The organism is Paracoccus sp. Arc7-R13 (assembly GCF_004010775.1).
In the GTDB taxonomy this organism is placed as follows: Bacteria; Pseudomonadota; Alphaproteobacteria; order Rhodobacterales; family Rhodobacteraceae; genus Paracoccus; species Paracoccus marcusii.
This window is the reverse complement of sequence record NZ_CP034810.1, coordinates 1400001-1515343: the sequence shown is the minus strand read 5'-3', so window position 1 is coordinate 1515343 and position 115343 is coordinate 1400001. Positions and strand designations below refer to the sequence as shown.

General features: G+C 66.3%; 93 protein-coding genes, 2 tRNA genes, 2 rRNA genes, 8 pseudogenes and 1 other annotated feature (2 of these 106 cut by a window edge). Of the genes and pseudogenes, 44 read left to right on the top strand and 61 right to left on the bottom strand.

Features of this window, described 5'->3' with window-relative positions:
• The 3 genes in view from sufB to coaBC are tightly spaced (at most 16 nt apart) and all read right to left on the bottom strand, a layout consistent with a single transcriptional unit that may run on beyond the window.
• Positions 1–235: the 5' portion of a Fe-S cluster assembly protein SufB gene (gene sufB, locus EOJ32_RS07520; protein ID WP_045982235.1), read on the bottom strand. 1286 nt of this gene lie to the left of the window's left edge; the window shows 235 of its 1521 coding nt (coding positions 1–235); it begins with the start codon at positions 233–235; its stop codon lies beyond the left edge, outside the window.
• Positions 236–251: 16 nt separating this feature from the next.
• Complete coding sequence (locus EOJ32_RS07515; protein WP_127898136.1) at positions 252–1307, bottom strand: cysteine desulfurase family protein; 1056 nt, start codon at positions 1305–1307, stop codon at positions 252–254.
• Positions 1304–2488, bottom strand: coding sequence for a bifunctional phosphopantothenoylcysteine decarboxylase/phosphopantothenate--cysteine ligase CoaBC (coaBC, locus tag EOJ32_RS07510; protein ID WP_127898135.1), 1185 nt, complete (start codon positions 2486–2488; stop codon positions 1304–1306). Before coaBC ends, EOJ32_RS07515 begins: the two co-directional genes overlap by 4 nt.
• 125 nt (positions 2489–2613) lie before the next feature.
• On the opposite strand from coaBC, the gene EOJ32_RS07505 reads away from it, so the two are divergent.
• Complete coding sequence (locus tag EOJ32_RS07505) at positions 2614–4125, top strand: YifB family Mg chelatase-like AAA ATPase (protein WP_127898134.1); 1512 nt, start codon at positions 2614–2616, stop codon at positions 4123–4125.
• On the opposite strand, the gene gshB is transcribed toward EOJ32_RS07505, so the two are convergent.
• From gshB to rsmI, 3 genes are read right to left on the bottom strand one after another with little or no spacing between them, the layout of a single operon-like run.
• On the bottom strand, positions 4122–5072 hold the full coding sequence (gene gshB / locus EOJ32_RS07500) for a glutathione synthase (protein ID WP_045982231.1): 951 nt from the start codon (positions 5070–5072) through the stop codon (positions 4122–4124). The two genes, EOJ32_RS07505 and gshB, sit on opposite strands and share 4 nt — an antisense overlap.
• 60 nt (positions 5073–5132) lie before the next feature.
• Positions 5133–5513 (bottom strand): YraN family protein, encoded by a 381-nt coding sequence (locus tag EOJ32_RS07495; RefSeq protein WP_127898133.1) that lies wholly within the window; start codon positions 5511–5513, stop codon positions 5133–5135.
• On the bottom strand, positions 5506–6456 hold the full coding sequence (gene rsmI, locus EOJ32_RS07490; protein ID WP_127898132.1) for a 16S rRNA (cytidine(1402)-2'-O)-methyltransferase: 951 nt from the start codon (positions 6454–6456) through the stop codon (positions 5506–5508). Before rsmI ends, EOJ32_RS07495 begins: the two co-directional genes overlap by 8 nt.
• 111 nt (positions 6457–6567) lie before the next feature.
• On the opposite strand from rsmI, the gene EOJ32_RS07485 reads away from it, so the two are divergent.
• From EOJ32_RS07485 to murJ, 3 genes are read left to right on the top strand one after another with little or no spacing between them, the layout of a single operon-like run.
• Complete coding sequence (locus EOJ32_RS07485) at positions 6568–7773, top strand: penicillin-binding protein activator (RefSeq protein ID WP_127898131.1); 1206 nt, start codon at positions 6568–6570, stop codon at positions 7771–7773.
• Between the two features lie 22 nt (positions 7774–7795).
• Complete coding sequence (locus EOJ32_RS07480) at positions 7796–10549, top strand: [protein-PII] uridylyltransferase (RefSeq protein ID WP_045982229.1); 2754 nt, start codon at positions 7796–7798, stop codon at positions 10547–10549.
• Entirely contained in the window at positions 10546–12075 is a 1530-nt protein-coding gene (gene murJ / locus EOJ32_RS07475; protein ID WP_127898130.1) for a murein biosynthesis integral membrane protein MurJ, read from the top strand. Before EOJ32_RS07480 ends, murJ begins: the two co-directional genes overlap by 4 nt.
• Here the strand turns inward: murJ and EOJ32_RS07470 are convergent.
• Positions 12072–12773, bottom strand: coding sequence for a rhomboid family intramembrane serine protease (locus EOJ32_RS07470; RefSeq protein WP_127898129.1), 702 nt, complete (start codon positions 12771–12773; stop codon positions 12072–12074). The genes murJ and EOJ32_RS07470 overlap by 4 nt on opposite strands.
• A gap of 74 nt (positions 12774–12847) precedes the next feature.
• On the opposite strand from EOJ32_RS07470, the gene trpS reads away from it, so the two are divergent.
• The 8 genes from trpS (at position 12848) to EOJ32_RS07430 (ending at position 22106) form a co-directional block, all read left to right on the top strand.
• Positions 12848–13882, top strand: coding sequence for a tryptophan--tRNA ligase (gene trpS, locus EOJ32_RS07465; protein ID WP_127898128.1), 1035 nt, complete (start codon positions 12848–12850; stop codon positions 13880–13882).
• 62 nt (positions 13883–13944) lie between these two features.
• Positions 13945–14000, top strand: a sequence feature (sul1 is cis-regulatory element that is thought to sense ions involved in sulfur or methionine metabolism; They are found in Alphaproteobacteria).
• Between the two features lie 63 nt (positions 14001–14063).
• The gene (locus tag EOJ32_RS07460; protein ID WP_127898127.1) at positions 14064–15560 is read left to right on the top strand and encodes a SulP family inorganic anion transporter; all 1497 of its coding nucleotides are present in this window, start codon (positions 14064–14066) and stop codon (positions 15558–15560) included.
• Between the two features lie 15 nt (positions 15561–15575).
• Positions 15576–16430: a universal stress protein gene (locus EOJ32_RS07455; RefSeq protein WP_127898126.1), complete on the top strand. Its 855-nt coding sequence runs from the start codon at positions 15576–15578 to the stop codon at positions 16428–16430.
• Positions 16431–16723: 293 nt separating this feature from the next.
• On the top strand, positions 16724–18025 hold the full coding sequence (locus EOJ32_RS07450) for a Hint domain-containing protein (protein ID WP_164871404.1): 1302 nt from the start codon (positions 16724–16726) through the stop codon (positions 18023–18025).
• A 67-nt stretch (positions 18026–18092) separates the two neighbouring features.
• The gene (locus tag EOJ32_RS07445; RefSeq protein WP_045982223.1) at positions 18093–18605 is read left to right on the top strand and encodes a hypothetical protein; all 513 of its coding nucleotides are present in this window, start codon (positions 18093–18095) and stop codon (positions 18603–18605) included.
• A 19-nt stretch (positions 18606–18624) separates the two neighbouring features.
• Positions 18625–19815, top strand: a complete 1191-nt coding sequence (locus EOJ32_RS07440; RefSeq protein WP_127898124.1) for a hypothetical protein — start codon at positions 18625–18627, stop codon at positions 19813–19815.
• Entirely contained in the window at positions 19812–21059 is a 1248-nt protein-coding gene (locus tag EOJ32_RS07435; protein ID WP_127898123.1) for a glycosyltransferase family 4 protein, read from the top strand. The genes EOJ32_RS07440 and EOJ32_RS07435 overlap by 4 nt, the downstream gene beginning before the upstream one ends.
• Before the next feature lie 165 nt (positions 21060–21224).
• Complete coding sequence (locus EOJ32_RS07430) at positions 21225–22106, top strand: polyprenyl synthetase family protein (RefSeq protein ID WP_127898122.1); 882 nt, start codon at positions 21225–21227, stop codon at positions 22104–22106.
• On the opposite strand, the gene EOJ32_RS07425 is transcribed toward EOJ32_RS07430, so the two are convergent.
• From EOJ32_RS07425 to fni, 6 genes are read right to left on the bottom strand one after another with little or no spacing between them, the layout of a single operon-like run.
• Positions 22103–23017 (bottom strand): phytoene/squalene synthase family protein, encoded by a 915-nt coding sequence (locus EOJ32_RS07425; protein ID WP_127898121.1) that lies wholly within the window; start codon positions 23015–23017, stop codon positions 22103–22105. The genes EOJ32_RS07430 and EOJ32_RS07425 overlap by 4 nt on opposite strands.
• Positions 23014–24519, bottom strand: coding sequence for a phytoene desaturase (locus EOJ32_RS07420; RefSeq protein ID WP_127898120.1), 1506 nt, complete (start codon positions 24517–24519; stop codon positions 23014–23016). The genes EOJ32_RS07425 and EOJ32_RS07420 overlap by 4 nt, the downstream gene beginning before the upstream one ends.
• Positions 24516–25676 (bottom strand): lycopene beta-cyclase CrtY, encoded by a 1161-nt coding sequence (gene crtY / locus EOJ32_RS07415; RefSeq protein ID WP_127898119.1) that lies wholly within the window; start codon positions 25674–25676, stop codon positions 24516–24518. Before crtY ends, EOJ32_RS07420 begins: the two co-directional genes overlap by 4 nt.
• On the bottom strand, positions 25673–26161 hold the full coding sequence (locus EOJ32_RS07410; RefSeq protein WP_127898118.1) for a sterol desaturase family protein: 489 nt from the start codon (positions 26159–26161) through the stop codon (positions 25673–25675). Before EOJ32_RS07410 ends, crtY begins: the two co-directional genes overlap by 4 nt.
• Positions 26158–26886, bottom strand: a complete 729-nt coding sequence (locus tag EOJ32_RS07405) for a fatty acid desaturase (protein WP_127898117.1) — start codon at positions 26884–26886, stop codon at positions 26158–26160. The genes EOJ32_RS07410 and EOJ32_RS07405 overlap by 4 nt, the downstream gene beginning before the upstream one ends.
• Before the next feature lie 30 nt (positions 26887–26916).
• Positions 26917–27999 carry a type 2 isopentenyl-diphosphate Delta-isomerase gene (gene fni / locus EOJ32_RS07400; RefSeq protein ID WP_127898116.1) on the bottom strand — a complete coding sequence of 361 codons (1083 nt, stop codon included), beginning with the start codon at positions 27997–27999 and terminating at the stop codon, positions 26917–26919.
• Positions 28000–28193: 194 nt separating this feature from the next.
• On the opposite strand from fni, the gene EOJ32_RS07395 reads away from it, so the two are divergent.
• Positions 28194–28283, top strand: a tRNA-Ser gene (locus EOJ32_RS07395).
• A 190-nt stretch (positions 28284–28473) separates the two neighbouring features.
• Here the strand turns inward: EOJ32_RS07395 and EOJ32_RS07390 are convergent.
• Positions 28474–29541 carry an SDR family oxidoreductase gene (locus tag EOJ32_RS07390; protein WP_127898115.1) on the bottom strand — a complete coding sequence of 356 codons (1068 nt, stop codon included), beginning with the start codon at positions 29539–29541 and terminating at the stop codon, positions 28474–28476.
• A 100-nt stretch (positions 29542–29641) separates the two neighbouring features.
• On the opposite strand from EOJ32_RS07390, the gene EOJ32_RS07385 reads away from it, so the two are divergent.
• Positions 29642–30025 (top strand): helix-turn-helix domain-containing protein, encoded by a 384-nt coding sequence (locus tag EOJ32_RS07385; protein WP_046000940.1) that lies wholly within the window; start codon positions 29642–29644, stop codon positions 30023–30025.
• Here the strand turns inward: EOJ32_RS07385 and EOJ32_RS07380 are convergent.
• The 7 genes from EOJ32_RS07380 to EOJ32_RS07350 are packed head-to-tail and all read right to left on the bottom strand — an operon-like array spanning position 30022 to position 35786.
• A complete protein-coding gene (locus EOJ32_RS07380; RefSeq protein WP_127898114.1) occupies positions 30022–31173 on the bottom strand; it encodes a BatD family protein in 1152 nt (383 codons plus the stop codon). The two genes, EOJ32_RS07385 and EOJ32_RS07380, sit on opposite strands and share 4 nt — an antisense overlap.
• Positions 31170–31787 carry a hypothetical protein gene (locus tag EOJ32_RS07375; protein WP_127898113.1) on the bottom strand — a complete coding sequence of 206 codons (618 nt, stop codon included), beginning with the start codon at positions 31785–31787 and terminating at the stop codon, positions 31170–31172. Before EOJ32_RS07375 ends, EOJ32_RS07380 begins: the two co-directional genes overlap by 4 nt.
• The gene (locus EOJ32_RS07370; protein WP_127898112.1) at positions 31784–32686 is read right to left on the bottom strand and encodes a VWA domain-containing protein; all 903 of its coding nucleotides are present in this window, start codon (positions 32684–32686) and stop codon (positions 31784–31786) included. Before EOJ32_RS07370 ends, EOJ32_RS07375 begins: the two co-directional genes overlap by 4 nt.
• Entirely contained in the window at positions 32683–33624 is a 942-nt protein-coding gene (locus tag EOJ32_RS07365; RefSeq protein WP_127898111.1) for a VWA domain-containing protein, read from the bottom strand. Before EOJ32_RS07365 ends, EOJ32_RS07370 begins: the two co-directional genes overlap by 4 nt.
• Positions 33621–33989 (bottom strand): hypothetical protein, encoded by a 369-nt coding sequence (locus tag EOJ32_RS07360; RefSeq protein ID WP_240542523.1) that lies wholly within the window; start codon positions 33987–33989, stop codon positions 33621–33623. Before EOJ32_RS07360 ends, EOJ32_RS07365 begins: the two co-directional genes overlap by 4 nt.
• Entirely contained in the window at positions 33986–34810 is an 825-nt protein-coding gene (locus EOJ32_RS07355; protein WP_240542522.1) for a DUF58 domain-containing protein, read from the bottom strand. The genes EOJ32_RS07360 and EOJ32_RS07355 overlap by 4 nt, the downstream gene beginning before the upstream one ends.
• Positions 34811–34817: 7 nt before the next feature.
• Positions 34818–35786, bottom strand: coding sequence for a MoxR family ATPase (locus tag EOJ32_RS07350; protein WP_127898110.1), 969 nt, complete (start codon positions 35784–35786; stop codon positions 34818–34820).
• Between the two features lie 276 nt (positions 35787–36062).
• Between EOJ32_RS07350 and EOJ32_RS07345 the strand changes: the two genes are divergently transcribed.
• The gene (locus EOJ32_RS07345; protein WP_045983192.1) at positions 36063–37205 is read left to right on the top strand and encodes a DegT/DnrJ/EryC1/StrS aminotransferase family protein; all 1143 of its coding nucleotides are present in this window, start codon (positions 36063–36065) and stop codon (positions 37203–37205) included.
• Here the strand turns inward: EOJ32_RS07345 and EOJ32_RS07340 are convergent, their stop codons facing one another.
• Positions 37206–38783 (bottom strand): GMC oxidoreductase, encoded by a 1578-nt coding sequence (locus EOJ32_RS07340; protein WP_127898109.1) that lies wholly within the window; start codon positions 38781–38783, stop codon positions 37206–37208. It abuts the gene before it with no gap.
• Positions 38784–39436: 653 nt separating this feature from the next.
• Positions 39437–40138 carry a helix-turn-helix domain-containing protein gene (locus EOJ32_RS07335; protein WP_127898108.1) on the bottom strand — a complete coding sequence of 234 codons (702 nt, stop codon included), beginning with the start codon at positions 40136–40138 and terminating at the stop codon, positions 39437–39439.
• Positions 40139–40196: 58 nt separating this feature from the next.
• Here EOJ32_RS07335 and EOJ32_RS07330 point away from each other — a divergent pair, with 58 nt between their 5' ends.
• The 4 genes from EOJ32_RS07330 to EOJ32_RS07315 all read left to right on the top strand — a co-directional run bounded on the left by EOJ32_RS07330 (position 40197) and on the right by EOJ32_RS07315 (position 45017).
• Positions 40197–40643 carry a VOC family protein gene (locus tag EOJ32_RS07330; protein WP_127898107.1) on the top strand — a complete coding sequence of 149 codons (447 nt, stop codon included), beginning with the start codon at positions 40197–40199 and terminating at the stop codon, positions 40641–40643.
• Entirely contained in the window at positions 40633–41331 is a 699-nt protein-coding gene (locus tag EOJ32_RS07325; protein WP_127898106.1) for a glutathione S-transferase family protein, read from the top strand. The genes EOJ32_RS07330 and EOJ32_RS07325 overlap by 11 nt, the downstream gene beginning before the upstream one ends.
• A 144-nt stretch (positions 41332–41475) precedes the next feature.
• Positions 41476–43599, top strand: a complete 2124-nt coding sequence (locus EOJ32_RS07320; RefSeq protein WP_127899318.1) for an esterase-like activity of phytase family protein — start codon at positions 41476–41478, stop codon at positions 43597–43599.
• A gap of 425 nt (positions 43600–44024) precedes the next feature.
• Entirely contained in the window at positions 44025–45017 is a 993-nt protein-coding gene (locus EOJ32_RS07315) for a Hint domain-containing protein (protein WP_127898105.1), read from the top strand.
• Between the two features lie 6 nt (positions 45018–45023).
• Here EOJ32_RS07315 and EOJ32_RS07310 read toward each other — a convergent pair whose 3' ends face one another.
• The 9 genes from EOJ32_RS07310 to EOJ32_RS07270 all read right to left on the bottom strand — a co-directional run bounded on the left by EOJ32_RS07310 (position 45024) and on the right by EOJ32_RS07270 (position 54940).
• Positions 45024–45932 (bottom strand): esterase family protein, encoded by a 909-nt coding sequence (locus EOJ32_RS07310; protein ID WP_127898104.1) that lies wholly within the window; start codon positions 45930–45932, stop codon positions 45024–45026.
• A 9-nt stretch (positions 45933–45941) separates the two neighbouring features.
• Complete coding sequence (locus EOJ32_RS07305) at positions 45942–47168, bottom strand: hypothetical protein (protein ID WP_127898103.1); 1227 nt, start codon at positions 47166–47168, stop codon at positions 45942–45944.
• A gap of 27 nt (positions 47169–47195) precedes the next feature.
• Positions 47196–47903, bottom strand: coding sequence for a hypothetical protein (locus EOJ32_RS07300; protein WP_127898102.1), 708 nt, complete (start codon positions 47901–47903; stop codon positions 47196–47198).
• Positions 47900–49222: a DUF3131 domain-containing protein gene (locus EOJ32_RS07295; RefSeq protein WP_127898101.1), complete on the bottom strand. Its 1323-nt coding sequence runs from the start codon at positions 49220–49222 to the stop codon at positions 47900–47902. Before EOJ32_RS07295 ends, EOJ32_RS07300 begins: the two co-directional genes overlap by 4 nt.
• A complete protein-coding gene (locus tag EOJ32_RS07290; RefSeq protein ID WP_127898100.1) occupies positions 49222–51048 on the bottom strand; it encodes a glycosyltransferase in 1827 nt (608 codons plus the stop codon). The genes EOJ32_RS07295 and EOJ32_RS07290 overlap by 1 nt, the downstream gene beginning before the upstream one ends.
• Positions 51045–52190, bottom strand: a complete 1146-nt coding sequence (locus EOJ32_RS07285) for an acyltransferase (RefSeq protein ID WP_127898099.1) — start codon at positions 52188–52190, stop codon at positions 51045–51047. Before EOJ32_RS07285 ends, EOJ32_RS07290 begins: the two co-directional genes overlap by 4 nt.
• Positions 52187–53797: a DUF3131 domain-containing protein gene (locus EOJ32_RS07280; protein ID WP_127898098.1), complete on the bottom strand. Its 1611-nt coding sequence runs from the start codon at positions 53795–53797 to the stop codon at positions 52187–52189. The genes EOJ32_RS07285 and EOJ32_RS07280 overlap by 4 nt, the downstream gene beginning before the upstream one ends.
• A gap of 125 nt (positions 53798–53922) precedes the next feature.
• Complete coding sequence (locus tag EOJ32_RS20385; protein ID WP_240542521.1) at positions 53923–54198, bottom strand: STAS domain-containing protein; 276 nt, start codon at positions 54196–54198, stop codon at positions 53923–53925.
• A 130-nt stretch (positions 54199–54328) separates the two neighbouring features.
• Entirely contained in the window at positions 54329–54940 is a 612-nt protein-coding gene (locus tag EOJ32_RS07270; protein WP_240542520.1) for a response regulator transcription factor, read from the bottom strand.
• Between the two features lie 235 nt (positions 54941–55175).
• On the opposite strand from EOJ32_RS07270, the gene EOJ32_RS07265 reads away from it, so the two are divergent.
• Together EOJ32_RS07265 and EOJ32_RS07260 are read left to right on the top strand one after the other, a co-directional pair.
• Positions 55176–55673, top strand: coding sequence for a molybdopterin-dependent oxidoreductase (locus EOJ32_RS07265; protein WP_127898096.1), 498 nt, complete (start codon positions 55176–55178; stop codon positions 55671–55673).
• The gene (locus tag EOJ32_RS07260) at positions 55670–58144 is read left to right on the top strand and encodes an ATP-binding protein (RefSeq protein ID WP_127898095.1); all 2475 of its coding nucleotides are present in this window, start codon (positions 55670–55672) and stop codon (positions 58142–58144) included. The genes EOJ32_RS07265 and EOJ32_RS07260 overlap by 4 nt, the downstream gene beginning before the upstream one ends.
• A 60-nt stretch (positions 58145–58204) precedes the next feature.
• On the opposite strand, the gene EOJ32_RS20090 is transcribed toward EOJ32_RS07260, so the two are convergent.
• Positions 58205–58426, bottom strand: coding sequence for a hypothetical protein (locus tag EOJ32_RS20090; RefSeq protein WP_164871350.1), 222 nt, complete (start codon positions 58424–58426; stop codon positions 58205–58207).
• Positions 58427–58459: 33 nt separating this feature from the next.
• On the opposite strand from EOJ32_RS20090, the gene EOJ32_RS07255 reads away from it, so the two are divergent.
• From EOJ32_RS07255 to EOJ32_RS20670, 4 genes and pseudogenes are all read left to right on the top strand, one after another.
• Entirely contained in the window at positions 58460–59233 is a 774-nt protein-coding gene (locus tag EOJ32_RS07255) for an ABC transporter ATP-binding protein (RefSeq protein ID WP_240542519.1), read from the top strand.
• A pseudogene (locus EOJ32_RS07250) lies at positions 59230–59694 on the top strand (DUF1348 family protein). The gene EOJ32_RS07255 and the pseudogene EOJ32_RS07250 overlap by 4 nt, the downstream one beginning before the upstream one ends.
• Before the next feature lie 135 nt (positions 59695–59829).
• Positions 59830–60048 carry a hypothetical protein gene (locus tag EOJ32_RS20380; RefSeq protein ID WP_240542518.1) on the top strand — a complete coding sequence of 73 codons (219 nt, stop codon included), beginning with the start codon at positions 59830–59832 and terminating at the stop codon, positions 60046–60048.
• Positions 59964–60182: a hypothetical protein gene (locus EOJ32_RS20670; RefSeq protein WP_371706129.1), complete on the top strand. Its 219-nt coding sequence runs from the start codon at positions 59964–59966 to the stop codon at positions 60180–60182. The genes EOJ32_RS20380 and EOJ32_RS20670 overlap by 85 nt, the downstream gene beginning before the upstream one ends.
• Positions 60183–60254: 72 nt before the next feature.
• Here EOJ32_RS20670 and EOJ32_RS07240 read toward each other — a convergent pair whose 3' ends face one another.
• The 3 genes from EOJ32_RS07240 to EOJ32_RS07230 form a co-directional block, all read right to left on the bottom strand.
• Positions 60255–60590 carry a hypothetical protein gene (locus EOJ32_RS07240; protein ID WP_204245752.1) on the bottom strand — a complete coding sequence of 112 codons (336 nt, stop codon included), beginning with the start codon at positions 60588–60590 and terminating at the stop codon, positions 60255–60257.
• Positions 60591–60676: 86 nt separating this feature from the next.
• The gene (locus EOJ32_RS07235; RefSeq protein WP_127898094.1) at positions 60677–61900 is read right to left on the bottom strand and encodes a HAMP domain-containing sensor histidine kinase; all 1224 of its coding nucleotides are present in this window, start codon (positions 61898–61900) and stop codon (positions 60677–60679) included.
• Entirely contained in the window at positions 61897–62550 is a 654-nt protein-coding gene (locus EOJ32_RS07230; RefSeq protein ID WP_046000918.1) for a response regulator transcription factor, read from the bottom strand. Before EOJ32_RS07230 ends, EOJ32_RS07235 begins: the two co-directional genes overlap by 4 nt.
• A gap of 158 nt (positions 62551–62708) precedes the next feature.
• Here EOJ32_RS07230 and EOJ32_RS07225 point away from each other — a divergent pair, with 158 nt between their 5' ends.
• Together EOJ32_RS07225 and EOJ32_RS20665 are read left to right on the top strand one after the other, a co-directional pair.
• Positions 62709–63326, top strand: coding sequence for a thermostable hemolysin (locus EOJ32_RS07225; protein ID WP_127898093.1), 618 nt, complete (start codon positions 62709–62711; stop codon positions 63324–63326).
• A pseudogene (locus tag EOJ32_RS20665) lies at positions 63323–63559 on the top strand (hypothetical protein); the annotation flags it as partial. The gene EOJ32_RS07225 and the pseudogene EOJ32_RS20665, both read left to right, overlap by 4 nt.
• Positions 63560–63578: 19 nt before the next feature.
• On the opposite strand, the gene EOJ32_RS07215 reads toward EOJ32_RS20665, so the two are convergent.
• The 4 genes from EOJ32_RS07215 to EOJ32_RS07200 all read right to left on the bottom strand — a co-directional run bounded on the left by EOJ32_RS07215 (position 63579) and on the right by EOJ32_RS07200 (position 70210).
• Complete coding sequence (locus EOJ32_RS07215; RefSeq protein WP_240542517.1) at positions 63579–64130, bottom strand: exonuclease domain-containing protein; 552 nt, start codon at positions 64128–64130, stop codon at positions 63579–63581.
• A 285-nt stretch (positions 64131–64415) separates the two neighbouring features.
• Positions 64416–66995: a Hint domain-containing protein gene (locus EOJ32_RS20570; protein ID WP_127898092.1), complete on the bottom strand. Its 2580-nt coding sequence runs from the start codon at positions 66993–66995 to the stop codon at positions 64416–64418.
• A 410-nt stretch (positions 66996–67405) separates the two neighbouring features.
• A complete protein-coding gene (locus EOJ32_RS07205) occupies positions 67406–67678 on the bottom strand; it encodes a hypothetical protein (protein WP_046000905.1) in 273 nt (90 codons plus the stop codon).
• Positions 67679–69916: 2238 nt separating this feature from the next.
• Positions 69917–70210, bottom strand: coding sequence for a transposase (locus tag EOJ32_RS07200; protein ID WP_127898091.1), 294 nt, complete (start codon positions 70208–70210; stop codon positions 69917–69919).
• A 91-nt stretch (positions 70211–70301) separates the two neighbouring features.
• On the opposite strand from EOJ32_RS07200, the pseudogene EOJ32_RS07195 reads away from it, so the two are divergent.
• A pseudogene (locus EOJ32_RS07195) lies at positions 70302–70739 on the top strand (integrase core domain-containing protein); the annotation flags it as partial.
• 28 nt (positions 70740–70767) lie between these two features.
• On the opposite strand, the gene EOJ32_RS07190 reads toward EOJ32_RS07195, so the two are convergent.
• Positions 70768–73284, bottom strand: coding sequence for a calcium-binding protein (locus EOJ32_RS07190; protein WP_127898090.1), 2517 nt, complete (start codon positions 73282–73284; stop codon positions 70768–70770).
• Positions 73285–73845: 561 nt separating this feature from the next.
• Positions 73846–75384, bottom strand: a complete 1539-nt coding sequence (gene nadE / locus EOJ32_RS07185) for an NAD(+) synthase (RefSeq protein WP_127898089.1) — start codon at positions 75382–75384, stop codon at positions 73846–73848.
• A gap of 1727 nt (positions 75385–77111) precedes the next feature.
• Between nadE and EOJ32_RS07180 the strand changes: the two genes are divergently transcribed.
• Positions 77112–77498: an IS3 family transposase gene (locus tag EOJ32_RS07180; RefSeq protein WP_127898088.1), complete on the top strand. Its 387-nt coding sequence runs from the start codon at positions 77112–77114 to the stop codon at positions 77496–77498.
• Positions 77499–77547: 49 nt separating this feature from the next.
• Here the strand turns inward: EOJ32_RS07180 and EOJ32_RS07175 are convergent.
• Positions 77548–77790 (bottom strand): annotated as a pseudogene (locus EOJ32_RS07175) (ATP-binding protein); the annotation flags it as partial.
• A 102-nt stretch (positions 77791–77892) separates the two neighbouring features.
• On the opposite strand from EOJ32_RS07175, the gene EOJ32_RS07170 reads away from it, so the two are divergent.
• From EOJ32_RS07170 to EOJ32_RS07160, 3 genes are all read left to right on the top strand, one after another.
• Entirely contained in the window at positions 77893–78312 is a 420-nt protein-coding gene (locus EOJ32_RS07170) for a transposase (RefSeq protein ID WP_205963144.1), read from the top strand.
• Positions 78309–78665 (top strand): IS66 family insertion sequence element accessory protein TnpB, encoded by a 357-nt coding sequence (tnpB, locus tag EOJ32_RS07165; RefSeq protein WP_071209476.1) that lies wholly within the window; start codon positions 78309–78311, stop codon positions 78663–78665. The genes EOJ32_RS07170 and tnpB (EOJ32_RS07165) overlap by 4 nt, the downstream gene beginning before the upstream one ends.
• 69 nt (positions 78666–78734) lie before the next feature.
• Complete coding sequence (locus EOJ32_RS07160; RefSeq protein WP_127897300.1) at positions 78735–80300, top strand: IS66 family transposase; 1566 nt, start codon at positions 78735–78737, stop codon at positions 80298–80300.
• On the opposite strand, the pseudogene EOJ32_RS07155 reads toward EOJ32_RS07160, so the two are convergent.
• Together EOJ32_RS07155 and istA (EOJ32_RS07150) are read right to left on the bottom strand one after the other, a co-directional pair.
• Positions 80297–80878: pseudogene (locus tag EOJ32_RS07155) on the bottom strand (ATP-binding protein); the annotation flags it as partial. The gene EOJ32_RS07160 and the pseudogene EOJ32_RS07155 overlap by 4 nt on opposite strands.
• Positions 80868–82402, bottom strand: a pseudogene (gene istA / locus EOJ32_RS07150) (IS21 family transposase). The pseudogenes EOJ32_RS07155 and istA (EOJ32_RS07150), both read right to left, overlap by 11 nt.
• Before the next feature lie 239 nt (positions 82403–82641).
• Here istA (EOJ32_RS07150) and EOJ32_RS20660 point away from each other — a divergent pair.
• The 3 genes from EOJ32_RS20660 to EOJ32_RS07140 all read left to right on the top strand — a co-directional run bounded on the left by EOJ32_RS20660 (position 82642) and on the right by EOJ32_RS07140 (position 84879).
• On the top strand, positions 82642–83025 hold the full coding sequence (locus EOJ32_RS20660; protein WP_341872774.1) for an AMP-binding protein: 384 nt from the start codon (positions 82642–82644) through the stop codon (positions 83023–83025).
• Between the two features lie 42 nt (positions 83026–83067).
• The gene (locus tag EOJ32_RS20655) at positions 83068–83931 is read left to right on the top strand and encodes a hypothetical protein (RefSeq protein ID WP_371706062.1); all 864 of its coding nucleotides are present in this window, start codon (positions 83068–83070) and stop codon (positions 83929–83931) included.
• Positions 83932–84276: 345 nt separating this feature from the next.
• Positions 84277–84879: a sugar transferase gene (locus EOJ32_RS07140; protein ID WP_206692796.1), complete on the top strand. Its 603-nt coding sequence runs from the start codon at positions 84277–84279 to the stop codon at positions 84877–84879.
• A gap of 40 nt (positions 84880–84919) precedes the next feature.
• On the opposite strand, the pseudogene EOJ32_RS07135 reads toward EOJ32_RS07140, so the two are convergent.
• From EOJ32_RS07135 to EOJ32_RS07110, 7 genes and pseudogenes are all read right to left on the bottom strand, one after another.
• A pseudogene (locus EOJ32_RS07135) lies at positions 84920–86096 on the bottom strand (IS3 family transposase).
• Between the two features lie 389 nt (positions 86097–86485).
• A complete protein-coding gene (locus tag EOJ32_RS07130) occupies positions 86486–87454 on the bottom strand; it encodes a CFI-box-CTERM domain-containing protein (protein ID WP_127898086.1) in 969 nt (322 codons plus the stop codon).
• Between the two features lie 450 nt (positions 87455–87904).
• Positions 87905–88132 (bottom strand): integrase core domain-containing protein, encoded by a 228-nt coding sequence (locus EOJ32_RS20650; protein ID WP_371706060.1) that lies wholly within the window; start codon positions 88130–88132, stop codon positions 87905–87907.
• Positions 88133–88999: 867 nt separating this feature from the next.
• Complete coding sequence (locus EOJ32_RS20645; protein ID WP_371705787.1) at positions 89000–89293, bottom strand: transposase; 294 nt, start codon at positions 89291–89293, stop codon at positions 89000–89002.
• Positions 89294–89725: 432 nt separating this feature from the next.
• Positions 89726–91225 carry an IS66 family transposase gene (locus EOJ32_RS07120; RefSeq protein WP_127898085.1) on the bottom strand — a complete coding sequence of 500 codons (1500 nt, stop codon included), beginning with the start codon at positions 91223–91225 and terminating at the stop codon, positions 89726–89728.
• 58 nt (positions 91226–91283) lie between these two features.
• Positions 91284–91631 carry an IS66 family insertion sequence element accessory protein TnpB gene (gene tnpB / locus EOJ32_RS07115; RefSeq protein ID WP_127898084.1) on the bottom strand — a complete coding sequence of 116 codons (348 nt, stop codon included), beginning with the start codon at positions 91629–91631 and terminating at the stop codon, positions 91284–91286.
• Positions 91628–91993, bottom strand: a complete 366-nt coding sequence (locus tag EOJ32_RS07110) for a transposase (RefSeq protein WP_240542471.1) — start codon at positions 91991–91993, stop codon at positions 91628–91630. The genes tnpB (EOJ32_RS07115) and EOJ32_RS07110 overlap by 4 nt, the downstream gene beginning before the upstream one ends.
• A gap of 730 nt (positions 91994–92723) precedes the next feature.
• On the opposite strand from EOJ32_RS07110, the gene EOJ32_RS07105 reads away from it, so the two are divergent.
• Positions 92724–93527 (top strand): undecaprenyl-diphosphate phosphatase, encoded by an 804-nt coding sequence (locus tag EOJ32_RS07105; protein WP_127898083.1) that lies wholly within the window; start codon positions 92724–92726, stop codon positions 93525–93527.
• A 376-nt stretch (positions 93528–93903) separates the two neighbouring features.
• On the opposite strand, the gene EOJ32_RS07100 is transcribed toward EOJ32_RS07105, so the two are convergent.
• Positions 93904–94185, bottom strand: coding sequence for a hypothetical protein (locus tag EOJ32_RS07100; protein WP_127898082.1), 282 nt, complete (start codon positions 94183–94185; stop codon positions 93904–93906).
• 92 nt (positions 94186–94277) lie between these two features.
• Positions 94278–94604 (bottom strand): hypothetical protein, encoded by a 327-nt coding sequence (locus EOJ32_RS20350; RefSeq protein WP_240542516.1) that lies wholly within the window; start codon positions 94602–94604, stop codon positions 94278–94280.
• Here EOJ32_RS20350 and EOJ32_RS20640 point away from each other — a divergent pair.
• Complete coding sequence (locus EOJ32_RS20640; protein WP_371706127.1) at positions 94553–94762, top strand: DUF1003 domain-containing protein; 210 nt, start codon at positions 94553–94555, stop codon at positions 94760–94762. The genes EOJ32_RS20350 and EOJ32_RS20640 overlap by 52 nt on opposite strands.
• Here EOJ32_RS20640 and EOJ32_RS20635 read toward each other — a convergent pair.
• Positions 94692–95012: a hypothetical protein gene (locus EOJ32_RS20635; protein ID WP_341872767.1), complete on the bottom strand. Its 321-nt coding sequence runs from the start codon at positions 95010–95012 to the stop codon at positions 94692–94694. The two genes, EOJ32_RS20640 and EOJ32_RS20635, sit on opposite strands and share 71 nt — an antisense overlap.
• 50 nt (positions 95013–95062) lie before the next feature.
• Positions 95063–101398, bottom strand: coding sequence for a peroxidase family protein (locus EOJ32_RS07090; protein WP_127898081.1), 6336 nt, complete (start codon positions 101396–101398; stop codon positions 95063–95065).
• Between the two features lie 416 nt (positions 101399–101814).
• Between EOJ32_RS07090 and EOJ32_RS20080 the strand changes: the two genes are divergently transcribed.
• From EOJ32_RS20080 to EOJ32_RS07060, 7 genes and pseudogenes are all read left to right on the top strand, one after another.
• Positions 101815–103290, top strand: a complete 1476-nt coding sequence (locus tag EOJ32_RS20080; protein ID WP_162198046.1) for a sensor histidine kinase — start codon at positions 101815–101817, stop codon at positions 103288–103290.
• Positions 103283–103975 carry a response regulator transcription factor gene (locus EOJ32_RS07085; protein WP_164871402.1) on the top strand — a complete coding sequence of 231 codons (693 nt, stop codon included), beginning with the start codon at positions 103283–103285 and terminating at the stop codon, positions 103973–103975. Before EOJ32_RS20080 ends, EOJ32_RS07085 begins: the two co-directional genes overlap by 8 nt.
• A gap of 518 nt (positions 103976–104493) precedes the next feature.
• Positions 104494–106028, top strand: a pseudogene (istA, locus tag EOJ32_RS07080) (IS21 family transposase).
• A complete protein-coding gene (istB, locus tag EOJ32_RS07075) occupies positions 106018–106812 on the top strand; it encodes an IS21-like element helper ATPase IstB (RefSeq protein ID WP_127897961.1) in 795 nt (264 codons plus the stop codon). The pseudogene istA (EOJ32_RS07080) and the gene istB overlap by 11 nt, the downstream one beginning before the upstream one ends.
• Positions 106813–107265: 453 nt before the next feature.
• Entirely contained in the window at positions 107266–108678 is a 1413-nt protein-coding gene (locus EOJ32_RS07070; RefSeq protein ID WP_127898079.1) for a phage portal protein, read from the top strand.
• Positions 108671–110482 carry a prohead protease/major capsid protein fusion protein gene (locus EOJ32_RS07065; RefSeq protein WP_127898078.1) on the top strand — a complete coding sequence of 604 codons (1812 nt, stop codon included), beginning with the start codon at positions 108671–108673 and terminating at the stop codon, positions 110480–110482. The genes EOJ32_RS07070 and EOJ32_RS07065 overlap by 8 nt, the downstream gene beginning before the upstream one ends.
• Positions 110483–110484: 2 nt before the next feature.
• Positions 110485–110694 (top strand): phage head-tail joining protein, encoded by a 210-nt coding sequence (locus EOJ32_RS07060; protein ID WP_127898077.1) that lies wholly within the window; start codon positions 110485–110487, stop codon positions 110692–110694.
• Positions 110695–110778: 84 nt separating this feature from the next.
• On the opposite strand, the gene EOJ32_RS07055 is transcribed toward EOJ32_RS07060, so the two are convergent.
• From EOJ32_RS07055 to EOJ32_RS07035, 5 genes are all read right to left on the bottom strand, one after another.
• Positions 110779–111024 carry a hypothetical protein gene (locus EOJ32_RS07055; RefSeq protein ID WP_240542515.1) on the bottom strand — a complete coding sequence of 82 codons (246 nt, stop codon included), beginning with the start codon at positions 111022–111024 and terminating at the stop codon, positions 110779–110781.
• A gap of 37 nt (positions 111025–111061) precedes the next feature.
• Positions 111062–112129, bottom strand: coding sequence for a hypothetical protein (locus EOJ32_RS07050; RefSeq protein ID WP_127898076.1), 1068 nt, complete (start codon positions 112127–112129; stop codon positions 111062–111064).
• Between the two features lie 252 nt (positions 112130–112381).
• Positions 112382–112458 (bottom strand) — tRNA-Met (locus tag EOJ32_RS07045).
• A gap of 61 nt (positions 112459–112519) precedes the next feature.
• Positions 112520–112634: ribosomal RNA gene (rrf, locus tag EOJ32_RS07040) — 5S ribosomal RNA — on the bottom strand.
• 95 nt (positions 112635–112729) lie between these two features.
• Positions 112730–115343 (bottom strand): 23S ribosomal RNA (locus EOJ32_RS07035); it runs 219 nt beyond the window's last position.

Genomic DNA, 115343 nt, shown 5'->3' with positions numbered 1-115343 from the left:
GCTCTGCCATGGTGACCCAGCGGCGATAGGCTTCCAGCCGCCATTCGGTCATCCATTCCGGTTCCTGGTTCTTGGCCGAGATCAGACGGACGATATCCTCGTTCACGCCCTTGGGCGCATAGTCCATCTCGATCTCGGTGTTCCAGCCGTATTTGTAGCTGCCCATGTTCTGGACAGTCTCGACCGTTTCCCGGTCTACGCCTTCGCGCACGTCAAGATCGGTGATGTCCGTCATCCTTCAGTCCTTTTCCTCAAATGGCCGCGGTCGGTCCATTCCTGTCGCGCCAGCGTGAATACGCCTTTTCCCAGGCATCCGCAAATCGGTTGATCTGATCGTCCCCAACAGCGGGGCTTATCGAGATCCGGATCGCCGATTGCGCAAGCTGATCATCGAACCCCATCGCCTGCAGGGCACCGCTGGCCCGGACCTTGCCCGACGAACAGGCCGAGCCGGCCGAGATCGCGAACCCTGCCAGATCCATCTGCATGACCTGGGTTTCGCCCTTCCACCCCGATGTAAGAAGGCATGTCGTGTTCGGCAAGCGCTGCACGGCCTTTCCGACGATCACCGCGCCGGGCGCGATGTCGCAGATCCGCGCCTCCAGCGCGTCGCGCCGCTCGCGGACTGCGTCCCACAGCCCGGCGTCCAGATCACGCTGTGCGGCCGTGGCGGCGGCGGCAAAGGCCAGGATGCCGATCAGGTTCTCGGTCCCCGCACGGCGCCCCTGCTCCTGCCCGCCGCCCTTGATCAGCGGAGGCAGGTCGGTGCCTTTCTTCAGGATCAGCGCACCGATTCCCTTTGGCCCGCCCAGCTTGTGCGCGCTGACGAAGCCTGCCGTCACGCCAAGCCAGTTGAACGCCATGGGCACCTTACCGAAGGCCTGCGTAAGGTCGCTGGAATGCAGCCCCTGCGGCAGGTTCTGCATCACGCCGGTCTCGTTGTTGGCCAGCTGCATACTGGTTCGTGCGGGGTCGGTCACGGTGACGATGCCGTCGCCGTCGACCGCAAGGTCCGCCTCGCACCAGACCTTGACGGCGCTGTGTTCCACGGGGGCGCAATGGATCCCGCCCTGTCCCAGGACCATTGCCGCGGCCTCGGTCGCACCGGCGGTGAAGACCACGTCGGCCCCGTCTGCGCCCAGGGCCACGGCCACCTGCTCTCGGGCGCGTTCCAGCGCCATCTTGGCGGCCCGCCCCTCGGTATGGACCGATGACGGGTTGCCAGAGATTTCCAGCGCCTCGGTGATGGCGGCCTTGACCTCGGGGCGCAGCGGCGTGGTGGCGTTCCAGTCCAGATAGGTTCTCATGCCAAGGCCTCCGCGATCCGCGCGGCCAACCGGGCGGCCACGGCATGCTTGTCCATCCGCGGCCAGTCCTCGGCCCCGGCTTCGGTGATCAGCGTGACGGTGTTGTGGCTGCCGCCCATGATGCCCGTGGCGGGGCTGACATCGTTCGCCACGATCCAGTCGCAGCCCTTGCGCAGCCGCTTCGCGGTCGCATGGGCGGTCACGTCCTGCGTTTCCGCCGCAAACCCCACGACCAGGCGCGGACGGCGCGCATCGCGGCTGATCCAAGCCAGGATGTCCGGGTTTTCGGCCATCTGCAGCGTCGGCATGTCGCCGGTCTTCTTGATCTTCTGGTCGCTGCCGTTCAGCACGCGCCAATCGGCCACCGCCGCCGCCATTACCGCCGCATCGGCGGGCAGCGCGGCCGCGACCGCATCCCGCATCTGCTGCGCGGTTTCCACCGCGATCACGTCGACGCCCTGCGGCGCCGGCACGGATGCGGGGCCGGTCACGAAGCTGACCCGCGCGCCCAGATCGCGCAGCGCCGCGGCGATCGCCGCCCCCTGCGCCCCGCTGGAGCGGTTGGCGATATAGCGCACCGGGTCGATCGGCTCATGCGTGGGGCCGGACGTCACGATCACATGCCGTCCCGTCAGCGGCCCGTCGGTCAGGGCCGCACGGATCGCGGCCACGATCGCCTCGGGTTCGGCCATGCGGCCCGCGCCGTATTCGCCACAGGCCATGTCGCCGTCGTCCGGGCCGACGAAAAGCACGCCGTCGCCCCGCAGCGTGGCCAGGTTGCGCTGTGTCGCGGGGTGGTGCCACATCCGCACGTTCATCGCCGGTGCGATCAGGACGCGCTTGTCCGTCGCCAGCACCAGGGTGGATGCCAGATCATTCGCCGATCCCTGGGCCATCTTGGCCATCAGATCGGCCGTAGCCGGGGCCACGACGACCAGATCGGCCTGCCGCGACAGCTGGATATGGCCGATCTCGGCCTCGGCACCCTGATCCCAAAGCGTGTCGTGCACCGGCTCTCCGGCCAGCACGGACAGGGTCATGGGCGTTGTGAACTGCGCGCCCGCAGCTGTCAGCACCGGCGTCACCGACGCGCCCGCCGCGCGCAGCAGCCGGATCAGCGCCGGCGCCTTGAAGGCCGCGATCCCGCCGCCCACGATCAGCAATATCCGCCTGCCCTGCATGCGCCACCCCCATCGGTCCTGCGCCCCAGATAGCGACGCGGCGCCGCTGCCGCAAGGAAAGCGCGCCCGTTAACGCTTCCTTAAGCCCGCTGCCGTTAACCATTCCGGGACAACCGAGGGGTAACATGGTCGCCATCGCCTATTCCGTGGCCTTCGAAGGCATCGAGGCCCGCCTGGTCGAGGTGCAATGCGCCGTGGCGGCAGGCCTGCCCGGCTTCTCCATCGTGGGTCTGCCCGACAAGGCCGTCAGCGAGGCCAAGGAACGCGTCCGTGCGGCCTTTGGCGCGCTGGCCATCGCGCTGCCGAACAAGCGGCTGACCGTGAACCTGTCGCCTGCCGATCTGCCCAAGGAGGGGTCGCATTTCGACCTGCCCATCGCGCTGGCGGTGCTGGCCGCGCTGGACATCGTGCCCCGGGAGGAACTGGCCCGCTGCGTGGCCCTGGGCGAGTTGGCGCTGGACGGGCGGCTGGTCGCGGTCGCGGGCGCGCTGCCCGCCGCCGTCGCGGCGGCGGATGGCGACCGCGCGCTGATCTGTCCGCGCGCCTGCGGCGCCGAGGCCGCGTGGATCGAACAGGTTCCCGTCCTGGCCGCCGACACGCTGCGCGCCGTGGTCGATCACCTGACCGACCGCGCGCCCATCGTGCCGGCCCGCCCCGGCCAGGTCGTCGACGGTCCCCAGCCCCCGTGCCTGTCCGATGTCCGCGGCCAGGAACGCGCCAAACGCGCGCTGGAGATCGCCGCCGCGGGGCGTCATCACCTGCTGATGGTCGGTCCCCCCGGCGCTGGCAAATCCATGCTGTCGGCACGCCTGCCCGGCCTGATGCCGCCCCTGACCGCACGCGAGGCGCTGGAGACCTCGATGGTGCATTCGGTGGCGGGGCTGCTGAAGAACGGCCAGATCTCGCGCCGTGCGCCCTTTCAAAGCCCGCACCACACCGCGTCCTCCCCGGCCATCGTCGGCGGCGGCCCCAAGGCCAAGCCGGGAGAGATCAGCTTGGCCCATAACGGCGTGCTGTTCCTGGACGAGCTGCCGGAATTCGACCGCAAGGTGCTGGAAAGCCTGCGCCAGCCGGTCGAGACAGGCGAGGTCTTCGTCAGCCGCGCCAACGCGCATATCCGCTATCCCAGCCGGTTCCTCCTGATCGCGGCGGCCAACCCGTGCCGCTGCGGCTATCTGGCCGATCCGGGCCGGGCCTGTTCGCGCGCGCCGGTCTGCGGCGACAGCTATCTGGGCAAGATCTCCGGGCCGCTGATGGACCGGTTCGATCTGCGGCTGGAGGTGCCGGGCGTCAGCCTCACCGACCAGGACCTGCCGGCGGGCGACACGTCCGCGACGGTGGCAGCCCGCGTCGCCGCGGCCCGCGCGATCCAGGCTAAGCGGTTCCGCGACCATCCCGGCGTCACGGTGAACGCCGATGCGCCGCCACCGTTGCTGGACGCGATCGCTGCGCCCGATGCGGACGGGCGCGCGCTGATCCTGAAGGCGTCGGAAAGGCTGGGCCTGACGGCGCGCGGTTATCACCGCATCCTGCGCAGCGCGCGCACCATCGCCGATCTGGACGGGTCGGACCATGTCCTGACCCGCCACCTGGCCGAGGCGATCAGCTATCGCCTGCCCTTCGTCGCGGGGGGCTAGCCCTTGGCGGCCACGCGCCGCTCGATCGCCTCCCAGATGGCCTCGGCGGCATTGATGCCGTCGAACCGCTCCAGCTCCTGGATGCCGGTGGGAGAGGTCACGTTGATCTCGGTCAGCCAGCCGTCGATGACGTCGATGCCGGTGAAGATCAGGCCCTTCTCGCGCAGCACGGGGGCGATGCGGGTGCAGATCTCGAATTCCCGCTCGGTCAGGCCGATCTTCTCGGCGCGCCCGCCGACATGCATGTTCGACCGGGCCTCGCCCTCTTGCGGGACGCGGTTGATGGCGCCCACGGGTTCGCCGTCGACCAGGATGATACGCTTATCGCCCTTGACCACGGCGGGCAGGTATTTCTGCGCGATCATGGGTTCGCGGTTGATGCCCGCGAAGGTCTCCAGCAGGGCCGACAGGTTCGGGTCGCCGGGCTTCAGGTGGAACACCCCCGCCCCGCCGTTGCCGTAAAGCGGCTTGACAATGATCTCTCCGTGGCGCGCCCGGAACGCCTTGAAGGCAGCGGGGTCGCGGGCGATCATGGTGGGCGGCGTCAGGTCGGGAAAATCCAGCACCATCAGCTTTTCGGGGCAGTTCCGGACCCAGAACGGGTCGTTGACCACCAGCGTCTGGGGATGCACCCGGTCCAGCAGATGGGTCGAGGTCACATAACCCATGTCGAAGGGCGGGTCCTGGCGCAGCCAGATCACGTCGAAATCGCCGGCCTCGACCTCGGTCCAGTCGCCGAAGGTGACGTGGTCGCCTTCGGTCCGGCGCAGGGTGACGGGGCGGCCGCGCACGACGATGCGCCCTTCGTCATAGCGCAGCTGATCGACGGTGTACTGGAACAGCCGGTGGCCGCGGGCCTCGGCCTCCAGGCCGATGCGGAAGGTGCTGTCGGCGTGGATCGAGACATCCTCGATCGGGTCCATCTGCAAGGCGACATACAGGCTCATGGGGCCCTCCTGAATTTCGGACAAGTTGTGGCCCGCCGCCGGGGCGGATGCAAGCCTGCCTCAGACCTCGCCGAAGGCATTGGGGATCAGCTCCACCCGACCGGTGGCATCCACCAACGCCACGTCGAAACGCATGGAAACCTCGCCCAGGCCCTGTCGGTCGCAATATTCCAGCCCGGCTTGGGTGATCCGGCGCATCTGCGCGGGCAGCAGGTGCAGGGCGGCGTCGGCATGGCTGCGCGACGCCTTGACCTCGACGAAGACCAGGTCGGGACCGTCCTGCACGATCAGGTCGATCTCGGCCCCCTGCCCGCGCCAGCGCGTGGCCAGAACCTGCGCGCCGCGCTGGTGATAGAGGCGCAGGACGCTCTCCTCGGCCAGGCGGCCGGACAGGTCGGCGGTGCGGCCCCGGCCCGCGCGCCTGCCGCCCGGCTCAGTCACGATCCGCCAGCCCAAGCGCCAGCTGATAGACGTCGCGGCGCGGCAGGCCCAGCTCCTGCGCGGCCTCGCGGGCGGCGTCCTTGACGGACATGGTGCGCATATGCGCAGTCAGGACGGCGCGCACGCGGTCCTCGTCCATCTCCACGGCGGAGGGGCGGTCAAGGACCATCACCACCTCGCCCTTCAGCGTGGCCATGCGCGGATCGGCGGACAGGTCGGCAGCGGTGCCGCGGATCACCTCCTCGAACTTCTTGGTCAGCTCGCGCGCGACGACGGTGATGCGGGTGGGGTCGATCAGGGCCAGATCCTCCAGCGTGCGGGACACGCGGCGCGGGCTCTCGAACAGGATCAGCGTCGAATCTACCGCCATCCAGCGGCGCAGCCAGGTCTGGCGCGCGGACTGGGTGGGCGGCGGAAAGCCCAGGAACAGGAACCGGTCGCTTGGCAGCCCCGCCAGCGACAGCGCCGCCAGCGCCGAGGATGGCCCCGGCAGCGCATGGACCCGCGCCCCGGCCTCGGCCGCGTCCAGCGCCAGGCGATAGCCGGGATCGGCCACCAGCGGCGTGCCCGCATCGGAACAGTACGCCACGCTGGCCCCGTCCGACAGCGCCGCCAGCAGCGCGGGACGCGCCCGGTCGCCGTTGTGGTCGTGATAGGACAGGATGCGCCGCCCGCGCAGCGGCACGCCGTGGATGTCCAGAAGATGGCGCAGCACGCGCGTGTCCTCGGCCGCCAGCATGTCGGCGCTGTTCAGCACGTCCAGCGCGCGCAGCGTGATGTCGCGGGCCGCCCCGATGGGGGTCGCGACCAGGTACAGGCCGGGGTCCAGGCGCGCGGCCTCGACATGCGCGGCCAGGCGGCGGGCGGGGTCCTGCCCAGAGTTCGGCTCATGGTTCGGCCTGGGGTTCGGCCCATGGTTCGGGGGGTCGCGGCGGTCGGTCATCCTGCCTCCGGTTCCGGCCCGCACGGGGCCGGCGCTGATTGCCAATCGCAAAGACAGGACATAGGCTGCCGCCATCCGCGCGCGTCATAACATAAAGCAGGGAAGTTTCACATGTCAGCCTTCGCCACAACCCGGCCTGCGGGTCTGCGCCATGTCCTTTTGAAAGCGGCGACGGTGGTATCGGCCCTGTTTCTGGCCGCGTGCGAGCCGACCGGCGGCACCACGCAGGCCAGCGGCCCCGAGACGGGCCCCCTGATCGACCCGTCCGAACCGGTGCGCGTGGCGCTGCTGGCGCCGGGCGGGACCGGGTCGGACGACCTGGAATGGCTGGCCCGCAGCCTGAAGAATGCGGCCCGCATGGCCGCGGCCGACGCCCAGGGTGCGACCATCGACCTGCGCGTCTATGACAGCGGCGCATCGACCGAAAGCGCGGTGGCCCAGGCAAATGCCGCCGCCGACGCGGGCGCGCAGATCGTGCTGGGCCCGCTGTTCGCCGAAGGCGCCAACGCGGTGGGCAACGCCATGAAGGCGCGCAACATCAACGTGCTGACATTTTCCAACAACACCCAGGTCGCGGGCGGCAACGTCTTCATCCTGGGCAACAGCTTCGAGAACGTGGCCGACCGCCTGGTCGGGTACGGCATGACGCAGAACAAGCGCAACGTGCTGGTCGTGGCCGAGAACGACGTGGCGGGCCAGCTGGGCGGCCGCGCGATCGAGGCCGCGATCGCCCGCAACGGCGCCCGCATGGCGGGTCGGGTAGACCACCCGGTCTCGATCACCGGGGTCGACGGCGTGGTGCCCCGCATCACCCAGGCCGCGACGTCGGGGTCGATCGACGCGGTCTTCATGACCGCCAACAACCAGGCCGTCCTGCCCTATCTGACCGAACAGCTGGCGGCGGCGGGCGTGCGGTCGCCCGGCACGCAGATGATCGGCCTGACCCGGTGGGACCAGCCTTCGTCGCGTCTTGGCATGCCGCAGCTGGCCGAGGGGTGGTTCGCGATCCCCGACCAGACCCTGCAGCGCCAGTTCGAGGCCCGCTATGCCGGTGCCTATGGCGAGGCGCCCCATCAGCTGGCCTCGCTGGCCTATGACGGGGTCGCGGCGATCTCCTCGCTGGTGCGCAATGGACAGCGCAACGCGCTGACCACCACGGGCCTGACGCAGCGCGCGGGCTTCAACGGCGTGGGCGGCGTCTTCCGCTTGCAGCGCGATGGCACCGTTCAGCGTGGCCTGGCGGTCGCCACCATCCGCGGCGGCCAGTTGGTCGTGCTGGACCCCGCACCGCGCAATTCGCGCGGGCTGGGGTCGTGACCGGGGCCGGACGCACCGACCGATGACCATCGTCGCGGCCCGACCCGACCTGGACACCGACCAGCTGCTGGCCCGCCTGGACCGGCAGCTGGCGGGAACCACCGACCCCCGCCAGATCCGCGCGCAGACCGTGGCGATGCTGGCCCTGACGCGATCCGTGACGATGGAGGCGATCGAGGCCGCCTTTGCCACCCATCCCCGCGCCGCGCGCGAGACGGTGCGTGCCATCGCCATGATGACGGATGCGCTGGTCACCGCGGTCCACCACGTGGCCACGACGCGCCTGCACCCCCAGCAGTCCTCGTCCGAGACGCAGCGCCTGGCCGTGCTGGCCGTCGGCGGCTATGGCCGGGCCGAGATGGCGCCCTCCTCCGACGTGGACCTGCTGTTCCTGACCCCGTGGAAGATCACCCCCTGGGCGGAAAGCGTCGTCGAATCGATGCTGTACATGCTGTGGGATTTGAAGCTGAAGATCGGCCATTCGATCCGCAGCGTGGACGACTGCCTGCGCCTTGGTGCGGCGGACATGACGATCCGCACCTCGCTAGTGGAACACCGCCTGGTCACGGGCCACGCCCCCCTGGCCGAGGAGCTGCGCACCCGCCTGTGGGCGGAACTGTTCGAGCGGACCATCCCCGAGTTCATCGAGGCCAAGCTGGAGGAACGCGCCGCGCGCCACACCCGTCAGGGCGGCCAGCGCTATGTCCTGGAACCCAACGTCAAGGAGGGCAAGGGCGGCCTGCGCGACCTGCAGACGCTGTACTGGATCGCGAAATACATCCACCGCGTCGACAGGGCGGTCGAGCTGGTCGATCTGGGCGTCTTCACCCGCGACGAGCATCTGGCCTTCTGGCAGGCCGAGGATTTCCTGTGGGCGGTGCGCAGCCACCTGCACCTGATCGCGGGGCGGCCGTCGGACGTGCTGTCCTTTGACATGCAGGTCGAGGTGGCGCGGCGCATGGGCTATGTCGACACCACCGCCCGACGCGCGGTCGAGTACTTCATGCAGGACTATTTCCGCCACGCCACCCGCGTCGGAGAGCTGACCCGCGTCTTCCTGACGGAACTGGAGACCCGCCATGTCCGCGCAGCACCCTTCCTGGGCCGCATCTTTCGTCGGCGGCGCAAGATGCGCGCGGGTTTCGTCGATCAGCAGGGTCGCCTGTCCTATGAAACCGAAGCGACCTTTCTGGCCGACCCGCTGAACATCCTGCGCCTGTTCGAGGAGGCCCTGCGCACCGGCGTGCTGATCCACCCCGAGGCGCTGCGCCTGGTGGCCGCGAACCTGGACCGCATCGACGACAAGGTGCAGTCCGACCCCGAGGCGATCCGCATCTTCATGGACCTGCTGCTGCGGCACGGGAACCCCGAACGCGCGCTGCGGCGCATGAACGAACTGGGCGTGCTGGCCGCCTTCATCCCGGAATTCGAACCCGTCGTGGCGATGATGCAGTTCAACCTGTATCACCATTACACCGTGGACGAACACTCCATCCAATGCGTCGCCGCCCTGGCCGAGATCGAGCGCGGCGAACACCCCGAGGACCTGCCACTGTCGTCGGAGATCATCCAGGCCGGCGTGAACCGTCGCGTGCTGTATCTGGCGACCCTGCTGCACGACATCGGCAAGGGTCGCCCCGAGGATCATTCGATCCTGGGGGCGCGTATCGCGCGGCGGATCGCGGCGCGCTTCGGCTTTGCCCAGGACGACATCGACACGGTCGAATGGCTGGTGCGCCATCACCTGCTGATGTCCGACGTGGCGCAGAAACGCGACATCAGCGACCCGCGCACGCTGCGCGACTTTGCCAAGGCGGTGAAGACGCGCAAGCGGCTGGACATGCTTCTGGTGCTGACCGTCTGCGACATCCGCGGCGTGGGCCCGGGCACCTGGAACAACTGGAAGGCCGCGCTGCTGCGCCAGCTGCACCAGGAGACCGCGGCCGCGCTGGAGAACGGGCTGGAGGAGCTGAACCGCGACCGTCGCCAGACCGAGGCGAAACGGTCGCTGCGCCACCTGCTGATCGCCAAGGGTTGGGACGCCCGCACCATCCGCGCCGAACTGGGGCGCCATTACGACGCCTATTGGTCGGGCCTGCAGACTCAGACGCAGGCCGTCTTCGCCGACCTTCTGTCTGGCCTGGGCGCGGACGAGATCCGCATCGACCTGCGCGCCGATCCCGACCGGGATGCGACCCGCGCGGCCTTCGTGCTGTCGGACCATCCGGGCATCTTCTCGCGGCTGGCCGGGGCGCTGACGCTGACCGGGGCGAACGTGGTCGACGCGCGCACCTATACCACGCGGGACGGCTATGCGACGGCGGTCTTCTGGGTCCAGGACGCGGAGGGGCATCCCTTTGCCGAGGATCGCCTGCCCCGCCTGCGCCAGACAATCCTGCGCACCCTGGCCGGAGAGATCGTCGCCCGCGAGGCCTTTGCCAGCCGGGACAAGCCGAAAAAGCGCAACCGAGAGTTCAAGTTCCCGACCCACATCACCTTCGACAACGAAGGCAGCGACATCTATACCATCATCGAGGTCGACACCCGCGACCGCCCCGGCCTGCTGTACGACCTGACGCGGACGCTGGCCGCGAACCACATCCAGATTGTCAGCGCCGTCATTGCGACCTATGGGGCGCAGGTGGTCGACAGCTTCTATGTCAAGGACATGTTCGGCCTGAAGCTGCACAGCCCCGCGAAACGTGACGGGCTGGAAAAGAAACTGCGCACGGCGATCGCCGACGGCGTGAAACGGGCAGAGGCTGAACAGGCATGAAATCCGGATTGGTGCGGGGGTTCCTCTCCGTTGGGCTATGGACGCTGATCTCGCGCGCGTCGGGTTTCGTGCGCGACATCCTGATGGCCGCCTGGCTGGGCACCGGCGCCGTGGCCGAGGCGTTCCTGATCGCGCTGTCCCTGCCCAACATGTTCCGCCGCTTCTTCGCCGAGGGCGCGTTCAACACCGCCTTCATCCCGATGTTCTCGAAGAAGCTGGACGATCCGGCCGACGCGCAGCGTTTCGCGCGCGAGGCGTTCTCGGGACTGTTCATGACGGTGCTGGCGCTGTCGGCGGTGGCGATGATCTTCATGCCGGGGCTGGTCTGGCTGATGGCGTCGGGGTTCGCGGGAGATGAACGGTTCGACCTGGCGGTCGAATACGGGCGGATCACGTTCCCCTATATCCTGCTGATCTCGATGGCCTCGATGATCTCGGGCGTCTTGAACGCGAACGGGCGATTTACGGCCGCGGCGGCGGCGCCGGTGCTGCTGAACCTGCTGTTCATCGTGGCGATGGGCCTGGGGCGCTGGCAGGGATGGGACCTCGGCCTGACCCTGGCCTGGGCCACGCCCGTCACCGGGGTGGCGCAGCTGGCGCTGGTCTGGTGGGACGCGCGGCGGACGGGATACACGTTCTGGCCGCACCGCCCGCGCCTGACGCCCGACATGCGCCGCCTGATCGCGGTGGCCCTGCCCGCGGCATTCGCGGGCGGGGTCGTGCAGATCAACCTGCTGGTCGGCCGTCAGGTCGGATCGCGGTTCGAGGGGGCCATCGCCTGGCTGTCCTATTCCGACCGGCTGTATCAGCTGCCTCTGGGCGTGGTGGGCGCGGCGGTCGCGGTCGTCCTGCTGCCCGAACTGGCCCGTCGCATCCGGGCCGAGGATCACGCGGGCGGCCAGTCGGCCTATTCCCGCGCCACGGAGTTCGGACTGTTCCTGACGCTGCCCTCGGCCTTCGCGATCGCGGTGATCGCGGAACCGATGGTCAGCACGCTGTTCGAACGCGGGGCCTTCACCGCCTTCGACACACAGCAGACGGCGGCGGCGCTGATTGTCTATGCCTTCGGCCTGCCCGCCTTCGTGCTGCAGAAGATCCTGCAGCCGCTGTATTTCGCGCGCGAGGATACCAGGACCCCGTTCCGCTTTGCCCTGATCTCGATGGTGGTGAACGCCGTCGCGGCCTTTGGCCTGATGCCGATCTTCGGGTTCCTGGCGGCGGCGCTTGGCACGACCATCGCGGCCTGGATCATGGTGGCGCAGCTGTGGTGGGGCACCCGGTCGATGGGTCAGGCGGCGCGCGCCGATGCGCGCCTGCGCCGGTCGTTCCCGCGCATCCTGCTGGCATCCGCGCTGATGGCCGCCGTCCTGTGGGCGACCCGCGGCTGGCTGGAAGCCGCAGGCCTGGGTCGCGGCGCGGGGCTGGCGATCCTGGTCTTTGGCGGCGCCGCGCTTTATTTCGCGCTGGCCTTTGTCATCGTCGGCTATCGCCCGTCGGAACTGCGCGCCGCCGTCCGGCGCGGTTAACGCTGGCGCAGCTGCGCCAGCGCGCGGGCCATGCCCCCGTCGACCAGCACGAAGGACAGCGCGAACCCGAACCCAAAGCCCGCGATCTCGGCGATCCAACCCAGGCCCGCGCCGCCGAAGATCAGGCCGAAGACCAGCTGGAACAGCAGCAGCATGCCGATCAGCGTGAAGGCCCGCATCCGGTTCGCGTTCTCTGCCGCCAGCCGCGTCCAGATCAGGAAGGTGAACGCCCCCACCAGCCCATAGACCGCCGGATAGCCGCCGATCAGCGGCGCGGACCGCGCGCCCACCGCCTGGATGATCGCGGCATAGACCAGCGCACCGCCGATGGCCGACCCGAAATACAGCGCCAGCACCGCCCAGGGGCGGAAGTTATGCGCGACCATGTTCCCCAGGGCCAGCGTGAACACCACGACGAACAGCGCATGCATGGCGTTGACATGGATGAACACGAAGCTGAGGAACCGGTACATCTGTTCCACATCGAACGCCCCCAACGTCCAGGCCCGCTGTGCCAGTTCGGGCGGAAACGCCGCCATGCGGATCGCGGACAGGCGCAGGCCCACGCCCTCGGCCCCGCCGATCAGGCCCGCGCCGCCCAGGGCAAAGACCGCCTCGGAGGCGATGACGGGCAGGGTCAGCAGCCAGATCACGGGCGGCAGCGGGTTCAGCGGCGATTCAGGCAGGCTTGATCGCATGGGGTTTCCTTGGGTTGCGAAGGCACCGGTCAACCGCTAAGCCAGCGGGCAGGAAATTCCAAGGCAGGCCGCTCATGTCCGACCCGATCAACGCCCAGTTCCGCCCGCGCATCTTTTCCGGCATCCAGCCGTCGGGCGGGCTGACGCTTGGCAACTACCTTGGCGCGCTCAAGCGGTTCGCGGCCCTGCAGGGCCCGGACGCGCAGACGATCTACTGCATCGTCGACCTGCACGCGATCACCGTCTGGCAGGACCCCCAGATCCTGCTGTCGCGCACGCGCGAGGCGGCGGCGGCCTTCATGGCGTCGGGCGTGGACCCCGCGCAGTCGATCCTGTTCAACCAGTCCCAGGTCAGCGCCCATGCCGAGATGGCGTGGCTGTTCAACACGGTCGCGCGCGTGGGCTGGATGTACCGGATGACCCAGTTCAAGGACAAGGCCGGCAAGAACGCCGAGAACGTCAGCCTGGGCCTTCTGGCCTATCCGGCGCTGATGGCGGCCGACATCCTGACCTATCAGGCGACCGCCGTGCCCGTCGGAGAGGATCAGAAGCAGCACCTGGAACTGACCCGCGACATCGCGGCCAAGTTCAACCACGACTATGGCGTCACCCATTTCCCGATCACCGAACCGCTGATCGAAGGTGTGGCCACCAAGGTCATGTCCCTGCGCGACGGCTCCAAGAAGATGTCGAAATCTGATCCGTCGGATGCCAGCCGCATCAACCTGACCGACGACGCCGACACCATCGCCCAGAAGATTCGCAAGGCGCGCACCGATGCCGATCCCCTGCCCGGCCAGATGGACGGTCTGAAGGATCGCCCCGAGGCGCGCAACCTGATCAACATCTATTCCGCCCTGACGGACGAGACCCCCGACCAGGTCCTGGCCCGGTTCGAGGGTCAGGGCTTCGGCGCGTTCAAGCCCGCCCTGGCCGAGGTCGCGGTCGAGGCGCTGTCGCCCATCACCCGGCGCATGTCCGAATACATGGCCGACCCCGCCCAGATCGACGCGATCCTGGCCGACGGTTCCGACCGCGCGGCGGCCGTCTCCATGCCGATCCTGGAGCGGACCAAGGACATCATGGGCCTGCTGCGCACCCGAGGCTGACGCCCCCCGGCCGCAATGGGGTTGCGCCAGCAGCCCCTTTGCGGCTATCAGCCCGACACGTGCATGGACCCGGTGAGATTCCGGGTGGCTCTTCCGGCCGCCGATCCGCCGGACAATTCGAACCTTGACACTTGACTGTCGGACCGCAGGCCACGACGGCCCGGTCAGGAACGGATGACACATGTTTTCACTGACGACCTACAAGAACGAATGGCTGGGCAACATCAGGCCTGACCTGCTTTCGGGCCTTGTCGTGGCCCTGGCGCTGATCCCCGAGGCCATCGCCTTTTCCATCATCGCGGGCGTGGACCCCAAGGTGGGGCTGTATGCCAGCTTCTCGATCGCGGTTATCACCGCGATCACCGGGGGGCGTCCCGGCATGATCTCGGCCGCGACGGCGGCGACGGCGGTGCTGATGATCACGCTGGTGCGCGATCACGGGCTTGAATACCTGCTGGCGGCCACCGTGCTGGCCGGCCTGATCCAGATCGGCTGTGGCCTGGCCGGTCTGGGACGCTTCATGCGCTTTGTCTCGAAATCGGTGATGACCGGGTTCGTGAACGCGCTGGCGATCCTGATCTTCATGGCGCAGCTGCCCGAACTGGACCTGTCCGCACCCGGCGTGACCTGGTTCACCTACGTGCTGGTCGCGGCGTCGCTGGCGATCATCTACCTGTTCCCGCGCATCACCAAGGCGATCCCGTCGCCGCTGGTCACCATCGTCGTGCTGACCGGGCTTGCGATGACCTTCGGATGGGACGTGCGTACGGTGGGCGACATGGGCGCGCTGCCCGACACGCTGCCGATGTTCCTGATCCCCGACATCCCGCTGACGCTGGAGACGCTGCAGATCATCCTGCCCTATTCCATCGCGGTCGCCATCGTGGGCCTGCTGGAAAGCCTGATGACCCAGAACCTGGTGGACGAGCTGACCGACACGCGCAGCAACCGCAACCAGGAATGCATCGGCCAGGGCCTGGCCAACACCGCCACCGGCTTCATCGGAGGCATGGCGGGCTGCGCCATGATCGGACAGTCGATGATCAACGTCAAATCCGGCGGGCGGGGGCGGCTGTCGTCCTTCACCGCCGGGGTGGCGCTGCTGATCCTGGTGGTGGGTCTGGGCGATCTGGTCAGCCGCATCCCCATGCCGGCGCTGGTCGCGATCATGATCATGGTGTCCATCGGCACTTTCAGCTGGTCGTCGCTGGCCAACCTGCGCACCCATCCGCGCTCGTCGTCGGTGGTGATGCTGGCAACCGTCGCCACGGTCGTCTGGACCCACAACCTGGCCATCGGGGTGCTGGTGGGCGTGCTGCTGTCGGGGATCTTCTTCGCCGCCAAGATCGCGCAGCTGTTCCGCGTGACCTCGACCCTGTCGGCGGACGGCCGCAGCCGGACGTATGTCGTCGAGGGGCAGATGTTCTATGCCTCGGTCGAGGACTTCATGGCCGCGTTCGACTTTGCAGAACCGCTGGATCATGTCACCATCGACGTCAGAGGGGCGCATATCTGGGACATCAGCTCGGTGCAGGCGCTGGACATGGCGATCCTGAAGTTCCGGCGCGACGGCGCGCAGGTGCAGCTGATCGGCATGAACGCCGCCTCGGAGACGCTGGTCGACCGGCTTGCCATCCATGACAAGCCCGGCGCCCTGGACAAGCTGACGGCGCATTAGAGGGGGAGACGGCACATGAACGACAAGATCATCGCCCTGGTGGACGGCTCGGTCTACGCGGCCTCGGTGTGCGAACATGCGGGCTGGCTTGCGGCGCGCAGCGGCATGCCGGTCGAGCTGCTGCACGTCCTGGGCCGCAGGTCCCCCGCCCCGTCGCAGGACCTGTCCGGCACGATCCGCCTCGGCGCGCGCAGCGCCCTGCTGGACGAGCTGGCAAGCCTTGACGAACAGCGCGCGCGCCTGGCGAACGCGCAGGGCCGCGCTCTGCTGGAGGATGCGCGCAACCTGACTTTGGGCGCAGGCGCCGCGCGGGTCGAGACGCGCCTGGAACAGGGCGACCTGATCGCCCATGCGACCGGCAAGGCCGCAGGCCCCGCCCTGATCGTGATCGGCAAGCGCGGAGAGGCCGCCGATTTCGCGGCCGACCATCCCGGATCGAACCTGGAACGCGTGGTCCGCGCGGCCAAGGTGCCGGTCCTGGTCGCCGCCCGCGCCTTCCGCCCCATCGCCAGCGTGATGCTGGCCTTTGACGGCGGGGCCTCGGCGATGAAGGCGGTCGATCACGTGGCCTCCAGCCCGGTCTTCGACGGGCTTCGGATCGAGGTGGCGATGGCCGCCCCGGCCAACCGCGAGGCGCAGGTCCAGCTGGAGGAGGCGATCCTGCGCCTGCGCGCCGCCGGCCGCGATGCGCGCGCCGAACTGCTGGACGGCAGCGCCGACAGCGCGCTGATCGCACGGATCGAACAGCAGGATCACGACCTGCTGGTCATGGGGGCCTATGGGCACAGCCGCATCCGCCGGTTGATCATCGGATCGGTCACCACGCGCATGCTGATCGATTCCCGCCGATCCGTGCTGCTGTTCCGCTGACCCGTAAATAAACAGTTAACAGCGCACAAATTTACAGCCTCCAGTTGCAGATTCGACGCGGACGCCGGCCTCCGTCCTCCGCGTTGGATCAACCCGGACCGGCCCTGCACAACGTGCAATGTGAACCGGTAAGTTCATAGATTAATCAACGAATTGCACGATGTGCGAGATTGGTCTCCAAACCGGTCTTCACGCATGCCGTGTGCGTGGATCTTGTTGACAACCGTGGCCATGCGGGCGTAACGCCGTTTATACAAAGTTAACAAGAATCGTTTTCAAGAGGGATGACTGTCATGGCCACGATCTTTGGCAGCTATGATGGCGATGGCGCGACCATTCTTCAGGGCAACTCCTCGGAGGGAACCCAGAACGTCACGTTGTCGGACTGGGCGTTCAGCCGGCAAACCGAGCCGGGCGACAACCGCAGCGTGTACGACATCAGCATGAAGGGCGGCGACGACACGCTGGAGGGCGGAAACCTGTCCGGCCAGGGCGCCCGCGTCGCCTTCGGCCAGGTTGACATGGGCACCGGTGACGACATGGCCCATCTGTCGCGCACCACCTTCGAGACGATCTCTACCGGCGACGGCGACGACACGCTGAAGCTGGAGCAGTCGTTCGGCGCGCGCGTGGACCTTGGCAAGGGCGACGACGTCCTGTGGTTCGACATGAAGCCGGACCACAGCCTGTCGGATGCCGACAAGATGCGCAGCGGCGCCAAGCTGGATGGCGGCAAGGGTCAGGACACGCTGAACCTGCGCGGGGACTGGACCCTGACGCTGTCCAGCGGCAACGTCACCATGGACACCGACGGCGACGGCAAGGCCGACCTGGTCACCAACGTCTACAGCGACAGCGACATCGGCTCGATCCTGGCCTATCCGCGCATCCTGCAGGGCACGGTCTCCTATGGGACGATGACGCTTCGCGACGGATCGACCGTGGCATCACGGTCGGGCTTTGCCAATTTCGAGGCGATCAACGCGGTCTGCTTCACCGCCGGCACGCTGATCGACACCCCCCGCGGCGCGGTCCCGATCGAGACCCTGCGCCAGGGCGACACGGTCATCACCCGCAACGGCCCCAAGGCCCTGGCCTGGATCGGTTCGCGCAGGCTGGATGCGGTCGATCTGGCGGGGAACCCCAAGCTGCTGCCGATCCTGGTGCCCGCCGGCGCCTTCGGCAACGGCCTGCCCCTGCGCGACATCCGCTTTTCGCCCCAGCACCGCGTCGTCATCCGCTCGGCCATCGCCGAGACGATGTTCGGCGCCCCCGAGGTGCTGGTCGCGGTCAAGCCGCTGATCGGCGTGAACGGCATCGACGTGGACGGCGACGCCCGCAGCGTCCAGTACCTGCACCTGATGTTCGCAGACCACCAAATCCTGTCGGTCGAGGGGATCGAGGCCGAAAGCCTGTTCCCCGGGCGTCAGGCGCTGACTTTTCTCAGCCAGGACCAGCTGTCCGAACTGCGCGCGATCTTCCCCGATTTCGAGGCGATGACCGAGACCGATCCGGCCATCCCGTTCCTGAAGGGTCGCGAAGGACGCTCGCTGGCCGCCCGCCACGCCCGCAACGACCGCCCGCTGTATTCGTAAGGACCGGCCTGCGGTCATTGGACAGGCCCAGCATGTCGGCAACGGCAAGGCTGGGCCGCTTGGGATCATGACACTCCATACCGACCTGCCCCCCGCCCTGCTGCGCCGCACCGATGTCACCGTCGGCAGGCACGCCGCCCGGCCCGACCTGATCGTGCCGTTGGCCCGCCAGATGCACCGGGAAAGCCTGTTCGCGGACCTGCCCTTCGACCAGCCGCAGGTGGAGCGCCTGCTGGCACAGGTCCATGACGACAGCGGTTATCACGGTGCCGTCGTCGTATCGCTGGAGGCCGAGCCGGTGGCCTTTGCGCTGTTCGCGTTCGAACCGATGCGGACCCATTCCGCCAGCTGGATCACGGTGATCCACACGGCGCATCTGCGCAGCGACATCCGCGACACCGCTACCGGGTCCGCCGTCTGGCAGCGGGTGATGCTGGCCGTGCGCGGCTGGTCCGCGCCGCGCGGGGTCCGGGGCATCCAGGTTGCCCTGGGTCTTGGCGTCGCCGTTCCGCGGATGGACGCGCTGCTGACCGCGGATGGCGCCACGCCCCTGGGCGGCGCCTTCTTTAGTCGGCTGTAATGTCCGCGCGGGCCCCACGATGACCGCGCAGCTGACCCATGATGACCCCAGACTTGGTCTGCGCCCGGCAGAGGCGCGGGCCGACGATCCGCTGACCGGTGTCGCGATGCGCCTGCTGGGCGATGCGCTGACGGGCAGCGGCGACGGATGCGTCTGTGCCCCCGCCCTTGGCGTGCCGGTGCGCCTGCTGGCCCTGCGGCGGGGGGCGGACCTGATCCACGTGCTGAACCCCCGCCTGTCGTCACTGTCTGACCTGCACCTGAACCGTGCCGAGACGCGGCTCCAGACCGGCCCCGTCCAGCGCCATGCCTGGCGTGCGCGGCGCGTGACCCTGGCCGGGACGCAGCCCGGCGGCCTGCCCTTGTCTTTGGACCTGGACGGTCCGCTGGCCATCGCCGTCCAGCAGGCGGTCGAGCTGCTGGACAACCGCGACGCGTTTTCCTGGGTCACGCCCTTCCACCGCGCCTGGCTGCGGGCGACCGACGCCCCGGTCCGGGCCCGCGCGCGGGCGATCAATCACGGCCTGCACCGCCTGGATGGGGCGGCGCTGCGCATGCTGGATGACCGCCGGGTGCAGGTGCTGGACGACGACGGCACCCCCCTGGGCATGATCGACGCGCTGAACCCGGCCATGCCGGTCGAGGGTTGGGCGCGTCGCTGCCTTGGGCTGCTCTGCGCGACATCGGCCCTGCGGCACGTGATGGTGACAGGGCCGGCGCATCTGCCGCTGACCATTGCGGTGCTGGCCCTGGTGCCCGGCCTGACGGTGCATCACCCCGCGGCGGGCTGGCCCCTAGCGGCGATGCAGGCGCTTGACCTTGGCGCGGCGTTCCGGCCAGCGCAGCTGTCGGATGCGGCACCCGATGCGCCGCGGCTGGATGCGATCGTCGCCAGGGCGGATGAGGACTGGCTGCATGGTGCGGACGCGCTGGCGCGCATCCGCCACGCCGGGCGGCGCCTGTCGGGCGACGGCGGCGTCCTGCTGATCCATGGAACGGGCCCCCTGCCCGCGATCCGCGACCTGCTGCAGGCGGCGTTTCCCGCGGTCCACGCGGTCATGGACGGCGATGCGACGTTCCTGGTCGCGACCAAGGCGCGGCTGGACCTGGGCGTCGCCCATGCCCGCGTGCAGGCCATCGTGAACCGCACCGATCAGCAGCCGCTACTGGCGGCGGGCTGCACGGGTTGGCAGACGGTTCCCCGGTCATGACGGTCGCGACATCCGTGGCGCAGCGGCCGCGCATCCTGTTTCTGCACCTGTCCGGCCCCGGCCAGTTCGAGTTCCTGGGCCGTTGGCTGGCGGGCCAGGGCTGGGACGTCACCTTCATGCATGGCGGCATCGACGCCGACCCTGCCCATGACGGCATCTGCACCCGCCGATTCGCGCTGCGCGACACCACGATCCCCACGGGCGATCCGCGTCACATCCTGGACCACGCCGCGCAGAACTGCCGGGGCGCGACCGAGCTGATGTTCCGCATGCGCCATTCCGAAGGCTATGTCCCCGACGTCGTGGTGGCCCATGCGGGCTGGGGCGTGGGGCTGGGGGTCAAGCTGGTCTGGCCCGACTGCACCTATGTCGCCTATCACGAATGGTATTACACCGACCGCAACTGGGACAAGCGCCGGGCGGAAAAGCCCGCCGACCTGGCGGTGATGATCTCGGACCGGATGCGCAACCTGCCGATCACCGGCGAATTCGACCTGGCCGATGCCAGCTGGTGCCCGACGCTGTTCCAGGCCAGCCGCTTTCCTCCGGTCCTGCGCCGCCAGATCACCGTGATGCCAGATGGGGTGGATTGCGACCTGCACCGCCCCGACCCGCAGGCGCGCATCGATTTCGACTGGCTGCGCCTGCCCGCCGACCGCCCCGTGATCACCTATGCCACCCGCGGGATGGAGCCCTTGCGCGGCTTTCCGCAATTCCTGCGCGGCGTCGCCCGCCTGCAGGCGCGGCGTGACGACTTCGACACGGTGATCCTGGCCAATGACAGCGTGTCCTATGGCCGACCGCTGGCGCGCGGCGACAGCTGGTGGCTGCGGATGATCGACCAGCTGGACCTGGATCACCGCCGCATCCACGTGAACGCCATGCGCCCGCGCGATGAATATGTCCGCACGCTGCAGGCCTCGCACGCGCATGTCTATTTCACCGAGCCCTTCGTCACCTCCTGGTCCCTGTCCGAGGCGATGGCCACCGGATGCCTGGTGATCGGATCGAACACCGCCCCGGTGCGCGAACTGGTCCGCGACATGGAGAACGGCCTGATCGTCGACATGGACGACGCGGACGAGGTCGCGGACGCGATGGCCTGGGTGCTGGACAATCCGGGTGACGCGGCCGACCTGCGCCGCGCCGCGCGCCGGACGATCCTGGCCGATCACGATGCGGCGCGGGTGTTTCCGGCCAAGGATGCCTGGCTGCGCGCGGCCATCGGCGCGCCGGTCCACTGACCTTGTTGGACAAATTGCCGCGCGACCCCGCGTCGCCGTCGAAAAGGCTCGCAATCGGGCGTGAACCGTTCCAACATGGGGACTGTTGACGGTGGATGACGGGTCACGGGGTGCCGCCCCGGCCTGACCTTCCCGCCAGGTCAGAACCCAAGCGCGAAGGCACTGATGAGACGAGACGTCAACCCGATCCACGCCACCCTTCTGCAGACCAGACTTGAGGAGATCGCCCAGGGATTCGGTGCCGTGTCGCAGCCGCTCGGCGCGGCCATGAGCCATGGCGCGCTGTCGTCGGGCAAGCGGTTCCGCGGCATGCTGATGCTGCTTGCGGCAGAGGCCTCGGGTGGGGTCTGCGACACGATCGTCGACGCCGCCTGCGCGGTCGAGATGGTGCATGCCGCATCGCTGATCTTCGACGACCTGCCCTGCATGGACGATGCCGGGCTGCGCCGCGGCCAGCCCGCGACCCATGTGGCGCATGGCGAAAGCCGCGCCGTGCTAGGCGGCATCGCCCTGATCACCGAGGCGATGGCCATGCTGGCCGGTGCGCGCGGCGCGTCGGGCACGGTGCGGGCGCAGCTGGTGCGGATCCTGTCGCGGTCCCTGGGGCCGCAGGGCCTGTGCGCCGGCCAGGACCTGGACCTGCACGCGGCCAAGAACGGCGCGGGGGTCGAACAGGAACAGGACCTGAAGACCGGAGTGCTGTTCATCGCCGGGCTGGAGATGCTGGCCGTGATCAAGGAGTTCGACGCCGAGGAGCAGACCCAGATGATCGACTTTGGCCGTCAGCTGGGCCGGGTGTTCCAGTCCTATGACGACCTGCTGGACGTCGTGGGCGACCAGGCGGCTCTTGGCAAGGATACCGGTCGCGATGCGGCGGCCCCCGGCCCGCGGCGCGGCCTTCTGGCCGTGTCAGACCTGCAGAACGTGTCCCGTCATTACGAGGCCAGCCGCGCCCAACTGGACGCGATGCTGCGCAGCAAGCGCCTTCAGGCTCCGGAAATCGCGGCCCTGCTGGAACGGGTTCTGCCCTACGCCGCGCGCGCCTAGACGTGATGCGGCCGGGTCCAGAGGCCCTGCCGCGACACGCCCGCCCCCGGCAGGCGTGATCGCGCGACATCCCAGCCCCCGACGCCCAGCAGGCCGATCTTGGCAGCCTTGGACGTGCTGATCCGCTGGCGATAGGCCTGCGGCCCGCTCTTGCGGATGCGCAGCCCGATGGCGCGATAGATCCGTAGCGCGGCGGCGATGGACCAGGCGCAGCGCGGTGGCAGATCCGCCAGACCCACCCGCGCCGACGCGTAATAGGGTTCCGCCGCATCCAACAGCCGGAGGATCACTGTGTACAGCTCCGGCGACGGCACCGGCCCGTCGATCCGCGCGCCCGCCTGGTCCAGCCAGTCCCCCGGCAGATAGCACCGCCCGATGCGCGCATCGTCGATCACGTCGCGCGCGATGTTGGTCAGCTGGAACGCCAGCCCCAGGTCGCAGGCGCGGTCCAGGACAGGATCGTCGCGCACGCCCATCACGCGGGCCATCATCACGCCGACGATGCCTGCGACGTGATAGGAATATTCCAGCACGTCATCCAGCGTGCGATAGTCGCGCGCCTCGACATCCATCGCGAAGCCTTCGATCAGGTCCATGGGCCAGGCCTGCGGGAAATCATGCCGCCGCGCCACCGCGCGCAGCGCGGCAAAGGGCGGGGTCACCGGACCGTCGCCCTGCAGGGCCGCCAGCGTGTCGACGCGCAGGCCGTCCAGCCGCGCCTGCGGGTCGTTCACCGCCTCGGGGCGGCTGCCCAGGGCCTGACCGTCGATCACGTCATCCGCGTGGCGACACCAGGCATAGAGCATCACCGTGTCGTCGCGGATGCCCGGCGGCATCAGCTTGGCCGCCGTGGCAAAGCTTTGCGACCCTTGGGTGATCGCCTCGGTCGAGGTCAGGACCAGATCGCTCATGCGCCCGCCAGGTCGGACAGCATCACCTGGGCCGTGGCCTTGGCCGAGCCCACGACGCCCGGAATGCCCGCGCCCGGATGGGTGCCCGCGCCGACCAGATAGAAGTTGCGGATCGTCTTGTCGCGGTTGTGCGGCCGGAACCACGCGGATTGCGTCAGGATCGGCTCGACCGAGAAGGCGCTGCCGTGATGGGCGTTCAGTTCGCTGGCGAAATCGGCGGGCGTGAAGATGCGCGTCGTGGTCAGGTTGGCGCGCAGGTTCGGGATCAGCCGCTCCTCCAGGGACGCCAGGATGCGGTCGGCATAGCGCGGCCCCTCGACCGCCCAATCGATCTCGGCGCGGCCCAGATGCGGCACGGGGGCCAGCACGTAATGCGTGGACATGCCCGGAGGCGCCATGTCCGGATCGGTCGTGCAGGGCGAATGCAGGTACAGCGAGAAATCCTCGGCCAGCTTCGGGCCCTTGAAGATCTCGTTGACCAGCTCCCTGTAGCGGGGGCCGAACAGGATGGTGTGATGCGCGATGTCCTTGGGCGCCTCGCGCAGACCGAAATGCAGCACGAACAACGACATGGACCAGCGCTTGCGGTCCAGCGATTTCGCGCGGCTCTGCCCGCGGGCCGTGTGGCCCAGCAGGTCGCGATAGTTGTGCATGACGTCGCCGTTGCTGGCGACCATGTCGGCCCTTAAAGACCGCCCGTCCGCCAGGGTGACGCCCGTGGTCCGCGCGCCCTCGGTCTCGATCCGGGCGACCTTGGCGTTCAGCATCATCTGGCCGCCAAGCCGTTCGAACAGCGCGACCATGCCCGCGACCAACTGGTTGGTGCCGCCCTTGGCGAACCAGACCCCGCCGCGCCGCTCCAGCGCGTGGATCAGCGCATAGATCGAGCTGGTCGAGAAGGGATTCCCGCCCACCAGCAGCGTGTGATACGAAAACGCCTGCCGCAGATAGGGGTCCTTGATGAAGGTCGCGACCTTGGCATGGACGGACTTATAGGCCTCCAGCTTCATCAGCGCGGGCGCGGCCTTGAGCATCTGGCCCAGCTTGAGGAAGGGCACGGTGCCCAGCTTGACGTAGCCCTCCTGATACACCTCCTCCGCGTAATCACGGAAGCGGCGGTATCCTTCCAGGTCGTCCGGGCTGAACTGGGCGATCTGGCGCTCCAGCTGATCGGCCTCGTTCACGTAATCGAAGACCTTCCCGCCCGGCCACATCAGTCGATAGAAGGGCGACACCGGCATCAGCGTCACGTCGCGCGCCATGTCCTGCCCGGTCAGCGCCCACAGCTCCTTGAGCGCATCGGGGTCGGTGATGACGGTCGGGCCCGCGTCGAAGACATGGCCCTGATCGTGCCAGACATAGGCGCGCCCGCCGGGCTTGTCCCGGGCCTCGACCAGGGTGGTGGCGATGCCCGCGGACTGCAGGCGGATGGCCAGGGCCAGCCCGCCAAAGCCTGCGCCGATCACGATGGCGGTCTTGGCCGCGGGCGAATGGGCGTTCATGCGTTTTCCTTCAGCAGGGGACGTTCGGGCAGGCAGCGGATGGCCGTGCCAAGGGGAATGGGAGGCTTGCCGGTCACGATGCGCAGCTGATCCGCCACGCTCAGCCGGCCGGCATAGAACCGTTCGATCAGTCCATGCGGCATGCGGTAGAACCGCTGCAGCAGGGTATAGCGCCGGTCGGGCGCGCAGCCGCGGAACAGCATCCGGTTCAGCAGGCGCAGAAAGCGGTCGCGGCGTGCCCGGTCGATCGCGTAATCGCGGATGGCGCCGCGCAGCGCGTCGGTGCCGGGCGGCCCGGACAGGCCCGCCACCACGTCCGCCACCTGCGCCGCATAGGGCAGCGAATAGCCGGTGACCGGGTGAAAGAACCCCGCGCGCAGTCCCACGGGAACAGGCCCCTCCGCGTGATCGGCCCAGAAGCCCGCCGCGTCATGGGCCAGCGCAATGGGCAGGATGCCGCGTTCGCGCCGGACCTCGGCCCCGGTCCAGCCCTGCTGGCGGGCATAGTCGTGGGACGCCGCCGCCAGCGCGTCGTCGTCCAGATTGCCGCCATCGGAATAGCGCGTGTCCTCGATCAGGATGCGCGTCGGAGAGAAGGGCAGCAGATAGATGAATCGGTACCCGTCCTGCTGGGTGACGGTCGCGTCCATGATCATCGGGCGGGGCACGCCGTGGGGGCAGTCGGTCTCGATCTCGACGCCCACGAATTTCTGGAAACCCACGGTCAGATGCCGCGACGGCTGCGCGCCGCGCCCGTCCAGGACCGCGCCCGCCTCGATCCGGGTGCCGCAGGACAGCGTCGCCCCCTGTTCATCCAGCAGGGCGATGTCGCTGTTCCAGCGGATCTCGGCGCCCGACCGGGCCACCGCATCCGCCAGCGCCGCCCCGTCCAGCGACCCGTAACCGGTGGCCAGCCGCCGGGCATGGCGGGGAAAGCGCACCTCCTGGTCGGGCCAGTTGGCGCGGCGCAGGGGCTTCAGCCGCGCCAGCCAGTGCGGCGACAGATCGGGGTCGTGGCAGGACCAGGTATGGCCGTCTGACGGTCCCGCCGCATGATCCAGCAGCAGCACCCGCAGGTCGGGCCGCGCCGCGCGCAGCGCCAGGGCGATCAGCCCGTTCGCAAGGCCCGCCCCTGCCAGCAGCACGTCATGGGTCACGTGCGCTCCTGCGCCTCGGCCCGCAGCACGCCCGACGTCTTCAGGTCCTGCTTCAGCTTGTCGACCGGCGGCGCATAGATGAAGCCGAAGCTGACGCAATGGTCGCGTCCCTCGACCGCGTGGTGCAGGCGGTGGGCCTGATACAGGCGGCGGGCATAGCCCTTGCGCGGGATATAGCGGAACGGCCAGCGCTGATGAACCAGCCCGTCATGCAGGACGAAATAGATCAGCCCATAGACGGTCATGCCCAAAGCGATCCACCACAGGACCGGCGCCCAGATCCAGCCCACCGTGAACAGCACCGTGGCGATCACCGCAAAGACCAGGCCGTACAGGTCGTTCTTTTCCAGCGCGTGGTCGTGTTCCTCGTGGTGGGACTTGTGCCAGCCCCAGCCCAGGGGGCCGTGCATGATCCAACGGTGGACGGAATAGGCCGTCAACTCCATCACCAGCACGGTGGCGACGACGATCAGGAAATTGGTCATGCGGTGTCCCCCTTGGTGCGGGTGCTGGGCAGGCGCCACCAAGGCACCGTCGGGTGCAGGTGGTGTTCGTGATGATAACCACCAAAGTGAAAGCAGGTCAGCAGCGACACGGGGTCGCTGATCCGCGACGACCGCGCATTATGGCGGTCCGGGAACGCGTCGTGGCCGGGGCGGTGCGGCAGCCAGGTGCCGAACACGAACAGCTGGATCGACGCCAGGATCGACGGCAGCGGCCAGAAGACCACGTACATCCAGCGATCCCCCAGGATCAGCGCATAGACCGTCACGATGACGGGCAGCAGCAGCCCCTCGCGCCAGCCGAAATAGGTGCCGATGAAGCGCGCGTACCAGCGGACCGGGCCGCCATGGTCGAAATCGGGGTCGTCGTCGGTTCCGGCATGGCGGTGATGGGCCATGTGCTTGACGATCATCTTGCGCCACGAAAATCCGGCATACAGCCACAGGACCAGCTGGCCCATCGCCGCATTGGCGCGCGGACGCCCCGGCACGACCGACCCGTGCATCGCGTCATGCGCGATGATGAACAGACCGACCGACAGCCAGGTCAGCCCCAGGAAATTCGCGATCGCCAGGATGGGATGCGCCGCCGCGTCCAGAAACCACAGCGCATGCACATGCAGGGCCAGCCACGCGGCGATGATGCCGCCCGAGACGATCAGGCTGGTGGCGGTCAGATCTGCCTTGGGCAGGGCATGTGCGCTCATCTTGTCCCCCGGACCGGCGATCCGCGCAGACTACAGTCCCGCATCGCCGGTTTCCATCCCCGTTGCTTGCGACCATTGGCCACCCGGCCCCGGCACCAGCAGCGGCGCGCGGCGCAGCGCCGCAAGGTCGGCCGATCCGGTGCAGAACATCGCGATGCGCAGCTGGGTCACGACGTCGGACAGGTGATCGGACAGGGCCTCGGCGCTGTGGCGCGCGGCTGGCAGCGCGCGGGCCGCCTGCCCCACGAGGTCCGCGCCAAGGCGGATGGCCCGCGCGGCGTCCAGCCCGTGACGCACCCCGCCCGACCCGACCAGAACCCGGTCCGGCCCCATCATCGGCGCGATGGCGCGCAGCGACGCGGTCGTGGGGATGCCCCAGTCGTGGAACGGCTCCGCCAGCGCCTGTAGGCGGTCGGGACCGCGTTCGGCCTCGACACGCGCCCAGCTGGTGCCGCCGGCGCCGGCGACGTCCAGGATCGTCACGCCCGCATCGATCAGACGACGTGCCACGGGCGCCGACAGCCCCGCACCGACCTCCTTGACGCCCAGGGGGACCGGCAGGCTGGTGGCCAGCTCCTCGATCCGTGGCAGCAGGGCCGCAAAATTGCGGTCGCCCCCCTCCTGGATCGCCTCCTGCAGCGGGTTCAGGTGCAGGATCAGCGCGTCGGCCTGGATCATGTCCACCGCACGCTGCGCCTGCGCCACGCCAAAGCCATAGTTCAGCTGGACCGCGCCGATATTGCCCAGGATCGGAATCTGGGGCGCACGCGCCCGCAGGCTGGCGCCAAGGCCGCCATTGCCGCCCGCCTCGACCGCGATGCGCTGCGATCCGACGGACAGGGCGATGCGGTGATGGGCACAGGCCTCGGCGATGTGCAGGTTGATGCGTTCCGCCTCCTCCGGACCGCCGGTCATGGCCGAGATCAGCAGCGGCGCCCCCAGGCTGCGCCCCAGGAACCGCGTTCCCGTGTCGACGGCATCCATGTCCAGATCGGGCAGCGCCTGATGCAGGAACCGGACCTGGTCGAACCCGCTGTCCAGCCGGTCCTGCGCCCCGCGGCCTTCGGTGACGATGCGCAGGTGATCCGACTTGCGACGAGAGATTTCGGTCATGTCCTGCCATCCGGTTGCGTCATCCGACTATCGCGTCAATGCCTTCCGGGTTCCAGCCCCAGTTCCAAGAGGACGAACTGTCGCGTGCCACGTCCCGGCGCCGTCGAACCCTTGGAAGGCGCCGCGCGGCGATCTGCAAAAAGGGGCCAGAAAGCCCCTTGCCCCCCCTTGGCGACATCCATATACGGGTCGGCGGAGACGTGGCCGAGTGGTCGAAGGCACACCCCTGCTAAGGGTGCAGGCCCGAAAGGGTCTCGAGGGTTCGAATCCCTTCGTCTCCGCCATCACCTTACTGTCAAGATATGATCAACTGACCAGACGTGGTTCTGTGGTCGTCGTGAGTGTCGTCAGGCGCCCCGTCGCATGACCAAAGCATTGTCGGCCATGGGCCAGGCGAACCATCATTCCGTCCGCGGCGATGAGGGTGCCGGTCGCCCGACATCCTCACCGCAGCAGATGCACGTCTTTGGACGGTCAGCGGCGGGGGATGATCCGGTCCGCCTCCAGCTGTTCGAACAGGTCGAAGAACGCCTCGTCCGTCGCCTGATAGGCGGTGAAGCCCAGCTTGCGGCTTTTGGACATGTCGGTCACGACCTCGATCGGCCGACCCAGGTCGGCGTCGGTGTGCCACGGCGACACCAGGCGGGTGATATCCGGCTCGGCCAGCCCTTCGCGTTCGGCGATGCGTGCCCAGATCGCGGCGTCGTCCGCCATCTGGTCGGCCAAGGGGCGTTCGGTGCCGTCGAAATCCTCGGCTTTGACGCCGAACCAGTCGGCCAGACGGTGCCACATCCAGTTCCAGCGGAAGACGTCGCCGTTGACGATATTGAAGGCCTGGTCATGCGCGGCGGGCGTGGTCGCTGCCCAGATGACCTGGGCGGCCAGCTGGCGGGCGTCGGTCATGTCCGTCAGGCCGTTCCACTGCACGGCCGATCCGGGAAAGCGGAACGGGCGCCCGGTCTCGCGGCAGATGGCGGCATAGACGGCCAAGGTGGTGCCCATGTTCATGGCGTTCCCGACCGCCTTGCCGATGACGGTGTGGGGGCGGTGGATGCTGTAGGTGAAGCCGTCGCGGCGCGCGGCCTCGAACAGTTCATCCTCCTGCGCGTAATAGAAGTTCGGGACGTCCAGCCGCCCCTGATCCTCGCGGAACGGGGTCTTGGGCAGGCTGCCCTTGCCATAGGCCTCGAACGGTCCAAGGTAATGCTTCAGCCCGGTCACCAGCGCCGCGTGACGCACGGTGCCAAGCGGACGCAGACCGTCGAACAGGTTGCGCAGCATCAGGGCGTTGACGCGGATGTTCTCGGCCTCGGTCGGCTGGCGCAGCCAGGTGGTCAGGAACACATGCGTCGGGGCCAGACCGTCCAGGGCGGCGGCGACGGATGCGGGGTCCAGCAGGTCGGCGGCCACGGGCGTCACGCCCTCCTGCGGCTGCGGATTGCGGCTGAGGCCCAGGACGGCCCATCCGTCGCGGACCAGTTGGGCGGCGATGGCCTGGCCCTGAATGCCGGTGGCGCCGACAACCAATGCGGTGCGGGTCATGAATCTCTCCTGTCTTTGTGCTGTCAGGGGATCTAGTCAGCGCGGCGCGGTCGTGCCAGACGGCACCAAATTGGGACATAGCCACCGAAAGGTAACCACCATGGAACCCGGCAGCATCGACACCGACTGGCGCGAGGATTGCGCCCCCCGACGCACGATGGAGATCTTTGCCACGAAATGGACCAGCATGATCCTGCACACGCTGCATGCCCAGCACGGGGGTGCGGCGCGCAACGGGGTGCTGCTGCGCAGCCTGCCTGGGATCTCCAAGAAGATGCTGGTGCAGACGCTGCGCGAGATGGAGGACAGCGGCCTGATCGACCGCCATGTCGAAAGCACGGTCCCGCCGGCGGTCGAATACAGCCTGACGCCGCTTGGCAGGCGCTTCGTCGACCTGGTCGAGACGGTCTATGCCTGGGGCCGGGCCAATGCCGACGCTCTGGATCAGCTGCAGGCCCGCGCGACGTCCCGGCGGAACCGCTAGGCCCGCGACCAGTCGCGCAACCAGCGCATCGCGTCGAATCCCGGCGCGCCGGCGGGTGCATAGATCTGGTGGTCCAGCTGGCGCAGCAGGGCTTTCCTGCGCGGCCCGCCGCCCCCGCGCCACGTCAGGTGTGCCGCCGCGGCCGCACGCAGCCCGGTCAGATCGCCGCTGGCCGCCGCCCTGCGCATCGCTGCCGCATGCGGGCCGGGCCGCAGCCGGCGCAGGGCGCGCCCGATCGCGGGCAGCCTGCCCCATAGCACCACGGCCAGCGCGACCACCCCGCCCGACAGCGCCAGCCCCGCCATCTGCCAATGCAGGGCGACGCCCGTCCCCGATGCGGTGCTGAAACCCGCGAAGCCGAACGGGATCGGCTTCATCGCCGCCACCTCGATCCGGCGGCTGTCGGTGTCCAGCCAGGGAAAGGGGATCGCGGGCAGGACGCCTGGCTCGCCCGTGCGGGGGCGCATCTGCCATTCCCAGACCACGCGGGCGACCGGGCCGTCCGGGGTGGGGATCGTCTCGCGGGTTTCGGGCAGGGTAAAGCTGATCAGCCAGGGCTGGGCGATGTCGGGGCGCGGCGGCAGGTGATGGGCCATCGCGCCCAGGGCCTCGATGGTGACGCGGCGGGTCAGGATGTCGTCCTTGGCCAGGCGGCCGGGCGGTGCGGACAGGTCGTCCGTCAGCACCAGCCTGCGTGCCGTCAGGGGGCGGCCCGAATGGGGAAAGGGCTTGACCGTCAGGCGCGTGGTGCCCGACGAAACGCTGACCTCCTCGCGGACGCCGCTGCGGGTGATGTTGGTCAGGTTATGGGTCAGCGGACCGATGGTCAGGTCCCCTGCCCGGCGCGGAAACAGCGCGATGTCGCGTTCGAAGATCTGGATCATCCGCCCGCCGATGCGTTCCTGGAACCAGCGGTCGCGGTCGATCTGCATCCAGTCATAGGCGTCGGACGACGGAAAGGTCAGGCTTTCCAGCGACACGGTCAGGTCGTATTCGCCGCGCAGGGTCAGGCGCACCATCTCGGCCACGACGGGGTTGCCGTGATCGTGCAGGATCAGCAGCCGCGCCTCTCCGGGGGCCAGGGGTGCGGGGGTTTCGGCGCGCAGCGGCGTGGCCAGCATCAGCAGCAAAAGGATCAGCCGGATCACCACGGGTCACCCGCCTCTGGCCGGATCAGGCCCAGCCCGGCGCGCCGGTCGTGTTCGGCCTGCAACCGCAGGGCCAGGAATTCGCCGGGATCGTCGGCGATGGTTTCCAGCCACGCGTCGCTGGCGGCCATGCCCCGCGCCTCGACCGGTCGGCGCCAGCTTTCGGCGGCGGCGTCGGTCAGGGCGTTGGCGATCATCTCGTCCGGGGCGGGACGCCCGCCCCGCCCCAGGATGCGACCCGGCGCGACGCTGTCGCCCTGCTGCGGCGGAAACATCGTCGCCACCAGGTCGCGGCTGGCGCGGGCCTGTTCGTCGGCGGGGTTGGCGAAAAGCACCGCGTCGAAATAGGCGACCGCGAGGGGATAGTCGCCCGTGGCGGCCAGCGACAGCGCGCGGTTGTAGGTCTGCGACCGGCCCGCGCGGGCGAAATCGGCATCGGCCAGGTCATGGTCGCCCAACCGGTAATGGGCCACCCCCCGTGCGCCCGGATCGTCCAGCAGGATCAGCGCGAGCCGGTCCCACCCCGCCCGCAGCGCCAGCGCACCAAGCGCCGCGGGGCCGGCAAGGACCAGCGCCGCCACGGCCAGGACCAGAAGGACCGCCGCCGCCCTCATTGCCGCCGCCTCAGCATCTGCAGCAGCGGCAGGGCGGCCAGCGCGGCCAGGAACGGCCCCAGATCGCGATAGCCCAGGGCCGTCACTGCCGGATCGCGACGGCGATCGCCCCCCTGGCGCAGCCGGGCGGCCAAGTCGTCGACATCCTGTGCCAGCACCATCTGACCGCCCGATTGCACCAGCTGCGCCAGCGCATCGGGCGCAGGGGTGGGCGCCTGCGGCGCGGCGCCCACGACCCGGACCGCCCAGATGCGCGTGCCCAGGGCGGCCAGACGCCCGGCCTCGGCCACGGCCTGGCCATCGACCCCGGCCCCGTCCGAGATCAGGACCAGATCGGCCTGCCCCGCATCGCCGAACATCTGCCCGGCCAGGCCGATGGCGGCTGCGGGCCTGCTGCCCTGGCCGGGCACCGTGTCGGCATCCAGGACCGCGATCAGCGTCTGCAGCGTGCGCGGATCGGTGGTGGGGGCGGATGCGGCATAGGCCTCTCCGCTGTAGAGGATCAGGCCGACTGGTCGGCCGGCCAGCCCCTGCAGCAGGGCGGCGGCGGCCTGTTGCGCCTGCGCCAGCGCCGGTCCCCGCGCGACCGACGGGGACAGGTCGATGGCGATCAGCACGCTGTCGGTGCGCGCCAGGACGGGCGCATCGGCGCGCGGCAGGGCCGGCCCGGACAGGCCCAGCACCAGCAGCGCCGCCGCCCCCACGGGCAGCAGCGGACCCCACCGGCCGGTGCTGCCGCCCAAGGCGCCAAGTGCGCGCATCGCGGCCAGCATGTGCGGAGGCATGACCTGTTCCCACCCGCCAGCGGACGGCCCGCGACGGTCCAGCCACCACGCAAGCGCCAGAAGCGGCACCAGACCCGCCAGCCACCACGGCCGCAGCAGCAGCGCGCCGGTCATTCCCGCCTCCGGATCGCGGCCAGCATCAGGCAGGCGGCGCACAGCATCGCGGGCCAGATCCACAGCGACCGCCAATAGCGCAGCGGCGGCCGTTCGCCCGGGCTAGGCTCCAGCCGGTCCAGCGCCTGCGCCATCGCGGTCAAGTCAGCGGTGTCGCGCACGCGAAACAGCGCGCCCCCCGCGGTTTCGGCCACCGCGCGCAGGGTCGCCACGTCGACGGCGTCGCGGGCGGTGGGGCGGGTCTCCAGGTCCTCGGGGCCCAGGGCGATGGTGTGGATGCGCAGCCCGTGCGACGCCGCCAGGCGCGCCGCGTCCACCGCCTGCACGCTGCCCGAGGTGTCGACCCCGTCCGACAGCAGAACCACGACCCGGCCGGGCGACGTGCTGCCCTGCAGCCTGCGGATCGCCAGACCCAGGCCGTCGGCGATGGCCGTGCCGCGGCCGGACACCCCGATCTGCGCCTCGTCGATGGCCTGCACGACGGCGTTCAGATCGAAGGTCAGCGGCGCCGCGACATAGGCGCGTCCGCCGAAGATCACCAGGCCGATCCGGTCGCCCGTCCGGCTTTGCACAAAGGCGCGGGCGGTGCGCTTGACCGCGTCCAGGCGGCTGACGGGCTGACCGTCCAGGGTGAAATCGGCCTGTTCCATGCTGCCCGACAGATCCAGTGCTAGGACGATGTCCCGCCCGCTGGCGGGAACCACCTGGGCCTGGCGTTCCACCTGCGGCCCCGCCAGGGCGACGACAAGCAGCACCCAGGCCGCGGCCGCCAGCCACGGGGCGCGGTGCAGCGGCGGCAGGCTACCAGGCGTGGCATGGGGCAACAGGTGGTCGGGCACGTCCAGCGCCGCGCGGGGCCGGACCACCGGCGGCAGAAGCCAGCGCAGCAGCAGCGGCAGCGGCAGCAGCGCCAGCAGCCAGGGTGCGGCCAGGCTCATCTGCGCCACGGGCGACGCAGGCGGGCGCCGCGGGCGATCGCCTCGATCCGGCGGTCGGGCGGTGGCGGGGCCGCGCCATAGGCGGCCGGGCGTAGCGCCGCTGGCAGATTGCCCAGCATGCGGGCGATGGCCAGCAGGCGGTCCGGCACCGGCAGCCCCCGCAGCGCCGCCACGCGCAGACGCGGGCGGGCCGCCCGACGGCGCGTGAAGGGCAGCACCGCCAAGGCCAGCACCAGCCCCGCGATGACGCCCAGTGCCAGAAGCGCGGCCATCTCTGCCGTCGACAGGATGGCCATCGGCGTGGGCAGGCGGACCGGGGACAGGGCCTGCATCAGCTGATCATGGGTCATGGCATCGGGCGTCACGGCTCGACCCGTCGCGCGACGGCGCCCATCGCGGCCAGGCGGTCGGTCTGGCCACCCAGATCGGCGGGCTGCAGGCGCAGGAGCCGCGTGGCGCCGCCCTGTCGGACGGGCAGCGGGCGGGCGGGTGGCGCGGTCTCCAACGGGTCCAGGATCAGCGCGACCTCCACCCGGCGGCCGCGGGCCAGGCGGGACAGCGCGGCATCGGCCCCCTGCCAGCCATCGGGCAGGGTGGCCAGGACGACATGGGCACCCGTCGGCGCAGTGCGGGCGGCCAGGGACAGCGCCTCGGTCAGGGGCGCCGTGCCGGGGGGATCGGCCAGGGCGGCGGCATGGCGGTCGACCAGCAGGCGGCACAGGGTCAGCATATGGCCCGCGCCGGTCGCGGGCGGCAACACGCGGACCCCTGCCCCTTCGGCGACGATCAGGCCGACCGCACCCTGGCGCGCCACCGCCTGCCAGCCAAGCCCCGCCAGATGCCGCGCGCCGCGCACCGACCGCAGCGCGTCGCCCGTGCCCCACAGCATCGGCCCGCGCAGATCGGCGATCAGCAGCGTGATGTCGTCGCGATCCTCGTGCAGCGCGCGCACATGCGGCACGCCCGTGCGCGCGCTGGCCGAGGGGTCCATCCGGCGCGGATCGTCGCCGGGCACATAGGCGCGGATCTCCCTCAGGTCCATGCCGCTGCCCGGATGGCGCGAGGCCATGACCCCCGCCCGCCGCGCCATGGGCCGCTGCCGGGGCATGGCGCCCTGCCCCGCCTGCAGGTCGACCAGCGCCTCCAGCGTCAGGGCGATGCCGGGCGCGGACCGCCAACCGCTCATGGCGCCCCTACCACGGGGTCACCTGGCGCAGCGCCTCGGCGATCAGGCGGCGGCCGTCCTGCCCTTCGCTGGCGGCCTTCCAGTTCGGGACCAGCCGGTGGGCCAAGGCATCGGGGGCCAGGGCCTGCACGTCCTCGGGCAGGCCGTGATCGCGGCCCTGCAGCCAGGCCCGCGCGCGCACCGCCGCGGCCAGCGCCAGCGTCCCGCGCGGAGAGACCGGGTGTTCGACCGCCTCTGCCAGCACCCCGCCGGGCCGCGTCGCCAAAACCAGCCGGATGATGAAATCCTTGAGCACGGGGGCCAACGTCACCCCCGCGACCTGCAAGCGCGCGCGATCCAGGTCCGCGGCCGTCACCTGCGACAGCACGGCCGCCATGCTGCCCCGGCCCTCGGCCTCGACCAGGTCCAGGATGGCGCGTTCGTCCTCGGCGCCCGGCAGGTCCAGCCGCAGGTGCAGCAGAAAGCGGTCCATCTGCGCCTCGGGCAGCGGAAAGGTCCCCTCGTGCTCGATCGGGTTCTGGGTGGCCACGACCATGAAGGGCTGCGGCAGGGGGCGTGTCACGCCGCCGGTGGTGACCTGACCTTCGGCCATCGCCTCCAGCAGGGCCGACTGGACCTTGGGGGGCGCGCGGTTGATCTCGTCCACAAGGACGATGTTGTGAAAGACCGGGCCGGGCAGAAAGTCGAAGCCGCCGGTCTCGGGACGGAACACCTGGCTGCCGGTCAGGTCCGACGGCAGCAGGTCGGGGGTGCACTGGATGCGCGCATGCTCGCCCGGCAGACGCGCCGCCAGCTGCTTGACCGCGCGCGTCTTGGCGATGCCCGGCGGCCCCTCCAGCAGGACATGGCCGCCGGTCAGGTACGCGATCAGCAGACGTTCGACCAGCCAGTCGTGGCCCACCAGCGTCCCCGCCACGTCGTCGGCCACGGCCCTGACACTGGCACGGGCCAGATCGACATCAGCATGATCGTCCATGAGCGCCCCTCGGATTGCTTGCAGATGGTGCAGCGGCTTTCCCATCATGGCCAGCCGGGCCACGCCGCGCTGCCACCAAAGTCGGGCAGGCCCGCCCGCGCTGTGCGCCGGCCCCGCTTCGCCACCGCAAGTGGAATCACGCCATTGTGGGGGGCGGAACGGGCCGCCGCAGCACCGATAACCGGGTGAATTCGGCATCTGCCCCTTGCCCTGCAGGCCCTGGCGCGGGATGGTGCACGGCGCGCAATCCAGCGCCCATCGCATACGGAGCGGACAGTGCCTGACGTCGGTCTGAGAGAGTGGTTCGCGGTCGGCCGCGCCATCGCAAGCGGCAGCCTGCTGCGCTATGACAGCGGGGCCAGCCGGACGGCCCTGTTCGAACGCGAGATGGCCGCCCAGACCGGCGCCGCGCATGTGCTGGCCGTGAATTCGGGGACCAGCGCGCTGGTCGCGGCCCTGGCCGCCGCCGGGATCGGTCCGGGCGACGAGGTGCTGGTGCCGGCCTATACCTGGATGGCGACCGCCGCCGCGCCGGTGCAGGTCGGGGCCGTGCCGATCCTGGTCGACATCGACGAGACGCTGACCATGGACCCCGAGGACATCCGGGCCAAGATCACCCCCTATACCCGCGCGATCATCCCCGTGCACATGGTCAACGCGCCCTGCGACATGGACGCGATCATGGCGATCGCCAAGGAGCACGGCCTGATCGTCATCGAGGATTCGTCCCAGGCCGTTGGCATCCGCTACAAGGACCGGCATTGCGGGGCGATCGGCGACCTGGGCGTCTTCAGCTTCAACCGCATGAAGAACATGAACATCGGCGAAGGCGGGGCCGTCCTGACCAGCGACGAACGCTATTTCATCCGCGCGCGCAGCTATCACGATCTGGGATCGATGGTACGCCAGCACGGCGACCGGCTGAACGAGCCGGAATTCGTCGGCATGAACATGAAGGTCACCGAGATGGACGGCGCCATGCTGCGCGTCCAGCTGAAGAAGGTGGTCCCCATGCTGCGCCGGATGCAAAAGCGCCGCGCCGTCCTGGCCGATATCCTGCAGCACAGCAGCGAATTCAGGGTCACCCCGCACAACGATCCCGCTTCGGCCGTCAGCCTGTCGATCCTGGCCCCGACCCGAGAGAAGGCGATCGAGCTGACCGGCCGCCGGGGCGTGCACAACCGCCTGCGCGACAGCTCCAAGCACCTGTACACCAATTGGGAGCCGATCCTGAACAAGCGGACCTTCCATCCCAAGATGAACCCCTGGGCCTGGGCCAAGCGCGACATCGAATACACACCCGACATGTGCGCCCGCACGCTGGAGATTCTGGACCGGACCTGCATCGTCACGCTTGGGATGCGCTATCCCACCCCGCTGATGGCGATGGTGGCCCGCAAGCTTGCGGGCCAGCGCTGATCAGCGGGCGGCCGCATGCGCCGCGGCGCGTGCGGTCAGCATCATCATCGTCAGGGTCGGGTTGTGGACATGCTGGCGCGGAAAGCACGCCCCGTCCGTGACATAAAGGCCCGGCACGTCCCAGCATTCGTTGTGCATGTCCACGACGGATGTCGCGGGATCGGTTCCCATCCGCGCCGTGCCGCATTCATGCACGCTGGTGCCGCCGGGGGACAGGTCGGTGTTCACAATCACGTCCGTCAGACCGATATCCGCCGACAGCTCGCGGATGATCTGCGCCTGACGGTCCGCCAGGGCGCGCTGTTCCGCCGAATGGCGGAAGCGGATCACCGGGACCGGGATGCCGTACCGGTCGGTCTGCGACGGCGACAGCGTCACCCGGTTCCACGGGTCGGGCAGCATCTCGGCGAACGAGACGATGTCGACGCGCGCGGCCCCGTCGGGACGGGGATGGACATGGATCTGCATGCTGATCGACGGATGCAGCGACGGGTCGGGCGGAATGTGGATGCAGCGGCCTGGCTCGGCCTGCTCGGGCAGGACGTCGTCCGATCCGGCGCGATATCCGGTTCCGCTCATGACCGCATGGTCCATCAGGTGCCGGCCCAGGGCGGGCGATTCCGTCCCGATGCCCGCATCATCGCCCACCGACCGCGACAGCAGCAAAATGCGCGTGCTCTCGATCGCCGAGGCGCAGAGGAACACGACCGGCGCGTGGACGGTCCGGACCGCGCCCGTGCGGCCGTCGATCCATTCGACCCCGCTGACCGCGCCCGACGGATCCTTCAGGACGCGGCGCACCACGGCGCCGGCCTGGAACGCCATGCGGCCCGTGCCGGCCGCAATGTCCAGCCATGACAGGGGCGGCGCGAAATTGCCCAGCACCGGCCGTGCCCGCGGCCATCTGGACCGGATCGCGCCGATGATCGCCTGCTCGGACGGGGTGGGCTGCAGGACGCCGGCCAGGCGGCTGGTGTCCGGGCCGGGAACGGCCTGATCGCCGCCGCGCAATTGCAGCTTGTCCTCGACCCATCCGTACCAGTCGGCGACATCCTCCAGCGCAAAGGGCCAGGCATTGTCGGCGCTGTTCGAGCCATCCGACTTCATGCCGGACAGACGATAGTACTGGCGCCCATGGCCGGGAACGGTCATGCGCCCCCCCGGCTGGCGGGCGCGGAACCACAGGAACTGGCTGCCGTCCTCGGTCTGGTAGGGACAGTCGCGGTCGTCGACCAGCACGTTGGGGGCCATCGCCCAGGCAAAGCAGCGCGACTGGACCGGCTGGCGTGCGCGGCCCAACAGCCGAAAGGCGCGTTCGCCAAAGCGGGCCAGGCTGGGCGGCATCCGGCTTTCGGCCCTGGTCCTGTCCAGGAACCGGGCCACGGCCGTCAGGGCCTTGGTCACGGGGTTGATGCGGCCGGGCCCGGCATCGCCGGCCTCCAGGACCGCCACGCGCATCCCCGCCTCGGCCAGCGCGGTGGCGGCGACGCCACCTGCCGCGCCAGAGCCCACGACGATCGCGTCAAACCGGCTGCCATCCGCGATGGATGCGTGCCTCCACGATGCAGCGCCGGTCATGGTCTTGCCGATCGTTGAAGGTGATCCCAAAGGCCGGAGGCCGGCCACGATCGGGTGGGGGCGCCCATCGCGCGGTGCAGGGCGGACCGACGCAGATCGTCGAACGGAAAGGACGTGTGGAAAAGGAACTGGCTGAAATTCACCTGATCATCCTTGTGGTCGCAATATGCCACGGTCCTAGACGTTTCCAACGGGGCGGGTCGTCGACGTCCGTTCCGTCATGACAGACCGCATGCTCATCGCCGACGTGACAAGGTTGCGCACCGGCAGGTCATGGGAACAGCTCATCAAATACTCCATGCGTCAAAACGGGCATCATTCATCGTGCCGCACCGCACCGACCGGAAATTGAATCGTTCGCACGATAATATTGCGAAAAGCATACAGGTTCGGCATCGATTGCGGGAATAAGACATGTCCGTGACTGTGACAACAGTCCCGCGATCGACCGGCCCGCGCGCAAAAAGATTACGCAGACAACCACAGCGGGCGTCGCGCGGTGCTAAGGTGCTGTAGTCTATTTGTATTATTAATTTCCCGCCGCAATCTCAAACGGCGGATTTATCCATTAACCACCGTCACAATACGTCAATATATATATATTGGCAGTTTCGGCCGTCATTTCGCAATCGAGCCCGGTCACTTTGCATATATCAATCCGCAACATTCGACGGGGCGGATTTTTCGGGAAGATTGAACAGGTCCATGAAGCGAAGCAGGTCGCAAGCCGCGCCTCTGCAGGTCACGCCGACCGTTTCAGGTGCGACCTTGGCATAGAACAGCGCGGCCATACGGGGTGCCGCATCCGCCTCGAAGACCAGATCGGCCGCGTCGGGAAGCCCGCGGGTGACGTCCAGACAGGCCTGTTCAAGACGCAGGCCAAAGGAGGATCCGCCGATGGTGATCGCCACCGTCAGGGACAGCCCCGCGGCCGCCTGGCGATCCAGCATGGTCCGCAGGGACATGATGAAGGACGCCGCCGACAGGGGCAGCGTCGGGTCATGCAGCGGAGAGGCGGCAGCCCACCGCCCGATCTCCTGCAGGATGGGTTCGGCCGATCGGCCCCAGGGCGTCAGCTGATAGACCTGCGCGGGCACCGGGTCGGACAGGGTGATGCGGGCCAGGATGCCGCTGCGCTCCATCCCGGCCAGCCGTTCGGTCAGGATCTTGGCGCTGATGCCGGGCAGGTCCGCGCGCACGTCGGTGAACCGGCGCGGCCCGAACATCAGTTCGCGAAGGATCAGCAGGGTCCAGCGTTCGCCCAGCAATTCCATGCCGAAGGCACTGTCGCAGGCATCGTCGTACCAGCGGCCATGGGCGGGTTCCGGCCTGATGGTTTCTTTTTGTAACTTCATGATTGCCTCAGGTAACCAAGCGCCCCCATCCTGTCAACAGCACAGGAGGAGCGAATCGATGACCCGGATGATCTTCGTCAACCTGCCCGTCACGGACGTGGCGCGGGCGACCGCCTTTTACGAGGCGATCGGCTTTACAAAGAACGAGGCCTTCTCGAACGAACAGGCCAGCGGCATGGTCTGGTCCGACGCGATCCACGTGATGCTGCTGGATCACGCCTTCTACGCCACCTTCACCGACAAGCGCATCATCGACGCCCGTACCCAGTCGGGCGTGCTGCTGTGCCTGACCTTCGACAGCCGCGCGGCCGTCGACGACATCCACCGCCGCGCGCGCGAGGCGGGCGGGCACGACACGCGCCAGGTCGAGGACCAGGGCTTCATGTATGGCGGTGCCTTCGACGACCCCGACGGCCACGGGTGGGAGACGGTGTGGATGGACCCCGCCGCAACGCGGGACGGCCCCCCCGACATGCAGGATGCGGGGGGCCGCCATGCCGGTTGATCCCGCGGCCCCGATCACCATCACCGCCTTCGACTGGGTTCCGGATTTCGCCAGGGGCCAGGTCCGTGACCTGCGCGTCCGGTGGGCGCTGGAGGAGGTGGGCCAGCCCTATGCCGTGCGCCTGCTGTCCCAAGGCGCGCAGAAGCGGCCGCCGCACCGGGCGCGCCAGCCCTTCGGCCAAGTGCCGACGCTGGAGGACGGTGACCTGATCCTGTTCGAAAGCGGTGCGATCGTCTGGCACATTGCCGAACGCTTCCCCGGCCTGATGCCAGGCACGGCGGCGGCGCGGGCGATGCAGCTGGAATGGGCATTCGCCGCCCTGAACACGCTGGAACCACCGTTCATGGACCACGCCATGGCCACGCTGTTCGAGGCCGACGCGCCCTGGTCCGCGCCCCGCCTGCCCGCGGTCATGGCCCGCATCGACGAACGCCTCCACGAGGCGTCGGACCGGCTTGGCACGGCGGACTGGTTCGGCGGCGAATTCGGGCCGGGCGATCTGCTGATGGTGTCGGTCCTGCGGATGGCGGACGGGATGCTGGACGACCATCCCAACCTGGCCGCCTATGTCGCACGCGGGACGGGGCGCGATGCGTTCGGCCGCGCTTTGGACGACCATATGGCCGGCTTCACCGGCGCCCCTCCTCCGGTCGGCCCGGAACGGGCGCCGCCGCCGGACGGGCCATGACCGCCCGCCCCTGTCGCACAAGCGCCATCAGAGTGTCGCAAGGCCGTCACCGACCGTGATCAAAGAGGACCCCGAACCAAAACGGGGGATTCCACGGTGCAAAGACTTGCCCTTCTGACCTCGGCCGTCGCGCTGGCCACGGCCATGCCTGCGATGGCCCAGACCACCTTCGACCGGATCGCGACATTCGCCACGCCCGACAACATGCCCGCGGGGGAGGACCGGTCGCGCCCGACATCGGCCGAGATCATCTCGGCCTCCGAAGACGGCAACACGCTGGTCTATTCCGACAGCCCGCTTGGGGTGCTGGGCTTTCTGGACATCACCGACCCGGCCGCCCCCCTGCCCCTGCGCACCGTGCCGATGGACGGGGAACCCACCACCGCCGTGATCATCGGCGACCGGGTGTATGTGGGCGTGGACACGTCGACCTCGTTCACCGAACCCTCGGGGCAGCTGCGGGTGCTGGACCTGAAGACCCGCGCGATGCTGGCATCCTGCGACCTTGGCGGGCAGCCGGATGCGGTCGCCCGTGCCGATGACGGCAGCTTTCTGGCCGTGGCGATCGAGAACCAGCGCGACGAGGACCTGAACGACGGCGCCCTGCCGCAGATGCCCGCGGGCCATGTGGTCACGCTGACCGTCACCGACGGCACGCTGGACTGCGACGGGCAGACCCGCATCGACCTGACCGGTCTGGCGGACATCGCCCCCGACGACCCCGAGCCGGAATATGTCGACATCAACGCCGCGGGAGAGATCGTCGTCACCCTGCAGGAAAACAACCATGTCGTCGTGATCGGCGCGGACGGCACCATCGCCGCGCATTTCAGCGCCGGCACGGTCAGCCTTGACGACATCGACACGCGCGACGACGGCGCGCTGACCTTTGACGGGGCGCTGACGGACGTTCCGCGCGAACCCGATGCGGTCAAGTGGATCGACGCCGACCATTTCGCCACCGCGAACGAGGGCGACTATCAGGGCGGATCGCGCGGATGGAGCATCTTTCACCGCGACGGCACGGTCGTCTACGACTCGGGCAGCAGCTTCGAACACGCGGTCATCCGGGCGGGCCACTATCCCGACAAGCGGTCTGACGCCAAGGGGGTCGAACCGGAATCGATCGAGGTCGCGACCTTTGACGGCATCCCGCATGTCTTCGTCGTCTCGGAACGCGGATCGCTGATCGGCGTCTACGATGTCAGCGACCTGGCGACGCCGCGCCTGACGCAACTGCTTCCGTCGGGCATCAGCCCCGAAGGCATCGTGGCCCTGCCCGCCCGCGACCTGCTGGTCACCGCCAACGAGGCCGATCTGGGCGCAGAGGGCGGCGCGCGTGCTCACGTCATGCTGTTCGGCGCGACCGACGGTCCCCCCCGCTATCCGACGATCACCGCGGAGGGCGCGGACGGGCTGATCGGATGGGGCGCGCTGTCGGGCCTGGCCGCGGGCGACGCACCGGGCCAGCTGTTCGCCGTGTCGGACAGCGTCTATGGCGCGCAGCCCGCGATCCATGCCATCGACGCCACGCGGACACCCGCGCGGATCACCGCCAAGACGATCGTGACCCGAAACGGCGACCCGGCGCAGAAGCTGGACCTGGAGGGCATCACGCCCGACGGTCAGGGCGGCTTCTGGCTGGCGTCCGAGGGTCGCAGCGACCGCCTGATCCCCCATGCCATCATCCATGTCGACGCCCAAGGCGAGATCCAGGAGGAGATCGGCCTGCCCGCCGAGCTGCTGGCCCACGAGGACCGCTATGGGTTCGAGGGGATCGCCCGGCAGGGCGACCGCCTGTGGATGGCCGTCCAGCGCGAATGGGGCGACGACCCCGCCGGCCAGGTCAAGCTGATCTCCTATGACCTGCTGACGCAGGACTGGGGCGCCGTCGCCTATCCGCTGGACCCTGCGGGCGACGGCTGGACGGGCCTTTCGGAAATCGCCATCGACGGCGACTGGGCCTATCTGATCGAACGCGACAACCTGATCGGCGACGCCGCCGTGCTCAAGGCGCTGTTCCGCGTGCCGCTGTCAGAGATGGTGCCCGCAGGGCTGGACGACCCCCTGCCCGTCGTGACCAAGGAGCTGGTCCGCGACCTGATCCCCGACCTCAAGGCGCAGAACGGCTATGTCCTGGACAAGGTCGAGGGGTTCGCCGTCGACGCGGCCGGTATGGGCTGGGTGGTCACCGACAATGACGGCACCGACGACAGTTCCGGCGAAACACTGTTCTGGTCCACAGGCCTGATGCGCGCCGCGCAATAGGCCGCGGCTCCACGGCCGCCGCTGGAACGGAACACCGTGCCCGGTCCGATCGGACTGGGCACAGTCGTGAGTGGCCCTTGACCGTCGGGTGATGCGGCTGGCACGCCCGCCCAAAACCGTTCCCGACATTCGCACGGCGATCCGGGAGGATGACGCGGGGGCATGAATCGGGACATGCGGCCATCAGGTTCGCCGAACCGACGCGGGTCCGGATGCATCCCCCGAACCGGCCGCGCCCGATCAATCCGGCATTCCGGCTTCCGGCGCGTCCTGCGCCGGACTTCTGGCACAAGATGGCGGGACGACCCGACATTAACGCCCGGTCAACCACGACCGGCAAAAAAGGCCTGCGTCGCGCGGGATGTTAACCTTGCAGAACATGCAAATCCCTAAGGGTCGGGAAAACCCTGCAGAAGGACATTCCCGTGATCACGTTCAGCATTCGGGGCGATCAGCTGATCGTCGATCCCGCCGTCGGCACCAACTCCTCGCAAGGCACGGCCACGGTGCAATGGGGGCGCCAGATGTGGGCCAAGGACCACCGGATCGAGATCACGGCCATCGACGACACGGGGACCGAGCTGACCGTCAGAAGCGGCATCACCGGGATGAAGGTCTTTGACGGGTCGGGCCGGCAGGTGGCGGAATACCGGCCCATGAACCCCGGCCAGACCGCCAATATCCAGGGCGATCTGTCGGGGCTGGGGGATCACTATGCCCGGATCAACACCTCGGTCATGCAGCCCGCGGCGGGGTCGCCCTGGATCGGGCCGATCATGATCACGAACGGCGACCGCTCCTTCGCCACGCTGCCGCAGACGTTCCAGGTCGGCAACGGCGCCTATGACATCGCACCCGCCCCGCAGCGACAGGCAGCGGCGCCCTGTTTCGGACCGGACGTGCAGGTCGACGTCGCCCGCGCAGGCGTGATCGCGGTTCGCGATGTCCGCGCGGGCGACGCGATCATGACGACCGACGGACGCCAGCCGGTGCTGTGGACGGGCGCGCGGCACTGTTCCGGGAAGCCCCCCCAGGATTGCCCCGTTGACCTGAACGGAGAGCTGTTCTCTCCGCTGCACCGGATCCTGTGGCGTGGGCGTTGGGCCAAGGCCAGGCACCTGGCCGAGGCCGGGCGCGCCGTGGCGCGGCCCGATCATGGGCCCATCGACTATCACCACATCCTGCTGCCGGTGCATTCGGTCATCCTGACCGCGCGCAACCGGGTCGAAAGCCTGCTGATGACACCCTATTCCCTCGACCTGTGGAAGGACGCCCCTGCCCTGCGCAGCCATGCAAGCGCATCGACGCGGTTGCGCTATGAGGAATGGCGGCGGGGCGATCTGCTGCGCCACGAACGGCACACAGGCGGATCGGGCGACGCGCGGCAGGACCACGACGCCCACGTCCCGGCGCATTAGGCACAACTATTCGCCATAGCCGCGCGACAGCACGGCATCGACATGCAGCAGCGCGTCCTCCAGCATGCTTTGCCATGCGGGCCAGTCATGGCCCGCTTCGATCACGCGGAAACGGTGGCGGATGCCCGCATCGCGCAGGGCGATGTGCAGCCGGGCCGTGCCCTCGAAGAAGCTGTCATCCGACCCGGTCTGGACATGGATCGACGGGATGCGTGCCAGCCGGGCCGCATCCGCCGACGCGGCCATCACTGCGGGCCGGAACGCGGCCCACCGGTCGGTCAGCCGCGCCGCACCCTCAAGATCCGGGCCCAGCAGGGTCGCGAAACGGTCGGCATAGTCGCCCGGCGACAAGGCCAGCAGCTGTTCGTCCGTGCGCAACGCCGGGCTGAGGGCGGCGGCCCCGGCGAACAGGTCGGGATGCTCTAGCCGATAGACCAGCGCGGCGAACCCGCCCATCGAAATGCCCATGACCGCCCGCCGTCCGGGCAGCACCGGGTGACGGGCCTCGATCCCCGGCATCGCTTCATCCAGAAAGGCGGTCTGCCACCGGGCGGCCCCGTCCGCATCGTCCAGGAAATAGCTGGCCGGCCCGTCATCCGGCCGCCGACCGTCGGGCGCAACCGCGATCAGGGGCCTGATCCGCCCCTGGGCGATCAGCTGGTCCAGCACCTGGTCGATCCCCGCCAGGGTGAACCAGTCCGACGGCTGCCCCGTCCCGCCGCCATGCAGCAGGTACAGCACCGGATAGGCACGCGTGCCCCCTTCGCTGCCCGGCGGCAGGTAGATGTCGTAGGACAGCGCACGCCCCAGGACGGGGCTGAAGACCGTCTCTCCCATCCAGACCTCGGCCCGCGACACGGTGGGCGGGGCGATGGCCATCAGCAGGGTCAGCAGGACAAGGCGGATGCGGGTCATCGGGCTCTCTCAGAAGGACAGATCGTAGGTCAGCGACAGGGTGCCGTCGCGCAGCCCGGCGCCGGGCCCGTCGCCCCGGTTCCAGGGAAACCGGTTGGCGGCGTAATTGCCATAGCCGACGCGCAGGCGGTCGGTCACCTTCCAGGTCGCGCTGTAGGTGTAATCAGGGTCCCACGGCCGTTGCACCCCCGACGCATAGGCATGGGCCGAAAGGCCCAGGGACAGCCGCTCGGTCAGCCTGAGGCCACAGGACAGGATCAGCGCATCGCGGGTCGGATCGGGCAGCGTGACGCGCATCCGGCAATCGGCCCCCCGTCCCGCAGGCAGGGGGATGCGCGGCAGGGTCAGTTCGGCCCGCAGCCTGCCGTCCAGCAGGCCGCTCCAGGACCCGTCCATGCGGATGGGCCTGCTGGCATAGCTGAGCGACAGGCGGTCCGTCGCGCGCCAGGTCAGGGCATAGCTCAGGTCGGGGTTCCGCCCTGCCCCGCCGCGTCCGGTCACACCCAGGTTCAGCGTCACACGATCCGACAGTTGTGCGCCGCATCCCAGGGTGACGCGCGCCGGCCCCGGGCCGCCTTCGCCCTGCGTTGACAGCGCAACCCCCGCGGTCACCGCGCAGGTCGTCCGCGGCCTTTGGGCATGGTCAAACATTGGCGGCAGGCGGAGCGGTGCCGTGCAGGCAGTGCCGCGACACGGCAGGAACGCGCCGGGGAACATGGTCAGCCGATACCCGTCCCGCGCCAGCGGCGGCGCCGGATGGTCACTGTAACGGCGGTCGGGTGCCGCAGGTCGGGGCGCGATGGCATCGACCACGGGAACCGTGGCGCGGGGTTGCGACCCCGAACCGGCCAGCACCCACAGCGCCAGATAGCGGGCAAGCGTCTCGCCATCCGCTGTGTCGGGCACCGTCGGGCGGGGGCTGCCCGTGGCCGGGATACGGGTCACCAGACGCGTGCCCGACCAGATGCGGCAGGCCTCGCCGCGAATACAGACCATGCGCAGCGGTTGCGCCTGCGCATCGCCGTCGGGCATCACCACTGCCGACCCGTCAGGATACAGCCGATAGCGCCAGCCGCCCAACCGGCCTGCCTGCGCGCGCGACCAGGTCAGGGCGTTGGGCGTGTCCGACAGCACCTCGACCGCGCCCGGAACGGCCGGATCATCGGTGCGCAGGATCTGGGGGCCGGACCAGGCCAGCGCGGCGCCCGGCCCCCAGATCGCCAGCAACGTGGCCATCAGAACAGGTCCCAACCCCCGCATCGCTCAGCCCCCGCAGCGCATGGCCAGCAGCGCCAGGATCGCGTGCGGCACATCCGCATCCGACCCCGGCCCCAGCGCGGCCCGCAGCGCCGCCCGGCTGCGCACACCCAGGACGCCGTCATCCGGGCCGGGGTCCTGCCCGGCAGCCAGCAGCATCCGCTGCACCGTCTGTGCCGGCGTGTCGCCGAACAGCGCCGGGTCGGGCATGCATCGCGCCACCGCGCGGCGCGGTGCCTGCCCCGCCGCTGTGGCCAGCGCTGCGGCGGGGGGCAGAGACCGCCCGCGATCCGGCACGTCATTGGACAGACCGGTCGGAAAGGCCCGGGCGGCGCGCCGCAGATCGGTCGCGGTCACGTCCCGTCCCATCAGGCAGCGCCCCAGGGCATCGGCAATGCGATCGGCTCCCGCATCGGGCACGCCGGTCGCCGTGGTCCGGCAGGTCGCGGCGGCGCACTCGATCCGGACCTGCCATCGCGGTGCGCCGGGGTCGTCGGCCAGGACCGCCGTGCCGTCACCGAAGATCCGATAGGTCAGCCCATCCACACGGCCCTGCTGCCACAGGCCGGGAAACCGCGCGGTCGGCACATCCGCGCTGATCTGTCGCGCGTCCAGGGCGCCCGGCAGAGGACGGTCCAGCGCCGCCCCGACGCAGGGCGCCGCAGCCACGCAGCCGGGCCAGGCCAGCGTAAGGATCAGCTGGACCACCCTCATGGGGCACCCCGCAGCAGCGGACCCGCGGCCTTGAAGGCCAGCGCCGCCAGGACCAGGGCATTCGTGTTCGCCGTGATCGAGGCGTTGGTGGTGCCGTCGACCTCGTAGATGCCCTCGGGCCAACCGCGCCGGGGGTCGGCGGTGGGGACCACGGCCTCGACCAACTGTGCGGTGTAGGGGGTGCCGTAAAGCGCGTCCCAGCCGAAGGCGGCCTTGGTCGCCAAGGTGCGGCGGCTGTCGATCCGATCGCCCTGGTATGTCAGGACGGACCATGGCGCGCCCCCGCCCCAGACGGTGGAATAGGCAAAGAACGGCGCCTCATCCAGATGCGTCTCGGTCACCGCGGTCAGATGGCCGGTTTGGTCATGGCGGGCCTGCTGAGCCAGATAGACCGCGGTTGCGATGCGCGACGAGCGTGCGTCAAAGCCGAATTCCAGCCCGTCGAACAGATAGGGTTCGCTGACGACGAAGGCCGGGATGCGGCCACGATGCAGGCGCGTGTCGATGGGAATGTCCTGCCCCATCACGGGCTGGATCATGGCGCTGTCGGCGGGATCATAGGCGCGCACCATGTCGAACCCGGACAGCATCATCGCCTTGGAGGCATATTGTTCATAGCCCAGGCGCCCCTCCTGGTTCTCGCGGACCTCCGCGTCCACGACGCTGGCACCATAAAGCTGTCCGTCGCGGACCATCCGATCCAGCCGCCAGTCATCGGTCGCGGCCGCGATGGCCGGGGCCATGTCGGGATGGGCCGCGCGCGCGATGGCCAGTGCCGCCATCAGCCGCGCCACGTCCAGCGCCGACCAGCCCAGACCCAGATCGGTGGGTCGATTGGCGTAATCGACCATCTTCAGCGTCCGCGTGTCATAGGCCTTGTTGGGCAGGCTGTCCTGGAACAGCGGCAGGCGGTCCAGGCTGGTCAGGATGGCGGCCAGCCGATCCTTTGCCTCGGTGGCATCGATCAGCGACAAACGCTCGGCCGCGACGATGGCCACGATCAGGGACCCCGTTTCCCACATGGTGGTCGAAGGATAGCCGTCCACCGAATGCACCAGCCCGGTGTTCGGATCGGTGTTGTTCCTGAAATACGTCCAGGCGATGGCGGCATGGTCCAGGTCGGCAGCGCTGGAGGCACCGCGGATGGCCAGCGGCAGCGGCGTCGCGGCCTCGATCGCGGCTAGGGGCGTGACCGGGGCCTGCCCCGCGGCCGAAGGTCCGGCCTGCTCCAGCCAGGTCACGACCATCAGGCCGCCGATGACCCCCAGGATGAAGACGATATGGCCGCGCGCGCGGACCAGGTTCTGACGAAGGCGCATCAGGGTTCCTCGGGGATCGATGGGTTGGGTTGCCACAGCGCGGCGCGGATGATGCCCGACATGGCGATGCAGTTGTTCAGGCCCCACAGGGCGTTCGTCACGACCCCGGTCGCCGTGTGCCCGGTATCCAGGGCCCACAGCGCCAGCGTCGCCCAGGCCGCGCCCGCCACCGTCAGCGCCACGACCGCGATCTGCGGGCGGACCAGATGCAGGAAGCGGCCCGCCTGGCGGTCCTTGGGCGTGACACGGAACGCGATGCGCCGGCCGCGCAGCACGGTCCACAGCGCGCTGAGCCCGATGGGGAACGACGCCAGGTAGCTGGCCTTGGCCGACTGGCCCGCGATCCCCCAGGTGCCCACCATCATCGCCAGTTCCAGCGACAGGATGAACGGCACCACATGCAGGAAGAACTGCGACGAATAGGCCGCCACGGGCGAGATGCCGGTGAACAGATAGGCGGTGGGCGCGAACAGGAACACGGCGTTCCACAGGGCGCCCAGATAGGAATAGAAGGTCGCCCCGTAAATCAGGCGCTGTCGCAGGGTCAGGCCGCGCCGGAACAGCGGGTTGTCGTTGACCAAGATGTCCAGGCTGCCGCCCGCATACTTGAACCGCTGGATGGTCCAGCCGATCAGGTCCTGGGGCGACAGCATCCGCGTCTCGACGAAGGGGTGCAGCAATGATGTCCAGCCGCGGTCGCGGTCGGCATGCAGCACGATCGAGGTATAGATGTCCTCGGACACGTGAAAGCGGTAGGGGCTGAGGATCTCGGTGCCGACCGCCTGGGTGCGGATCGCGTCCAGAAGATCGGGGGCCACGCCGCGTTCCCGCGTCTCCAGCGTGATCTCCTCCTCGGCCTCGATCACGCGGCGTTCGACCTTGGCCCCGAAGGCGCGCAGCGCGGCCTCCATCACCGCCTCGCGCCGGTGGATCGACCCCGCGCCGCAGCAGAAGGCTGCATTGGCGTGGTTCCGGCGGCGCTGGATCACGTCATAGAACATCTGCGGATCGTTGGCCAAGGGATCGCGCCCGATGCGGCATTCGCCGATGATCCGCTCGACCGCGCGCCCTGCCCGTCCGGCCCGTGCGCCCCATCGGGCCTGCAGGACCTGGGACAGACGGCGCCCTTCGGGCAGGTCATAGAACCATTGCGGCGTCTGCACCCAAGCCAGGCTCGGGTCGCGGAAATGGCCCAGGGTGCGGGCGAGGCACGTCGGGAACGGCCGCGTGTCCGCATCGCAGATCAGCAGGAAGTCGCCCGAGGTCTGCTCCATCGCGTTGCGCAGGTTGCCGGCCTTGAACCCCTCGTTCGTGGCGCGGGTGATGTAGCCCACCCCCTCCTGCCGCGCGACCTCGGCCATGGCGGGGCGGCGGCCGTCGTCCAGCACGTGGATGCGGATGTCGATCGGATGGGGATAGGCGATGGCCTTGGCGTCGATCAGGCCAAGCCGGACCAGCTCCGGATCCTCGTCATAGGTGGCAAAGAACACGTCGACGGTGATCGGCAGCGACGGGTCCGGTGACGCGGGATCGACCTCGCCCCGCGTCGCGGGCGTGTCGGGGCAGGTCACCGGCTGATCGCGCCACAGGTTGGCGACGAACAGGATCAGGCCCAGATAGGCCAGCGTTTCGGCCAAGGCCAGCAGGGCCGCGAACCAAAGCGCGTCAGGGTTCAGCGAAGAGGACCAGCGCCAGGCGATGTACCAGCCCCCGATCACCAGCGTGACGACCGCCAGAAACTGCCACAGCGCCTCGCGCAGCGGATTGTAAGGCAGAGGTTCGGGCGGCCTGCGATCCTCGAAGGCACTGTAATACGGGATGCTCATGCCGGGACCGCTCCGGGCTGCGGGCGCGCCTTGCGGGCGGCCCAGGGGGTGGGGCCAAGGCCGATGGTCCAGGCGACGGCGGGCAGACGGCCGATCGCCACGGCCAGCCCGAAGGCCACCGGCAGCACCACCGCGAACCGCGTCACGACCAGCAGGGCGGGCGACGGCGCCAGATCAGCCTTGATCAGCGCGATGTCGAAAAGGTCGATGACCGCGGGATGGACAAGGTAGACGCCGAACGTATAGCGCGCCATGACCGACCAGCGGGGCGACCAGTCGCTGTACTGGCTGCCCAGAAAGGCGCAGAAGACCAGCAGCGGCATCAGGAAGTGGCCGTAGTAATCCCAGCCCGCCCGCACCGGAAAACTGCCCGTCAGCAGGGCGCCGCCATAAAAGGGCAGCGTCGCCAGATAGGCCAGCAGGACCAGATACAGCGCGCTGCGCCGGATCAGGCGGCTTTCTCCGCGCGGCAGGCCGTCCTTCCACAGCGAATAGAGACCGAAGGCCGCCAGGCCATAGCCGACATAACCGCAGACCTTGGTGACCCGTACCAGATAGTCGCGCGTCAGCGGCGCCAGGTCGATCGCATAGAGAAACCCCTGCGCATGGTCCATCGCACCCAGGGTCGCGACCAGCAGGACCCCCAGCATCGGATAGCGCATGGCCAACCGCATCACCGGATAGAACAGGAAGATCGCGAACAGCGTGGGCAGGAAATGCATGTGGTACTGGGCCTTGCCCAACAGCAGATAGGCGACCCAGGTCTTGATCTGGGCCAACTGCGCCAGATATTGCGGGGCATAGCCGAAGGCCTCGGCCTTGATCAGGCGGAACAGCGCATAGAACAGCGTCCAGACCGCAAAGGGCACCAGCAGCCTGTGCGCCTGGGTCGCGATCGCGTCGCGATAGCGCGGCCTGTGGCGGTCGATTCGCAGAGCCATCAGGAACAGCGAGAACAGGAAGAACATCTCGGACCCCGAGAACTCTCCGATGGAGCGCAGCAGGACGGGCACCGCGCGTTCCGCCACGCCGGCATCGGGGAACGGGCGACCCGCGAAATCGGTGGTGCTGTGGATCAGCACCACGCCCGCGGCGGCGCAGACGCGGTTCGCGTCGAACCACAGCATGCGGCCCGTGGTCATGGCTGCACCGCGGCGGTGCGGCACTGACGCGGCAGCACGTCGCGCTGTTCGGGCCTGGCCGTGACCTGCGGGCCGGTGGTGCAATCGGTCGCGGCAATGCCGTCCTCGCCCTCGACCGGGCGGCACAGGATGAAATCCGCGGCGGCGATGGTCGGGACCGGCGGCGGCGGATCTCCGCAGGTGCAGCAGGGAACCTCGCGCAGCATCGGCTCGGGCAGGCACTTGTTCGCGCGAATGTCGGTCTGGGAATAGGCCATGTCCCAGACCGTCGTGTTCGGGTTGGCGAACTGCAGGATCGGCCCCTGCACCTTGTAGAGCAGCGCGGCCAGGATGATGCCGTTGTTGTTCGCGGTCTGCAGCGGTATGACGCCGTTGCCGTTCTCGTACAGGCCTTCGAAAAAGCCGCCATCGGCCTCGGACAGGTCGGCCACGGTGTCGAACAGCAGCTGGGTGTAGGGCACGTCCCACAGCGCCCACATGCCAAGCGCGGCCTTGGCGGATACCGCCGCCCGGTCGGGCTGATAGACGTCGCTGGGGTCCAGCGTGTTCCAGGCATAGCCGTCGGCGAAGATCGCGTCATAGACGAAATAGGGCTGCCCCTCGACCTGGTGTTCCGACCGCGCAGTGATGATGCCGGTGCTTTCGAACCGCCGCTGCTGGACCAGGAAGATCCGGTGCGCGAATTCCGCCCGCCAGCCCTGCGACGCGACGCCGGGGCCCGCGGGGTCTGCCGCGGGCATGTCCCATCCCATCTCCAGCCCGTCCAGCAGATAGCTTTCGGTCAGGACATAGTTCTGGTTGTGAAAGACCCGCGGATCGCGGCCGTCATAGGGAATGTCGATGTCGTGGATCGTGGTATAGGCCAGCGGCGCGGGCTCCAGCGCGCCCGTCACGTCGAACCCCCAAAGGGCAAAGCCCTTGGCCGCGTATTCCTCGTATCCCAGGCGGCCTTCCTGGACATAGCGGGTGTCGCCGTCGCCTGACACGACAGACCCGAACAGCCGCCCGTCATCCCTGACGATGTTGCAGAAGTTCCAGCGCAGCGGCACGTTGTCGACGCCGTTGGCCAGATAGGGATAGCGTTCGCGCAGGATACGCAGCCAGACCAGCATGCGGCCCATGTCCAGGACCGAGAACCCGACCTCTCCGGGTTCGTTGGCATAGTTCACCTTCTGCCCGGTCTTGGTGTTGTAGACCTTGTTCGGCGCCTCTCCGCGATACAGGTCCAGATTGCGCAGCGTGGCGATCAGCAGCGTGGCCCGGCGGTCGAAGTCGCGCTTGTCTATGATGCCCAGCTCGTATGCCGCGACCAGGGCGCTGACATAGGACGCGGTGTCCCACAGTGTCGTCGACGGATAACTGCCCACCGCGTTGACCAGCCCCGTCTCGGGCTGGAACCCGGCCTCGAAATAGCTCCAGGCGGCGCGGGCCATCGCCATCTCGCGCTCTGTCAGGGGGCCGTGGCGGCCGAAGGGGGGCGCGGGCCGGTCTGCCTGCTGGACGGCCAGCGGCTGCAGCGCCTGCGGCAGCGGACCGTCCTGGGCCGCGGCCTGGAACGGCAGCAGCAGCGCCAGCAGCGGCACCGCGATGCGCAGGGTCCGGGTCATCACGACCGTCCCCCCAACGCCGCCGATGCCGCGGCGCAGTCGGCGAAGACCGGAAAGACCTTGTCCATGCGGGTGATGCGGAACATGCCCGCGACGCTGCCCGACAGGCCGCACAGCACGATCTCTCAGCGCATGCCCAGGCGCTTGAGCACGCCCACCAGCGCGCTGATGGCGGTGCTGTCTATGAAATCGACGGCGGCAAGGTCGACGACCAGCCGATCCTCGCCCCGGTCGATCAGGTCATAGACCTGGTCGCGAAAGGCGGTGGCGTTCGTCGCGGTCAGGCGCCCGGTCCGCAGGCGGATCTCGCAGCTGCGGCCCGCTACGGGGCGGGTGATGCGGAACATGCCGCGGTCGACGGCCATGGGGTGGTCGGGATGATCGATCGTCAAGTCACGCATGTGCGGCCCCGTCTCTGGTAAGAATGGCATGGGAAGGCCTGCGACCGGCACTGACAGGTGCGGCCCGGACAGGACCGGACAGCCCGCCTGCGGCGGGGTCGTCCGGCAACGGATCGTTCGTCAGGTCAGATCAGGTGATCATCTTGCGGTCGCGGGCGATCATCGCGGCCTGGGTGCGGTTCCTGGCGTCCAGCTTGCGGCACAGGGTCTTGACGTGCAGCTTGACCGTGACCTCCTGCAGGCCCAGCAGCCGCCCGATATCCTTGTTCGACCGCCCCTCGGTCAGGCCGCGCAGGACCTGGGTCTCGCGTGCGGTCAATTCGCCCACGGGGGCGTGGTCGTCCTGTTCCAGATAACCGTAGGGCACGAAGATCTCTCCGGACGCGATGAAGGTCACGGCCGCGGCCAGCGACCGCGCGTTCATCGTCTTGGGCAGAAAGCCCCGCGCCCCCGCCGCCATCGCGTCCCGCGCCACGCTGCGCGAGGCGGTCCCCGACAGGATCGCGACGGGGCGCGGATCCATCAGGCCGCGGATCACGGCCAGTCCCGCCAGCCCGTCCATCCCCGGCATGTCGTAATCCAGCAGCGCCAGATCGAAGGGAACGTCCCCCGCCTGCGCGATCGCCCGTTCCGCGCCGGCGACATCGCCGACCTCGACGACCTGGGCGTCGATCTGCGCACCCAGATACAGGACCAGGGTCTCTCGGATCAGGTCATGGTCATCAGCCAGTAAAATTTTCACGACTTCACCTCTTACGCGGCAAGCCAGACATGCTAGCCTGTGTTGCCGGGGTCCGTGATACCCGATGATCGGAGGTCTTCGATCCGGCCGTATCCGCATGGCCCGCCCGTCTGTGCCAAAGGATACAACCGGACTATCCGTTCGTATAGCGTCCGATACGAATGATGTCGTGCGTGTCTGTGTCGTCCATGCGACATTTCCGACCATGATCGCCAGACTGCATCGGGATACCCTCATGGTTCGCACATTCCTTCACGGCACCCTTCTGTCCGCCGCCCTTGCCCTGGCCGGGCCGGCTCTGGCACAGGAGGCGGCCCTTCTCAGCGTCGACGGTCCGGACGGGTCGCGCAGCTATGACCTGCCGGCGCTGCAGGCCCTGGGCGAGGCGCAGATCAGCACCTCGACCGTCTGGACCGAAGGGGTGCACGGCTTCACCGGCGTCCCGCTGGCCCGCATCCTGGCGGATGCCGGCATCGCCACCGGCCCCGGCAGCACAGGAGAGGTGTCGGCGACCGCGATCAACGACTATGCCATCAGCATACCCCTGGCCGAGATCGGCCCGGACGTGCCCCTGGTGGCCTATCTGATGGACGACCGCCAGATGTCGGTTCGCGACAAGGGACCGCTGTGGATCGTCTATCCCTATGACGCCGACCGGCAGTACCAGACCGAGGTGATCTACTCCCGCAGCATCTGGCAGCTCAACCGTCTCAGCACCGCACCGGTGCCATGAGCGCCATCCGCACCCGGCTGCAGGTCGCGGTGGCCGTCCTGACGGTCTCGATCGCCGTGTGCGGGTTCGTGGTCTGGGTCGTCAGCGCCGATGCGCGGCGCCAGATCGACCAGCTTGCCACCGCGAATTCAGACAGCATCCAGTGGTCGCTGGCCCAGTCAGAGGTCGAGCTGCTGGCCCTGCTGGTCGCGGTCGGCGACGCCCGCGCGCAGCCCGGCGACCCCGCGATGCTGGCCGAGGTCAGGACGCGGTTCGACATCCTCTATTCCCGCATGCGGACGCTGACGACCGGACGCGTGTTCCAGACCCTGCGTCAGGACGACCCCGCCCGCCGCAGGCTGGACCAGACAGAGGCCGCGCTGGACGCCATCGTGCCGCTGATCGACGGGTCCGACGACCGGCTGCGCGACGCGCTGCCCACGCTGCAGGCCCGGGTCGCGGCCCTGCGCCCGGTGGTGCGGTCCGCGTCGCTGGAGGGGGTGCGGCTGTTCTCGGGGCAGTCCGACCGCCAGCGCGAACAGGTGTCCGCGGCCATGCACGACCTGGCCCTGCTTGTCGGGATGATGGTCGTGGCGGTGACGCTGGTGGTCGCGGCGCTGGCGGTCATGGCGGACCGCGCGCGGCGCCAGGCGGCACGGATCGCCACGACGCACGCACGGCTGCGCACGGTCATCGCCACATCCCACGACGCCATCGTCGTGGCCGACACCGACGGCCGCATCCTGGATTTCAACGAATCCGCGCAGCGTATCTATGGCTATGGCGCGGAAGAGGCATTGGGCGCCGACATGCTGACCCTGATCGTCCCCGAGGCCGCCCGCGCCGAGGTACGGGGGTTCCTGGCCGACATCTCCACACCGGCCACCGATCCGGGCCGTCCGGTCCGGGCCACGGCGATGCGCAAGTCCGGCGAGATCTTTCCCATCGAGGTCACCGTCGCCCGCGCGCCCAGCGAACGGGGACCGGTCATGATCGCCTTCGTGCGCGACGTCACCCGCCAGGTGCAGGAGGCCGATGAGCTGATCTGCGCCCGCGACCGCGCCGTCGCCGGAGAGCGTGCCAAGGACGAGATGCTGACCGTCATGAGCCACGAGATGCGGAGCCCCCTGAACGGCCTGCTGGGCACGCTGGACCTGCTGTCCGCCACCCCGCTGAACCCGCAGCAGCGCCCCTATGCCGAGGTCATGGCCCAATCGGGCGCCCTGCTGCTGGGGCATGTCAACTCGGTCCTGGACATCGCGCGGGCCGATGCGGGGGCGATGCCGCTGGAGCAGGTCGCCTTCGACCCGCGCAGGCTGGTGCTGGACCTTCTGGAGGCGCTGCAGGCGCGGGCGCGGCAACGTGGGAATACGCTGTCGGCGCAGATGATCGGGGACGCGGCCTGCCCTGTCCTGGGCGATCCGGCGCGCCTGACGCAGATCCTGATGAACCTGATCGGCAATGCCATCAAGTTTACCGAAGGCGGCCGAATCACCGTCACCATCGACCGGCGACAGCGCGGTCTGGTCGAATTCCGCGTGCATGACACCGGCATCGGCATCGCCCCCGAGGATCACGCACGCATCTTCCAAGAGTTCGTGACCCTCGACCCGTCGTTCCGCCGCACGGTCGAGGGGACGGGCCTGGGCCTTGGCATCGTGCGCCGCCTGACTCGGCTGATGGACGGCGACATCCGCGTGGAGAGCGCGATCGGACAGGGCGCCTGCTTCATCCTGACGGTGCCGCTGGCCGACCAGCCGCTGCCGCCCCCGGTGACAACCCCCGCCCGCCCTGCGCCCCCCGCGCCCGGTCCCCGGCGCCGCGTGCTGGTGGTCGAGGACAACGAGGTCAACCGGATGGTCGTCCGCGAGATGCTGCATGCCCGCAACTGCGACATCGTCGAGGCCGTGGACGGGCAACAGGGCGTGGATGCCGCGCTGGCGCAGCGGTTCGACCTGATCTTCATGGACATCAGCATGCCCCGCATGGACGGCATCACCGCCGCGACGCGGATCCGCGCGCAAGGCCCGAACGTCGCCACGCCGATCATCGCCCTGACGGCCCATGCCCGGCCCGCGAATCAGGACTGGTTCCAGGCGGCGGGCATGTCGGCCACGCTGACAAAGCCGCTGTCCTTCCAGGCCTTGGACCCCTTGCTGGATCGCGTCGCGACCATGCGCGGCGCGTCCCCGGCCAGGGACGCCGCCCGGCGCCATCTGGCCGGCAACATCGGGGCGGAGCATGCCGACAGGATGCTGAACCGCATTTTGTCTGAGTTCCACGACGGGCTGGCCCGGCTGGATGACCTGACGGCCGATCCGGCGACCCTGTCGGATGCGGCGCATCTGGCCCATCGGATGGCCGGGTTCGTGGCGCTGCTGGGCCTGTCCGAATTGCGCGATGCCCTGAGCGACCTTGAGAGCGGGCTGACGGCCGGCACGCTTGCGGGCATCCTGAACCGGCTGGCAGCCATCGGCGCCATGTCCCCGTGATGCTCCTGCCCGCACCGGGGTTCGTTGGGGCCCCACCGGACCCTGGGTCATCGCGTGCCGTCAGGACCGCCGCGTCGCCCCTTCGCTTGGCTGGTCGGGACCGCGGGGGGGTGCACACTCGGCCTCCAGCACGCCGTACTTGGCCAGCCGCGAATACAGCGTCGTGGCCGCAACGCCCAGCAGGGCCGCGGCGCCGTCGCGGCCCGACACCATGCCGCCCGCCTCGCGCATGGCGTTCAGCACGGTGTCGCGGGCCAGGATGCGCATCTGGGCATCCGTCATCACCGCCCCGCCAGGATAGACAGGGGCGCATTCGTGGTGATCCTGGGCCATTCGGGCTGCGGAAAACCGACGATCACGAACATCCTGGCGGGCTTGGCGCAAACCACCTCCGGCGTCGTGACCATGGACGGGGCCGAGATTTCCGGCCCCAGCCTGGACCGCGGCGTGGTCTTCCAGAACTACGCGCTGCTGCCGTGGCTGACCGCGCTTGGCAATGTCCGCTTCGGGGTGCGCGCCCGCCATTCCCACTGGACGCGCGCACAGGTCGATGAGGTCGCGACCCGGTACCTGTCGATGGTCGGGCTGAGCGCGCAGGCGATCCGCCGCAAGCCCAGCCAACTGTCGGGCGGCATGCGCCAGCGCGTGTCCATGGCCCGCGCCTTTGCCAACCACCCCAAGCTGCTGCTCTTGGACGAGCCGTTCGGCGCGCTGGACGCGCTGGCCCGCGGCACCATCCGGGACGAGCCGCTGAAGATATGGGGCGGCACCAACCGGACCGTCTTCATGATCACCCATGACATCGACGAGGCGATCCTTCTGGCAGACCGCATCCTGCTGGTGACGAACGGACCCTTTGCGCGGGTGGCGGAATCGGTTCGGATCGCCATCCCGCGGCCACGCGCGCGCACCGACATCGTCGATCACCCGAATTACTATCCGATCCGCGACCACCTGGTGCGGTTCCTGGGCAGGCGGTCCGCGGAACGGGCGGGACAGGCCTCGGGCGGGGCGGAGCAACGCCCCGATCCGGTGCGCATCGACCTGACTGAACCAGTCCCGGCACATTTGCGGGCCATCACCGAATGACCCGCCCGCCGGTGCCGCCCTTCTCGCGCGAAGACGCGCTCCTCAAGGTCCGCATGGCCGAGGACGCGTGGAACGGCCGCGATCCGGCCCGCGTCGCGCTGGCCTATACGCCCGACACCGTCTGGCGGAACCGGTCCGACTTCCTGCATGGCCGCGACCAGGTGCAGGCGTTCTTGGTCAGCAAGTGGCAGGCCGAACAGAGCTATCGCCTGATCAAGGCTTTGTGGTGCCACGCCCCCGACGGCATCGCGGTGCGGTTCTGATATGAATGGCACGATGCCGCGGGCCGGTGGTTCCGGTCCCACGGCAACGAGAACTGGCAGTTCGACGCGGGGGGCCTAATGGCCGCACGCCACGCCTCGATCAACGACGTCGCCATCGGCGACGCCGACCGCCTGTTCCGCTGGCCGCAAGGGCCGCGCCCTGCCGATCATCCTGGCCTGACTGACCTGGGCATGTAACCCCCTTTACCGCAAGGAGACGACCATGAAAGACCAGATTGCCCACACCCTAACCGGCGAGGACGTGACCGCCCTGATCCTGGCCGCCAGAAAGGCCAAGGGCCTGTCCTGGGGGGGATCGTTCAGCGCATCGGCATGTCGCAGGTCTTCACGCATTCGGACTGCATGGGCATGAACGCCTTTCCCTTCGACAAGGCGCAGGAACTGGTCACGGCGCTGGACCTGCCCGCCGATGCGGCCGACCTGCTGTCCGAACCGCCCACCAAGATCTGGAGCCAAGCGGTGCCAACGGACCTCTGCCTCTATACCTGTACGAGATCGCGGGCGTCTATGGCCCCACCATCAAGGCGCTGATCGAGAAGGAGTTCGGCACCGGCATCATGTCCGCCATCGACTTCGAGATGTCCGTGACCCGAGAGACCAACGCCAAAGGCAACCGCGTCAGGCGGGAGATGTCGGGCAAGTATCTGGCCTATAACGCCTGGTGACGGCCGCGGCCTAGGAACTGGGAACTTTGGGACGCCCCGGACGGGGCCGCGGGCCCACTGCGGGGCCGTCCCTCAGTCCTGGTCCCGGGGCGTGTTGCCGATGGGGAACATGTCCTCGCCGTAATGGTGCAGCTTGACGTGATGGGTGCGGCACAGCCAGCGCACGGCCAGCGGCTGGTCATAGTGGTCGTGATGGGCATCGACCGTCTCTGCGCCGCAGACCTCGCAGGGCCGCTTTTGCAGCTGCCCCGAGGCCAGCGCCCGCTGTACCGCCAGATGGGCGCTGTATTTCAGCAGGTTGGCACGGCGCCAGTTGGTCTGCCGCGTGTCGCTTTTCAGTGCAGGGGGCATGGGGCCCGCGGGATCGGGGGTCACCGACCCCTGATCGTCCTCATCCTGCTGTGGCACTGTCTGTCCCTGATCCATCGGGCCAGCATATGCCCGACCCGCGCGAAAGACAAAAGGTCGCTTGATGCGCATCGCCGGGCGCGGCGTCAGGCATCCGGCCCCGGCCCGAACTCCAGTGTGACGCGGGCGCGCGCGTCGGTCATCGCATAGCGCATCGCAATCCCGTGGGCCGCGGCCATGCGCGTCACGATGGCCAGGCCCAGCCTGGCACCCTGCGACCCCGCGCCCTTGTCGAAGGTCGCATGGCGAAAGGCCGCGCCCGGCCCGACCGCATTGCTGACCGTCAACGCCGGCCCCGCCGAAATCAGCACCCGCAGGTTCCCCGTCCCGTGGTCGACCGCGTTGCGCAACAGGTTGCGCAGGATCAGCGCCAGCGCGTCGGGATCGACGGCCACCGGGGCCTGCGTCATCTCTCCGTCGTCGAACATCACCGGCTGGCCGATGTCGTCGATGACCATCCGCGCCACGCGGATCAGGTCGCACGGGCCCGCGCCCATCGCCCCCGCCTCGGCCCGCGACAGCTGCAGCAGGCGTTCGACCAGGTGGCCCATGCGCCCCAGCGCGCCGGCCAGCCGCCCCGCCGCCGCGTCGTCGGCCAGCCCCGCCGCGATCAGCTGCGCCTGGCCGGACGCGGCGGCGATGGGCGTGCGCAACTCGTGCGCGGCATTGGTGGCGAACTGGCGTTCCGCATCGATCCGGGCGCGGATCGTATCCAGATAGCCGTTCAACGCCCGCGGGATCGGGGCCAGTTCGATCGGCAGGTCCGGGGTCGCGACGGGGGACAGGTCCTGGGCCGACCGCCGACGCAATTCGCCCGCGAAGCGCGTCGCGGGCCGCAGCGCCGACCCGACCGCCCCGCGGATCGCCAAAGGCGCGGCCAGCAGGACCGGCAGCATCAGCCCCACCAGCCAGGTCAGGCTTTCGCGCAGCTCGTCGCGGCGCCAGGCGGTTGTGTGGCCGACCTCGACGACCAGATCGCCCGCCGGATCGGCCAGGCGGAACACCCGCCAGCCGGGCAGGTCCTGGCCGCCATCGGCGGTGACCGGCGCCCAGGGCGCGTCGGTCACCGACACGCCCCCGTCAATGATGCGGATCGCGCTGTCGCCCGGGGCCAGTGTCCCGACCTGACCCGCGCCACGGTACAGCGACAGCGACAGCCGGGCCGATGCCTCCAGGCTGTCATCCATCAGCTCGGACATCTCGTGAGAGATCACCGTCGCGGCCAGCGCCACCCCCGCCAGCCACGCGGCGCAGGCCCCCAGCACGACCCGGCGCACCAGCCTGCCGCGCAGGGACCAGGGCCGCGTCACGGGATCAGGTATCCCAGGCCGCGCCGCGTCTGGATCGCATCGGCCCCCAGCTTACCCCGCAGCCGCGAGACATAGACTTCGACCGCGTTCCCCTCGATGGCGTCGTCGAAGGCATAGAGGCGATCCTCCAGCGCCTGCTTGGACAGCACCCTGCCCCGCGCGGACAGCAGTGCGTCGAACAGCGCCCATTCGCGCGAGGTCAGGCGGATCTCGGTCTCGTCCTTGAACAGGCGGGCTCCGGCGCGGTCCACCCGCAGCCCGCCGAGCCGGCTTTCCGTCGCCGGATCGCCCGATGCACGGCGGGCATTGGCGCGCAGACGCGCCTCGATCTCGGCCAGGTCATAGGGTTTGACGACGTAATCGTCCGCGCCCGCATCCAGCCCGGCGATGCGTTCGGTGATCTGGTCGCGCGCGGTGGCGATGATCACCGGCACGCGGTTGCCGCGATGGCGCTGTTCGCGCAGAAGCACCAGCCCGGACCCGTCCGGCAGCGCCAGGTCCAGCAGGATCGCGTCAAAGCCCGCAACCTCCAAGGCCGCGCGCGCGGTGTCCAGGTCCGGCGCGTGATCGACCGCATGACCCTGCGCCCGCAGGTACCGGACCAGCGCATCGGCGATATCGGCCTCGTCTTCGATCAGCAGCACACGCATCCGATTTCCCTTCGTTCCGCCAAGACATGGCGGGACGGGGGAGCCGGATCAACGGAAAAGAACGCATCACGGCGTCGTGATGATGGCTTCCCTGTCTGTAAGCCTGCTGCAAGCTTTGCCCGTCAGATCAGGGGCACGAACCACGCAAAGGCCCCACCATGCATGCACTGCGCCACCTGTCCGACGACGCCATGCACATGCAGATCCTGCAGCCCCTGGACCCCGGCTGGCAGGCCGCGGCCCTGATGATCGAAGGCCATTTCCATGACGCCTTCGACGCCCGCATGACCCTGTCCGCGGTTCCCCTGGCGGTGGCGCGGTCGGCCTCGGGCGCGGTGCTGGGGGCGGCGGGCCTGCGCGATGCGGCGGCGGGGTTCTTTTCACAGGTCTATCTGGACCGGCCGGTGGCGCAGCTGCTGTCCGAACGCAGCGGCCGCGCGGTTCACGACGACGACATCCTGGAGGTCGTGTCGATGGCCTGCCCCCGCCCCATCGCCACCCTGCCCCTGATCGAGGCCATCGCCGCCGAGGGCCGCCTGCAGGGCAAAAGCTGGGGCCTGTTCACGGCCACGACCGCCCTGGTCGCGATGCTGCAGCGTACCGGCGTGCCGCTGCTGGCGCTGGCACCGGCGCGGGCGGAATGCCTGCCCGATGCGGCCTGCTGGGGCCGCTACTACGACACGAACCCCTGGGTCTGCGCGCTGGCCGAACGGTCCGAACCGCTGCGCTTCATGCCCCGCCCCTCCCGCAGCTTCAGCAAGGTCTCCCCCCGATGATCCCGATCTTCGACGCCCTCGCCCGCCATGCCCGCCAGCGGCCCGACGCCATCGCGTTCCGTGACGGTGACCGCACGATCAGCTGGGCGGGCCTTGCCCGTGCCGTCGGTCATGCGGCCGCCGGTTTCGCGGGCGGGCCCCGGACGGTCGGTCTGCGCCTTGTCGGGCTGGACTATGTCATCGCCGATCTGGCCGCGACTTTGGCCGGGTGCCGCGTGGTGCCGGTGCCGGGCTTCTTTTCCGCCGGGCAGGTCAATCACCTGCTGGCCGATTCCGGCGCCACGCTGATCGACCGCCTGCCGCGACCCGACGCAGCGCTGCCGCTGGCCAGCGCAGATCGGGAACGTTCAGGCCGCAGGTCCGGCAGGCGGCATTCATCGCCTGCTTGTCAAAATTGCTGTGCTGCACAAGCTGATGGCGCGTCAGCAGAGGCAGCAGCATCTCCAGCGCCTCGGCAAAGCCGGGGGCCTGCGCCACATGGTCCGGACCGATGCCGTGCAGACGAATGTTGAACGAGTCGAATCGCGACCTGGGGTTGACCAGCATCGAAAACGTCTGGATTTCGCCATCCGGCTGCACGCAGGCCAAGCCGATCTGACAGATGCTTGCCGCGTCGCTGCACGCCGTCTCGACGTCCAGCGCGACGAAGCGAAAGCTGCCCACGGGAACCTGATCGGCATGGCCGAAGGCTGGCCTGGCAGCCTGCAGATCGATCCCGGACGTCGGCAGACCGCGACCCGCCCCGCGTCGATCATGAAGATGTACGTCGGGCATGGTCCCGAAAGGCCGATCGAACCGGGTCATGCAAATCCTCGCCACCAAAGCCGCCGCGTCACGTCAGACGACGCCGCTATCGTCGGACATCTGCCGGCACGATGCAACCGCTTCGCAGCGTCAGTTCGGCCGCGATGCATTGACGATCGGATGCCCTCCGGTTCGCCTGACCAGATACCACGATTACAGTGCAGCCACGTCCCTGGTCAGACAACCCTGCCCCGCGGGCCGACGCCACGCCCGGCGGCGACTATGCAAACCTACCCCTCAAGTTGGGCAAAAGGCGGGCCAAGAATCGGCACGGCTTTCCGATCTTCAGGCGACCAGCGCCTTTCTGTTGCGGGCATGGCGTTCCGCTAGCTTTCGTCCCAGCCGCCCGGTCAGCATGGGGCGCACGGCCGCACGCGACGTTCCATCGGCCAGATCCGGGAACAGGGCCAGGATTTCGGCACGCGCCTCGACGGGGACCGCCTTCAGCGCCTCCTGTCCGGTGTGAAGCGACTCGGTCTCCGCCCCGTTGGACAGGACGATCTGGTGGTCGTCGAACAGGAAGTGGACATAGGTCACCTCGGCCAGATCGTCCGCCACGTCGATGCCGTCGGCGGCCATCAACTGCTTGGCGGCGACCAGGACCTCGGGCGCGCCAACCATGCGCGTGGCGATCTTCGATCGCACCAGGATGCGGTGCTGTGGCGAGACGATCAGGTCGCTGCTGGGCAATGCCTGGCCCAGGGCGCCGGCGCGGATGCGGATGGGCGCAAGTGCGGGCCGGTCCGCCAAGGCGGCCGCATCGATGACGCGCTGACCGACCCAGCGGATGGGCTGCGCGCCGTTGTCGCGGGTCATGACCATGTCGCCCACCTTCAGCGCACCGGCCGGCACGGGACCGTCCACCGTCTGGATCAGCGCGTCCGACCCGAAGCACAGCACAGAGGTCGAGCCTTCGGTCAGCTGCGCCGCCGTCACCGCCGTTCCGCCGTTCTGGATCCTCAGCGTGACGTTTTCGGCAAAGCCCGCATCGGTCCGGATGCTGTTCAGCACCCCGTCATCGGCCTGGTCCGCCCTGAGCCAGCCCAAGGCGGAGTTGTAGGGTGTCAGCCCCGCCGACACCCGCTGCGCATTGATGATCGCCAGGTTGTCATCGTTGTAGAAGGCCGTCAGATCCACGCTGTCGTTGTTGGCCGGGTCGCCGGTCGTGAAGTCGGTGATGAGATCGCCGTTCGACACGACGAAGACGTCGTTGCCCGCGCCACCGGTCAAGGTGTCGGCGCCAGGGCCGCCGTCCAGATAGTCATTTCCGTCGCCACCCAGAAGAACGTCGTTGCCGGCGCCCCCCAGCAGGCTATCGTCGCCGCTGCCGCCGCTCAGCTGGTCGTCGCCCGTGCCACCCAGCAGGGTGTCGTTGCCCGCACCGCCGGCGACGGTGTCGTTTCCGGCCCCTGCATCGACATAGTCGTTGCCCTCACCTGCATCGACAAGGTCCTGCCCGTCCCCCGCGTTGACGACATCCGCACCGCCACCCGAGACGATCGTGTCGTCGCCCGCCCCGCCATCGATCGTCTCGGCACCAAGGCCGCCGATAAAGCTGTCATTTCCCGCACCCAGGGCGAAGCTGGCGGCCGAGGTGTTGGTGGCCGCGTTAACCGTATCGGCCCCCACGCCGGTGGTGATCGCCTCGATGGTATTGAAGCTGGCCGTGCTGCCACCATTGGCAAAGGTGCCGGTGCCGTTGGTGAACGTGACCGTGGACGCGCCAGTCAGCGTGGCCCCTGACAGCGTGTCGCTGCCGGCGCCACCGGTGATGTTGTCGCTGCCGAACGTCCCGGTCAAGTTGATCAGGTCGTCGCCGTCGCCCGCATTGATGGTATCCGCGCCGGAACCGCCCGCGGTGATCGTGTCCGCCCCGGCGCCCGTGGCAAAGCTTCCCGCGGCGGTCCCGCTGATGGTGACCGTATCGGTGCCGGCGCCGGTGGTGACGGCCTCGATGGTGTTGAAGCTGGCCGTGCTGCCTCCGCTGGCAAAGGTGCCGGAGCCGCCGTTGAATGTGACGGTGGACGCGGCCGTCAGCGTCGCCCCGGACAGCGTGTCGCTGCCCGCGCCGCCGGTGATGGTGTCGTTGCCGAACACCCCCGTCAGGTTGACCAGGTCGTTGCCCTCGCCCGCGTCGATCAGATCGTTTCCAAGACCGCCGTCGATGGTGTCGTTGCCCGCGCCCGCGCGGATACGGTCATCGTTGAAATTGGTGCCCGCGCTGGTCAGCCCGTCATTGCCGTCGATCCGGTCGGAGCCGCCGGCGGCAGGCTCTACATAACTGGGACCGATCACGTCGGCGCCGGCCGTGCCATCGACAAATCCATCGTCGAATATCCCAAGCTGGCGGTCGATCAACAAGTTGACGTCATTATTCGCCACCGAATCCAGCCGGATCGACTGGATCGGCTTGAGCGTCAACGCCGCGTTCGAACCCGTGGCCGGCGGCGGCGCAAGAAACAGTTCGCCCGTTTCCGCCTGCACCACCAGCAGCGTCACGTTCGACGCGGTCGATCCATCCGCATAGGTCACGGTGCCGTTGTAATTGACCAAGGCGTCAAAGTTGAAGGTCTGGACTCCGGCGCCAATGTTGGTCGTAAAGCGATCCGCCAATGTGCCGACGGCCGTATCCGTGTCCAGCGCATTGTCGCTGCCGCTGCGATTGATCATTGTTGCAGAGGTGATGCTGTTGTAGAGCGGCGCGCCTTGCGAACCGAACACCCGGGGCCCCGAACCGGACGCGGCGGTCAGGAGGCTGGATGCGTTTTCTGCGCCGGCAATTATCTCTGACGGGTCGACCGTGACGATGCCGCCGGTGGCGTTGCGGGGCGTTCCAAGAGAGATCCAGTTGAAGGTCGTCGGCATGATGTGTCCTGTGTCCAGCCCATGGTCCGGGCATGATGAAGAGACACCGCGGATCGCGGTGTCGGCTCAGACATGAATGTGCACTAGGTACGAAGGGGCAGACGGGTCCGCGAATGCGGCCTTTCCCGGAACTGCCCGGCAGTCTGCGTCATGGAGGGCTGTCGCCGTGGCGCATGTCTGCGGATTGCAGGGGGGTGCGGAGTTTGGACAGGCAAGCGTGCAACCTTTGCAATCGGGTTGTTGTCAGTCGGTGGTCGGCTTTGCTCGACCAGCGCCGCGAAGGTTCGGCGTAGCAAGACACCGTTAACCAATCAACTCACGATTGTATTTTTCGGCACATTTGCGCCGGTGATGGCGAAATCGTTACCATGCATCAGACGACGAAGCGACGGCGCCCATGGGCTTTATGGTCACCGCAGGACGCTTGGTACGGTGTGCTTGCCATCCCACTCAGCCAACCGCACCCCAAGATGGATGACATAGCGGGCAACGGCGCTGTGCGCATCGTCAGGCGCCAGATGTCCATCCAGCGTCAGATAAATGGCAGCCGCATTCCGATATTCTTCCTCTGAGGTGATTTCGGCAGCCCCACCATAAAGGTCGAAATAGGAGAGGATGGGATCAACCTGGGTTTCGGGCACGCCCGCGGCCACGAACCGGTCGCGCAATTCACGATCGATCATCAATCACCCAGGTAGCGCGCGGCCCTATAACCCGCACCTCACTCAACCGTTCATTCATTTCGCGGTATTCTCCATCACCGCGTTGCTAGGTAGCGCTTCCCACCGTTGTAAGGTCAAGACACCCACGACACTGCGATCAATTGTGATCGCTTTGTCTATCCTAAAGCGACGTGTCGGACGTCATTGGAAGGACGTTGCTCCAAAAATCGAAACTGTCGTACGTTTTGCAAATTATTTGTCGCTCTATTGTAAGCAGTCTCAGCGTGCCGCGCTCTGGCCTAAGATATTGCAAACTATTCGGGCAGCGGCCGCATCAATTGCAGATTAATTTACGGAGAACTGATTTTAGCTATCCAAACTTCGGTCGACAGTCAGTCTGTGGCTGAACTTAATTAGCATTGGCACCATCCGGCCGATTGCATCAAATATTCACTGTTGATTCAGGCCGAAACTATCAAATCGTGATGACTGCGAGGAGCATACCATTTTCGGGTACAGGTACCTTGGCAATGGGCAATCAGCTGTTGCGATGCGCCGAAGCGTTGGGACCGGTGTAACACCCCGGTCGTGACGCTCTCAACGCGTTCCGAAACATGCCGACAAGCGCCAACTTCAGATTGCAGGCCATAATCAATCTCGTGGAACGCATCAGGTGTTCATCTTGTGGAGGTACGTACAGGCCAATGAAAAGCATTCGATAACAGGTACGCTTTCACGGGAAAAATATGCGATGGCGGATCAAGCCACGCTTGGAAGTGCACCCGATCTGAGGTTCCTAATAGAACGGCCTACCTACAGGCCGTGGTGGGTAACAGGAGAGAAAGCAACGTCGCGACAAGATGCAAGTCAGGGCGGCGGTGCGGAACGCAATAACCGTCAGCTCGACGTTCCTCCCGCTCCGGTTCAGATTAAAATCCTTCTCCTGGAACATCAGGCGGGGGTTCCGGTTCAGACGCTGCACAGACCAAGGCTTGATCAATGGCGACGATCCGAAAGAACACCACGCGCGCGCGACCCAAATCAGACACAAAATCGAAGGCCGCAAAGCACGTGCCTCCGATGAAAAGCAGGTCCGCCATGTCGGCGCCCGCCTTTCTGGACAAGCTGATAGAGTCCAAGGTCGATCAGGCGATACGGCTGCTGAAGGATTACAGGAAGAGCTAAACGCATTCAGGAAGCACGGCTTGCAGCCTTGTGCGTGGCTTCGATCGGGATGCATTTCCATCGTCGACCGTATGAATTGATATTGCTAAGTTCATCTTCCACTGATCGTTAAATGCTGCCGCAACTTCCTTACCGCCGAGATAATACGTTCAACACGTTAAATATGGCGGGCCAGGGTTGCTGATCTGCTACGGAATTTTTCCTTCACTGATGTGCTCTCCATTCTTTTGACAGGATCTGGCGCTTTTTAAGCTCTGATCTGCTCCTGCTGATCGGGTTGCGTTGCTTCTCCTGTCAGTGAGCAGACCACTGGCCGCTTGGACCGATGGCGCGACCATGCTCCATGGTCATGATGTCCGGCGGTCCGAACCGATAGATGGCCTCGTTCAGCGCCTCGACGCAGAAGTCGGCGTCCCCTCGCCATGGTCCTCGGACCAGTGGCGGACCATGGCTCGATGTTCGAGATCCGCCACGCCAAGACCATGCGGGTGTGACAGTCCATGATCGCCACCAGGGAGAGCGAGGCATGAGCCGCCACCGGTCCGAGGCCATGCCGAGCGCCGCGACGCATCGGCAGATAGGTGATGTCCACACACCAGACCTGATTTGGCCGGGCCACACGCAGGCCGCGCGAGCCAGATAGGGGGTAGGTCTTGCGTCCCTTCGTTGGCCGGCTGGTGTTGGGCTTCTGGTGGATCGGCATCAGACCCATAAGGCGCATAAGCCGACGTATGCGCTTTTCGTTCACCTTGTGGCCGTTTTCGGGCTTGCGCGGCCCCACTGGGGCCCCGGTCCCTGCAACTGCGCAGGTGCCAGGTCATCTGACGGACGCCAAGGAAAGGCGTGTCGAGGAACCGCACGTCGATCAACCGCAGTGCGCCATGTGGCCGCCCCTGGTTCGAGGTCCATGGCGAACGCGAGGTTCTGGTCCGTCTCACCCTGCGGCATATGGTAAAACGACGAACGAGGGACCTGTAGCAGAGCGCACTGCCGGCCGATCGACAGGTCCGGATGGTCGCGTTCGACCATGCCGTTCGGTATCGTCTCTCGGACCAATGGCGTTCCAATGCCTCATCACTTCCCGCCCCAGGGCTTCAGCTTTCGTTCCAAAAAAGAGTCGGCCACCGCCAGTTCTCCGCGCTTGGCATGCAGATCCCGGACCTGATCCTCATCGATCACCGGCGCCTTGCGGCCACCGCGTTCAAAGACACCGGGCGCGCCATCGAGCAACGCGCGTTTCCATTGATCGATCATCGTCGGATGCACGCCGAACCGGCTCGCCAGCTCCGACACGGTCCCCTCGCCTTTCAGCACCTCAAGGGCCACCTTCGCCTTGAACCCAGGGGTGTGCCGCTTTCGTTTCGACATCGTCGATCTCCCTCGTGATGAAGATCAGCAGACAGCAAAAACAGAGCTTACGTCAGTGCCCAGCTTTCGGGGGGGCAACTCAATCCGTGCGCTCGCGGCGATCCCGGATACTTCGATATCCGGACGGCGCGTCGCACGAGAGCAATCGGCTCGAATCGAGCGTCAAGGGAAGCTTGGAACGATTGTCTCATACAACGGCACCGAACTAACATCGACCGCCATCCTGCGGTGGTGTTCCCAGCATCGGATCGAGTGGCACTGCATCGCGCCGGGAAAGCCGATGCAAAACGGCTTCGTCGAGAGTTTCAACGGTCGGATGCGCGATGAGCTGCTCAATGATACCATGTTCCGCGACCTGGCTCATGCGCCTGTTGTGATCGCTGACCGGGCCGCCGACTACAACACCGAGCGCCCGCATTCGGCCTCGGATTACCAGACCCCGCCTGACTACGCGCTGGCCGTCACCACCGCAATCGCCCGCCCCGCTGCGCGAGATGAAAGCTCCGCGCGTCGAGCGATTGCTCAACCCGGCAGGTCATTGCGACCCACCCTACTAATCATTTTCCAGCGGTCAGATCGGTCGACCTCAGCAATGCGACAAACCGAGAAAGCGTCGACCGGACGGCGCGTGCATGAAATTGGTCGGGCCGTGTGCGGGCCGCTAGCTTCGGTCCGATGATCCAGTAGACCCTCACAAACAAGCGACCGGCCCCCGTCTTGATCAGGTGGTTGTCGCGGAACGCGCGCAACGCAACGACGTCGGGATGCCAGGGATTTCCATAGGCGGACGTTGCGACGAAACAGGCGCCGCCAGAGGCGGATTCCTCATCCTGATCTGCGTAGGGATCGTCCGGGTCGGGGGTGTGGGGATCGTCGGCAACCGGCGGAACGTAGGGCAGGTCGTCTTCGTCGACCGGTCGGACGGGCAGGTCGTCGTCCGGAAGACCCTCGTCATCCTCTCGCAGTTCCAGACGAGCCATCGTCGCTTCCAGCTCGTCGAAGTAGATCGACGTACCCTGCTGGTCCGGCTGATCGAAGTGTCCCTCCCCCTGGCGAAAGACCTCGACAACTTGGTCATGCGTCAGCCCGTTCAGATAACTGTCCGTCACCTCGACGATCCGATCATGGTCCATGAAATCAAGGACCTGTTCGTGAAGCATGTCGATCCGCTCGGCCTGACCGGCAAGAATGACCTGGCTTCCGTCGGGGAGCCCAACCACGATGTCGCTGTCGATCACCTGCGATGCGTCGCGAAGTGCCCCCGCATCGGCGAAGGCTCCGCCAAAGCCGATATGGTCCAGGGTCGAAAAATCCAGGACGGACGCATCGCCGCCATTGCCGACCAGGAACAGGTTTCGTCCGCCGCCGCCTTCAAGGACGCTGTGATCCCGCGGGTCGTCGCTGCTGGCCACGATCATGTCGTCGCCGTCGCCGCCTGTCACGGTGTCGTCGCCGCCATCCGCGAAGATCACGTCGCCCTGATCCGATGCCACAAGAACGTCGTCCCCCCTGCCGCCGGACAGGACATTTTTGCCGCCGCCCCCTTCTATCGTATCATCGCCGACATGGCCGCGCAGGATGTCGTGACCCAGCCCGCCGACGATCAGGTCGTCGACCATCCCGGTGGCCGGATCGGTGACGTTATGCGCCCCCTCGATGACCAGGTCGCGGCGAGGATCGGAGACCACGACGACCAGCATTTCTCCCGGTCTCAGATCGTGGCGATCCTGAACGCCGGGGCCGGAAACGACGTTCATGTCGGCCCGCGCGTCGGCAATGCCGTTCGCGCCCGTCACCGTGCGTGCAGATTCGTCGAACCAAGGTGAATGCGGCGAATCCGCAGGCGTCAGCGTCCGGACAGAGACGTGCATCCCGTCAGCGATGCCCCCAAGATCGACCCTGCCCGACCCGTTGGTCGGATTGTGCAGGAAGACGATCTTCTGGTTGTCATCCGCGAAACCGGAGGCGCCGATCCCGTCGGTCACAGCGATGTCCTGCAGGGCATTGGCATCGGTCATGGTGGTCTTTCCGACCAGATGGCTTTGCGCGATGTCGTAGATCTGCCCCATCGGCGTTGCGATCGCGACGATCTGTCCGCCGTCGCTCTCCGCCGTGGGAAACCGGGTGTCATAGAACTTGTTCGACAACCAGTCATAGGTGATGCCCCAATGGTCGATCGAATCAACGCCAAGATCCACCGCCTTTGAGAACGCGTCGATCCACGCCGCACCTTGGTCGATGCCGACGGCCGTGTTCGCGCCGATGTTGAATTCCGAGAGCGAGAACTTCAGATCGCTGGAGAACCCCTCGAACCGCTCAAAGACCTCCATCGGGCGGATCGCCCAGTTCAGGTTCTGGGTGATCGTGCTGGCATCCGGGTAGCTGTGCTGAAAGACCGTGTCGATCATTCCGCGATGTTCCAGCGAGATCTTGGAGATGATGTCCGTGGACTCCTGCGGCCCGTCCGCGGTCCATCTGCTGTCCGCGCCCTGCGTCGCGCGCCACTGGACCCCTGCCTGAACGCCCAGGCCTGGGGCATGCCAGTCGGACATGTCGTCCGACAGCCGTTCGATCATGTCGTTGAGCTTGGGGATCTGCGCATTGGCGATCGCGCCGTATTGATGGCCCGTCAGGCTGCCCCAGGCCTTGCTGCCCCAGTATTCGTTGCCGATTTCCAGGTCCCTGACCACGGCGTCGGGAAACGCCTTCAACGCCGTCTCCAGCCTGTCGACATAGCGGTCGAACCCCGAGTGATCGAAGACGCCCCCCTGCTTGTCATAGAACTGGAAGGTCGGCACGACCACGGTCATCGCCTTGCCGGTCAAGGACGCATATTCCAACGCTTCGTTGATGGTCATGACATAGTTTTCGCTGCCGGGTTCGATCGGATCGCCGAACATCCGCGCCAGTCCGCCATTCGCCCAGGTCTGATCCTCGGTCACGCCGCCGCCGGGATAGCGAAACCCCGAGAAGTCGATTTCCTTGAGGGTTTCGGCAAAGGGCTGGCCATCCTTCAGACTGTCCCGCGTCAAGATGATGTTCGCGCCGAAATGAGCGTCCGTGATGAGTGACAAGGCGGTCTCCTTCAAGCCTGACCTGCGCTTGTTGCCGAAGGAGTGCCTGTCGACGCGCATGCGCCGATCCGCGTGGTCTGATGCGTCGGCCCGATCGACGCTATGCAAGAGCCCTTGATAAACCGTGAAGACGCAGCGGATTTCGACATGGCATCAGACTTGCGACCTAGGCCTACATCGCAGTGGCCGCTGCTGAGCATTGCCCAACCTGTACGCTAACTCGGCCCCGCACCTTTCGCTGAAACCTGACGATGACGCATTCCATCATCGTAGCCTTTTGAAATTATGAGTATTCTTGGAATTCAAGCAGCTTTCGGCCGCTTTGCGATGAATGGGGCGCGCAAAATAGGTGCCGCTGCTGTGCGTCCGCGCCGGCGCTGTATCCAGAAGGCTGTTCCGAATGAATCTATGGTGCGAGGATTCAGCGTCGCGAATGCTGGTGACAGCCATAGTTCTTCAGAACAAACCAACACTTTGTGCGAGACAGCGCTTCGCCCAAAAGCTGCGCCTAAAGATGCGCCTGATATGGCATCGCGAAGGCGCATCCGCGACGCCGCACCGTTACACGCTCTGGCCTGCATCCACGCCCGCGCCTGCTGTGCTATCAAGCAGGGAAATACCCAACTGCAACGCGGCACCGATGGCCTTGGTCAGAACGACGTCAGGCGCGCCCGCGAACTGACATTCCTTCACCACGGGTGCGTCCCTGCGAAGGCAGGCCGCAATGCAGACATATCCCGCCGGCTTACCCTGATCGTCGTCCGGACCGCCCACGCCGGTGATCGCCAGCGCCAGCCCGGCGCCGGGGGCCGCATCCAGCGCACCTGTGGCCATCTGCCGGGCCACCTGCGGGTCATAGACCGTGCGCTCTTGGATCAGCTGTGCGGAGACCCCAAGCGCATTTACCTTCATCGACGGGGCATAGGTGACAAAGCTTCCCTCCAGCGCGGAGGAACTGCCTGACACGCCCGCGATGCTTGCAGCAAGCAGGCCGCCTGTGCAGGATTCCGCCGTCACCACGCGGCAACAACGCCGCTCCAGCAGCTTGCAAAGCGTGCCGGCGGACGCGTGCAGATCGTCGGGAAACCCGATGTCCACCCGCTGCCTGCGCAGGATGGCGGGGCGGAACAGCCTTTCGTCCAGCCGGTCGATCAGCGCAAGCCGATCGGCTTTCGGATGCGCAAGATTGATGGGGTTGACGCGCCTGAACCAGGTCCGTCCCAGCCGCGTCACGACGGTCGACACGATCCTCTGCGCATGCGGATCGTCGTCTGTCCCCAAGCGCGGCTGGACATCGGCCATATCCATGTCGGGACCGTCCTTGCGCGCCTGATCCAGGGTAAAGACCACGATGTCCCATTCCAGATAGGTCGCGCCGATCTGCGCCTCGTCTCCGGCACCTATTCCCAACCCATCGGTCGGCTTGGCGCGCCACGTGTGCTCAGGGACGCCGCTATTGCGGGCCAGCCACGGAATCTCCCACGACTTGAGCAGACCCTGCACCGGCGCCAGATCGCCCACATCGCCATGCAGCGTCCAGAAGCCCGCCCCCAGCTCCGAAAAGTTGTCCGTGCTGGCGACCAGGCCCCCGAGCCGGTGAGCCTGGTCGTAAAGCGTCATCATGCGCAATCGGGCGCGCAGGTTGCCCCGACGGGTGCGTGCCCCGTCATCATCGGCGGTCGCGATGCCGGGGTGCAGTCGGGCCATGGCGGACACCATGGCGTCGTACTCCGCTGACAGATCCAGGTGAAAGTGTTCAAGGCCCAGCGCCTTGCAGGCGTCGATGCCGCGGTCGGTCTCCTCCGGCACCTGATGGATGGGCAGGGTCAGTCCGATGACCTGCCAGCCCGCCGCCTTGAGCAGCGCCGCGGTCAGCGCCGAATCGACGCCACCCGACATCCCTAGGACCGCCGCTCCAACCCCGGCCTGCAGGCGATAGTCCTGCAATTGACCGATCAGGTGATCCTGCACCCGCTGCAACGCCGGCGCGGGAAGAAACAGGCCGTCCTTCACCTGTTCGGCGAATTTACGCGCGAACCAAGGCGACAGCGCCCCTGCCCGGTCCTGTCGCGAAAGGTTCAGAATTTCCGTTTCCAACATGGTGCACCTGCCTTGGATTGGACCCGTATACCCATCCAAAGGAGCATTTTGTTCCCGCGCAACCGGACGGACTTCGAACCCCGGTGCCCGCTATGCGGTCGCATGATCCCAAGGCGGCACTGACTGCCAATCCGGACAATACTGCGTCCCAATCATCAGCGTTTGAGACGCCGCCTCGGGGCGAGCCGCAGGAGTTTTCAGATTTTATCACTGCGACGTAAAGGAGCCGCCGTAGAACCCGCCTTTCGATCACCCTGCTCGTGGCACGATGCTCAAAAGCAAAGACCGCTCAATTAGCCCCAGCAGCATTCCGGCTGCCGCGCGGAATGACTTCTATTACGCCCGCTGGTCACAGCCAAGGACGCCGATGCGATCTAAAGGCCGGGGCAAAGTCGGGGCGCCGTCAAAGGGAACTTCGTAAAGCGGACAGACGAACGCCCGAATGCGCTCGAAGATCGACGAACCGCAACCGGAGTTTGTCATGCGAAGCGTCCGGTCGAACGCCTGCCCCACGCCCCTTTCGTCAATGGTGCGTCAATGTCCGTGCCGGGAACACTCCGAACCTGCGATGGCACTGTCGGGAAAAGCGAACTGAGTGGACAACGCCCGCCTCGGCGGCGGGTTAGGTCACATTCGTCCGCCCGGACAGCAGATCGGCACGGACATGATACAGGCGGGCCTGCGCCAAGCAGTTGCGCGGCGCGGGAACTCCGCATTCCCCAAACGCCAGCTGCAACGATCTGGGGCTGCAGTTCAGCCTGCGACAAATCGCAATGATGCCCACCGGCTCGGCATGGACCGCATGCATCAGTTCGATCGACTGCCCGACCCTGCGCCGCCCCGCCCGACACGGGGCACCCCGTGGGCGCGGTAAGGCTGGCCCCAAGATCGCTTGGGGCATCAGCAAGCAGGGCGGACAGATGCCCGAAGGTCTGGTCCGCGACAGCCCCAGCGGCCCCATGTTCAGCCAGCGACGGTGTCTCGCTGATCACGCACCGCTGATCCGCGACCTTCGGCATCCGGGGCACCTGCCCGCAGCGGGTCAACTCCGCCGGCAGATCGCTCAATCGACAGGCCTGCCGCAGGGCGGCGCGGGGAACTGTCAGAAGGTCCGCCAGATAGGGCGGCGATGGCCGGCCGCGCTGGACCGTGGTGCGCCGACGGCTTGGATCAAGGACCAGCACACGGTTCGCGCTGACCCCGAAGACTTCGCCCCTTACCTCGCTGTGGACGGTCCTGGACCATGGCACCGTCCGCCTTCGGACAGGCTGCACTGTTGGTGTGGCCATAAGGACGATGATTCACGACATGCAATGTCCGACGATCCCATGCGCGCTGGAACCCTTGGGTCCAACAGGAACGAACGACGTGATGAGACGACCTATCGCATGGCTGGCCGCGGTGACGATGGTGGCCGGCAGTCCGACAGTCGCCGACACCATCCCCCACGAGACGGTCCGCCTTGCCAGCGGGACCTCGGGGACCACCATGGCGGGGCAGGTCAAGTGTTATGACAGAGTCCAACACGCGATGGGCGTGACGATGGGGCAAAAGCCGGACGTGCAGCTTGATAGCGGCAATTCCAGCCTGTATTTTACCATAACCGCCCTCGTGCCAGCGCTGCGCTGTGCAAGCTGCTTTCAATCGCGCGCTCGTCTTTCTCCTACACGCCCAAGGGCGGGCCGAACAAAACCTCGGCCTGATGCGGCGGATCGACGAGCAATTCCTTGGAGACCCCGTTCTTCGGCGTCCGGCAAATGACCCGGCAGCTGCGTAACGACGGTCACTGGGTGAACGAGAAGCGGATTCGGCGGCTGATGCGCTTGATGCCGATCTACCAGAAACCCAATACCAGCAGGCCGGCATGGGGCCACAAGACCTATCCATATCTGCTAAGAGAGTTGCCGGTGGAACGTCCGAACCAGGTCTGGCGCCCGGACATCACCCCCCTGCCGGTGCGGCGTGGCGCTCGGCATGGCCTCGAACCGGTGACGGCTCATGCCTCACTCTACCTCATGGCGATCATGGACTGGCACACGCGCAAGGTTCCATCTTGGCGGATCTCGAACATCCTCGAATCAGACCGTGTTCTGTTGATTTCCACCCAGAACTGAGCCGGGTTTTCCATCGAGAAGTGAGCCACCTCTGATTATGGATATAGGGTCATAGAGGGGTCAAGGTATGGTTTGTCTCCTTCTTTTTCGTGGCCGCTGCGGCTGAGCTTGCCTTGAACCTGAAGCTGTCGTTTCCGGTCTCCAGGATGTGGCAACGGTGGGTCAGGCGATCGAGCAGTGCGGTGGTCATCTTGGCGTCGCCGAAGACCGTGGCCCATTCGCTGAAGCTGAGATTCGTGGTGATGACCACGCTAGTGCGCTCATAGAGTTTGCTCAGCAGATGGAAGAGCAAAGGTAAGCGCGACGCGGCCCCCCTCCTGCCGCTTCTGATCTGACCGGGCCATTTTCTGTACGCATGAGCGTTGGAGGTGTTGGTTTGGAACGAGACGGCAAAGTGGGCGTCCATTTGGACGGCCCAGGGGACGGCAGGGTTTCTCGGCTAGAGGTGATCGAGGGGCCGAGCGGGCGTCGGCGGCGCACGAAGGCGGAGCGGGCGCGGGTCGCTGCGGAGAGCCTGGTGCCGGGGGCCTCGGTAACGGATGTCGCGCGGCAGCACGGGACGACGCGCTGGCAGGTCTACGACTGGCGGAAGAAGTTGCGGACGGGGCAGCTTGTCGTGCCCGAGAGCGTGGCGGCCCTGCCGATGTTTGCAGAGTTGGTCGTCGAGGGTCCCGCAGCGGCGATGCCGGCAGAGACGGAGGTCGCCACCGGCGTGGAGATCGTTGTCGGCGATGTCGTGATCCGCGTCGGGGCCGACGCCGATGAGATCCTGCTGACCAGGTCCATCCGGGCGGCGCGGACGGCGACATCATGATGCTCGGTCAGGGAGGGCCAACAAAGGTCTATGTGGCGACGCGCCCGGTGGACTTCCGCAAGGGGATCGATGGCCTCGCGCTGGCGGTGCAGGAGATGTCCGGGCTCGATCCATTCTGTGGGGCGGTCTTCGTCTTCCGCTCGAAACGGGCGGACAGGATCAAGCTGCTGGTTTGGGATCAGACCGGAATGGTGCTCGTTCACAAGCGCCTTGAGGGAGGCAAGTTCGTCTGGCCGCAGATGCGGGACGGAGTGATGCGGATCTCCTCGGCGCAGCTGGCGGCTCTGTTCGAAGGGTTGGATTGGCGGCTGGTGCGGCCGGAACGGGCGCGGCGTCCGCTGGTCGCAGGGTGAGCGGGCGGACGCACGGGAATTCCCTGTTTTTGCTAGCCAGAACCGCGTTTGCGTGATTCACTCCGAGGCATGGATGCCGATGCCCTCAGCCGTGAGAACGCTCATCTGAAGGCCCGCCTGACCGAGGTCGAGGCGGCGCTCGTGGAGGTGCAGGAGGCCAATCGTCGGCTGGAGGGCATCCTGCGGGCATCGCAGCGCGAGCGCTTCGGCAAGAGTTCCGAGAAGCTGTCACCCGACCAGTTCAATCTGCCGCTCGAGGATGCCGAACTGGCCCAAGGCGTCCTCGCGGCCGCGCAGGAAAAGGCAGAGGCCGCGCTTGCCCAAACGCGCGGGGAAGAACCTCGCAAGCCCGCGCGCAACCGCGGGCATCTGCCGGCGCACCTGCCCAGGGTCGAGCGCGTGATCGAGCCCGCCAGCATCCAATGCCCCTGCGGCTGCGGTGAGATGGCCCGGATCGGGGAAGATATATCCGAGCGGCTCGACGTAATCCCGGCGCAGTTCCAGGTGCTGGTGACGCGGCGCCCGAGATACGCCTGTCGCCGCTGCTCGCAGGCCGTCGTGCAGGCGCATGCCCCTGAGCATGTCGTCCCTGGCGGGCTGCCGACCGAACGGCTGATCGCGTGGATCATCGTCTCGAAGTTCGGCGACCACCTTCCGTTCTACCGCCAAGCGGGGATCTTCGAGCGGCAAGGTCTCCACCTCGACCGTGGCACACTCGGCAACTGGACGGGGCGCGCCTGCTTCCACCTGATGCCTGTCATCGACCACATGAAGGCTCATCTGCGCAGCGCCGACCGGATCTTCGTGGACGAGACCCGCGCGCCGGTGCTCGATCCGGGCCGGAAGGCTACCAAGAGCGGCTACTTCTGGGCCGTCGTGTCCGACGATCGCGGCCATGGCGGTGTCGGTCCGCCCATCGTGCTGTTCCACTACGCCCCCGGCCGAGGACGGGAGCATCCGCTAAAGTTCCTCGCCGGATACCGCGGCCGGTTCCTGCAATGTGACGCCTACCAGTCCTACAACGCGCTGACCGAGATCACGCGCGATGAGGGGCCGTGGCAGTTGGTCAATTGCTGGACCCATGTCCGCCGTCGCTTCGTGAAGCGCTTTGAAAGCGAGGGCTCGCCCATCGCCGAGGAGATGCTGCGCCAGATCGCATTGCTGTATCAGATCGAGAAGACCGTGCGCGGCCAGGCTCCCGCCGACCGTCTCGCCGTCCGGAGCGCCCAGGCCGCCCCGATCATCGCCGCGCTCAAGCCCTGGCTTGGAACTCAGCTGTCGCGCATCCCGCAGAAATCCCTTCTGGCCGAGGATATCCGCTATACCCTCGCGCATTGGCCCGGCCTGATCCGCTTCCTCGACGACGGCACCCTCGAGCTCGACACCAACCCGGTCGAAAACCAGATCCGTCCGATCGCGCTGACCCGCAAGAACGCCCTCTTCGCCGGCAACGAGGTCGGCGCCGAGAACTGGGCCATGCTCGCCTCGCTCGTCGCCACCTGCAAAATGGCCGGCGTGAACCCCGTCGACTATCTCGCCGACACCCTCCGCGCCATCCTCGACGGACACCCCAAATCCCGCATCGAAGACCTCATGCCCTGGCGGCACGCACAGCCGTCAAGCCTCACCGCATAGGGCCGCGACGTCGCGCTTACGAGCAAAGCGCCGCCTGATGCACTGAAGGGCAGATAGCCCAGCTCGTCCAGGATCACGAGATCGAGGCGGCTGAGACTTTCGGCAATCTGTCCGGCCTTCCCCCTTGTCTTCTCCTGCTCGAGGGCATTGACCAGTTCGATAGTCGAGAAGAAGCGGACCCGCCGGCGGTGCTGTTCGATGGACTGAATGCCCAATGCCGTCGCCACATGGGTCTTTCCGGTCCCTGGGCCACCGATCAGCACAACATTCTGCGCACCCTCCATGAACTCGCCGCAGTGCAGCTGACGCACAGTCGCTTCATTGATCTCGCTGGCGGCGAAGTCGAACCCCGAGAGGTCCTTGTAGGCGGGGAAGCGCGCCGCCTTCATGTGATAGGCAATGGAACGGACCTCGCGCTCGGCCAGCTCCGCTTTCAGCAACTGAGCCAGGATCGGCACAGCAGCGTCAAAAGCAGGCGCCCCCTGTTCGATGAGGTCAGTGACCGACTGCGCCATCCCATGCATCTTCAGACTGCGGAGCATGATGACGATGGCACCGCTGGCGGGATCATGACGCATGACGGCCACCTTCGGTCTGGCTGCGCAGACTGTCGTAGCGCTCGACATTGGCCGATGGCTCGCGCCGCAGGGCCAGCGCCTGCGGGGTATCCAGGGGCGGCCCGCCAACCACCTTCCCATCGATCAAGCGGTGCAGGAGATTCAGTACATGGGTCTTGGTCGCCACGCCCTCGGCCAGGGCCAGCTCCACCGCCGTCAGCACGGCCTGCTCGTCATGCTGCAGAACCAGGGCGAGGATATCGACCATCTCACGATCGCCGCCCGGCTTGCGTATCATTTGGCCCTGTAGTTGCCTGAAGGCAGGCGGCAATTCCAGGAAAGGTGCGCCATTCCGAAGCGCTCCGGGCTTGCGCTGAAGGACAGCCAGGTAGTGCCGCCAATCGTAGATCGTCCGCGGCGGCAGCTGGTGGCTGCGTTGAATCACGCGAGGATGCTCGCACAGGATGTTACCCTCGGCCGCCACGACAAGTCGGTCCGGATAGATCCGCAAGCTGATGGGACGGTTGGCGAATGACGCGGGAACGCTATAGCGATTGCGCTCGAAACTGATCAGGCAGGTGGGCGAGACGCGCTTGCTCAGCTCGATGAAGCCGTCAAAGGCCACCGGCAACGGCATCAAGGCAGCCCGTTCTTCGGCCCAGATATCAGCGATCGTGCCAGGCCGCGTCCCATGCGCCGTGCTTTTCCACAGCTCCAGACAATGCTGTTCCAGCCAGACATTCAACGCGGCGAGGTCTGCGAAGTCAGGCATTCCATGAAGCAACTGGTGACGGGAGTCCCGCACGTTCTTCTCGACCTGCCCTTTCTCCCAACCCGCTGCCGGATTGTAGAACTCGGGCTCGAAGACGTAGTGGTTCGTCATGGCGAGGAAGCGCATGTTGACCTCTCGTTCCTTGCCGCGGCCGACACGATCCACTGCCGTCTTCATGTTGTCGTAGATGCCCCGGGCAGGCACGCCACCAAAAACCCGGAACCCGTGCCAGTGGGCGTCAAACAGCATCTCGTGGGTCTGCAGCAGATAGGCGCGCAGCAAAAAGGCCCGGCTGTGCGACAGCTTGATGTGGGCCATCTGAAGCATGGGTCACGCTCTCCACCCAAAATGGCGAAGTCGTCGCTCCAGTCGAACTGGAAGGCCTCGCCCGGACTGAAGGACAAGGGGACAAAGGTCCCCCGTCCTGCCGTCTGCTGCTCACGCTGACGGTCCGCGCGCCAGTCCCGCGAAAAGGCGGCCACGCGGTTGTAGGATCCGGTGAAGCCGAGCTTGACCAGATCGGCGTGCATCTGCTTCAGCGTTCGTCGCTGCTTGCGCGGCTTGCCGATCTCCGTCTTCAGCCAGCCGGCCAGCTTCTCCGAGAAGGGGTCAAGCTTGCTTGGACGTTCCGGCGCCGCAAACTTTGGCTCGATCGTGTTCGCCGCCAGATGCTTTGACACGGTATTGCGCGAAAGACCCGTGCGCCGAGCGATCTCGCGGATCGACAGCTTCTCGCGCAAGTGCATGCGTCGGATGATGTTCAAAAGCCCCATGTGGATCACTCCGTTACCCCCGCCGCTGACCGGCGACGCGGGCGACATGCAGCTGCCGGGCGCGACCATGGCGGGGGTCTTCAACATGGGAGGGGCTGCGGTGACGAACTATGTCTCGATCTTGGAGCGGGTACGATGACCCCCGTTTCCGACCGGGTGATGAACCTGGGACATTTCCTGACCCAGAACGCACGCCGCCTGCCCTGATCCACGGCGATCACGTTACCACCTGGGCCGAGATGCAGGCCCGCGTGGGCGCGCTGGCCCATGCGCTGACCCAGGATTATGGGATCACCGAGGGCGACCGGGTGCTGGTGCAATCAGCCAACTGCCTGCAGATGCTGGAGACGATGTTCGCCTGCTGGCGCATCGGCGCGGTCTGGGTGCCCGCCAACTTCCGCCTGTCTCCCGATGATCTGGCCTATCTGGCGCAGTCATCGGGTGCGAAGGCCATTTTCTGCGGCGCGCAATTCCCCGACCACGCGGCGGCCTGCGCGGTCCACATTCCGGCGATCATCCCCATCGGCGTATCGCCCCTGGGCCCCGACCACGACGCGCTGATTGCGCGCAACATGGGCCGGATGCCGCCCGAGGCCGCGATGGCCCGCGACGATCCGGCCTAGTTCTTCTACACGTCGGGAACGACGGGGCATCCCAAGGCTGCTGTGCTTACCCACGGCCAGATGGCCTTCGTCGTTACTAACCACCTGTGCGACCTGCTGCCCGGCACCACGGAACAGGACGCGTCGCTGGTGGTGGCGCCGCTGTCCCACGGTGCGGGCATCCATGCCCTGACCCAGATCGCCCGCGGCGTGCCGACTGACGGTCGTGTGGCCTTTCACAGCGACACCCGCACCCTTGGTCCAGGCGCCCGCATCATCAGCGCGGGCCTGCATCTGGGCCAGGGGGGTAACATCCACGCACATGGGCTCTGGACCGATGCTGCGAGCGTCCTGCACATGGGGCATCTGCGCCCCGAGGCCACGCACCTGTCCCGCGACGCCTGGATCACGGGATGGCAGTTGGACGGCGCCATCTTCCGCCGCCTGCCGGACGCCGAGACGGGCTTTGCCCTGCTCCGCCCCGTTCCGACGCGCCGACGGCTGCCCGGTGGCCTGCCCGCGCGCCATGTGCGCCTGCGTCCGAATCTGGACCTCGTTCCCATGATCGCCGCGATGATGCAGACCCGTACACCGGTCCAAAACCTTGGCAGCCTTGTCGGCACCCAGTTCGCCACAGGCGCACCCCTGCCCGGCCCGGCGACAGAGATCCTCATCCTGGGTCAAGACCGCACATCACTGCACGTCGCGTCGGTCGGTCGGAGCGGCACTGTTCGCCAAGGCGTGCTGTCACGACAAAACATGATCTGCATCACCGCGGAACTGCTGCTGATCGACGCGCACCAGTCCCTAAATCACCCCACCCTGTGTATGCGCACGCGCGAAGCCAGAACTACCCAAGGCGGGACTGCAATGTCCGTCGGGAATGGGATGTCGTCGTTGCGGATACATCCGCCAGAGTTCTGCTGATTGGTCGGCACATCGTTGATTTTACTCAATCATAAGCTGCATCAATCATGTTTATTACACGGTTTTTGTTGGTCCAATTTACTCGCGCTGCTTGTATTTCTGAAGATACTCTCGACCGAAGCCTACCTAAAAGCATAGTCTGTAAAATTTTAAGGAACTTTCCGGAGATTTGCCCCTTGTGCCGCACTTGAGAGATGTTGGCACTATCAGGAAGTCGTCACGATGCGAGCTGTTCGCGTTCCGCAGGTTACCCCTCCCCTTCGTAAATCCATGTCTGTCCTGCGGGACCCGACATTCAGGTTTCGGTCTGATGCATCTTCCAACCAAGCCGCTCCTGTGGGTGGCATGGCCAAGCGGGGCCTGGATGTCACGTTGGCGGTCTTGGGCCTGCTGCTGCTGGCGCCGCTGATCCTCGCGCTGGTCATCGTCCTCAAGCTGACGGATTCCGGGCCGCTGCTCTACGGGCACCGCCGCGTAGGCTTCGGTGGCCGCGAGTTCCGCTGCTGGAAGTTCCGCACCATGGTCGTCAACGGCGACGCCGTTCTGGAGCAATACCTGCGCAAGCATCCCGCCAAGGCGGCCCTGTGGTACGAACAGCGCAAGCTGGTCGACGATCCGCGCGTCACCCCCTTGGGCGCGGTGCTGCGCAAGCTGAGCCTGGACGAGCTGCCCCAGCTTCTGAACGTGCTGACCGGAGAGATGAGCCTGGTCGGCCCGCGTCCGGTCGTGCGGGCAGAGCTGGACCATTACGCCAGCTCGACCCGCCACTATCTCGCGGCTCGCCCCGGCCTGTCCGGCCTCTGGCAGATCAGCGGCCGCAGCAACACGACCTACATGGAGCGGGTGCAGATGGACCGCTTCTACGTGATGAAGTGGAACCCGTGGATGGACCTGCGCATCATCTTCATGACCATCCCCGCCGTCGCGCTGTCCCGCGGAGCGCATTGAGCGGGCGGCTGTATCCGATGCACGAATAGCCCTGAGTTTCTTAGACACCTTCGGATGTCATCTTCTGCCGCCGTTCGAACTCGACTGGTGACAGCATCCCATTCCTCGCATGCTTGCGCTTCGGGTTGTAGAACATCTCGATGTAATCGAACACGTCCTGCCTGGCTTCTTCGCGGGTCCGATAGGTTCGCCGTCTGATCCGTTCCCGCTTGAGGAGGTTGAAGAAGCTTTCCGCCACCGCGTTGTCGTGGCAGCCTCCTAGGCGGGTCATGGAGTGCTCAAGATTGTGGGCGCACAGGAAGGCGCCGCAATCCATGCTGGTGAATTGGCTGCCCTGACCGGAGTGGATCAGCACCTTCGCCTTGGGTTTGCGTCGCTAGACCGCCATGAGCAGGGCTTGCAAGACGACGTCCGTGGTCTGGCGGCTTTGCATCGACCATCCGATGACACGCCGAGAATAGAGGTCAATGACCATCGCGAGATAGGCAAAGCCCTCCTGCGTCCGGATGTAGGTGATGTCCGTCACCCAGACACGATCCGGTGCTTCGACGTCGAACTGCCTGTCGAGGGTATTGTCGACCATGACCGAAGGCTTGCCTCCGTAGCTACCCGGACGCCGCTTGCAGCCGATCTGCGCCTTGATCCCTGCAAGCTGTATCAGTCTGGCCACGCGGTTCGCGCAGATACTTGCTCCCTGCTCCAGAAGATCGTCGTGCAGTTTTCGATAGCCGTAGACCTTGCCGCTGTCAGTCCAGGCATTGAGCAGCATCTTCGTCTGGCGCTTGTCTTCCATCACCCGATTGCTCAGCGGCACCTGAAGCCATGCATAGAATCCGCTCGGCTGGATGCGCAGGCACCGGCACATGGCCCTGACGGAAAACTGCCCTCGATGCTCGGCCACGAACGCGTATCTCACCTTGCATCCCTGGCGAAGTACGCGCTCGCCACTGTCCTCGGACCGATGGCGGACAGGGCTCGCCCTTCTTTAGAATGTCCCGCTCCTCCGACGCGCGCGCCAGCTCGCGCATCAGCCGACGGATCTCGACATCCTTATCGGTCTCGCCTGTGGCCGCCTTCGCGAACTTGCGCTTTCACGCATAGAGCGAATGCAGGCTGACCCCGAGCCGCTCCGAAACCTCCTTGATCGGGTAGCCCTGCTCCGTGATCTGTGCGACCGCGTCACGCTTGAACTCGTCTGTGAAATTGCCTGTGCCCATCATGGCATCCTTGCCTCAAGGTTAGCGAAGAAGGCGTCCAGGAAACATGGGGCTATTCAGGTCACCCTTGCAGCAACCGTCATCTGTTGGTTGGGAATCCAGACGATAAGCGCATGTGGACTAAGCGCAGGACCTCAGGATCCGTAACGAGGTAGGGAAAAACATGTTATGTTATAGTGAGACATTCTATAGCCGAAGGCGGAAGCGCCATAACAGAGAGATGCCGTTACCTGCCAAGTCCGAACGTTCGTAGGAGATGAGACGCACTGGCATCGACGAACCTCTTTGCTGCTCCATAATGCTGCAAACTTCGGTCTCTCAATGCTATGCACGAGAAGACTGGCAACATGTCCTATGGTAAGCGAACGATCAGATGGTACACGCGACGTTTACAACCGTCGATCTACACTCGCACGCCATGCCGACATGAGTGCACCTTTCTGCCTCGGCAGTGCCACCATCATATGACGGCACAGTATCTTCCGGCATCCAGATACGATCGGTCGCAGCGCCACTCGCGCCATACGGCCCGAAGCGCCGGTCGGCACGATACGCTTGGCCAGGACGGGGCCTACACGCCAGTAAAGGCGGATGAAGGCGCGGCCAGTTGGGTATTTGACAAGCACGCGATCCCGGTATCGCCGAAGCGTCACCACATCCGGATGCATGCGGTCTCCATAGGCTGCGGTTGCGACGAAGCATGCCCCTCCCGAGGCGCCCTGATCCTCCTGGTCGGTGTTAGCCTCGTCACCAGTGCCTTCGTCATCTGAAGGGTCATCACCAACGGCAGGCAATTCGTCAGCGTCTGCCGCTGGCTGCGACGTTCCAGGAACCGGCTCGCCGTCGATATACTGCGTCGTGACGGTCTGTCCGTCCACCGTCTCCTGAACCAAGACGGGCTGGGTCGTGTTCGCGAAGTTCTGGGTCATGAACAACGCGTCCTGAGTTCCGCCCTGTCCCTCGACCGACCCCAACGACAGGCCGATCCCGATATACGCGACATCGGGATCGAGGATGTTCGCCTGATGGGAGGGGCTTTCCATCAGCGCGGAATGCAGCCGGTCGATGTCGGCTTCGGTGGCCGGACCTCTCAGTCCCGTATAGGCCACATTCTCCGTCAGGTTCCACGACCCGCCGGCAAGCGGAAAGTCCGCATCCTCGACCCTGTCGGTCGGAGAGGATCCATTCTCGCCAGCGTGCGAAATTGCCTGCTCTTCGGCCATCCAGTCGGAATGGTCCTGGGCTGCGGCGTTCAGATGAACTTCGACGCGGACCGGGTTGAGGCCAGTCTGTTCCCGCTCTGCATTCACCAGATCGACGACGTGAAGTTCAAGACTGTTCGCGATCTCAGATGGCATCTTCCGCTCCAATTCCGTGAAGGAGGAGCGCGATGAAAATTTGCCGACGCAGTGGCCTGCTTGTCAGGCACGCTGCCTCATCTGACGCGAAGCTTGTCACAGCTTCCCAAGCTTTTCCAGATGAGCAGGCACGGTCGGCGACCGTCCGCCGGGTGATTGCATCAGGCCCTGTCCCTTCACGCGTCCCGCGCCGGCTTTGCGCGAACGCACGGACCCTTCGTTCAACACTCAGTCCATGCAGCACGATCATGCGGAGCCATCATGCTCGCCTGCTCCACCAGCGAACGATGCAGGGCTTCGAGAGAGGATGCCGAAAGAACAATGATGCCGCCAGCATGCCTCAAGACCAAGCACAATCATGACTCCTCCAGAAGCACGCGGGTTGGAATCGAGCGCGAAATTCCCCTTCACTGATGTTCTCCCCATTCTTTTGACAGGATCTGGCGCTTTTTAAGCTCTGATCTGCTCCTGCTGATCGGGTTGCGTTGCTTCTCCTGTCAGTGAGCAGACCACTGCCGGCGGTCGGCCGCCAAGGGCCTTGTGCGGGCGGCGGTGGTTGTAGAATTCCATCCAGTTGCGGACACCGGTGCGTGCCTGCAATCCGGTCTCCCAGGCTTGTAGGTAGACGCATTCGTATTTCAGGGTGCGCCACAAGCGCTCGATGAAGATGGTGCCCAAGGTGCGCTTGCGAACGCCTTTGCCATCCATCGAGATGCGGACGCCCGACCGTCGCAGGCGGTCTGTCCAGGCAAACGACGTGAAGTGGGACCCTTGACGTCGCATGGCCGCTTGGACCGATGGCGCGACCATGCTCCATGGTCATGATGTCCGGCGGTCCGAACCGATAGATGGCCTCGTTCAGCGCCTCGACGCAGAAGTCGGCGTCCCCTCGCCATGGCCCTCGGACCAGTGGCGGACCATGGCTCGATGTTCGAGATCCGCCACGCCAGGACCATGCGGGTGTGCCAGTCCATGATCGCCACCAGGGAGAGCGAGGCATGAGCCGCCACCGGTCCGAGGCCATGCCGAGCGCCGCGACGCATCGGCAGATAGGTGATGTCCACACACCAGACCTGATTTGGCCGGTCCGCACGCAGGCCGCGCGAGCCAGATAGGGGTAGGTCTTGTGTCCCTTCGTCGGCCGGCTGGTGTTGGGCTTCTGGTGGATCGGCATCAGACCCATAAGGCGCATAAGCCGACGTATCCGCTTTTCGTTCACCTTGTGGCCGTTTTCGGGCTTGCGCGGCCCCACTGGGGCCACGGTCCCTGCAACTGCGCAGGTGCCAGGTCATCTGACGGACGCCAAGGAAAGGCGTGTCGAGGAACTGCACGTTGATCAACCGCAGTGACCCATGTGGCCGCCCCTGGTTCGAGGTCCATGGCGAACGCGAGGTTCTGGTCCGTCTCACCCTGCAGCATATGGTAAAACGACGAACGAGGGACCTGCAGCAGAGCGCGCTGCCGGCCGATCGACAGGTCCGGATGGTCGCGTTCGACCATGCCGTTCGGCATCGTCTCTCGGACCAATGGCGTTCCAATGCCTCATCACTTCCCGCCCCAGGACTTCAGCGTTCTCTCCAAAAAAGAGTCGGCCACCGCCAGCTCCCCGATCTTGGCATGCAGATCCCGGACCTGATCCTCATCGATCACCGGCGCCTTGCGGCCACCGCGTTCAAAGACACCGGGCGCGCCATCGAGCAACGCGCGTTTCCATTGATCGATCATCGTCGGATGCACGCCGAACCGGCTCGCCAGCTCCGACACGGTCCCCTCGCCTTTCAGCACCTCAAGGGCCACCTTCGCCTTGAACCCAGGGGTGTGCCGCTTTCGTTTCGACATCGTCGATCTCCCTCGTGATGAAGATCAGCAGACAGCAAAAACAGAGCTTACGTCAGTGCCCAGCTTTCGGGGGGGCAACTCATATTATGTTCTGTGTCTTCACGTTACTCCAAGGCTTTGCGCTCCAAAAAGCTCTGTACGAAGTGTGCTTCTCAAAGATTTTATAGCCGGGCTGCAAGCAAATGGGCGAACCGGCAGTAACGCTGACTTCCTGCCGTGATCAAAGCTGTAAGCTGACTATCAAAATAGGGGATCGTCAGCCGCAATGCTTACGAGCGTCAATCTATATGCGGTCCAGGACGGATATGTCGCGGCAAATCGAACCATGGCCAGCAACGCCGACTGAATTTGAACCGACGAGCCGTTGGCCAAGGATGGCATATCAACATAGCGCGTGCCGCGACAAATCAGTGTAAGCGTCCGGTCTAACCGCTACCCGTTCCAGTGCCATGGCAGCAGTTCATCGATCTTGGTGATCTTGTAGTCCGAGATGCGCGTAAGAGTGTCGGCGAGCCAAGCCTGTGGGTCGACACCATTTAGCTTGGCCGTTTCGATTAGGGTGTAGGCGATGGCGGCGGCCTTGCCGCCTGCCTCGGAGCCGACAAAGAGGTAGTTTTTACGGCCGAGGGCGACGGCGCGCATGCCACGTTCGGCAGCGTTGTTGTCGAGTTCTAGGATGCCGTGGTCGAGGTATGGGCGCAGGCGTTCCATTCTGGTCAGGGCATATCGGATAGCCGCGGCCAGCGGGGATTTGCCAGAGATCGTGGTGAGTTGCATGGCCAGCCATCGCTCCAGGTCGTCAAAGACCGGGGCCGCATGGGCGCGTCGCAATTCGGCGCGGCGTTCAGGTGGCGACCCTTTGGCCTGTTTCTCGACGGCATAGAGTTGAGCTATCCGGCCGATGGCCTCTTCTGCAATCGGGGAGCCTTGCGACCTGTGGATGTCGACGAACTTGCGCCGGACATGGGCCATGCAGGCGACCTCGCGGATGGCGCCGGAGCGGTAGAGATCCTCGAATCCGGCATAGCCGTCGGCATGCATCCAGCCGCGGAAGCGGGCGAGGTGATCCTTGGGGTGCTGGCCTTTCCGATCTCCCGAGAACCGATACCAAGCCGCCGGTGGCGCGGTTCCTGCCCACGGCCGTTCGTCGCGGGCATAGGTCCAGAGGCGTGCCGTCTGGGTCTTGCCGGTGCCGGGGGCGAGCATTCGCACCGGCGTGTCATCGGCGAAGATCGCTTCGGCCGACAGGACGTGGCGGCCAATGGCGTCAGCCAAGGGCTCCAGCAAGGCCGTGCTCTTGCCGACCCAGTCTGCCAGCGTGGAGCGATCCAGATCGAGCCCCTCACGGTCGAAGATCTGGCTTTGGCGGTAGAGCGGCAAGTGGTCGGCATACTTGCTGACCAAGACATGGGAGAGGAGGCCCGGCCCCGGGCGACCGCGCTCGATCGGGCGCGAGGGCAGCGGGGCTTGCACGAAGCGTTCGCAGCACGAGCAGGTCAGCCGAGGGCGGACGATCCGGTTCACGATGAAGCGCCCGGGGACGTATTCCAGCTCTTCCGTCACATCTTCCCCGATCCGGCGCAGGCAGCCGCCGCAATCGGCACAGGCATCGGAGCTAGGGGTCAGTTCCACTTCCATCCGCGAGATGTGGTCCGGGATCGGACGACGCTTGGGTTTGTCCTTCTCCTCGATGTCGGGCAGCTTCATCCGCGCCGTCATAGCAGCGGCAGCGATCTCGCTGGTCTCGAGGGCAAGCTGAAGCTGTTCCACCGTCTCGGACGATGCCCCGAACCGATGGGCGCGGTGACCGGCCAGTTGATGGCGAAGCTTCTCGATCAGGATCGCCTGCGACTTCACCTCGGCCAGAAGCCGCGCAGTGAAGCTGCGCAGCTCCTCGGGGTCTTCCGGCAGGGTGAAGGCTTGATCGAGCATACACGCAGTTTATCCCACTGTATTCCTTGTGGGAATCATTGATTGCACGACTGGCTGACTATCCCGCGGCAAGGGGTCGCCACGTCCGTTCCGGGGTCCGCCAGTCGATCCCCTCCAGGAGCATCGACAACTGCGCCGGCGTCAGTGCCACCTTGCCCTCCTTGGCCGCGAGCCAGACGAACCGGCCCCGTTCCAGCCGCTTCATGAACATGCAGGCCCCCTGGCCATCCCACCAGATCACCTTGACCAAGTCGCCGCGACGGCCGCGGAAGACGAACAGATGCCCGGCAAACGGGTCCTGCTTCAGCACAGCCTCGGCCTGCGCGGCCAGTGCCGCAAAGCCCTTGCGCATGTCCGTCACCCCGGCCGCCAGCCAGACCCGCGTGCTGACTGGCACCGGGATCATGCTGTCAGCCCCCGGATCAGCCGCGCCAGCGCCTCAGGATCGTAGCTGCCGGTGATGCGCATCCGATGACCGCCCGCAAGCTCGACTTCGATCAGTTCCTGTGGACGTGTCGGCTCGCTGGTCACAACCAGATCATCCTTCCTGACATGGTCTATGATCTCCACGGGCAGGAAGGCAGGGGTAGCCGCCACTGCCGTTGTCTCAGGGGCATAACGCGGATCGCGCAGCCACTTGAACACCATGTTGGCGTTCGCCGCATAACGGCGCGCCACCTGCGCAACCGAAACGCCCGGAGCCGTCGTCTGCAGGCAGATCGACCGCTTCTCTTCGTCCGTCCAAAGCCGCTTTGTCCGACGCGCCACGCTCGCACCATAGTGTCCACCATCTATAGCGGACACTATCTCCCACGCTCACCACGCGGCAGGGCAGTCAGACCGGACGCTTACAAATCAGTTGCACTTAGCTCGCGAAGTCATCTTGAGGCTCGGCCATTGATACTCCCGCAGACTGCAATCATTGCGCCAATAGGGGTGTATGCTCTGCGGTAACTTGACAAAACCCCTGACATCTCCCGGTTATGTCAGCAGAAAATCATAGCGCAACTGCGGTGGAGGTACTGGCATGTCGCAGGGACAGGCCGACCAGAGACGACCCCCGCCGAGGGCAGCTGGACGAGCGTCGGAGCGGGACGGACAGATGTTCGGAATGCATCGCCTGAACGCGGATAGAACGCGCCGGCCGGCGGCTGCAGCGTCATGAGCGTTGTCGGTTTGCGACCATAGGTCGAGGATACCCATGTCGTTTGATGCTGATCTGAAGCGCAGGGGCAGTACGCGACCTAGCATCACGATGCGCAGGGGACGTCAGCATTCCCGCGCCAACGGCGCTTGTTCTACATGGATGCCGGACGCGTCCACGCTTTCACTTTTTCCATCATCTGCTCGGTAAGCGGTGTCATCAAAAGCGCAAATTGGCCGGGTAGAGTGGCGGTCGGGGTCTGTCGGTGATAGCGGGCGCGCTCCACAGTTCGTCATTTCCACAACGGGAATGACGGGCCTCAGAAGTGGCGCGTTGCCCGCGTAAGGAATCTGAATGACCCTCTTCCACCTTGTCCTTGTCGCCATCATCCAGGGGATCACCGAGTTCCTTCCGGTCTCCTCCTCTGGCCACCTGATCCTGCTTCCGGAACTGACCGGCATGCAGGACCAAGGCCTTGTTATCGACGTCGCCGTCCATGTCGGCACGCTTTTCGCGGTGATCCTGTTCTTCTGGCGCGACGTCGCCGCGGCCCTGGCCGGATGTGGCAGGCTGGCCCGGGGCAGGATCGACACGCCCGGCGCACGGCTGGCCGCGTCACTGATGGTCGCCACGATACCGGTGGTCCTGGTGGGGCTGGTGCTGAAGATGTCCGGCGCGATGGAGATGATGCGGTCGGTGGCCGTGATCGGCTGGACGATGATCATTTTCGGTCTGCTGCTCTACTGGTCCGACCAGCGCGGAGAGGGCTGCAAGCGGACCGCGGACTGGACGATACGCGACGCCGTCATCATCGGCCTGTGGCAGGCGGTGGCGTTGATCCCCGGAACCTCGCGATCGGGTGCGACGATCACGGGCGCGCGGGCCCTGGGCTATATCCGCGCGGACGCAGCGCGGATCTCGATGCTGATGTCGATCCCCACCATCATCGCTTCGGCCGCGCTTCTGGCGGGCGACGTCATGTCGGACTTCGACGGTGCAGCGGTCGCACAGGCCGGGATCGCTGCAGGTTTCGCCTTTGTCGCGGCCCTTGTCGCCCTGACCCTGATGATGCGGCTGCTGAAGGCCGTCAGCTTCACGCCGTACGTGGTCTACCGCCTGATCCTGGGCGTCGCGCTGTTGGCCTATGCCTACAGTTGACGCCTGCTATGCGGATCACGCGTTTCTGAAGGAGGTCGGGATTATCATCCCCAAGGGCGCACGCTAGGCTGTTCGGACAAATCAGAGCAAGATCAAGGGGCAGAGATGAAGGCGACATTCGGAGCGATTGGAACGGCCGTTATCTTGGCGCTGGCAGGATGTGCCGGCGGTGGTGGCTACCACGACAGCCCGCTCAATAGCGCCGCGGTCCGGACGGTGGGCGGCGCGGGTGCGGGGGCCTTGGCGGCCGACGCCCTGGGAGGGTCCAAGACCAAGGGCGCATTGATCGGCGCGCTTGCCGGTGGTGCGTCCTGTGTCAACGGAAGCTGCTACTGACGGTAACAAATGACATCGTCGGTGAAGGGTTTACCCACCCCTAGACGGACGGTCCGTCAATACAGATCACCGTCCGTTCGCTTTCGATGATCGACGTTCCTGCCTGTCTTTCTGTACCAAATGCGGAGGCGACGCATTCCGGTGTGCTGGATCCTTGTCGGACCCTGCCTTGCTGCGCCGGCGCCTTACAGATCGCGGCAACTGCCGCCTTCATACCGCCCGGATCCTCACTGCCGGGCGACGCGCAGAACCGTTCGGCATGATGATTGCAGATCGGGTTGAGGCGCACCACGGCCTTGCGACATCCCTGAATGGTCCCCATGAGAACCTCTGCCCCGCGAACCCGGTCGCAAATCCGCCCTCTGCCATACTTGCGGACAGATCTTTCCGCTGACGGCGCTGCATGCCTGAATGTCAGTTCGCCCTGGACTGTCCGCCTTGATCGAGACGGAGCCACCGGACTGATCCGGTGGCCGCATCATTTGCCAGACCGATCTGGCGCGATTTCGCAGGCAATACGTCTAACGCATGCTGGAGGACGCGCCTGGCGAGCTGTCGACCTTGGACAAAACCGTGCTCGCCAGTCTGGAGGCTGGCACGATTCTGTCGTGCCAGCTGGAGCCGGCGCTGGACGATCGCCTGACCTTCGGAGACCAGATAACCGACAAGGTCGCACGTTTTGGCGGCATCTGGCCGCTCATCCTGGTGTTCGTCGGCGTCCTTGGCGGCATGGATCGGCACGAACGTCCCGGGCCTGCTGCGACCGCCCTCCGATCCCTACCCCTTACCTGGTGCTGTCCTGTGTCGCCACCCTGCAGGCGCCAATCATCATAATGAGCCAGCGCCGGCAGGAAACCAAGAACCGCCTGCGGGGCAAAGCCGATATCGCATCAATCTGAAGGCCGAACTGGAAATTCGCCAGCTACATGAACGATCGACTATCAGTTTGCCCGTCAATGGCAGCGCCCGGTCGAGATGCAGCAGATCGGAGAGCCCGCAAACGGAATGCGCCACGCGGACGTCATATCCTTTGGGGATCAGGTAGGTGTGGGTTTCCTGATCAACGCATAGGTTGAGTTTGCTGAAGAAATGCCCCGTCTGCGGCAAATGACCAAGCTGCTCCTGTGATCTTGGGAAACCGGCTGGCATTGGAACCTCCTTGCCAGCCGGTCATGATGCTTATCAATCTGGATCAGCCGTCACAGGATGAAGTCCGATGCCGCCAGTTCGTGGATGCCTAGGATGCGGATCTGCGCTTCGGCTGCGACGTCGGTGTCCGTGTCGATCTGAACGAACGTGTCCGTCCCGTTGTTGAAGACGCGCACCTGATTGGTCCCGCCGGATGCGAAGCCTCCCGATCCCACGAACTGGAAGGCCAGTCCTGCCATGTCGCCGATGTCGATGACATCGCCGCCCGCCGATCCCGCCTGACCGAAGTCCATGATCACGTCCGACGCCGCCAGCGTGCTGTGGGCGGGTGTCGCGAAGACGAAGACGTCATCGCCCAGCCCGCCGACAAGCATGTCCAAACCCGCGCCGCCGATCAGCATGTCGTTGCCCGCATCACCCTCCAGGGTGTCGTTGCCGTTCACGCCGCTGAGCGTGTCGTCACCGTCGCCGCCCCATAGGTGGTTCGCCCCTGCGCTGCCGAAGGCGATGTCCGCGCCGCCGCCCAGGATCAGGGCCTCGACCGACTGGACGCGGTCGGACAGTGCTGCGGTCGTGCCCGTTCCCAGGATCGTCGCCGTGGCAAAGGAAATGTCGACCGACAGGTCGCCGGAATAGGCGGACAGGTCCAGCGTGTCGAAGCCCGCCGCACCGGTGTAGAGGTCGCTGGCATCATCGGCCCTTGCCACGAAGAAGTCGTTTCCACCTCCACCGTTTAGCGTGTTGGCCTGATCGTTCCCGGTCAGGACATCAGCACCGTTCCCGCCCTGGACGGAGGCGATGTTGGCAACCGAGGCAAAGCCCGACGCCGTCCCCGCGCCCAGGTCGACGACGACGCCGGCCGATCCGGCAGCATAGACCAGCCGGTCCGCACTGCCCGCAAGATCGATGTGGATCTGCTCGACAGAGGTGATCGCCGTGAACCCGGTCAGCGCAGTCAGCGCGGCACCGTTCCAGGTTGCAGTCAGGGTCTCGTTCGCGGCGGTGCCAGAGATGCGCATCCGGTCGGTGCCATCGCCGCCGTCGACCGCATCATTCCCGTCACCCCATGCAAAGAGGATCAGGTCGTCCCCCGCGCCGCCCTGAACCTGGTCGTTGTTGCGACCGCCGATCAGGATGTCGCGTCCAGTGCCGCCGGTCAGCTGATCGTTTCCGGCCTGTCCGAACAGGACGTCGTCCCCCGTGCCGCCCGTCAGGACATCCGTTCCGGCCAAGCCGTACATCAGGTCGTCCCCGGCCCATCCTGCCATGGTATTGGCCGCGTTGCTGCCGGTCAGGACCTGCAGGCGCTCCGTCCTGCTGACCCCCGACGTCGCAAAGGTCAGATCCAGCTGATGCGTCTGATTGAGGCCAAGCGTGCCGGTCACGGCAAGCGTCCCGTCGGCTGCAACGCCGAACAGGGGACTGCTGCCGGCGGCTAGGGCAAAGGTGCCCGGAACGCCCTCGGCGGTGATGCGGCCGATGGTGGCACCGATGGCCGGCAAGGCCGCAGGGGCGCCATCGACGTCCAGCGCCAGGTTCACGTTGATGCCGATGGGCGTGTCGATGGCGATGACCTGATCGGTGAATTCCAGATCCTCGACGTTGCGGATCAGATCGATATCATCGAAGGCCGCGCGCCCGTCCCCGCCCAGGTCGCGGACAGAGATGAAGCCGTCGCCGTTCATGTCACGCGCCGCTTGGATCAACGTGCTTCCCGGCAGCTGCGTGCCGCGCCCCTCGATCTCGTATTCATCCAGCGCGCCTGCAAAGACCGCCCTGTCACGGGCCGTGCCAGGTGCCGCCGTCACGATCTCGCGGACGATGGACATGTCGCCGGGGTTGATCGTGCGGTCCAGCAGCAGCGAGGTCAGCGACCGCCCCCCAAAGGCCGGCGCAGAGAAGTCCGGCCGCCCGTCGGCACCCATCGCATAGACCCTGCCCGCATACGGTCCGGCGGCCGCCTGAGAGCTGTTCAGCGATTCCGCGGAATACACGGTTCCGTCGACCACGATGCGGATGCGGACATTAAGCCAGGCGTCGCCGTCGATGACGTCGAAGCCGCCGCGCCCCATCATGCGATCGGACCCCGCGCCACCCATGATCAGGTTACCGTCCCGGAAGCTTGTGGCTCCCGGTCCGCCAAGGGTCTCCAGCGCGCCGTCGAACCAGTTGCGCAGCCCGTTGATGCGGTCGATGCCCGCCGCGGTCAGAACGTGGTCGTCAAAGCTGCCCGCCGCATCCGTGTCGCCCACGGTCCCGCCACGGTTGTCGCCAAGCAGCGTGTCGTTGTGGATCCAGCCCGACATTCCCTCCATCAGGTCAAAGCGGTCGCGCAGGATGTCTGCAGGCGCCGATGTGAAGATCGGGATGTTGAAGTCCCAGTTCACACCGGCCACGTCGTATTTCGCGCTGGCCCAGTCAAAGCCGAACATGCCCTCGAAGCGCTGGACGCCGATCCCGGACAGGGCAATGTCGTCGCCCGATTCAAGATCGTAGTCCTGGTCGTTGCCCTGACCCCAGGCCACATCATGGCCGATGATGGTCGAGTTGAAGAACAGTTCCGAATTGTCGCCCGAGATGACGTCGAATCCCTCTCCGCCCTCGATCCAGTCGTTGCCTTCGTTACCCAGCAGGTTGTCCCCGCCGGAACCGCCCAGGATGAAGTCGTTGCCCTCGCCACCGAAGGCCTCGCCCGCGTCCTGACCGACCAGCAGCGCGTCCCGCCCCTCGCCGCCGAACAGCAGGTTGATGCCCCGGGACGACGAGACGACGTCGTTGCCCCGTTCGCCGCGCAGGAAGTTGTCGCCGAACGTGTCCTCGATGATGTCGTCACCGTCGCCGCCGAAGACCTGGTCGGCCCCTGCCCCGCCGTTCAGGTAATCGTTGCCGCCATCGCCCCACAGCGCGTCGTCACCCAGATCCGACTTGATGTAGTCGTCACCCTCGGTCCCGCCCAGGACGACATGTTCGCCGCCGCGGAAATGCAGCTCTCCGCCGACTTGGTGGCCGTTCGCGTCGGTGACACCGGAATCCACCCGGATCACCTTGGGGTCGAGGCTCTGAATGATCGGGTCGTCCCAGACTGGATCGCGGCCAGCACCCGCGCCGTTGTAGTCGCGCTGTGCGATGGCACGGTCCAGCTCCAGTATCATGTCCGGGGTCAGAAACAGGTTCGCGTTGATATGCGTGGCATAATCGCCGCTCAGCGCCGAGTTGCGCATGACGATGTCGGCGAAGGTGTTCGCCTCCAGCGCGTCAAGCAGGTTCAGACCCTGCGTGCGCGACAGGTAATAGAACCGGTCGCCATTCTGCAGCTGCTCCATCTGGTATTCGAAGATGAAGCCGAAGGTGGTGCCCAGCATGCCGCCGAACTCGGTCACCTTCTCGGCCAGGCCACCGATCCACAGGTCGACATTGTCCAGCCCGCCCCGGTCGTTGCCGGCGCCGTAGCCGCCCCGCCCGTTGAGGAAGTTCAGCCGATCCTCGTTCGTGTAGGTCACGCCGCGTATCGTCACGCCATCGCTGTTGGTGCCGTCGCCGAACAGCAGCAGGGTGGCAGCCTCGCGCTTGTCGGCGAGGGTCGTGGCCGAGGTGATCGACGCATGGTTTCCATAGGCCGCGATGAAGTTCGCGATCGAGAACGGGTTCTTCAGATACTGCGTGAAATCGGTCCAGCTGGCATAGGGCTTCAGGTCCGGCAGGCCGAAGTCGTTGTAGAGCTGGGCCCGCGTCTCGTTCAGCGACGGGACGCCGGTATCGCGTGCCCGCGCGATGTTCAGCGCGGCAAGGTCCAGCGGAAGACCCAGCAGGTTGCTGCGCAGGGCGGGGACGATGAACTCGTCGATCTCGCTGCCCACGTCCGAGGTCAGGCCCCGGATGAACGCCGCCTGCGCCTCGTCCAGCGAACTGCCTGACCCCGTGAAGGCTTCTGGGTTCAGGAACGCTTCGATCAGCGACATCTGTTCCGCATCACCGTTCACCGGCATCAGCTGGGCGTCCAGCCGGTCCACGGTGTCTGTCAGCATCGAATGGCCAAAGCGATAGACCGCGTGCGCGAACTCGGCCATGATCGAGGGATCGATATCGGCGGAATTGGTGAAGACGAACGGATCGATCCCGGGCTGTATGCGACGGGCGAATTCCTCGAAGACCATGTGCTGGTACTGCATCTCGGTCGTGAACCGCGCAGCCTGGAACAGGCGTTCACCATTCCACACCAGATCGGCCGGGTCGACCGTGGCCAGGTCCGTGCCTTGGGCCAGCGGCACCAGCAGCCATTCGTTGATGAATGACACGTCATCCGAATCCAGGATGGTGTGCTTGTTCTCCTCGACCATGCGGTTGTGTTCCGAATGGAAGATCGAGTGGATCGACTGGAGGGCGATGTTCTCGTTGCCGCGCCCGTCGCCCGACACGATGTGCAGATCCAGCATTTCGTCGTCATAGGTCTGGGCGTTGTTGTCATCGCCCGTGACGCTGTCCCCGTCAGCCGTCGTCGTGCTGCTGGGCGCCGCATGGTGGGCGATGTCCACCAGGAAGGCCGGACCGGCCGCGATGCTGCCCTGTGTCGTGATCCCTTCGGCGGTGCCCTCGCGCAGCCAGGGGCCGGAATGGGTCGCGTCGGGTGCCATGACCATCTGGGCATAGCCGTTCGGCCCGGTGATCAGGTTGCCATAGGCATCGGTCGCCAACAGCGGCACCCGGTGGACGTCCATGTCCTCCAGGCGGATGCCCAGGACCGACAGCGCCTGGGCTTTGACGTCGGCCCACGTCCCCACCGCACCGTCCAGAGAGCCGGTCTCGCTCGACGCGTCCAGCAGGTGGCCCGTGGAATAGGCCTTGGTCACCCCATCGATCTCGACGCGGATCTGCTCTCTCAGGAACACCTGATGCGAGGCGTGCGAAGTATAGGTCTGGTTCTGGTCGACGAACGACGTCGTGGCATTGACGTGCTGCTCCACTCCGTTCTCGTCCAGGACCGGGGTGGCCCGGGTCAGCGCCATGAACCGCAGGCTTGCGGGAAGATCGTCGCCCGTGCCGAAAATCTGGTCGGCGCCCGCAATCAGTGGGTCATCGGCCTGCAGCGGAATGAAGACAGTGCCGTTGCCGCCCTTGTTCACGAGGTCCAGACCATGGTCGAAGAACTGGCCGAAGATGGTCATGAAGCTGTTGAAGGGCGCAGTCAGGCCGACATCGGGCGACACATGGTCGATGATAAGGCCCCCCTCCGGACCGGTGGCCAGCCCGTAATGCTCCAAGGTGTCCGCCAGGAAGTCCGCGGTCTGGGCGGGTGTGCCGGCAGTCTGCGCCTGCTGCACCGCGGTATTGTAATCCGCCTGCGCCTCGGCAAGGTCGGCCTGCGCGGCGTCTCGCACCGTCGCGGCGGCGTCGGCCTGATCCTCTGCCGAGGCCAGTCCGGCCTGGATCGCATCCACGCTGTCGGCGGCATGGCCGTCCGATCCCAGCACCGCCCCGAAGGCCTCTACAGCTTCGACCAGCGCCGCCTCATCGATCGGAAGGCTCTGGGCGGCGGTGTCCAGAAACTCCAGCAGTTGTTGGGCAGCGTCGGCCACCGCCTGAGCGGCGGGAACGGCATCACCGCCCAAGGCGGTCGTCACCGCATCCGCAGCGTCTTTGGCAGCGAGGGCGGCATCCAAGGCCGTGGCAAGGGATCCAGTGACGTCGTTTCCGCCCTCCACGTCGGCGACAAGCACCGTCAGCGCGTCGCTGGCCGCGTCGGCGGCCTCCGCCGCAACCTCCGCCAGCGGACCGGCCGAGGCGAAATGCGCCACGCGCAGCTCCGCGGCGTTGAAGGCTGCGACGGCCGCGCCATGGTCCGCGGTCTCGGCGCTCAACGCTGTTTCGGCGGCCTCCACGGCGGCGTCGGCCCCCTTGGCGTTCAGCGTCGCCTGGTAGGCCACCGTGATCGCGGCGACGGCGGTATTCGCATCGACGCCCGTCGTTCCCACGGCCTTCAACGCCGCATAGATGGCCGCGACATTGGCGGGCGTCTGGTCCACGATCAGGTTTGAGATCGTGCGCGGATCGCTGTCCACGACATTGCCGCTGTTCCCGTAGTTCGTGTTCGAGATTCCAAAGAACGGGTTTTCGTCACCCTCGTTCGAATAGACCGGGTCCAACAGGCGCGGGAAGGGCGTGTCCCCTGCCCCGTTGCTCTCGGTTCCGGGCAACAGGCTGTTGTCGCTGCCGTCCACGGTCCGCAGGCCCACCGGCATCAGGGCCGCATCCGCGGCGCTGACGCCGTAGACCGCCTGGATCGCCTCCACGGTCGTCATGCCCGGCGTCGATGCCTGGAGTTCGGAAACCTGGATCTGCTTCAGAATGAAGCTCAGGTCATGCACGTTCACATGAAAGCTCGTTGCCATGATCATCTCCCTGACGTGACCAGAGGCCGGCGCATGACAGGGTGATCTCCCTCACGATGGGCGGAGAGGCGTTCACGTCGGCGCAAGCCATTTACAAGATACGTGGTCCACCCCCGGTATCGGGACGGCGGCCCATGTCGACAGGTTACGCCAAGACGGGCCGTCCCCAATACGGCGTTAGGTCCCCAGTAATGGCGACTTTCGTCGCCATGGCGTCTGCGACCGGCGAATCGCCGGATGGATCACACGGGCCTTGGCACAACGCCCGGTGTGGGCGCGCAGATTGCCATGCAACTTCAGGAAGATGGAGATTCTTCGGCCCACTGTTTTCAGGCACCGAAATCATACGGAACACGGCAATAGGACCGGATCGAAACTGATAACGCCTATGTGAACGAAGCGGCATATGCTAGCTTGTGGACTACATCCGACGGCATATCCCGAAACTCGTGGTGGGTGGTTTGACCGGCATGTCTGACGCTCCTCTCCTCTCGCCGGAAACGCGCTCTCGGCCTGTCTGGCAGGGCCTGGGTCTGTTGCGGCGCCATCTGTCCAGCTGCGCGCTGATCGTCGTCGTGGGGCTGGCCATTCTGGGCGTCTGGACGGCATCGCGCCTGCAGCAGACCGTCGAGACGGAGGTCGGGCATCGCGCTGCGACCGTGCTTGAATCTATGCTGAACCGGCATGCCGAGGATCTGGCGGCGGATACGCTGTCGCCGGAACTTATCGGTGTCATCGATACGTATTTTCATGACATCTCTGATGCGCTCGGCATTTCCGAAATGAAGATATGGAATGCCCAAGGCACCATTCTTTACGCATCGCGCCCCGGCCTGACGGGCTCCGCGCAGCCCGTCAGCGACGAGCTGGCAACCGCGCTTGCAGGAGAGATATCAGTATCGGTCGGCGACACCTTCCACGTGGAATCCGGCGGGCCCAGCACCACCACGGGCCCCCAGCAGTTCGAGATCTATGTCCCGATCCGCATCCGTTCGCTCAACCGGATCGTCGCAGTGGCGGAGTACTATCAGAACGCGGCCGTCGTTTCGGACGCACTGACCCGCGCCCGCTGGCAGACCTGGGGACTGTTGACCGTCATCGGGGCCATGTTCGTCGCCATCCTGGTCATGATCCTTCGTTATGGCGATGCGGTGATCCTGCGACAGCGCACCGATCTGAGCGCACGGATGGCCGACCTGGTCCTGCTGCTTGACCGAACACGGGAGACACAGGCCAGGATCCATCAGCGCACCATCCGCCTGCAGGAGGAGCAGAAGGCGCAGCTTCGTCAGATCAATTCGGACATCCATGACGGGATTGGCCAATTGCTCACCGTCGCCCTGCTGCGCATGAAGTCCGCACCGCCTTCGAGCGGACCGCAGGAAGACGGGGTGCAAAGCGTTCGGCTTATCCTCGAAGAGGCTATGAGCGAGGTTCAGGCCCTGCTGAGCGGCACCAGCCAGAGACCGGTCGCCGAACTGCCCCTGGCGGTCGCGGTTTCCGCCCTTGTCGAGGACCATCGGCGCCGAACCTCGACGGAAGTCCGCACCGTTCTGGCGGACCGCCTCCCGGAGCCAAGCCTGCCCGTCAAGGTCGCCATCTGCCGTGTCGTGCAGGAGGGGCTGCACAACGCCTTCAAGCATGCGGGGGGACGGGATCAACAGGTGCATCTGTACGTCGATCACGGCACCCTGGTCATCGCGGTCAGCAACGACGCCCGTCACGGTCAGGACGCATGCCGTGATGTCACCCGCCAGCCGATGGGCCTGCGCAATCTGCGGCATCGCATCGAGAATCTGGGGGGCATCTTTCAGGTTCTGGATCTGGAACACCACCGCATGGAAATTCGGGCCAGTTTTCACGAGTACAGCATGGAGCATAGCCATGAGTGAGATCAGCGTTGCCGTCGTCGACGACCATCCCATCGTTCGAGAGGGATTGATCCAGGTGATCGGGGGCTTTGGCGGATTTCGCGTGACCGGTGCGGGCCATTCCGCCGCGGACGCGATCGACCTGGTGCGGCGTGACGCCCCCGGCATCCTGATCCTCGATCTCGAGATCCCCGGTTCGGGCATCGAGGCCGTTCGGGCCATCACCCATGCCGGGTCCCAAACCCGCATCCTGATCCTGACGATATCAGAGCGGCCACAGGACGTGATAGAAGCGATGCGCTTGGGCGCCGCCGGCTATGTCCTCAAAGGCATTAGCGGCGACGAGCTGTTTCATGTTCTGAACCGACTCGTCAACGGCATCGGCCATATCACCCCGCATCTGGCGGCGCGCGTCTTGGGGTCGTGGAGAGCTGCACCGGCGCTGGAGATCAAGGCAGATGCCAGCATTCTGAGCAAGCGCGAAGGAGAGATATACGTCCTGATCCGCCGGGGTTGCTGCAACAAGGAGATCGGCCGGTCACTTAACCTCAGCGAAAAGACGGTGAAGCACTATCTGACAAACATCTTCCGCAAGCTTGATGTCCGAAACCGCACGGAACTGGCGATGCACGCGTACAACATACCCACTCATGTCACCCAAAACCGGATGCTGAGCATCAACTGCTCTCGAAATGCCGCACGGTGAAGTCATCCACGCCAAGAGAGAGAAACAGCCCCCGGTTTTTGCAATCGAACGCCCCTCCCGCAAGGCCTTGGCGCGGACCGAGGCAGAGAACGCGGCTCTCGTGACCGCTACCGAGTACGAGCCATATCACCGGTCGATGAAGGCAATGATAGAGTGTCTTGAGGCATGAAAAGCCGATCTTTCCACAAGGCTGGCAGAGATGCACGATCCCCCTGCCGTGCTTGTGCATCCATCTGTGGTGATCGCTATTATTAGGAGATTTGCCCATCGGCCGAGCCATAGCAGAGGCCATCGTCGCAGCCGTGACCGACTAGGATCTTTCGTGGCCTGATCCGTGAGATCCGAATGGTGCCGAAGTCCGCCGCGCCGGGCGGGCACCATGTGGCACTGGCTGTGAGCTTGCGGGTGTTGATTTCCACCCAGAACTGAGCCGGGTAAGCGCATAATTTCCACTGAGAAGTGAGCCATGTGAACCTTCCCCCATAGCGGTCAGCGGCGGGGGTAACGGAGTGATCCACATGGGGCTTTTGAACATCATCCGACGCATGCACTTGCGCGAGAAGCTGTCGATCCGCGAGATCGCTCGGCGCACGGGTCTTTCGCGCAATACCGTGTCAAAGCATCTGGCGGCGAACACGATCGAGCCAAAGTTTGCGGCGCCGGAACGTCCAAGCAAGCTTGACCCCTTCTCGGAGAAGCTGGCCGGCTGGCTGAAGACGGAGATCGGCAAGCCGCGCAAGCAGCGACGAACGCTGAAGCAGATGCACGCCGATCTGGTCAAGCTCGGCTTCACCGGATCCTACAACCGCGTGGCCGCCTTTTCGCGGGACTGGCGCGCGGACCGTCAGCGTGAGCAGCAGACGGCAGGACGGGGGACCTTTGTCCCCTTGTCCTTCAGTCCGGGCGAGGCCTTCCAGTTCGACTGGAGCGACGACTTCGCCATTTTGGGTGGAGAGCGTGACCCATGCTTCAGATGGCCCACATCAAGCTGTCGCACAGCCGGGCCTTTTTGCTGCGCGCCTATCTGCTGCAGACCCACGAGATGCTGTTTGACGCCCACTGGCACGGGTTCCGGGTTTTTGGTGGCGTGCCTGCCCGGGGCATCTACGACAACATGAAGACGGCAGTGGATCGTGTCGGCCGCGGCAAGGAACGAGAGGTCAACATGCGCTTCCTCGCCATGACGAACCACTACGTCTTCGAGCCCGAGTTCTACAATCCGGCAGCGGGTTGGGAGAAAGGGCAGGTCGAGAAGAACGTGCGGGACTCCCGTCACCAGTTGCTTCATGGAATGCCTGACTTCGCAGACCTCGCCGCGTTGAATGTCTGGCTGGAACAGCATTGTCTGGAGCTGTGGAAAAGCACGGCGCATGGGACGCGGCCTGGCACGATCGCTGATATCTGGGCCGAAGAACGGGCTGCCTTGATGCCGTTGCCGGTGGCCTTTGACGGCTTCATCGAGCTGAGCAAGCGCGTCTCGCCCACCTGCCTGATCAGTTTCGAGCGCAATCGCTATAGCGTTCCCGCGTCATTCGCCAACCGTCCCATCAGCTTGCGGATCTATCCGGACCGACTTGTCGTGGCGGCCGAGGGTAACATCCTGTGCGAGCATCCTCGCGTGATTCAACGCAGCCACCAGCTGCCGCCGCGGACGATCTACGATTGGCGGCACTACCTGGCTGTCCTTCAGCGCAAGCCCGGAGCGCTTCGGAATGGCGCACCTTTCCTGGAATTGCCGCCTGCCTTCAGGCAACTACAGGGCCAAATGATACGCAAGCCGGGCGGCGATCGTGAGATGGTCGATATCCTCGCCCTGGTTCTGCAGCATGACGAGCAGGCCGTGCTGACGGCGGTGGAGCTGGCCCTGGCCGAGGGCGTGGCGACCAAGACCCATGTACTGAATCTCCTGCACCGCTTGATCGATGGGAAGGTGGTTGGCGGGCCGCCCCTGGATACCCCGCAGGCGCTGGCCCTGCGGCGCGAGCCATCGGCCAATGTCGAGCGCTACGACAGTCTGCGCAGCCAGACCGAAGGTGGCCGTCATGCGTCATGATCCCGCCAGCGGTGCCATCGTCATCATGCTCCGCAGTCTGAAGATGCATGGGATGGCGCAGTCGGTCACTGACCTCATCGAACAGGGGGCGCCTGCTTTTGACGCTGCTGTGCCGATCCTGGCTCAGTTGCTGAAAGCGGAGCTGGCCGAGCGCGAGGTCCGTTCCATTGCCTATCACATGAAGGCGGCGCGCTTCCCCGCCTACAAGGACCTCTCGGGGTTCGACTTCGCCGCCAGCGAGATCAATGAAGCGACTGTGCGTCAGCTGCACTGCGGCGAGTTCATGGAGGGTGCGCAGAATGTTGTGCTGATCGGTGGCCCAGGGACCGGAAAGACCCATGTGGCGACGGCATTGGGCATTCAGTCCATCGAACAGCACCGCCGGCGGGTCCGCTTCTTCTCGACTATCGAACTGGTCAATGCCCTCGAGCAGGAGAAGACAAGGGGGAAGGCCGGACAGATTGCCGAAAGTCTCAGCCGCCTCGATCTCGTGATCCTGGACGAGCTGGGCTATCTGCCCTTCAGTGCATCAGGCGGCGCTTTGCTCTTCCATCTGCTGAGCAAACTCTATGAGCGCACTAGCGTGGTCATCACCACGAATCTCAGCTTCAGCGAATGGGCCACGGTCTTCGGCGACGCCAAGATGACCACCGCACTGCTCGATCGCCTGACCCACCGTTGCCACATCCTGGAGACCGGAAACGACAGCTTCAGGTTCAAGGCAAGCTCAGCCGCAGCGGCCACGAAAAAGAAGGAGACAAACCATACCTTGACCCCTCTATGACCCTATATCCATAATCAGAGGTGGCTCACTTCTCGATGGAAAACCCGGCTCAGTTCTGGGTGGAAATCAACAGTCAGTGAACCGAGAGCCGTTCTCCCGGCCATCAAGGAAGTCCTCAGCAATTACCAACAGTGCGTATACGTTCCCCAGTGACCTACGAGCCTTGGCTCCGCGGTTTGCCGCCCTCGTCTTTCTCTCTAGGTATCTGAACAGCAGGGCTTCAGAACGCAGTCCTCGACGCGCAGCGAGCACGGCCACAAACGATTCGGGGTCGAGAAGTTCTAATGTTTCCATAACCGCTAGAAATATCTTCAGAACTTGCTCGCCACAAGAGAAGCAGTGGCGTTTGAGGATCACTCCCCACTTGCACCCCCATCAAGCGAGGGGGCAACGCCCACGTTTCCCAAACATTCCCAATAGCTTGAGGGTTCGTTTCAGGCGATTCTGTCGCCCATGCCGACGTTCCTCCATCGCCTTCTCGGCCTCGCGCGCGCTCGCGGCTTCGACGCTGCGGGTGGCGGGCGGCGTTGGGAGGGGGCGCGGACGGTCGACGGGCTGAACGCGACGATCCTGGCGGGCGCGACCACGGCGGCGCGGCGGGCCGGGAGTTATGCGCGCAACAACCCGTGGGTCGCGGCGGCGGTCGATAGCCTGGTCGGCAATGTCGTCGGCGCCGGGATCAAGCCGCAGTCCACCCATCCTGACAGGGCGGTGCGCGAGCGGCTCCAGGCGCTCTGGCTGCGCTGGACCGATCACGCCGCCCCGGACGGGCTGGCGGATTTCTACGGGCTGCAGGCCATGGCCGTGCGCGCGATGGTCGAGAGCGGCGAGAGTTTCGCCCGGCTCCGCGTAGCCAGCGACGCCACCGGCATCCCCCTTCACCTCGAGCTTCTGGATCGCGAGCAGGTTCCCATGGACCTGCACCGCGAGATCGGCGGCGGGGCGCGGATCCGTGCGGGCATCGAGTTCGATGCCGCCGGTCGCCGGGTCGCCTACCGGGTCTCGTCCTCCCGGCCGAGCGATCCGCTGGGGTCTCTCCGCATGGACCCGCTCCGCGTCCCCGCCGCCGATTGCCTGCACCTGTTCAAGCCGCTCGCGGCGGGCCAGCTGCGCGGGATCACCTGGCTCGCGCCGGTGCTGCTGCGGCTGCACGAGCTCGACCAGTTCGAGGACGCCGCGCTGGTCAAGGCCAAGGTCGCGGCGCTGTTCACCGGCTTCATCACCGATCCGGACGGCACGGCGGGCGGGCTCTCGGGCACCAATACCGGCGGCGCGCTAACCGTGGGCATGGAGCCCGGCAGCCTGATCCCCCTGCCGCCCGGCACCGACATCCGCTTCTCGAACCCGACCGAGCACGACGCCTACGCGCTGTTCGTGAAAAACCACCTGCGCGCTGTCGCGGCCGGGCTGGGCCTGCCCTACGAGCTGGTCTCGGGCGACCTCGAGGGCGTCACCTATTCCTCGATCCGCGCGGGGCTGATCGAGTTCCGTCGCCGCGTCGAGCAGCTGCAGCACAACGTGGTCGTCCACCTGTTCTGCCGCCCGGTCTGGGAACGGTTCGTGCGGCTGGCAGTGCTGACCGGCGATCTGCCCGCGCGGGACTTCGACCGGAACCCGGAAGCCTACCTGGGGTGCGAATGGCTGCCGCCGAAGTTCGACTACGTCGATCCGATGAAGGACGTGCAGGCCGAGATCATGGCGATCGGCGCGGGGCTGAAGAGCCGGTCCCAGGCGATCTCCGAGCGCGGCTACGACGCCGAACAGGTGGATGCCGAGATCGCCGCGGACCGCGAACGCGCGATGGGGCTGGGGCTCGCCTTCGGCCAGACGGCCACGCCGCAGCAGAAGGAGGCGGCCGATGACTGATACCCACGATCTTCTCACTCGCCGCGCGACGCTGGCGCCCGCGACTGCCGACGCGGAGGCCCGCACCGTCGAGGTTGTCTGGTCCACCGGCGCGCCCGTGCGTCGCCGCGATATGGCGGGCCAGTACATCGAACGGCTCAGCCTCGATCCGCAGGCCGTGGACCTGTCCAGGCTGGAAGGCGCCAGCGTCCTCGATGCGCATCGCCAGACCGCGGTGCGGGACGTGCTCGGCTCCGTCCGCAGCGCCGCGGTAGACGGCAAGCGCGGCACCGCGCTCATCCAGTTTTCTGCCCGGCCCGAGGTGGAGCCGGTCTGGCAGGACGTGCTGGCGGGCATCCTGCGGCACGTCTCGGTCGGCTACTCGGTCGAGGATTGGGCCGAGACGACCGAGAACGGCGCGCGCGTGCTGACCGCCGTGCGCTGGACGCCCCACGAGATTTCCCTGGTGCCGACGCCCGCCGACCCCGGCGCCCATATTCGCATGGAGACAGAGATGACCGACACGACCACCCGAGAGGCCGCCGACACGGCGCCCAACACCGAGACCCGCGCCGCGACGAACGCCGAGATCCGATCCATCGCCAGCATCGCCGGGCTGGACCAGTCCTGGATCGACGGCCAGATCGATGCGAACGCCGATCCCGACACCGCCCGCCGCGCCGCCTTCGAGGCGCTGGCGAAGCGCAGCGCGCCCGCGATCCGCACCGAACAGGTTCGCGTCGAGATGGGCGAGAGCTACGACGACCCCGCCCTGCGCGCCCGCCAGATGGGCGAGGCGCTCTATGCCCGGATCAACCCGCGCCACGAGCTTTCCGAGCCCGCCCGGCGCTACGCCTATTCCACGCCCGTGGACATGGCGAAGGAGCTGCTGACCCTGCGCGGCGAGTCGACAATGGCGCTGTCGCCGGCGAGCCTCGTGACCCGCGCGCTGCACACCACCTCCGACTTCCCGATCATCCTCGGGGACACAGTGGGCCGGGTGCTGCGTGACGCCTATCAGGCCGCACCCTCGGGCATCCGCCGCCTTGGTCGCCAGACCACGGCGCGGGACTTCCGCGCGGTGAACAAGATCATGCTGGGCGAGGCGCCGCTGCTGGAGAAGCTGAACGAGCACGGCGAGATCAAGGCCGGGACCATGGCCGAGGCGCGTGAGGCCTACAAGGTCGAGACCTGGGCGCGGAAGATCGGAGTCACGCGGCCGGTGCTGGTGAACGACGATCTTGGCGCCTTCTCCGACCTCGCCCGCCGCATGGGCCAGGCCGCGGCCGAGACCGAGGCGCGGATCCTCGTCACCCTCCTCGAGGCGGGCAGCGGCAACGGCCCGACCATGTCGGACGGCAAGACGCTGTTCCACGCCGACCATGGCAACAAGGCGGGCACCGGCGCGGTGATCTCTGACTCGACGCTGTCCGCAGCGCGGCTGGCGCTGCGCACCCAGAAGGGCATCGAGGACCGCACCATCCGCGTGACGCCCCGCAACCTGCTGGTGCCGCCCGCGCTGGAGACCACGGCCGAGAAGTGGCTGGCCTCCATCGCGCCCGCGACCGCCGCCGATGTGAACCCGTTCTCCGGGTCGCTCTCCCTCGTGGTCGAGCCACGGCTGTCCTCGGCCACACGTTGGTATGTCACCGCCGACCCCGGCGAGATCGACGGTCTGGAGTTCGCCTATCTCTCGGGTGCGGAGGGTCCGCAGGTCGAGAGCCGCTCGGGCTGGGACGTGGACGGCGTCGAGATCCGGGTGATCCTGGACTTCGGCGCGGGCTTCATCGACCACCGCGGCTGGTTCATGAATGCGGGCGCGTGAGCATGGCCGACCTCGCCCAGCTCACCGCCTGGCGGGACGCGCTGATGGCCGCGCGCTACCGGGGCGTCCGCACCGTCGAATACGACGGCAAGCGCATCACCTACGCGAGCGATGGCGAGATGGCCGCCGCGCTTGCGGACCTCAACCGGCAGATCGCAGGGGCGACGGGGCGCGTCTCCGTCGTCCGCATCCAATCCTCGAAAGGGCTTTGAACATGATATCGCGACGGCGGCATCCTGATACGCGCAAAACGCGTTGGCGGCCGCAACGCGTTTTCCCGCGAGCGTGAGGCTCGCTCAATCGGTGTGCTCGCCCTCGCGGAACGCCATGTCGGTGATTTCGCGGATGCGGGCGCGATAGTGCTCCAGCGTCCCGACATGGCCCCAGTTCACCTCCTCGGGGCTGCATTCGAAATGGTCGGCGCTGAGTGCAGCAAGGCGTTCGAGCATGGCGTCGATCTCGATCTTGGCCGAGATGAATGCGACGAGCGCGGCGTCGTTGGCCTTGGGCATCATCATCTCCGACAGAGCGTCCTGATCCATCACGCTCTTGTCGGCATCGATAGCAAGTGGGGATCAGCTATTGTTCGGAGGGCGCGAACGCGATCTCATTGTCGGGAAATGCATCACGCAAGTCGGCCATGGCTTCGTCAAAGGCCCTGCCACCCCATTGATTTAAGAAGGCGTAGGTGCGCCCTTCGAAGTGAAGGATTTCGTCTTCACCGCAGAAGTATCGGCCCGGATCGAAGTTCCGTCCTTCCTTCACTCGGGCCTCCTTCGCCAGGCGATGGAAGTCTTCAACAGCCACCTCGCCCTCGACGGAAACGAGGGCCCGGTTGGCCCGCGGGCCGCAGTGTTGGGCGACCTTCTCCGGTGCGATGCCGCGCTCCACGAGATGGCGGAACACCTGATAGATGGCGTGTCGCTTCCGGAGTCCTGTCAATTGGCGCCCACCGAGGGTGACGTCGTAGCTGGTCCAGTCTCGGGTGTCTGTTCGCGCCTCGCGCTCCTTGCGCTTCTTCTCGGTGACGCGGACCTGGTATTCCGCGACCTCCGGAAGCGGGATGATCTGCTGAACATCCACGAGGACCCGCCCTTCAAGCCCGTAGGGCTGGAGGCGAACGCAGCGGAGGTCGATGCCGCGCTCGATAAGCCAGAGAACAGATGTGGTCAGCTCGCGGCTGAACTCGGCCGACGCCAGGACGATGCGGACGTCCTGCGCGAAGGCATCCTCGTCGGGCTCGTCCCACCCGAGGAAATCGAGCAGCTCGGCCCGCGCATCTGTATCGGCCTTGCCGATCTGCGCGAGGTAGCGTCCGAACACATCGGCGGCCTGAGCGAAGGTCATGGTCGAGACCATCGCCGCGTAGCGGATGGACTGCAGTTCCATATGGCCGCCGTCTTCCGTCCGCTTGAGCTCGATCACCACGAGGTTGGCATCGCGGTCGATGCCGAGGAGATCGATGCGCCGGCGCGACTCGTCCCAGTCCCCGAACTCCTCCGCGATCACCAGCGTGTCGGGTGCGACCACGGCGATGTTCGCCCGCAGCAGCCGCTGCAGGTCGCGCCGCTCCTGCAGCTGCATCAGACCGAACGTGGTCTTGCTGAGGGGGCGTATTTCTTCGCTGGCAAACTCGTAGATCGGCATGGGCAATTAGAACCTTTCGGGAATTGCTCCCATCCAAGCGCAGCGGCACCGCTGGGGCAAGCACCATCGCCCGCGAACACCCCGAGAACATCCACCCCATCCGGTGTCGCATCCGTGTTGCACGGAGGAATCGGGGATGGTCGTAAGCCTTTGGAATCTTTGGGGAGTGCTCGGGAGGGCCTTGCAACACGACGCGACAAGCAAAAGCCGCCCGAAGAGCGGCCCATGTGTTTGATATCATGTAGTAATTTTTGGTTGCGGGGACAGGATTTGAACCTGTGACCTTCAGGTTATGAGCCTGACGAGCTACCGGGCTGCTCTACCCCGCGCCAAGGTTGTCCTGATCGGGTTTATTTCATCGTATCAGAGAGATATTGCGTTTCTTACCAGGTCTGGCGGTGACCTACTCTCCCACGTCTTAAGACGCAGTACCATCGGCGCAGCGGCACTTAACGGCCGAGTTCGGGATGGGATCGGGTGTTTTGCTCGCGCTAGGGCCACCAGACCAGGAAAGAAACGCTCAGCGTCGGACCCTTTGAAGGGTCTGATATTGTCCAAGGATGCTTTGGAGGAAGGAGGATAATCCTGCTTCTTCCGGATCAAATCAAGCCTATCGAGCCATTAGTACCGGTCAACTGAATGCATTGCTGCACTTACATCTCCGGCCTATCGACGTGGTGGTCTTCCACGGCTCTCAAGGGAGACCTTGTTTTGAGGGGGGCTTCACGCTTAGATGCCTTCAGCGTTTATCCTGTCCGTTCATAGCTACCCAGCACTGCCGTTGGCACGACAACTGGTCCACCAGTGGAACGTCCACCCCGGTCCTCTCGTACTAGGGGCAGCTCCTCTCAAGTCTCCAACACCCACGGCAGATAGGGACCGAACTGTCTCACGACGTTCTAAACCCAGCTCACGTACCTCTTTAAACGGCGAACAGCCGTACCCTTGGGACCTGCTCCAGCCCCAGGATGAGATGAGCCGACATCGAGGTGCCAAACGATGCCGTCGATATGGACTCTTGGGCATCATCAGCCTGTTATCCCCAGCGTACCTTTTATCCGTTGAGCGATGGCCCTTCCACTCGGGACCACCGGATCACTATGGCCGACTTTCGTCTCTGCTCGACTTGTCAGTCTTGCAGTCAGGCTGGCTTCTGCCATTGCACTCAACGACCGATTTCCGACCGGTCTGAGCCAACCTTCGCGCGCCTCCGTTACTGTTTGGGAGGCGACCGCCCCAGTCAAACTACCCACCACGCAGGGTCCCGGACCCGGATAACGGGCCGCGGTTAGACATCAAGAGTGCGAAGGGCGGTATCTCAAGGATGGCTCCACGAGGACTAGCGTCCCCGCTTCAAAGCCTACCGCCTATCCTGCACATCGCAATCCTGATGCCAGTGCGAAGTTGTAGTAAAGGTGCATGGGGTCTTTCCGTCTAACCGCGGGAAGTCTGCATCTTCACAGACAATTCAATTTCGCTGAGTCCACATTTGAGACAGCGGGGAAGTCGTTACGCCATTCGTGCAGGTCGGAACTTACCCGACAAGGAATTTCGCTACCTTAGGACCGTTATAGTTACGGCCGCCGTTTACCGGGGCTTCAATTCAAGGCTTGCACCTCTCCTTTTAACCTTCCGGCACCGGGCAGGCGTCAGACCCTATACGTCGTCTTACGACTTCGCAGAGCCCTGTGTTTTTAGTAAACAGTCGCCACCCCCTGGTTTGTGCCCCCGGCCTCTGCTTGCGCAAAAACCGGGCCTCCTTCTCGCGAACTTACGGAGGTATTTTGCCGAGTTCCTTAAATGTGGTTCTCTCAAGCGCCTTGGTATTCTCTACCAGTCCACCTGTGTCGGTTTAGGGTACGGTCTTGTGGAGGGCTATTTCCAGGGACCCCTAAGCAGCCCGATCAATCCGTTAAGATCGAACTACCCTCGGGATCCGTCACCATCTCCTGGCCCAGGAATATTAACCTGGTTCCCATCGACTACGCCTTTCGGCCTCGCCTTAGGGGCCGGCTTACCCTGCTCAGATTAGCTTTAAGCAGGAACCCTTGGACTTTCGGCGACAGGGTCTCTCACCCTGTTTGTCGCTACTCATGTCAACATTCTCACTTCTGATCACTCCACCGGTTGCCTCACGGCCCGGCTTCACAGTCAGAACATTGCCTCCGTAGACCATTGCTGGGCTAAAGAGGCAGCGTTCTATATCACAGAACGCTCCGCTACCACGCACTCTAAAGTGCATCCAAAGCTTCGGCTCGTGGCTTGAGCCCCGTTACATCTTCGCCGCAAGACCTCTTGATTAGACCAGTGAGCTGTTACGCTATCTTTAAAGGATGGCTGCTTCTAAGCCAACCTCCTGGTTGTTTTGGAAGTCTCACATGCTTTCCCACTTAGCCACGAATTGGGGGCCTTAGCTGTTGGTCAGGGTTGTTTCCCTCTCCACGACGGACGTTAGCACCCGCCGTGTGTCTCCCGGATAGTTCTCCTGGGTATTCGGAGTTTGCTTAGACTCAGTAAGGCTGTGGGCCCCCATCATCCATGCAGTGCTCTACCCCCCAGGGAATACGTCCGAGGCGCTACCTAAATAGCTTTCGCGGAGAACCAGCTATCTCCGAGTTTGATTGGCCTTTCACCCCTAGGCACAAGTCATCCCGACCTTTTTCAACAGGTGTGGGTTCGGACCTCCAGTACGTGTTACCGTACCTTCATCCTGCTCATGCCTAGATCACTCGGTTTCGGGTCTGATCCGTCTAACTATGTCGCCCATTTAAGACTCGCTTTCGCTGCGCCTACACCTAACGGCTTAAGCTTGCTAGACAGACCAAGTCGTTGACCCATTATACAAAAGGTACGCCGTCACCCCTCAAGGGGGCTCCGACTGCTTGTAGGCGTCCGGTTTCAGAAACTGTTTCACTCCCCTCGTCGGGGTGCTTTTCACCTTTCCCTCACGGTACTGGTTCGCTATCGGTCAGTAAGGAGTACTTAGCCTTCGAGGGTGGTCCCCCGATCTTCAGACAGGATTTCACGTGTCCCGCCCTACTTGATACGTCCCATCGAGCTTCCGATACGGGGCTGTCACCCGCTATGGCCAGACTTTCCAATCTGTTCTCGTCACTCTCAAGGCTCGGCTGGTCCGCGTTCGCTCGCCACTACTAGCGGAGTCTCTATTGATGTCCTTTCCTCCGGGTACTTAGATGTTTCAGTTCCCCGGGTT

What these genes read in the sequence shown, in the direction of transcription:
- EOJ32_RS07515 (WP_127898136.1), bottom strand. Translation starts at nt 1,307, where the DNA reads ATGAGAACCTATCTGGACTGGAACGCCACCACGCCGCTGCGCCCCGAG.
- coaBC (WP_127898135.1), bottom strand. Translation starts at nt 2,488, where the DNA reads ATGCAGGGCAGGCGGATATTGCTGATCGTGGGCGGCGGGATCGCGGCC.
- EOJ32_RS07505 (WP_127898134.1), top strand. Translation starts at nt 2,614, where the DNA reads ATGGTCGCCATCGCCTATTCCGTGGCCTTCGAAGGCATCGAGGCCCGC.
- gshB (WP_045982231.1), bottom strand. Translation starts at nt 5,072, where the DNA reads ATGAGCCTGTATGTCGCCTTGCAGATGGACCCGATCGAGGATGTCTCG.
- rsmI (WP_127898132.1), bottom strand. Translation starts at nt 6,456, where the DNA reads ATGACCGACCGCCGCGACCCCCCGAACCATGGGCCGAACCCCAGGCCG.
- EOJ32_RS07485 (WP_127898131.1), top strand. Translation starts at nt 6,568, where the DNA reads ATGTCAGCCTTCGCCACAACCCGGCCTGCGGGTCTGCGCCATGTCCTT.
- EOJ32_RS07480 (WP_045982229.1), top strand. Translation starts at nt 7,796, where the DNA reads ATGACCATCGTCGCGGCCCGACCCGACCTGGACACCGACCAGCTGCTG.
- murJ (WP_127898130.1), top strand. Translation starts at nt 10,546, where the DNA reads ATGAAATCCGGATTGGTGCGGGGGTTCCTCTCCGTTGGGCTATGGACG.
- EOJ32_RS07470 (WP_127898129.1), bottom strand. Translation starts at nt 12,773, where the DNA reads ATGCGATCAAGCCTGCCTGAATCGCCGCTGAACCCGCTGCCGCCCGTG.
- trpS (WP_127898128.1), top strand. Translation starts at nt 12,848, where the DNA reads ATGTCCGACCCGATCAACGCCCAGTTCCGCCCGCGCATCTTTTCCGGC.
- EOJ32_RS07460 (WP_127898127.1), top strand. Translation starts at nt 14,064, where the DNA reads ATGTTTTCACTGACGACCTACAAGAACGAATGGCTGGGCAACATCAGG.
- EOJ32_RS07455 (WP_127898126.1), top strand. Translation starts at nt 15,576, where the DNA reads ATGAACGACAAGATCATCGCCCTGGTGGACGGCTCGGTCTACGCGGCC.
- EOJ32_RS07450 (WP_164871404.1), top strand. Translation starts at nt 16,724, where the DNA reads ATGGCCACGATCTTTGGCAGCTATGATGGCGATGGCGCGACCATTCTT.
- EOJ32_RS07445 (WP_045982223.1), top strand. Translation starts at nt 18,093, where the DNA reads ATGACACTCCATACCGACCTGCCCCCCGCCCTGCTGCGCCGCACCGAT.
- EOJ32_RS07440 (WP_127898124.1), top strand. Translation starts at nt 18,625, where the DNA reads ATGACCGCGCAGCTGACCCATGATGACCCCAGACTTGGTCTGCGCCCG.
- EOJ32_RS07435 (WP_127898123.1), top strand. Translation starts at nt 19,812, where the DNA reads ATGACGGTCGCGACATCCGTGGCGCAGCGGCCGCGCATCCTGTTTCTG.
- EOJ32_RS07430 (WP_127898122.1), top strand. Translation starts at nt 21,225, where the DNA reads ATGAGACGAGACGTCAACCCGATCCACGCCACCCTTCTGCAGACCAGA.
- EOJ32_RS07425 (WP_127898121.1), bottom strand. Translation starts at nt 23,017, where the DNA reads ATGAGCGATCTGGTCCTGACCTCGACCGAGGCGATCACCCAAGGGTCG.
- EOJ32_RS07420 (WP_127898120.1), bottom strand. Translation starts at nt 24,519, where the DNA reads ATGAACGCCCATTCGCCCGCGGCCAAGACCGCCATCGTGATCGGCGCA.
- EOJ32_RS07410 (WP_127898118.1), bottom strand. Translation starts at nt 26,161, where the DNA reads ATGACCAATTTCCTGATCGTCGTCGCCACCGTGCTGGTGATGGAGTTG.
- EOJ32_RS07405 (WP_127898117.1), bottom strand. Translation starts at nt 26,886, where the DNA reads ATGAGCGCACATGCCCTGCCCAAGGCAGATCTGACCGCCACCAGCCTG.
- fni (WP_127898116.1), bottom strand. Translation starts at nt 27,999, where the DNA reads ATGACCGAAATCTCTCGTCGCAAGTCGGATCACCTGCGCATCGTCACC.
- EOJ32_RS07390 (WP_127898115.1), bottom strand. Translation starts at nt 29,541, where the DNA reads ATGACCCGCACCGCATTGGTTGTCGGCGCCACCGGCATTCAGGGCCAG.
- EOJ32_RS07385 (WP_046000940.1), top strand. Translation starts at nt 29,642, where the DNA reads ATGGAACCCGGCAGCATCGACACCGACTGGCGCGAGGATTGCGCCCCC.
- EOJ32_RS07375 (WP_127898113.1), bottom strand. Translation starts at nt 31,787, where the DNA reads ATGAGGGCGGCGGCGGTCCTTCTGGTCCTGGCCGTGGCGGCGCTGGTC.
- EOJ32_RS07370 (WP_127898112.1), bottom strand. Translation starts at nt 32,686, where the DNA reads ATGACCGGCGCGCTGCTGCTGCGGCCGTGGTGGCTGGCGGGTCTGGTG.
- EOJ32_RS07365 (WP_127898111.1), bottom strand. Translation starts at nt 33,624, where the DNA reads ATGAGCCTGGCCGCACCCTGGCTGCTGGCGCTGCTGCCGCTGCCGCTG.
- EOJ32_RS07355 (WP_240542522.1), bottom strand. Translation starts at nt 34,810, where the DNA reads ATGAGCGGTTGGCGGTCCGCGCCCGGCATCGCCCTGACGCTGGAGGCG.
- EOJ32_RS07350 (WP_127898110.1), bottom strand. Translation starts at nt 35,786, where the DNA reads ATGGACGATCATGCTGATGTCGATCTGGCCCGTGCCAGTGTCAGGGCC.
- EOJ32_RS07340 (WP_127898109.1), bottom strand. Translation starts at nt 38,783, where the DNA reads ATGACCGGCGCTGCATCGTGGAGGCACGCATCCATCGCGGATGGCAGC.
- EOJ32_RS07335 (WP_127898108.1), bottom strand. Translation starts at nt 40,138, where the DNA reads ATGAAGTTACAAAAAGAAACCATCAGGCCGGAACCCGCCCATGGCCGC.
- EOJ32_RS07330 (WP_127898107.1), top strand. Translation starts at nt 40,197, where the DNA reads ATGACCCGGATGATCTTCGTCAACCTGCCCGTCACGGACGTGGCGCGG.
- EOJ32_RS07325 (WP_127898106.1), top strand. Translation starts at nt 40,633, where the DNA reads ATGCCGGTTGATCCCGCGGCCCCGATCACCATCACCGCCTTCGACTGG.
- EOJ32_RS07320 (WP_127899318.1), top strand. Translation starts at nt 41,476, where the DNA reads ATGCCTGCGATGGCCCAGACCACCTTCGACCGGATCGCGACATTCGCC.
- EOJ32_RS07310 (WP_127898104.1), bottom strand. Translation starts at nt 45,932, where the DNA reads ATGACCCGCATCCGCCTTGTCCTGCTGACCCTGCTGATGGCCATCGCC.
- EOJ32_RS07305 (WP_127898103.1), bottom strand. Translation starts at nt 47,168, where the DNA reads ATGGCCACGTTGCTGGCGATCTGGGGGCCGGGCGCCGCGCTGGCCTGG.
- EOJ32_RS07300 (WP_127898102.1), bottom strand. Translation starts at nt 47,903, where the DNA reads ATGAGGGTGGTCCAGCTGATCCTTACGCTGGCCTGGCCCGGCTGCGTG.
- EOJ32_RS07295 (WP_127898101.1), bottom strand. Translation starts at nt 49,222, where the DNA reads ATGCGCCTTCGTCAGAACCTGGTCCGCGCGCGCGGCCATATCGTCTTC.
- EOJ32_RS07290 (WP_127898100.1), bottom strand. Translation starts at nt 51,048, where the DNA reads ATGAGCATCCCGTATTACAGTGCCTTCGAGGATCGCAGGCCGCCCGAA.
- EOJ32_RS07285 (WP_127898099.1), bottom strand. Translation starts at nt 52,190, where the DNA reads ATGACCACGGGCCGCATGCTGTGGTTCGACGCGAACCGCGTCTGCGCC.
- EOJ32_RS07280 (WP_127898098.1), bottom strand. Translation starts at nt 53,797, where the DNA reads ATGACCCGGACCCTGCGCATCGCGGTGCCGCTGCTGGCGCTGCTGCTG.
- EOJ32_RS20385 (WP_240542521.1), bottom strand. Translation starts at nt 54,198, where the DNA reads ATGCGTGACTTGACGATCGATCATCCCGACCACCCCATGGCCGTCGAC.
- EOJ32_RS07265 (WP_127898096.1), top strand. Translation starts at nt 55,176, where the DNA reads ATGGTTCGCACATTCCTTCACGGCACCCTTCTGTCCGCCGCCCTTGCC.
- EOJ32_RS07260 (WP_127898095.1), top strand. Translation starts at nt 55,670, where the DNA reads ATGAGCGCCATCCGCACCCGGCTGCAGGTCGCGGTGGCCGTCCTGACG.
- EOJ32_RS20090 (WP_164871350.1), bottom strand. Translation starts at nt 58,426, where the DNA reads ATGACGGATGCCCAGATGCGCATCCTGGCCCGCGACACCGTGCTGAAC.
- EOJ32_RS20380 (WP_240542518.1), top strand. Translation starts at nt 59,830, where the DNA reads ATGTCGCAGGTCTTCACGCATTCGGACTGCATGGGCATGAACGCCTTT.
- EOJ32_RS07230 (WP_046000918.1), bottom strand. Translation starts at nt 62,550, where the DNA reads ATGCGTGTGCTGCTGATCGAAGACGAGGCCGATATCGCCGATGCGCTG.
- EOJ32_RS07225 (WP_127898093.1), top strand. Translation starts at nt 62,709, where the DNA reads ATGCATGCACTGCGCCACCTGTCCGACGACGCCATGCACATGCAGATC.
- EOJ32_RS07215 (WP_240542517.1), bottom strand. Translation starts at nt 64,130, where the DNA reads ATGACCCGGTTCGATCGGCCTTTCGGGACCATGCCCGACGTACATCTT.
- EOJ32_RS20570 (WP_127898092.1), bottom strand. Translation starts at nt 66,995, where the DNA reads ATGCCGACGACCTTCAACTGGATCTCTCTTGGAACGCCCCGCAACGCC.
- EOJ32_RS07205 (WP_046000905.1), bottom strand. Translation starts at nt 67,678, where the DNA reads ATGATCGATCGTGAATTGCGCGACCGGTTCGTGGCCGCGGGCGTGCCC.
- EOJ32_RS07200 (WP_127898091.1), bottom strand. Translation starts at nt 70,210, where the DNA reads ATGTCGAAACGAAAGCGGCACACCCCTGGGTTCAAGGCGAAGGTGGCC.
- nadE (WP_127898089.1), bottom strand. Translation starts at nt 75,384, where the DNA reads ATGTTGGAAACGGAAATTCTGAACCTTTCGCGACAGGACCGGGCAGGG.
- tnpB (WP_071209476.1), top strand. Translation starts at nt 78,309, where the DNA reads ATGATGCTCGGTCAGGGAGGGCCAACAAAGGTCTATGTGGCGACGCGC.
- EOJ32_RS07160 (WP_127897300.1), top strand. Translation starts at nt 78,735, where the DNA reads ATGGATGCCGATGCCCTCAGCCGTGAGAACGCTCATCTGAAGGCCCGC.
- EOJ32_RS20660 (WP_341872774.1), top strand. Translation starts at nt 82,642, where the DNA reads ATGCAGGCCCGCGTGGGCGCGCTGGCCCATGCGCTGACCCAGGATTAT.
- EOJ32_RS07140 (WP_206692796.1), top strand. Translation starts at nt 84,277, where the DNA reads ATGGCCAAGCGGGGCCTGGATGTCACGTTGGCGGTCTTGGGCCTGCTG.
- EOJ32_RS07130 (WP_127898086.1), bottom strand. Translation starts at nt 87,454, where the DNA reads ATGCCATCTGAGATCGCGAACAGTCTTGAACTTCACGTCGTCGATCTG.
- EOJ32_RS20645 (WP_371705787.1), bottom strand. Translation starts at nt 89,293, where the DNA reads ATGTCGAAACGAAAGCGGCACACCCCTGGGTTCAAGGCGAAGGTGGCC.
- EOJ32_RS07120 (WP_127898085.1), bottom strand. Translation starts at nt 91,225, where the DNA reads ATGCTCGATCAAGCCTTCACCCTGCCGGAAGACCCCGAGGAGCTGCGC.
- tnpB (WP_127898084.1), bottom strand. Translation starts at nt 91,631, where the DNA reads ATGATCCCGGTGCCAGTCAGCACGCGGGTCTGGCTGGCGGCCGGGGTG.
- EOJ32_RS07105 (WP_127898083.1), top strand. Translation starts at nt 92,724, where the DNA reads ATGACCCTCTTCCACCTTGTCCTTGTCGCCATCATCCAGGGGATCACC.
- EOJ32_RS07100 (WP_127898082.1), bottom strand. Translation starts at nt 94,185, where the DNA reads ATGGGGACCATTCAGGGATGTCGCAAGGCCGTGGTGCGCCTCAACCCG.
- EOJ32_RS20635 (WP_341872767.1), bottom strand. Translation starts at nt 95,012, where the DNA reads ATGCCAGCCGGTTTCCCAAGATCACAGGAGCAGCTTGGTCATTTGCCG.
- EOJ32_RS07090 (WP_127898081.1), bottom strand. Translation starts at nt 101,398, where the DNA reads ATGGCAACGAGCTTTCATGTGAACGTGCATGACCTGAGCTTCATTCTG.
- EOJ32_RS07085 (WP_164871402.1), top strand. Translation starts at nt 103,283, where the DNA reads ATGAGTGAGATCAGCGTTGCCGTCGTCGACGACCATCCCATCGTTCGA.
- istB (WP_127897961.1), top strand. Translation starts at nt 106,018, where the DNA reads ATGCGTCATGATCCCGCCAGCGGTGCCATCGTCATCATGCTCCGCAGT.
- EOJ32_RS07070 (WP_127898079.1), top strand. Translation starts at nt 107,266, where the DNA reads ATGCCGACGTTCCTCCATCGCCTTCTCGGCCTCGCGCGCGCTCGCGGC.
- EOJ32_RS07065 (WP_127898078.1), top strand. Translation starts at nt 108,671, where the DNA reads ATGACTGATACCCACGATCTTCTCACTCGCCGCGCGACGCTGGCGCCC.
- EOJ32_RS07060 (WP_127898077.1), top strand. Translation starts at nt 110,485, where the DNA reads ATGGCCGACCTCGCCCAGCTCACCGCCTGGCGGGACGCGCTGATGGCC.
- EOJ32_RS07055 (WP_240542515.1), bottom strand. Translation starts at nt 111,024, where the DNA reads ATGGATCAGGACGCTCTGTCGGAGATGATGATGCCCAAGGCCAACGAC.
- EOJ32_RS07050 (WP_127898076.1), bottom strand. Translation starts at nt 112,129, where the DNA reads ATGCCGATCTACGAGTTTGCCAGCGAAGAAATACGCCCCCTCAGCAAG.